78 protein-coding genes and 4 pseudogenes (2 of these 82 cut by a window edge) are annotated in these 115,343 nt (G+C 47.9%); 50 read left to right on the top strand and 32 right to left on the bottom strand.

Going from position 1 to position 115,343, the window contains the following annotated elements; translation table 11 throughout:
• From C7R94_RS10940 to C7R94_RS10895, 11 genes and pseudogenes are all read left to right on the top strand, one after another.
• Window positions 1-4,922, top strand: the 3' portion of a protein-coding gene (locus tag C7R94_RS10940; RefSeq protein WP_106780911.1) for an SDR family NAD(P)-dependent oxidoreductase. 604 nt of this gene lie to the left of the window's left edge; 4,922 of the gene's 5,526 nt are visible here — the last part of the coding sequence; its start codon lies beyond the left edge, outside the window; the stop codon is at window positions 4,920-4,922.
• Between the two features lie 18 nt (window positions 4,923-4,940).
• Window positions 4,941-18,320 (top strand): SDR family NAD(P)-dependent oxidoreductase, encoded by a 13,380-nt coding sequence (locus tag C7R94_RS10935; protein ID WP_106780908.1) that lies wholly within the window; start codon window positions 4,941-4,943, stop codon window positions 18,318-18,320.
• Entirely contained in the window at window positions 18,317-18,559 is a 243-nt protein-coding gene (locus tag C7R94_RS10930; RefSeq protein WP_106780905.1) for an acyl carrier protein, read from the top strand. The genes C7R94_RS10935 and C7R94_RS10930 overlap by 4 nt, the downstream gene beginning before the upstream one ends.
• Complete coding sequence (locus C7R94_RS10925) at window positions 18,537-19,775, top strand: beta-ketoacyl synthase N-terminal-like domain-containing protein (protein WP_106780902.1); 1,239 nt, start codon at window positions 18,537-18,539, stop codon at window positions 19,773-19,775. The genes C7R94_RS10930 and C7R94_RS10925 overlap by 23 nt, the downstream gene beginning before the upstream one ends.
• Window positions 19,776-19,799: 24 nt before the next feature.
• A complete protein-coding gene (locus C7R94_RS10920) occupies window positions 19,800-21,050 on the top strand; it encodes a hydroxymethylglutaryl-CoA synthase family protein (RefSeq protein ID WP_085974945.1) in 1,251 nt (416 codons plus the stop codon).
• Window positions 21,050-21,814: an enoyl-CoA hydratase/isomerase gene (locus C7R94_RS10915; RefSeq protein ID WP_106780900.1), complete on the top strand. Its 765-nt coding sequence runs from the start codon at window positions 21,050-21,052 to the stop codon at window positions 21,812-21,814. Before C7R94_RS10920 ends, C7R94_RS10915 begins: the two co-directional genes overlap by 1 nt.
• Before the next feature lie 6 nt (window positions 21,815-21,820).
• On the top strand, window positions 21,821-22,567 hold the full coding sequence (locus C7R94_RS10910; protein WP_016742408.1) for a polyketide synthase: 747 nt from the start codon (window positions 21,821-21,823) through the stop codon (window positions 22,565-22,567).
• A 22-nt stretch (window positions 22,568-22,589) separates the two neighbouring features.
• On the top strand, window positions 22,590-28,412 hold the full coding sequence (locus C7R94_RS10905; RefSeq protein WP_106780897.1) for an SDR family NAD(P)-dependent oxidoreductase: 5,823 nt from the start codon (window positions 22,590-22,592) through the stop codon (window positions 28,410-28,412).
• Window positions 28,394-31,840 (top strand): annotated as a pseudogene (locus C7R94_RS31095) (beta-ketoacyl synthase N-terminal-like domain-containing protein); the annotation flags it as partial. The gene C7R94_RS10905 and the pseudogene C7R94_RS31095, both read left to right, overlap by 19 nt.
• A 27-nt stretch (window positions 31,841-31,867) precedes the next feature.
• Complete coding sequence (locus C7R94_RS10900) at window positions 31,868-38,803, top strand: type I polyketide synthase (RefSeq protein WP_429781170.1); 6,936 nt, start codon at window positions 31,868-31,870, stop codon at window positions 38,801-38,803.
• A 43-nt stretch (window positions 38,804-38,846) separates the two neighbouring features.
• Window positions 38,847-52,016 carry an SDR family NAD(P)-dependent oxidoreductase gene (locus C7R94_RS10895; RefSeq protein ID WP_106780892.1) on the top strand — a complete coding sequence of 4,390 codons (13,170 nt, stop codon included), beginning with the start codon at window positions 38,847-38,849 and terminating at the stop codon, window positions 52,014-52,016.
• Between the two features lie 587 nt (window positions 52,017-52,603).
• Here C7R94_RS10895 and C7R94_RS10885 read toward each other — a convergent pair.
• The 3 genes from C7R94_RS10885 to C7R94_RS10875 form a co-directional block, all read right to left on the bottom strand.
• Entirely contained in the window at window positions 52,604-53,743 is a 1,140-nt protein-coding gene (locus C7R94_RS10885; protein WP_106780887.1) for an acyltransferase, read from the bottom strand.
• A 58-nt stretch (window positions 53,744-53,801) separates the two neighbouring features.
• Window positions 53,802-54,644: a lipoate--protein ligase family protein gene (locus C7R94_RS10880; protein WP_088908040.1), complete on the bottom strand. Its 843-nt coding sequence runs from the start codon at window positions 54,642-54,644 to the stop codon at window positions 53,802-53,804.
• Window positions 54,645-54,809: 165 nt separating this feature from the next.
• Window positions 54,810-56,057, bottom strand: coding sequence for an S-layer homology domain-containing protein (locus C7R94_RS10875; RefSeq protein ID WP_106780884.1), 1,248 nt, complete (start codon window positions 56,055-56,057; stop codon window positions 54,810-54,812).
• 287 nt (window positions 56,058-56,344) lie between these two features.
• On the opposite strand from C7R94_RS10875, the gene miaB reads away from it, so the two are divergent.
• The 6 genes from miaB to mutL all read left to right on the top strand — a co-directional run bounded on the left by miaB (window position 56,345) and on the right by mutL (window position 65,184).
• On the top strand, window positions 56,345-57,856 hold the full coding sequence (miaB, locus tag C7R94_RS10870) for a tRNA (N6-isopentenyl adenosine(37)-C2)-methylthiotransferase MiaB (protein WP_106780882.1): 1,512 nt from the start codon (window positions 56,345-56,347) through the stop codon (window positions 57,854-57,856).
• Between the two features lie 6 nt (window positions 57,857-57,862).
• Entirely contained in the window at window positions 57,863-58,306 is a 444-nt protein-coding gene (locus tag C7R94_RS10865; RefSeq protein ID WP_047067744.1) for a YlbF/YmcA family competence regulator, read from the top strand.
• Window positions 58,307-58,442: 136 nt separating this feature from the next.
• On the top strand, window positions 58,443-59,003 hold the full coding sequence (locus tag C7R94_RS10860) for an outer spore coat protein CotE (RefSeq protein WP_047067743.1): 561 nt from the start codon (window positions 58,443-58,445) through the stop codon (window positions 59,001-59,003).
• Window positions 59,004-59,118: 115 nt separating this feature from the next.
• Window positions 59,119-60,408: a putative amidoligase domain-containing protein gene (locus tag C7R94_RS10855; protein WP_106780879.1), complete on the top strand. Its 1,290-nt coding sequence runs from the start codon at window positions 59,119-59,121 to the stop codon at window positions 60,406-60,408.
• 88 nt (window positions 60,409-60,496) lie between these two features.
• On the top strand, window positions 60,497-63,085 hold the full coding sequence (mutS, locus tag C7R94_RS10850) for a DNA mismatch repair protein MutS (RefSeq protein ID WP_106780877.1): 2,589 nt from the start codon (window positions 60,497-60,499) through the stop codon (window positions 63,083-63,085).
• 23 nt (window positions 63,086-63,108) lie between these two features.
• The gene (gene mutL, locus C7R94_RS10845) at window positions 63,109-65,184 is read left to right on the top strand and encodes a DNA mismatch repair endonuclease MutL (protein ID WP_106781283.1); all 2,076 of its coding nucleotides are present in this window, start codon (window positions 63,109-63,111) and stop codon (window positions 65,182-65,184) included.
• A gap of 118 nt (window positions 65,185-65,302) precedes the next feature.
• Here mutL and C7R94_RS30905 read toward each other — a convergent pair whose 3' ends face one another.
• Window positions 65,303-66,274, bottom strand: coding sequence for a globin-coupled sensor protein (locus C7R94_RS30905; protein WP_106780874.1), 972 nt, complete (start codon window positions 66,272-66,274; stop codon window positions 65,303-65,305).
• A gap of 291 nt (window positions 66,275-66,565) precedes the next feature.
• Between C7R94_RS30905 and C7R94_RS10835 the strand changes: the two genes are divergently transcribed.
• From C7R94_RS10835 to hfq, 4 genes are all read left to right on the top strand, one after another.
• On the top strand, window positions 66,566-67,762 hold the full coding sequence (locus tag C7R94_RS10835; protein ID WP_106780872.1) for an alpha-amylase family protein: 1,197 nt from the start codon (window positions 66,566-66,568) through the stop codon (window positions 67,760-67,762).
• Between the two features lie 274 nt (window positions 67,763-68,036).
• The gene (locus tag C7R94_RS10830; protein ID WP_106780869.1) at window positions 68,037-68,822 is read left to right on the top strand and encodes a class I SAM-dependent methyltransferase; all 786 of its coding nucleotides are present in this window, start codon (window positions 68,037-68,039) and stop codon (window positions 68,820-68,822) included.
• Window positions 68,819-69,778 carry a tRNA (adenosine(37)-N6)-dimethylallyltransferase MiaA gene (gene miaA / locus C7R94_RS10825; protein ID WP_047067726.1) on the top strand — a complete coding sequence of 320 codons (960 nt, stop codon included), beginning with the start codon at window positions 68,819-68,821 and terminating at the stop codon, window positions 69,776-69,778. Before C7R94_RS10830 ends, miaA begins: the two co-directional genes overlap by 4 nt.
• A gap of 29 nt (window positions 69,779-69,807) precedes the next feature.
• Window positions 69,808-70,047 (top strand): RNA chaperone Hfq, encoded by a 240-nt coding sequence (gene hfq, locus C7R94_RS10820; RefSeq protein WP_007719110.1) that lies wholly within the window; start codon window positions 69,808-69,810, stop codon window positions 70,045-70,047.
• 139 nt (window positions 70,048-70,186) lie between these two features.
• Here the strand turns inward: hfq and C7R94_RS10815 are convergent, their stop codons facing one another.
• From C7R94_RS10815 to C7R94_RS10805, 3 genes are all read right to left on the bottom strand, one after another.
• Complete coding sequence (locus C7R94_RS10815) at window positions 70,187-70,618, bottom strand: VOC family protein (protein WP_106780867.1); 432 nt, start codon at window positions 70,616-70,618, stop codon at window positions 70,187-70,189.
• 112 nt (window positions 70,619-70,730) lie between these two features.
• Entirely contained in the window at window positions 70,731-71,963 is a 1,233-nt protein-coding gene (locus C7R94_RS10810) for a multidrug effflux MFS transporter (protein ID WP_106780865.1), read from the bottom strand.
• A gap of 47 nt (window positions 71,964-72,010) precedes the next feature.
• Entirely contained in the window at window positions 72,011-72,478 is a 468-nt protein-coding gene (locus tag C7R94_RS10805; RefSeq protein ID WP_174769370.1) for a MarR family winged helix-turn-helix transcriptional regulator, read from the bottom strand.
• A 201-nt stretch (window positions 72,479-72,679) separates the two neighbouring features.
• On the opposite strand from C7R94_RS10805, the gene infC reads away from it, so the two are divergent.
• Window positions 72,680-73,165, top strand: a complete 486-nt coding sequence (infC, locus tag C7R94_RS10800) for a translation initiation factor IF-3 (RefSeq protein ID WP_106780863.1) — start codon at window positions 72,680-72,682, stop codon at window positions 73,163-73,165.
• A 21-nt stretch (window positions 73,166-73,186) separates the two neighbouring features.
• The gene (locus C7R94_RS10795) at window positions 73,187-73,939 is read left to right on the top strand and encodes a DUF4184 family protein (RefSeq protein WP_106780861.1); all 753 of its coding nucleotides are present in this window, start codon (window positions 73,187-73,189) and stop codon (window positions 73,937-73,939) included.
• A 59-nt stretch (window positions 73,940-73,998) separates the two neighbouring features.
• Here C7R94_RS10795 and C7R94_RS10790 read toward each other — a convergent pair whose 3' ends face one another.
• Window positions 73,999-74,949 carry an AAA family ATPase gene (locus C7R94_RS10790; protein WP_106780858.1) on the bottom strand — a complete coding sequence of 317 codons (951 nt, stop codon included), beginning with the start codon at window positions 74,947-74,949 and terminating at the stop codon, window positions 73,999-74,001.
• Window positions 74,950-75,275: 326 nt separating this feature from the next.
• Entirely contained in the window at window positions 75,276-75,647 is a 372-nt protein-coding gene (locus tag C7R94_RS10785) for a hypothetical protein (RefSeq protein ID WP_106780856.1), read from the bottom strand.
• Window positions 75,648-75,830: 183 nt separating this feature from the next.
• Between C7R94_RS10785 and C7R94_RS10780 the strand changes: the two genes are divergently transcribed.
• The 6 genes from C7R94_RS10780 to glnA all read left to right on the top strand — a co-directional run bounded on the left by C7R94_RS10780 (window position 75,831) and on the right by glnA (window position 82,130).
• Window positions 75,831-76,274, top strand: a complete 444-nt coding sequence (locus C7R94_RS10780; protein WP_106780854.1) for a hypothetical protein — start codon at window positions 75,831-75,833, stop codon at window positions 76,272-76,274.
• Between the two features lie 326 nt (window positions 76,275-76,600).
• Complete coding sequence (locus C7R94_RS10775) at window positions 76,601-77,518, top strand: RNA ligase family protein (RefSeq protein WP_106780852.1); 918 nt, start codon at window positions 76,601-76,603, stop codon at window positions 77,516-77,518.
• An 85-nt stretch (window positions 77,519-77,603) separates the two neighbouring features.
• On the top strand, window positions 77,604-78,896 hold the full coding sequence (gene hflX / locus C7R94_RS10770; RefSeq protein WP_106781280.1) for a GTPase HflX: 1,293 nt from the start codon (window positions 77,604-77,606) through the stop codon (window positions 78,894-78,896).
• Window positions 78,897-78,903: 7 nt separating this feature from the next.
• Window positions 78,904-80,181 carry a methionine gamma-lyase family protein gene (locus tag C7R94_RS10765; protein ID WP_106780850.1) on the top strand — a complete coding sequence of 426 codons (1,278 nt, stop codon included), beginning with the start codon at window positions 78,904-78,906 and terminating at the stop codon, window positions 80,179-80,181.
• A 168-nt stretch (window positions 80,182-80,349) separates the two neighbouring features.
• On the top strand, window positions 80,350-80,760 hold the full coding sequence (locus tag C7R94_RS10760) for a MerR family transcriptional regulator (protein ID WP_015891641.1): 411 nt from the start codon (window positions 80,350-80,352) through the stop codon (window positions 80,758-80,760).
• Between the two features lie 35 nt (window positions 80,761-80,795).
• Window positions 80,796-82,130, top strand: a complete 1,335-nt coding sequence (gene glnA / locus C7R94_RS10755) for a type I glutamate--ammonia ligase (RefSeq protein ID WP_047067708.1) — start codon at window positions 80,796-80,798, stop codon at window positions 82,128-82,130.
• 118 nt (window positions 82,131-82,248) lie between these two features.
• On the opposite strand, the pseudogene C7R94_RS30900 reads toward glnA, so the two are convergent.
• Window positions 82,249-82,545: pseudogene (locus C7R94_RS30900) on the bottom strand (tyrosine-type recombinase/integrase); the annotation flags it as partial.
• Between the two features lie 186 nt (window positions 82,546-82,731).
• Here C7R94_RS30900 and C7R94_RS10745 point away from each other — a divergent pair.
• Both C7R94_RS10745 and C7R94_RS10740 read left to right on the top strand, forming a co-directional pair.
• Window positions 82,732-82,926: a hypothetical protein gene (locus tag C7R94_RS10745; RefSeq protein WP_106780846.1), complete on the top strand. Its 195-nt coding sequence runs from the start codon at window positions 82,732-82,734 to the stop codon at window positions 82,924-82,926.
• A gap of 574 nt (window positions 82,927-83,500) precedes the next feature.
• The gene (locus C7R94_RS10740; RefSeq protein ID WP_106780844.1) at window positions 83,501-84,037 is read left to right on the top strand and encodes an adenine nucleotide alpha hydrolase family protein; all 537 of its coding nucleotides are present in this window, start codon (window positions 83,501-83,503) and stop codon (window positions 84,035-84,037) included.
• A gap of 164 nt (window positions 84,038-84,201) precedes the next feature.
• On the opposite strand, the gene C7R94_RS10735 is transcribed toward C7R94_RS10740, so the two are convergent.
• The 3 genes from C7R94_RS10735 to C7R94_RS10725 all read right to left on the bottom strand — a co-directional run bounded on the left by C7R94_RS10735 (window position 84,202) and on the right by C7R94_RS10725 (window position 85,481).
• Complete coding sequence (locus C7R94_RS10735; RefSeq protein ID WP_106780842.1) at window positions 84,202-84,462, bottom strand: CPCC family cysteine-rich protein; 261 nt, start codon at window positions 84,460-84,462, stop codon at window positions 84,202-84,204.
• Window positions 84,463-84,600: 138 nt separating this feature from the next.
• Complete coding sequence (locus tag C7R94_RS30980; protein WP_369834994.1) at window positions 84,601-84,870, bottom strand: DUF1871 family protein; 270 nt, start codon at window positions 84,868-84,870, stop codon at window positions 84,601-84,603.
• A 287-nt stretch (window positions 84,871-85,157) separates the two neighbouring features.
• Complete coding sequence (locus tag C7R94_RS10725) at window positions 85,158-85,481, bottom strand: hypothetical protein (RefSeq protein WP_106780837.1); 324 nt, start codon at window positions 85,479-85,481, stop codon at window positions 85,158-85,160.
• Window positions 85,482-85,573: 92 nt separating this feature from the next.
• On the opposite strand from C7R94_RS10725, the pseudogene C7R94_RS10720 reads away from it, so the two are divergent.
• Window positions 85,574-86,399 (top strand): annotated as a pseudogene (locus C7R94_RS10720) (DNA adenine methylase).
• A gap of 78 nt (window positions 86,400-86,477) precedes the next feature.
• Here the strand turns inward: C7R94_RS10720 and C7R94_RS29880 are convergent.
• Together C7R94_RS29880 and C7R94_RS10710 are read right to left on the bottom strand one after the other, a co-directional pair.
• Window positions 86,478-86,681, bottom strand: coding sequence for a hypothetical protein (locus C7R94_RS29880; protein WP_146142793.1), 204 nt, complete (start codon window positions 86,679-86,681; stop codon window positions 86,478-86,480).
• Between the two features lie 516 nt (window positions 86,682-87,197).
• A complete protein-coding gene (locus C7R94_RS10710) occupies window positions 87,198-87,671 on the bottom strand; it encodes a hypothetical protein (RefSeq protein ID WP_106780832.1) in 474 nt (157 codons plus the stop codon).
• A gap of 120 nt (window positions 87,672-87,791) precedes the next feature.
• On the opposite strand from C7R94_RS10710, the pseudogene C7R94_RS10705 reads away from it, so the two are divergent.
• Window positions 87,792-88,621 (top strand): annotated as a pseudogene (locus tag C7R94_RS10705) (DNA adenine methylase).
• A gap of 26 nt (window positions 88,622-88,647) precedes the next feature.
• Here the strand turns inward: C7R94_RS10705 and C7R94_RS10700 are convergent.
• Window positions 88,648-88,872, bottom strand: a complete 225-nt coding sequence (locus tag C7R94_RS10700; RefSeq protein WP_106780830.1) for a DUF7660 family protein — start codon at window positions 88,870-88,872, stop codon at window positions 88,648-88,650.
• 190 nt (window positions 88,873-89,062) lie between these two features.
• Between C7R94_RS10700 and C7R94_RS10695 the strand changes: the two genes are divergently transcribed.
• Together C7R94_RS10695 and C7R94_RS10690 are read left to right on the top strand one after the other, a co-directional pair.
• Window positions 89,063-89,263: a hypothetical protein gene (locus C7R94_RS10695; RefSeq protein ID WP_106780828.1), complete on the top strand. Its 201-nt coding sequence runs from the start codon at window positions 89,063-89,065 to the stop codon at window positions 89,261-89,263.
• Window positions 89,260-89,493: a hypothetical protein gene (locus tag C7R94_RS10690; RefSeq protein ID WP_106780825.1), complete on the top strand. Its 234-nt coding sequence runs from the start codon at window positions 89,260-89,262 to the stop codon at window positions 89,491-89,493. The genes C7R94_RS10695 and C7R94_RS10690 overlap by 4 nt, the downstream gene beginning before the upstream one ends.
• An 86-nt stretch (window positions 89,494-89,579) precedes the next feature.
• Here C7R94_RS10690 and C7R94_RS30825 read toward each other — a convergent pair whose 3' ends face one another.
• Window positions 89,580-89,711, bottom strand: coding sequence for a hypothetical protein (locus C7R94_RS30825; protein ID WP_255576682.1), 132 nt, complete (start codon window positions 89,709-89,711; stop codon window positions 89,580-89,582).
• A gap of 672 nt (window positions 89,712-90,383) precedes the next feature.
• On the opposite strand from C7R94_RS30825, the gene C7R94_RS10685 reads away from it, so the two are divergent.
• Complete coding sequence (locus C7R94_RS10685; protein WP_106780822.1) at window positions 90,384-91,067, top strand: SOS response-associated peptidase; 684 nt, start codon at window positions 90,384-90,386, stop codon at window positions 91,065-91,067.
• Between the two features lie 99 nt (window positions 91,068-91,166).
• Here the strand turns inward: C7R94_RS10685 and C7R94_RS10680 are convergent, their stop codons facing one another.
• The 4 genes from C7R94_RS10680 to C7R94_RS10665 all read right to left on the bottom strand — a co-directional run bounded on the left by C7R94_RS10680 (window position 91,167) and on the right by C7R94_RS10665 (window position 95,012).
• Window positions 91,167-91,541, bottom strand: coding sequence for a hypothetical protein (locus tag C7R94_RS10680; RefSeq protein ID WP_233220520.1), 375 nt, complete (start codon window positions 91,539-91,541; stop codon window positions 91,167-91,169).
• A 143-nt stretch (window positions 91,542-91,684) separates the two neighbouring features.
• Window positions 91,685-92,314 (bottom strand): hypothetical protein, encoded by a 630-nt coding sequence (locus tag C7R94_RS10675; protein ID WP_106780817.1) that lies wholly within the window; start codon window positions 92,312-92,314, stop codon window positions 91,685-91,687.
• A 584-nt stretch (window positions 92,315-92,898) separates the two neighbouring features.
• Window positions 92,899-93,723 carry a DUF6492 family protein gene (locus C7R94_RS10670; RefSeq protein ID WP_106780815.1) on the bottom strand — a complete coding sequence of 275 codons (825 nt, stop codon included), beginning with the start codon at window positions 93,721-93,723 and terminating at the stop codon, window positions 92,899-92,901.
• A gap of 743 nt (window positions 93,724-94,466) precedes the next feature.
• Complete coding sequence (locus C7R94_RS10665; protein WP_106780812.1) at window positions 94,467-95,012, bottom strand: GNAT family N-acetyltransferase; 546 nt, start codon at window positions 95,010-95,012, stop codon at window positions 94,467-94,469.
• A gap of 453 nt (window positions 95,013-95,465) precedes the next feature.
• Between C7R94_RS10665 and C7R94_RS10660 the strand changes: the two genes are divergently transcribed.
• Entirely contained in the window at window positions 95,466-95,777 is a 312-nt protein-coding gene (locus C7R94_RS10660; protein ID WP_106781277.1) for a WGxxGxxG family protein, read from the top strand.
• Between the two features lie 371 nt (window positions 95,778-96,148).
• Here C7R94_RS10660 and C7R94_RS10655 read toward each other — a convergent pair whose 3' ends face one another.
• Together C7R94_RS10655 and C7R94_RS10650 are read right to left on the bottom strand one after the other, a co-directional pair.
• Window positions 96,149-96,355, bottom strand: coding sequence for a hypothetical protein (locus C7R94_RS10655; protein ID WP_106780810.1), 207 nt, complete (start codon window positions 96,353-96,355; stop codon window positions 96,149-96,151).
• Between the two features lie 388 nt (window positions 96,356-96,743).
• On the bottom strand, window positions 96,744-97,559 hold the full coding sequence (locus C7R94_RS10650) for a hypothetical protein (protein ID WP_158264667.1): 816 nt from the start codon (window positions 97,557-97,559) through the stop codon (window positions 96,744-96,746).
• 405 nt (window positions 97,560-97,964) lie between these two features.
• On the opposite strand from C7R94_RS10650, the gene C7R94_RS10645 reads away from it, so the two are divergent.
• The 3 genes from C7R94_RS10645 (at window position 97,965) to C7R94_RS30975 (ending at window position 99,681) form a co-directional block, all read left to right on the top strand.
• On the top strand, window positions 97,965-98,267 hold the full coding sequence (locus C7R94_RS10645; protein ID WP_106780805.1) for a barstar family protein: 303 nt from the start codon (window positions 97,965-97,967) through the stop codon (window positions 98,265-98,267).
• A 128-nt stretch (window positions 98,268-98,395) separates the two neighbouring features.
• Window positions 98,396-98,773 carry a PH domain-containing protein gene (locus tag C7R94_RS10640; protein WP_088907963.1) on the top strand — a complete coding sequence of 126 codons (378 nt, stop codon included), beginning with the start codon at window positions 98,396-98,398 and terminating at the stop codon, window positions 98,771-98,773.
• A 758-nt stretch (window positions 98,774-99,531) separates the two neighbouring features.
• Window positions 99,532-99,681 carry a MerR family DNA-binding transcriptional regulator gene (locus C7R94_RS30975; RefSeq protein ID WP_327935582.1) on the top strand — a complete coding sequence of 50 codons (150 nt, stop codon included), beginning with the start codon at window positions 99,532-99,534 and terminating at the stop codon, window positions 99,679-99,681.
• 206 nt (window positions 99,682-99,887) lie between these two features.
• Here C7R94_RS30975 and C7R94_RS10625 read toward each other — a convergent pair whose 3' ends face one another.
• Window positions 99,888-100,685, bottom strand: coding sequence for a putative protein N(5)-glutamine methyltransferase (locus tag C7R94_RS10625; protein ID WP_106780800.1), 798 nt, complete (start codon window positions 100,683-100,685; stop codon window positions 99,888-99,890).
• Between the two features lie 163 nt (window positions 100,686-100,848).
• Window positions 100,849-101,487, bottom strand: coding sequence for a flavin reductase family protein (locus C7R94_RS10620; RefSeq protein WP_106780797.1), 639 nt, complete (start codon window positions 101,485-101,487; stop codon window positions 100,849-100,851).
• Window positions 101,488-101,834: 347 nt separating this feature from the next.
• On the opposite strand from C7R94_RS10620, the gene C7R94_RS10615 reads away from it, so the two are divergent.
• Entirely contained in the window at window positions 101,835-102,782 is a 948-nt protein-coding gene (locus C7R94_RS10615; RefSeq protein ID WP_106780794.1) for an ABC transporter substrate-binding protein, read from the top strand.
• Window positions 102,783-103,771: 989 nt separating this feature from the next.
• On the opposite strand, the gene C7R94_RS10605 is transcribed toward C7R94_RS10615, so the two are convergent.
• The 4 genes from C7R94_RS10605 to C7R94_RS30005 form a co-directional block, all read right to left on the bottom strand.
• The gene (locus tag C7R94_RS10605; RefSeq protein WP_106780790.1) at window positions 103,772-104,764 is read right to left on the bottom strand and encodes a GNAT family N-acetyltransferase; all 993 of its coding nucleotides are present in this window, start codon (window positions 104,762-104,764) and stop codon (window positions 103,772-103,774) included.
• Window positions 104,765-105,311: 547 nt separating this feature from the next.
• Complete coding sequence (yjcZ, locus tag C7R94_RS10600) at window positions 105,312-105,398, bottom strand: sporulation protein YjcZ (RefSeq protein ID WP_083995000.1); 87 nt, start codon at window positions 105,396-105,398, stop codon at window positions 105,312-105,314.
• 278 nt (window positions 105,399-105,676) lie between these two features.
• A complete protein-coding gene (locus C7R94_RS10595; protein WP_106780788.1) occupies window positions 105,677-105,994 on the bottom strand; it encodes an immunity protein TriTu family protein in 318 nt (105 codons plus the stop codon).
• Window positions 105,995-106,364: 370 nt separating this feature from the next.
• Window positions 106,365-106,502, bottom strand: coding sequence for a hypothetical protein (locus tag C7R94_RS30005; RefSeq protein ID WP_158264665.1), 138 nt, complete (start codon window positions 106,500-106,502; stop codon window positions 106,365-106,367).
• Window positions 106,503-107,076: 574 nt separating this feature from the next.
• Here C7R94_RS30005 and C7R94_RS10590 point away from each other — a divergent pair.
• The 4 genes from C7R94_RS10590 (at window position 107,077) to C7R94_RS10575 (ending at window position 109,716) form a co-directional block, all read left to right on the top strand.
• A complete protein-coding gene (locus C7R94_RS10590; RefSeq protein ID WP_106780785.1) occupies window positions 107,077-107,583 on the top strand; it encodes a TetR/AcrR family transcriptional regulator in 507 nt (168 codons plus the stop codon).
• A 112-nt stretch (window positions 107,584-107,695) separates the two neighbouring features.
• Window positions 107,696-108,661: an SDR family NAD(P)-dependent oxidoreductase gene (locus tag C7R94_RS10585; protein WP_106780783.1), complete on the top strand. Its 966-nt coding sequence runs from the start codon at window positions 107,696-107,698 to the stop codon at window positions 108,659-108,661.
• Between the two features lie 163 nt (window positions 108,662-108,824).
• Window positions 108,825-109,169 (top strand): ArsR/SmtB family transcription factor, encoded by a 345-nt coding sequence (locus C7R94_RS10580; RefSeq protein ID WP_106780780.1) that lies wholly within the window; start codon window positions 108,825-108,827, stop codon window positions 109,167-109,169.
• 31 nt (window positions 109,170-109,200) lie between these two features.
• On the top strand, window positions 109,201-109,716 hold the full coding sequence (locus C7R94_RS10575) for an SRPBCC domain-containing protein (RefSeq protein ID WP_106780778.1): 516 nt from the start codon (window positions 109,201-109,203) through the stop codon (window positions 109,714-109,716).
• A 61-nt stretch (window positions 109,717-109,777) separates the two neighbouring features.
• On the opposite strand, the gene C7R94_RS10570 is transcribed toward C7R94_RS10575, so the two are convergent.
• Together C7R94_RS10570 and C7R94_RS10565 are read right to left on the bottom strand one after the other, a co-directional pair.
• Window positions 109,778-110,416 (bottom strand): FusB/FusC family EF-G-binding protein, encoded by a 639-nt coding sequence (locus C7R94_RS10570; RefSeq protein WP_106780775.1) that lies wholly within the window; start codon window positions 110,414-110,416, stop codon window positions 109,778-109,780.
• A gap of 157 nt (window positions 110,417-110,573) precedes the next feature.
• Window positions 110,574-110,837 carry a CD3324 family protein gene (locus tag C7R94_RS10565; protein WP_007718970.1) on the bottom strand — a complete coding sequence of 88 codons (264 nt, stop codon included), beginning with the start codon at window positions 110,835-110,837 and terminating at the stop codon, window positions 110,574-110,576.
• A 698-nt stretch (window positions 110,838-111,535) separates the two neighbouring features.
• Between C7R94_RS10565 and C7R94_RS10560 the strand changes: the two genes are divergently transcribed.
• The 5 genes from C7R94_RS10560 to arsC all read left to right on the top strand — a co-directional run bounded on the left by C7R94_RS10560 (window position 111,536) and on the right by arsC (window position 114,829).
• On the top strand, window positions 111,536-112,426 hold the full coding sequence (locus C7R94_RS10560) for a GNAT family N-acetyltransferase (RefSeq protein WP_106780773.1): 891 nt from the start codon (window positions 111,536-111,538) through the stop codon (window positions 112,424-112,426).
• 134 nt (window positions 112,427-112,560) lie between these two features.
• A complete protein-coding gene (gene arsR / locus C7R94_RS10555) occupies window positions 112,561-112,875 on the top strand; it encodes an arsenical resistance operon transcriptional regulator ArsR (RefSeq protein ID WP_047067673.1) in 315 nt (104 codons plus the stop codon).
• A 65-nt stretch (window positions 112,876-112,940) separates the two neighbouring features.
• Window positions 112,941-113,342 carry an ArsI/CadI family heavy metal resistance metalloenzyme gene (locus C7R94_RS10550; RefSeq protein WP_106780770.1) on the top strand — a complete coding sequence of 134 codons (402 nt, stop codon included), beginning with the start codon at window positions 112,941-112,943 and terminating at the stop codon, window positions 113,340-113,342.
• 18 nt (window positions 113,343-113,360) lie between these two features.
• Window positions 113,361-114,404 carry an ACR3 family arsenite efflux transporter gene (gene arsB / locus C7R94_RS10545; RefSeq protein WP_106780768.1) on the top strand — a complete coding sequence of 348 codons (1,044 nt, stop codon included), beginning with the start codon at window positions 113,361-113,363 and terminating at the stop codon, window positions 114,402-114,404.
• 20 nt (window positions 114,405-114,424) lie between these two features.
• Window positions 114,425-114,829, top strand: a complete 405-nt coding sequence (gene arsC / locus C7R94_RS10540; protein WP_106780766.1) for an arsenate reductase (thioredoxin) — start codon at window positions 114,425-114,427, stop codon at window positions 114,827-114,829.
• 258 nt (window positions 114,830-115,087) lie between these two features.
• On the opposite strand, the gene C7R94_RS10535 is transcribed toward arsC, so the two are convergent.
• Window positions 115,088-115,343 carry the final stretch of a DUF4269 domain-containing protein gene (locus C7R94_RS10535; RefSeq protein ID WP_106780763.1) on the bottom strand. Its footprint extends 314 nt past the window's final position, so only the last 256 of its 570 coding nucleotides appear in the window; its start codon lies beyond the right edge, outside the window; its stop codon occupies window positions 115,088-115,090.

Raw genomic sequence — 115,343 nt, 5'->3', positions numbered from 1 at the left:
CCGCGTGGAAGAAGGAGACGATCCTGCAGGAGCAGGTGCGAATGCCATGGAAAGACCGCGGCATCTATTTAATAACAGGCGGAGCGGGTGCACTCGGCCTGTTATTTGCTGAGGAAATCGCAAGGCAGGTGAGCCTGCCTGTTCTTATACTAATCGGAAGATCGGCAACGCTGAATGACGAAGCATCCGGCCGAATCGAACGGATGGCGGCTCTTGGCGCTAAGGTTGAATATAGGCAGGTTGATCTAAGCGAAGAAGGTCAAGTTGCTGCATTGATCGATGCAATTCGACATCAATATGGCGGCTTGAATGGGATTTTACATGCAGCAGGTATCATCCGCGATGAATATTTGTACCGCAAAACGCGTGATCAGGTTATCGAGGTGCTCAGTCCGAAGGTGAAGGGACTCGTCCATTTGGACAGGTCTAGCAAGGATATCAAGCTTGACGTGTTTGCCGTCTTCTCATCCGTAGCGGGTGTATATGGCAATGTCGGCCAAACAGACTATGCGGCGGCGAATGGCTTTATGGATGCTTATACCGTATGGAGACAACAGACGGATCGCAACAGGTCAGGAATGATCGCAATCAACTGGCCGCTCTGGAGATCGAACGGGATGCAGCTCGAATCCGGAGCCGAGGAAGCTTTGGAACGTGAGACCGGGATGGCGGCGATGCCGGGAACGATCGGCATCCGTGCATTCTACGCTTCGCTTGCAAGCGGAGGGAGCCGGGTCATGATACTCTACGGTGCTGGTGCTAAACTAACCCGTTTTGTAGAAAATGACCGAAGCCGCTCTTTGGCCGAGACTGTCGAAGGCGTCAGGCTGGATCTAAATTTGGACAAGCGGGCCCTGAAACGACTGATTCATTTGTTCTCGGGCTATACGAGGCTCAATCCCGACAGCATTGATCCGGATGAACCGTTGGAAACGTATGGCATCGATTCGATTATGATTACCGAGTTGAACCGCAATCTCGCGAATGACTTCGGTGAGCTTTCCAAAACGCTCTTTTACGAATTCAGGACACTAAGAGGCGTAGCCGATTATTTGAGCGCAACGTATCCGCATCAATGTCTCAATTGGATTGGACTGGCCGAGAAAGATACACAGGAGAAAAATAACGCGGCGGCAGCCTCGTCCTTCGGTGTGAAGCCCCGTTTGTCACCCATCGGTGAAAGTGATCAAACGGTCAGCAGATCGGCCGGCATTGCCAGCAAGAGCGGTCAGCCGACAGAGAAGGAGCCGATCGCGATTATCGGGATGAGCGGCAGATATCCGCAGGCCGAAGATTTGGACGCGTTCTGGCGAAATCTTGCCGCAGGCATGGACTGCATAACCGAAATTCCCAGGGGGCGTTGGCCGGTCGAAGGTTTCTATGAGCCCAATTCGGAGATTGCGGTCGCTGAGGGGAAAAGCTATAGCAAGTGGGGCGGATTTCTGGAGCATGCAACAAGCTTTGATCCGCTCTTCTTTAAAATATCGCCGCTGGAGGCGTCCTGCATGGACCCTCAGGAACGGCTCTTTCTCGAAAGCTGCTGGCATGCGCTTGAGGATGCGGGCTGCACGAGAGAGCATCTGGCTTCGCAGTACGGCGGCCGAGTCGGCGTTTTCGCCGGAATAACGAAAACAGGGTTTAATCTATACGGGCCTGAGTTCAAAAAACAGGGAGAGCGCATGCTTCCCTTTACGTCTTTTAGCTCCGTGGCCAATCGAGTCTCGTACTTGTTTGACTTCAATGGTCCGAGCATGCCAATCGATACGATGTGTTCCTCTTCGTTAACCGCTATTCATGAAGCTTGCGAGCATATTTTGCGCGGAGAATGCGAATTGGCAATGGCCGGAGGCGTCAACTTATATCTTCATCCATCTAATTATATCGAGCTTAGCGCTCATGGGATGTTGTCTACCGACGGCAAATGCAGAAGCTTCGGCAGCGGCGGCAGCGGCTTCGTTCCGGGAGAAGGGGTAGGTGTTTTGCTGCTGAAACGGCTGTCGCAAGCCATTGCCGACGGTGACCGGATTCATGCCGTGATCAGAGCCACCAGCGTGAATCATGGCGGCAAAACAAATGGCTACACCGTTCCAAATCCGAATGCCCAGGGACAGCTGATCCGGCAAGCGCTCGACAAAGCCGGCATTCACAGCAGAACTGTCAGCTATATCGAAGCGCACGGTACGGGCACCAAGCTGGGCGATCCGATCGAAATTACCGGGCTGACACAAGCGTTCCGCCAAGATACGCAGGATAACCAATATTGCGCGATCGGTTCGGTCAAATCGAATATCGGTCATCTTGAGGCGGCGGCCGGTGTGGCCGGCGTAACGAAAATCGTGCTGCAAATGAAGCATCGGAAGCTCGTACCGAGCTTGCATGCGCGTACGCTAAACCCGAATATTCCGATGAAAAACACGCCTTTTATGGTCCAGCAGGAGCTGGCGGATTGGGATAGACCCGTCGTTCGCCTGAACGGCAGAGAGGAAGAGTATCCAAGAATTGCGGGCATTTCTTCCTTTGGCGCAGGCGGAGCCAATGCGCATATTGTGCTCGAGGAGTATATTCCGCCTGCGAGTGAAGCCCGAAAAGAAACATCCGCTAGTGAAGAGGTACTTATTCTGCTGTCGGCAGCCAACGAGCAGCGGCTGCGTATTCAGGCGGAGAGACTGCTTTCGGCTTTGGACAGCGGATCATTGGCGGATGCGGAATTGGCCGAAATCGCTTATACGCTTCAGATCGGCCGCGAGGCGATGGATGAAAGGCTTGCTTTTACAGCGGCATCGATGGATGAGTTATCCCTTCGCTTACGAAGTTTTTTGAATAAGACGTCGGATGACGGATCGATATACCGCGGCCATGCGAAATCCGATAAGGATCAGTTGGCTTCAATTGGAGCGGATGATGATCTTGCAAGCCGTGTAAACCGGTGGATCGAGCTCCGGAATGTAGACAGGCTTGGGGCATTATGGGTGAAGGGGCTGAAGGTAGACTGGAGCCGGATGTATGAGAACAAGCCAACTAGGCGAGTGAGTTTGCCAGGTTATCCTTTTGAACGCAAAACGTACTGGCTACCGGGCAGCGGCAAGCGCAAGGAGGCTGAAGCTAGCCCAGACTTGGCAGCTGAGAAGCAGGGCTTTATCGGCGATCCAAAGAACCGTCCGGAAGCATTTGAACATGTTTTGCTTACGCCTGTTTGGGAGCCTGTGCCTGTTAAATCCGGGCCTGCGTATCCCGGAGCGAACAGCCGAAGCGTTGTGATCATCGGAGGAACGGCTGAAAGCCGGGATGCTCTCTTGGTTCATTATCCGAACGCCTTTACAGTCAACGTAGGCGAAGACGATGATATCGAGCAGATCGCTATGGTGCTGGCACGATTCGGCGTCATCGATCATTTATTTTGGCTTGCGCCGCCTTCCGAATTTTTGCTTCAAGACGATTCACTCCTTGCTAAGCAAGAGGTTGGTGTCCTTTTGCTATTCCGCTTGATCAAGGCGCTGCTGCATGCCGGATATGGCGGGAAAAGGCTGAGTGTCGATGTCCTCACCTTCCAAACCCAGCGGGCATACACGGGAGACAGGATTAATCCCGTTCATGCGAGTGTGCATGGACTGATAGGTGCGCTTGCAAAAGAATATCCCAATTGGCAGATTCGTTTACTGGATTTGGAGCCCGGCTGGGAGACTTCAATTGAAACGCTGTTGACGCTTCCTCACGATGCGGAAGGAAACACGTGGTGCTTAAGGGGACGGGAATGGCTATGTCAAAGGCTGGCTCCTGTGAATATCGCCTCTGGCATACAGCACAACGGTTACCGGAAAGGCGGCGTCTATGTCGTTATTGGCGGGGCCGGAGGTATTGGTGAAGTCTGGACGGCGTACATGATCCGCCGCTATCAGGCCCAGATAGTCTGGCTTGGACGCCGCAGGCAGGATGAGTCGATAAGCGCATCAATCGAACGGGTGTCCACTACGGGGCCAAAGCCATTCTATATAGAGGCGGACGCAGCGGATGCCCAAGCACTGGATCATGCTTATCAGGTCATCAAAGCACGTTTCGGCGTCATTCATGGTGTCGTTCATGCTGCAATCGTCCTGCGTGACCAAAGCCTCGCTAATATGCAGGAGGACGACTTCCGGGCAGGGCTTGGAGCCAAGATTGACGTCAGTGTACGGCTCGCGCAAATATTCCGAAGAGAGCCGCTTGATTTTGTTTTGTTTTTCTCAGGCATGATGTCCTTCGCTAGAAGGGCCGGTCAAAGCAATTATGCAGCAGGCTGCACGTTTAAGGATGCCTTCGCGATCCGTTTGGCCTGTGACTGGCCGTGTGCGGTGAAGATAATGAATTGGGGCTACTGGGGAAGTGCGGGCATTGTCGCTTCGAACGAATACCAGGCAAGGATGGCGCATGACGGCATCGGTTCGATAACGCCTTCCGATGCGATGGAGGCATTGGAGACGCTGCTTGCAAGTCCGATCGAGCAGATGGCATTTATTAAAGCTTCGAAGAGTGTCCTGGAAGCAGGCTTTGCTTCGGAGAGGCTAGTAGACGTCATGTTCGACACTCCGGGCTTCAGTGGAGATTACAGGTCAATGGTGGAGCTGCCTGCACTTCCTGATCTCATTGCTGGTATGAACATAGAACGAGGCCAACCGGTTGGGCCGTCCGGTCAAGCCGAACTGATTTTGCATGAATTGATCGGGGAAGCGTCCCGATTGCTGGAAGTCCATCCCGACGAAATCGACCCGAACGCTGAGTTTGCGGAATACGGATTGGATACGTTCCAGCTGGCCGAGCTTTTAAGCAAGCTTAACAGACGCTTCATGGTGGAAGCGGAAATGCAGGCTTTTACAGATTGGACGACGTTGAACCAGATGGCACAAGCTGTGTCCCGTTTTGTCGGACGATCGGAAATCACGTCATAAGAAAGGGGCCTGTTCGTCTTGGATCAATTAAACGCGTTAACCTATAAATTGCTGTGGGGGCAGCTGTGGGAACTCGGACAGTTTACACAGCATTCGTTTGACCTGGACGCTCTGAAGGTCAAGGTGCATTCGCGCTACGGAAGCTGGCTTGAAGAGAGTTTGACACAGCTAACTGAACAGGGGTATATCAGGCTGCCACAAGGACAGGGCCTTGCGAAAGCATCTCCTCCTGTTCATTTGAACGAGGTGTGGGAAGAGTGGGCGGCCGCGAAGAAGGAATGGCTGGGCAATCCCAATCTACATGCCCAAGTCAACCTGTTGGAAACGGCACTTCGAGCGCTTCCGGCGATATTGACCGGTCGGACCGCCGCCACTGACGTTCTGTTTCCAAACGGCTCGATGAAGCTTGTCGAAGGCATCTATAAACATAATCCGGTATCGGATTATTTTAACGAGGTGTTGGCCAATACAGCGGCTGCATATGTAAAAAGTCTGGATCAAGGGCAACGGATGCGCATTCTTGAGCTGGGAGCGGGAACGGGCGGTACGAGCGAGATGGTCTTCCGCAAGCTGGAGCCTTACCAGGAACAGATCGCGGAGTACGTTTACAGCGACTTATCAAAAGCATTTCTTATCCATGCACAAGAACAATACGGACCGGCAGTTCCCTATTTAAGCTGCCGGATCGTGAACGTTGAAGAGCCCCTGGCGGAACAGGGGATTTCGCCCGGTACATTCGATATGGTCATCGCGTCTAACGTGCTGCATGCGACAAAAAATATTCGGCTTACGCTACGCAACGTTAAATCTGCACTGAAAAAAAATGGTTTATTGCTGCTAAATGAGATGAGCCACAACACACTCTTCGCTCACCTGACATTCGGTCTTCTGGATGGCTGGTGGCTCTATGAGGACGACTGGCTGCGCATTCCGGGTTCGCCCGCCTTAACTTCGGAGACTTGGATGAAAGTTTTGGAGCAGGAGGGGTTCCAGTCGGTTTATTTCCCGGCGCAGGCAGCTCGGAGCTTGGGACAGCAGATTATCGCTTGTCAGAGCGATGGCGTTGTCCGAAAATCCGGTACATCATCAGCAAAACGAACCGGGTCGAATATGGATACCGCTGCGGCGATGATTGTCTCCACAACGGCAGATGATACCGGAAAAGTGGAACCGAAAGCGGATTGGACTCCTCAGGACAATGACAGATACATGCAAGCTGTCAAGCTCATGCTTAGAAAGCACATCTCGACAGCGCTTAAGGTTGACCGCGATCAGATCGCTCCGAACCATGCTTTTGCCGATTACGGGCTAGATTCCATTACTGGCGTTCACTTAATCCAATTGGTTAATGGGGAGCTTGGACTGGAGCTGCCGACGACCGTTCTGTTTACATACAGCTCGATTAATCAGTTTGCAGGCTATTTGCAGGCTGAGCACGGCGAAGCCGTTTCCAGGGTCTTTGGAGCTGCTGACCGCATACCGCTGCAGGCGGATGCTAGGTCGAACTCGGCAGGCGAAAGCTTACGGGAAACGCCCCCTGCGTTCCAGAAAGCGGATGCACCAGCCCGAGGCCCGGCTCATAAGGAGCCGATTGCCATCATCGGCATGAGCGGTAGGTTTGCCAAATCCCGTAATTTTGAAGAATTATGGGAGCATTTGGCCAGTGGAAAGGATTTGGTCGGGGAAATCACGCGATGGAAACAGTCGGACTTCAATATCGTTCGCTATGGTAGCTTACTTGACGATTATGACCAGTTCGACCCGTACTTTTTTCATATTTCGGGAACGGAAGCGGTTTACATGGACCCTCAGCAGCGGTTGTTTCTGGAGGAGTCCTGGAAAGCACTGGAGGACGCCGGCTATGCCGGTTCGGCAATGGAAGGCCGCCGGTGCGGCGTTTATGTGGGGTATAATATCGGCGATTATATGCATCTGATCGGCGATAATCCCCCGGCGCAGGCGATGTGGGGAAATGCCGGTTCAATCGTAGCTGCTCGAATTTCATATTATTTGAACCTGAAAGGCCCGGCGATAGCAGTTGATACCGCCTGCTCCAGCTCACTCGTATCTGTTCATCTAGCATGTCAGGGACTGTGGGCGCGGGAGACAGATATGAGCTTGGCCGGGGGTGTGTTCATTCAGTCTACCCCAGCTTTTCACGACAGTGCACAGCGGGCAGGCATGCTGTCTGCTTCCGGGCGCTGTTATACGTTTGATGAACGGGCGGACGGCTTTGTACCAGGCGAGGGTGTCGGTGCGGTTGTTCTCAAACGGTTAAGCGATGCAGTTGCTGATGGCGACCATATCTACGGTGTCATTGCCGGATCGGGCATGAACCAGGACGGCACGACCAACGGGATTACGGCTCCGAGCGGTGCTGCACAGGAAGAGCTCGAGCGCGAAGTGTATGAACAATTCGGCATCGATCCGGGGCGCATTCAACTGGTAGAAGCACACGGCACTGGCACTAAGCTTGGCGACCCCATCGAGCATGAGGCGTTAACGCGCGCATTTAGACATTACACAGCCAAAACAGAATACTGTGCGATCGGCTCTATCAAGACAACGATCGGCCATACGATCGCTGCTGCGGGCATCGCGGGGTTGATCAAGCTGATGTTGTCATTGAAATATAAAAAGCTTCCGCCATCCCTTCATTATCAGAAGGGCAATGCGAATATCCGAATGGAAGGAAGCCCCTTCTACGTCAACACCCATCTCAAGGAATGGCCTGCTGAGCCGGGTGAAAGCCGGTTCGCGGCGATCAGTTCATTCGGCTTCAGCGGGACGAATGTGCATATGGTCCTTCAGGAAGCGCCAACGATCAATCGTCAGCCAAGGCCAACGCGCAGTCATCTGGTAGTGCTGTCGGCGCAGTCCGACGCGCAGCTGCGTCAGCAGGCGGAGCAGCTTATCGCTTACTGCGACAAGCATCCCGAAGCGGATATCGGGGATATGAGCTATACACTGCTGATCGGACGTAAGCATTTGCCGCATCGGCTGGCCTGTATCATTGAGGATGTGACTGCCCTTGTCGCTGTGCTGAACCGCTGGCTCCTTGAGGGGAGCGCGCCGGGTCTCTTTGCGTCGGTCGTGCACGAATGGGAACGGCAGGAGGATGCGATCAAGAAGAACGAGGGTCTGGCGTACATCATGGAATGGCATAATTCGGAGCTCGATAAGCCGGAGGTGTTAGAAAGGATTGCCGGCTTGTATCAGCAAGGCTATGAGCTGGCGTATGACAAGCTGTTTACAGACAGTCAATACAGACGGATTTCATTGCCGGTGTATCCCTTTGCACGGGAGAGATTTTGGGTGCCGCTTAGCGGAGTAAGTGAGTCGGTAAAGCGGGATGAACAGCAGCAATCGGAAGTTCTTCATCCGCTGGTGCACCGCAATACGTCGACGCTTACGGAGCAGCGGTACAGCTCCGTTTTCACGGGCGATGAGCCCTTCTTCACGGACCATGTGCTAAACGGCCAGAAGATTTTACCCGGCTCCGCTTACTTGGAAATGGCTCATGTAGCCGTACGGCTTGCTACTGAATCGGCTGCTGACGACGGACGAATCCTGCAGCTAAAGCATGTTGGATGGGTACAACCCCTCATTGCGCGGGATGAACCGGTTGTTCTTCACATCGCGCTCGCTTACGGTGAGAATGAGGAGATTTCGTTCGAGGTATATAGCTTGTCGGGGGATAAAGACAGGGAAGAAGTAGTTGTTCATTTTCAAGGTTCGGGAAGGTGGATGACGGCTGCGCTGGAGGAGCGGCTGAATGTGCAGGAGGCGCAAGCGGCATGCCGCCATACGGTTTCGTCAGAAGCATGCTACCAGGCGTTTGCACAGATCGGCTTTCATTACGGCATCACCCACAAGGGCATCGAGCAGCTTCATATTGGAGAACAGGCAGCGTTGGCAAAGTTGTCGATGCTTGCTGATCAAGGGAGCGTGGAGCCTTTTACAATGCATCCCGGTCTGCTGGATGCCGCGCTTCAATCAATGGCTGGTCTTGTATTCGGAGAAAATAACGTAAGTCCATTGGATGGCAGTCTTCATTTAAGCCCGCTTCTGCCCTTCGCTATTGAAACGCTCGATATCGTACATGCCATGGATGCCGAGATGTGGGCGTATTTGCGATTCAGTCACGACTCGGGGATGCGTGGCGGCATTAAGAAGATTGATATCGATTTGGTTGACGGTCAGGGCCGTTTATGCGTACGGGTCAAAGGGTATGCTGCCCGCCCGGTACAAGCAAACGCACACTCCGACGAGGGAGTGTTGTTGTTCGAGCCGATATGGGAAACGGCGGAGGACTCTATAGGTACAAACGAAGCTGTGCACCGATATGAGCGCCGAATTGTCGTCGCTGCTGAAGAGTGTGCCTTCGCTCTGGAGGAAATCGAAGGACAGGAGGATGACGTCCGGTGCATCGCGCTGCAGACCGAACATCAGGATAAGATCGACCTGCGTTACCATGCTTATGCAGAAAAGCTGCTCGGTATCGTACAGGAAGTGCTGCAGGATAAGCGCCCAACTATGATACAGCTGCTTATCGGTCATACGGATCAACAGCAACTGGCTGCGGGGTTGTCGGGAATGCTCAAAACAGCGACCATGGAAGAGCCGAGAATAGCCGGACAGCTGATCGAGATTGAAACTCAGTCGAGTGAGCTGCACCTCGCCCAATTACTAGCGGCGTACGCAAAGCACCCAGAATTGCAGCACATCCGATTGAATAGGGAGCAGCAGAGCACTCTGCGCTGGCGCGAGATGCGTACGGTTCCCGAGCCGTCTACAGTCGTTCCTTGGAAGGATGGCGGCGTTTACCTCATAACCGGGGGAATAGGCGGGCTTGGCGTGCTGTTTGCGGAAGAAATTGCGCGAAGGACCCGCGGCGCTGCCGTGATCCTTGCGGGACGATCAGCACTGGACCAAAACAAGCGTGCACGGATAGAGCAATTAACCAACCGAGGGCTGACGGTGGAATACAGGCAAACGGATGTCGGTAGTCTGGAGGCGGTGGAAACGCTGATCCAAGAGATTTGCCGCAAATACGGTACATTAAACGGGATCCTGCACGGCGCAGGTGTTATTCAAGATGCGTATTTGAAGAACAAGTCCGCTGTTGAACTACAGAACGTCCTTCGGCCAAAAGTATCCGGAACGGTCCATCTGGATGATGCGACTCGCCATATTCCGTTGGATTTCTTCCTGCTTTTCTCGGCTTTAGCAGGTGTAATAGGTAATCCCGCTCAGGCTGATTATGCGGCCGCCAACGCTTTTCTGAATCGTTTTGCTGCCTACCGTAACGAGTTAGCGGAAGCTGGACAACGGCATGGCCGCACATTGTCGATTTGTTGGCCGCTGTGGCAAGAAGGCGGCATGCAGGTTCATGCCGAGACGGCGAAGCTGTTGAAGCAAAAGAGCGGCATGAGGGCAATGGCAAGCAGCACGGGCATTCAAGCGTTTTACATGGCTTTGGCTGCTGGAAAATCGCAAATCACCGTTATCGACGGTGAGAAAGAAACGTTACGTTCCTTTATGCGGATGGCTCAGAACGAAGGGAAGGCGAAGGCTTTCGATAGCGGCATAAAAGAACCGTCCGCTTGGGATCAAAGCGATACGCTTCAGGAGAAAGCGGTCGCGTACTTGACGAATTTGATATCCTCCGTGGCCGGCACGCCCGCTAGCCGGATGGACCCTGAAGCTCCGATGGAAACGTACGGCCTCGATTCCGTCATGGTGATGCAAATCACCAGCCGGCTGGAAGCAGTCTTCGGTTCTTTGTCGAAAACATTGTTTTTCGAATACCCAAACATCGGTCGACTGGCGGCTTTTTTCATCGAACATCATCGGTTCCGTTTGGCCGAGTTAGTAGGCGCAAAAATGGCGGCGGAAGAATCCATGAGTCCTACTACCGTTTTACCGAAGCCAAAGGAAGCATACCGAAAAGCTGCACGTCCGATATCCAAGCGGCCGACAGAAGCACGGGACGGAAGTCGTCGTGTACACGATATTGCGATCATCGGCATAGCCGGTCGTTATCCGGGTGCTAAAAATGTTGAACAATTTTGGGAGAAGCTTCGTGACGGTCAGGACTGCATCAGCGAAATTCCGCCCGACCGCTGGGATCACAGCGTCTACTATGACCAGGATAAGAGTAAGCCGGGGAAAGTATATACGAAGTGGGGCGGATTTGTGGAGGGCGTCGACCGCTTCGATCCGTTGTTCTTTAATATATCGCCGCGTGAAGCCGAGATCATGGACCCGCAGGAAAGATTGTTTCTGCAATGCGTCTATGAAGCGATCGAAGACGCCGGATATACACGGGAAACGCTCGCTGCCGAGGGGCAAGGGAAGACGAAGCGGGTTGGCGTATTCGTTGGCGTCATGAACGAGGAATATCAGCTATATGGCGCGGAGTTGACTGCTCGAGGGAAGCCAATCGCACTATCCGGTAATCCCTCGTCTGTCGCAAACCGGGTCTCTTACTTCTGCGATTTCAAAGGACCAAGCATGGCGGTGGACACGATGTGTTCTTCGTCGTTGACAGCCATTCATCTGGCTTGCCAAAGCTTGCGGCAAGGGGAAAGTCGTGTTGCCGTGGCCGGCGGAGTCAACGTATCCGTCCACCCGAATAAATACATTTTCCTTTCCCAAGGTAAATTCGCTTCCAGCAAAGGCCGCTGTGAAAGCTTCGGGAAAGACGGCGACGGTTACGTACCCGGCGAGGGGGTAGGTGCAGCTGTGTTGAAACCGCTCGAAGATGCAATTGCGGACGGCGATCTCATTTATGGCATTATCAAGGGAACGGCCATCAACCACGGCGGCAAAACAAACGGCTATTCGGTACCCAGTCCAGCTGCGCAGGCCGATGTCATTGGCGAGGCAATCAAGGATGCCGGTATTGATCCGCGAACCATTACCTATATCGAAGCGCACGGCACGGGCACTTCGCTTGGCGATCCGATTGAAATCGAGGGCTTGAGCCAATCCTTCCGCGCCCATACGGCCGACGTTCGCTTTTGTGCGATCGGCTCGGCCAAATCGAACATCGGCCATTGCGAAAGCGCAGCAGGCATTGCCGGTTTGACGAAGGTATTGCTTCAGATGAAATACGGTCAACTGGCGCCTTCTCTGCATGCGGAGGAGCTCAATCCGAACATCGATTTCGAGCAATCACCTTTTGTGGTACAGCGGGCGTTGGAGGCCTGGAACCGACCTGCTCTGATTATAGACGGGACGACAAAGGAACTTCCGAGAATTGCCGGACTCTCTTCCTTTGGCGCGGGAGGCTCCAACGGGCATCTCGTTATCGAAGAATATATTTCAGAAGAACATGTGACAGGCGAAAAGCAGACTTACCATAGGCACGATCCGGCTATCATTGTACTTTCAGCGCGCGACGAAGAGCGTCTACAGCTCGTTGCGCAGCGTCTCTTGTCCTTCATACGCCATCAAGGGTGTGAACACATAAACCTGGAGAATCTTGCCTACACCCTCCAAGTGGGCCGGGAAGCGATGGAGGAACGGCTGGCGATGCTCGTTGGTTCGGTCGAGGAGCTGGAGAATAAGCTGCTTGCTTATTTAGCGAATCGCGAAGAACGGGACAACCTTTTCCGGGGTCACATCCAGACCAATGAACTGATGCAAATGTGGCGGACAGACGAGGATTTATCGGAGACGTTTAAGGCATGGATGAGAAAAGGGAAATTCGCGAAGATCCTCGGCCTGTGGGTGAAAGGGCTGAACATCGATTGGCGTCTGCTTTACGAAGATATGGTTCCACGCCGGATGAGCCTGCCAACGTATCCGTTTGCGGAGGAGAGGTACTGGATACCGGAAACCGACATCATATTTGCTCGGGAAGGAGAGGGCGGGAAACCTCTTCATCCATTGCTGCACCGGAATACATCGGAAGTGTCGCAGCTGCGTTTCAGTTCGCTGTTTACCGGTAAGGAGCATTTCCTGGCCGATCATGTTGTTGATGGGAATAAGGTTATGCCGGGCGCCGCTTATCTCGAAATGATTCGTGCAGCCGCTGAGGCTGCAGCCGGCAAACTGTTAAGTTCGGCAGGCACTCGTCTTCATCAGATCGTATGGAGAAAACCGCTTGTCATGAACAATGCATCCTCCGAGGTGCATATTCGGCTCCGTAAGGAAGACGAAGAATTGGCATGCGAGGTCTTTACCAATCAGGGCGAAGACGAGAATGAGACCTTGTATTGTACGGCAACGGTATTGCTTCAGGAGCCCGAAGAGAGCCCGATTATGGATATTGAAGTCATAAGGTCACAATGCAGCGGGCCGAAGCTGTCAGGGGAGCAGTGCTATCGGGCATTCGAATCAGCTGGACTTTTGTATGGACCCGGCAACAGAGGGATCAGAAGTATCTATACCGGCAACGCTCAAGCATTGGCGAACGTGTTTGTTCCGGCGGAAGCAGCTGACACGCCGCATGATTATGTGCTTCATCCGAGTTTGATTGATTCCGTCTTCCAGGCAACGGTCGGCTTGTTTCCCCGTCAAGTTCTGGAAGCAATGGAGGGGCAGCCGCAATCCGTGAGCCCAATCGTTCCTTTTGCGCTGGAGGAATTGGACATCCTTGGCCCATGTTCAGGAGAGATGTGGGCATGGATCCGGTTTAGCAGCGATCTTCTACCGGAGAGCCCGATCCGCAAGCTGGATATCGAGCTTATCGACACCAGCGGAATCGTTCGTGTACGGATAAGAGGATTGACGTCCAGACGGATTGACCGTGAAGAGGTGTATGAACAACCTGTTGCTTCCCCTAAAGAAACGCTGTTGTTCCAGCCGATATGGGAACTGAAGCCTTGCCATACGGAGAAGAATACAGTGACTTATACAAGGCGTATCGTCTTGTTGGGCGGATCGGACAGCTCCCTTGCGAATCAGCTCATGCAACAGGGGGGCGGGGCAGAGGTTCATCTATTGGGCGACGGCCTAGAAAATATGACGTTGGCGTCGTGTTATACGATTTATGCCAAACGGATGCTGAAACAGCTTCAATCCGCACTTCATGGTACGGAAGGCAGGACGCTGATTCAATTGGTGCTCCCGAATAACGACAATCAGCGTGTCATGGTTGGATTAAGTGGAATGCTGAAGACCGCAGCTCTTGAACATCCCGGTGTCGTCGGGCAGACGATTTTACTGGGTAAGGACTCGGTGGGCCCTGTCATTGCCGGGATTATCGACGAGAATGGGTCTGAACCGGAGGACGACGTCATTCGTTATGAAGCCGGTAATCGTTATGTTCAAAGGCTTGTGGAAATGGAACACAAAAACGGGGCTCCGGTACCTTGGAAACATAACGGCACGTATCTGATCACAGGCGGCTGCGGCAAGCTCGGGATGATCGCTGCGCGAGATGCCGCCGCGCGGACTAGGGGTGCGAACCTGATCCTAACGGGGCGCTCCGCTCATGATGAAGGAATACAGAAGCATCTTGACGAGTTGAAAGCGGTGGGAGCCCATGCAGAGTACCGCAGCTTGGACATCAGCGACGCTTCCGCCATCCAAGAAACAATCGAACAGATAGAAGCTCGCTATGGCGGTTTGTCCGGTATCATTCATTGCGCAGGCATTCGATCGGACAGCTTCATCTTGAAAAAAACGGAAATGGACATCGATCGGGTATTTGCAGCTAAAGTGGCCGGTCTTATTCATCTGGACCGTTCAACGAGGCATATGGAGCTCGACTTTATGCTGCTTTATTCCTCTCTTGCCGGAACATTGGGCAATTTCGGTCAAGCCGACTATGCAGCCGCCAATGGGTTTATGGACGCGTTCGCAGCGCATCGGAACTCTCTTACGGCTTCAGGACATCGCAAGGGCAAAGCCTGCTCAATCGCTTGGCCGCTCTGGGAGAAGGGCGGCATGCAGATCGATGAGGAAACGCTCTCCATGATGAACAGGCTGACCGGGATGTCTGTGCTCGAAACCGCCGGTGGATTGCATGCTTTATATGCCGCAGCAGCATCTGCAGCGGACCATGTCCTGACGATAGCGGGAGATCCTTCCCGCATACGGGCTGCCTTGACGGCCGGGAGTCAGTCTCCGCCGCAGGCTCAAGCTCGACCGGCAGCTGTCGTGCAGCAGCCTGTAACGGCTGAAGGCATTCCAGCCTTTCCGCGGGATGAGCTGGAGCATAGAACCATAGCGTACTTAAAATCGCTTGTATCGGCGGTAATTAAGCTGCCCATTCAGCGGATGCATGAGGATACGCCGTTCGAGAAATATGGTGTCGATTCAGTGACCATCATGCAGTTGACGGCGAGTCTGGAACAATCATTCGGAACGTTGTCCAAATCGCTATTCTTTGAATATATGACGATCAGGGAGCTGGCCGGCTATTTGATGCGTGCTCACCTCGGCCGTCTGCCTGCTGTCTTGGGCTTGGAGGACGGTTCTTCGTTCGGATCGGCAGTGTCCATCCCTGAACGCGTCAGGTTTTCGCGTGATGACAGCCATGCTGTAGAGAAAGAAGAACCGCCTGCCGGCAATAACGATGTTGAATCGGTAGGAGCTGGAGCTACAACCGAATGGCGGCCGGAGGATATCGCGATTATCGGGGTGGCCGGACGCTATCCGGGAGCAAGAGACGTGGAGGCGTTTTGGCACAATATCCGGAACGGCGTCGACAGCATCACCGAAATCCCGGCAGATCGTTGGAATCATGAGGCGATCTTTGATGCAGAGCCTGATAAACAGGGGAAAACCTATTCTAAATGGGGAGGCTTCCTGGAAGGGGTGGATCGTTTCGATCCGTTGTTCTTTCACATTTCGCGAAAAGAAGCGGCGTTTATGGATCCTCAGGAGCGATTGTTTCTACAGTGCACATATGAGCTGCTGCAGGATGCCGGATACACGAGGCATGACCTGCAGCAGCTCGATTCGTCCGGTCTTGGCGGTAATGTAGGTGTTTACGTCGGTGTCATGTACGAGGAATATCAGCTTTATGGTGCTGAAGAAACGGTTCGGGGCCGGCCGATGGCGCTGTCTGGCAGCGCTTCATCGATTGCGAACCGCGTATCGTATTTTTGCAATTTACATGGACCGAGCCTGGCTATCGATACGATGTGCTCATCTTCGCTCACTGCGATACATTTGGCCTGCCAAAGTCTGCGCGCGGGAGAATGCGATGCAGCTATAGCTGGGGGTGTAAACCTTTCTATTCATCCGAATAAGTACTTGGCGCTTGCGCAAGGAAAATTCGCGTCGAGCAAAGGACGGTGCGAGAGCTTCGGCGAGGGAGGCGACGGTTACGTGCCGGGCGAAGGCGTTGGCGCCGTTCTGTTAAAGCCGTTGTCACGGGCCATTGCCGACAAAGACCGTATCTACGGCGTCATTAAAGGCTCAGCTGTCAACCATGGCGGTAAGACGAACGGCTACTCGGTTCCGAATCCGAAAGCGCAGGCAAGTGTGGTCGAGCGGGCGATCCGAAAGTCGGGCATTGATCCGGGCGCAATCAGCTATATCGAAGCGCATGGAACCGGTACGGCGCTTGGCGATCCCATCGAAATAAAAGGTTTAAGTGATGCATGGAAAACGAGTGCCCTTCCGACATTCGCTTGTGCGATCGGTTCCGTAAAATCCAACATCGGTCATTGCGAGAGTGCAGCGGGAATTGCAGGCTTAACGAAGGTTCTGATGCAGTTGAAATACGGGGAGCTGGCGCCATCGCTTCATTCCGAGAAGCTGAACCCGAATATCGTCTTCCTGGATACACCGTTTAGGGTGCAGCAGAAGCTGGAGGAATGGAAGCGGCCCGTCGTCGAAGCAGGCGGAGAAAAGCGGGAAATGCCGCGCATAGCGGGCATTTCTTCATTCGGCGCGGGAGGATCCAATGCTCACTTAATCGTGGAAGAATATAATCCGCCCGTAGCGGTACTTTCGGCCGATCGAGCCGAGAGGACCGTTCCGATTGTTTTGTCCGCACCGAACAAAGAGGGACTGAAACGATTGGCTTCTCGCTATCTGAATGCAATAGCGATGCGGCAGATTACGGATGATAACTTGACTGATGCGGCTTACACCCTTCAGGTGGGCCGTGAGGCGATGGAAGAACGAGCGGCTATGACCGTTTCATCGGTTCTGGAGCTGAAACGCGGGTTGCAGGCGATTGCCGAGAATGGCCAAATGGAGAATCTTCACCTCGGTAGGGTGAAGTCAGGCGCGGCACTGTCCGAGCTACAAGCCGGAGCGCCGGATGAATCGACCTGGCTGGGATGGTTTGCTTCAGAGAAGTTTGAGCCGCTTTTGTCTTTATGGGTAAGCGGCATTGATTTCAATTGGCGGCTTGTCTACGGCAAAATGGCACCAAGACGCATTAGCCTGCCCTCCTATCCGTTCGCTGAAGAAAAATGCTGGTATAACATTAGCGGCAATGGACAGAAATCCGCAGGAACATATGGAAGCGATCCTGCTCCAGCTCCAAAAGTTCATATTCGTGAGGCTGGAACGATGGACCGGGAAGCAGTGGAGACAATTTCGTTAAGGCCGCTATCGAACATTCCCGATCAAATCGATCACGGAAGCGGACACTCGCTGCGGCTCCCGCTGATTAAATTGAAGAAGATCGACGGGGTATCGAAACAGCGCATATCGCTCGACGTGTTGACTGAGCAGCTGGCCGAGAGTTTGGCCGATACGATGTTTATGGAGCGGGCCGAATTGGACCCGGAGAGAAAGTTTGTCGAAATCGGCGTGGACTCGATTATCGGCGTGGAATGGATCAAAGCAGTGAATAAGAAGTATGACGTATCCATTACGGCGACCAAAATATATGATTACTCGACTTTAAGCGAATTTGCCTCCTATTTGCACGACGTAATCGCTGAGAAGGCCGCTTCGGTTGGGAACGAAGCGGAAGCAGAAACAGAACACGATTACGATCACTTAAGCCAGTTGCCGAAGCAAACGGCGGTACTTATGGCAGCCGAATATGAGGACCCTGCCGAAGAAAGGACGCCCCCTCCAAGCAACGGTGTTTCCTTGGAGGTACTGGAAGAACAATTGGTCCAGAGCATGGCGGAGGCCATGTTTATGCAACCTGATGAGATTGATCCTGAAATCAAATTCGTGGACATCGGGGTTGATTCGATTGTCGGCGTCGAATGGATCAAGGCGGTTAATAAGCAATACGGCACGAGCATCACGGCGACGAAAATTTATGACTATTCGACGATCAGACAGTTCGCGGCGTACCTGAGTTCCGAGCTGGGCCGGGGGCAAGGCGCTTCCCCGGAACAGGAAATCGGACGTTCTTCGCTTCTGCTGGATGACATTTTACAGCAAGTAGAAAGCGGAAGGCTCGACATTCATGAGGCTAACAATTACGTCAGTCGTCTTATCCTTGAGGAGGAACGAAATTGAACAGACAAGAAATAACAGCCCTTATCATAAAAAATTTGTATGAGATCGTCCCCGAATTAGAGGGACGGGAACTAAGGCCGGAGGACCGGCTTTCGGATCTCGGATTGAACTCCATCGACCGCGCGGATCTAATTTCGATGGTGATGGAGGATTTGTCGCTTTTGCAGAATCAAAGATCGCAGTTTATTGGATTGTCAAGCATAGGGGAACTGGCCGATGGGTTCTTGGGCAAGCTGTAGACCCGACGATATCGTCATCTCAGGCATCGGCATCACATCGGCCATTGGTCAAGGACAGGCGGTCTTCGCGGCAGCCCTCCTTGACGGCCGGCACGCCTTTGCTGTGCTGAACCGTCCAGGTCGCCAAAAAGGCAGCTCTTCTTTCCTGGGAGCGGAGATCGAATCGCTGGTTATGCCGGAAAGTCTTTCTAAACGGCTGCTGCGAACAGCTTCCTTCTCCGGGCAGGCTGCGATGGCAACGATGCATGAGGCTTGGGAGGATGCAGTTCTGGATCAGGTTGAGCCAGAGCGTATCGGCCTCATTATCGGCGGTTCCAACTTACAACAGCGGGAGGCTCTCCAAGTCTATGCCTCGTATTCGGAACGTCCTTCGTTTCTGAGGCCCACTTATGCGATGACGTACATGGACAGTGATTTATGCGGACTTTGCACGGAGCAGTTTGGGATTCGTGGATTTGCGTTTACTTTGGGAGGCGCATCCGCAAGCGGTCAGGCTGTTATCGCTCAAGCCGTTCAAGCTGTTAGCTCCGGGGAAGTCGATGCTTGCATCGCAGTCGGGGCATTGGCCGACCTTTCCTATATGGAGCTTGCGGCCTTTCGCAGCCTGGGCGCAATGGGCTCCGATCAATATGCCGACAGACCGGATCTGGCCTGTCGGCCATTCGATCGCGGCCGGGACGGCTTTATCTACGGGGAAAACTGCGCTGCCGTCGTCATTGAGCGCGCGTCTTTTGCTGGTAAGAGAGGGGTTCGTCCTTATGCGGCCATTACCGCCACGGCGATCGCGATGGACGGCAACCGAAATCCGAATCCGTCCTACGAGGGAGAAATGCGCGTAATCCGTGAAGCTCTTCGCCGGGCCGGTATTTCAGCCGCCGACATCGACTACGTCAATCCGCATGGAACGGGCTCTCCGATCGGTGATGAAACGGAGCTGCGCGCGCTTAAAGACAGCGGATTGTCGCATGCCTACATCAATGCGACTAAATCGATAACAGGCCATGGCCTCAGTGCGGCAGGAGCCGTGGAAATTGTTGCGGTCTTGCTTCAGATGCGTAACTCTCGCCTTCATCCGACGCGTAATCTGGAGCTTCCGGTTGACGAGTCGTTCAATTGGGTGAAGGAACAATTCGTCACGCACTCCATTTCTCGTGCTCTATGCCTCAGCATGGGCTTTGGCGGCATGAATACAGCGGTCACACTACAAAAGCTTTAAAACGAACGGAGAAGGAGAATGGCCTTGACTCAAGTTGGAATAGAAGCGATGAATGTTTTTGGCGGCACTGCTTTTCTGGATGTCCCGGAACTTGCAGCGAGGCGCCAATTGGATAATGCACGGTTCGAGAATCTGATGATGCTCGAGAAAACCGTTGCCTTGCCTTACGAGGACCCAATCACGTTCGGTGTCAATGCTGCGAAGCCGATCGTGGATTCGCTGTCTGAAGAAGAGCGGAACCGGATCGAACTGGTGATTACCTGCACGGAATCCGGTATCGATTTCGGCAAATCGATGAGCACGTATATCCATCATTATCTCGGCTTAAACCGCCGCTGCCGGATGTACGAAATCAAGCAGGCCTGCTATTCGGGAACAGCAGGCCTGCATGCTGCAGTTAATTTTATTCTCTCCGGCACATCCCCGGGAGCCAAGGCGCTGGTGATTGCTACGGACATATCCCGTTTTTTCGTGGCTGAGGGTGGGAGCTCGCTGACCGAAGACTGGTCCTATGCAGAGCTAAGTGCGGGAGCTGGAGCTGTTGCCCTTTTGGTCAGCGATACACCGTATGTCTTCCAAATCGATACGGGCGCGAGCGGTTATTACGGTTATGAAGTGATGGATACGTGCCGCCCGATGCCGGACAGCGAAGCAGGTAATTCTGATTTGTCGCTGTCCACGTATTTGGATTGCTGCGAACAAACCTTTATGGCCTACAAATCGCGGGTGCCTGAAGCCGACTATAAGGATACGTTTCAATATTTGGCGTTTCATACTCCCTTCGGTGGTATGGTGAAGGGCGCGCATCGCACGATGATGCGAAGAATCGCGAAGGCCAAAGCGCCGGAGATCGAAGCGGACTTTAATCAACGTGTACTTCCCGGCATTCGATTTTGCCAGCGTGTCGGAAATATCATGGGCGGCACCGTTTTTCTGTCACTGGCAGGCCTAATCGAGCATGGGACGTTTGATACGCCCAAGCGGATCGGCTGTTATTCGTACGGCTCCGGCTGCTGCTCGGAATTTTACAGCGGTGTCGCCACAAGTCAAAGCCAGGTGGCACTGCGTAAATTCAAGCTGAGCGAACGTCTGCAGGAGCGACGTCTGCTCGGCTTTGACGAATATGAAGCGATGCTGAGAAGCGGTCATGGCATCCGGTTTGGAACTCGTAACGCGAAGCTGGACTTGCAAGGGATTCCCGTATCTGTACGGGGTGAGCAGCGTCTCTACCTGGAAGAGATCCGGGACTTCCATCGGATTTACAGGTGGCTGTAATGGAGTTTAAGACGCTACATGTTCGATATCAGGGAACCGTATGCTTTATCAGACTGAACCGACCCGAAGCGGACAACGCAATCAATGACCAGCTTGTAGAGGAACTGGGCTACGTGCTGGACCAATGCGAGGAAGAAGTGACGGTTGTCGTGCTGGAAGGTCTGCCTCATGTATTCTGCACGGGCGCAGATTTCCAGGAGATTCACGCCCATATGGCTGAAGGCCGATCCATACGAAGCAATCCTGAACCTCTGTATGCGTTATGGGTGAAAATGCGCACCGGACCTTACATCGTTCTTTCTCACGTCAAAGGTAAGGCAAATGCCGGGGGGATTGGCTTTATCGCAGCAAGCGATATCGTTCTGGCGGACGGGACGGCTCAATTCAGCCTGTCCGAGCTGCTGTTCGGCCTGTATCCCGCTTGTGTAATGCCGTTTCTTATTCAAAAAACGGGCATGCAGCGCGCGCATTATATGACGCTGATGACACAGACCTTCGATGCGGAAACCGCACTCCGCTGGGGGTTGATCGATGCTTGGGAGCCGGAAAGCGAGTCGCTACTGCGCCGTCATCTGCTTCGATTGAAGCGTCTGCCGAAAGCGGCGGTCGCGAAGTACAAACGCTATATGATTGAGCTGCAGCCCTTAATCCGGGAAGGCAGGGAACTGGCAATAACTGCGAATCAAACCATGTTTGCCGACCCGGATACGCTCGCAGTTATCTATAATTTTGTCAATAAAGGCCAATTTCCATGGGAAGGTTGATGTGTAATGCAACCGGTTGTAGAGCTGCGTGAAATCGAGCCGGGTATCGCACTGATTACAATGCAGGACCGCGTATACAAAAACACGTTCTCCGACGACCTGGTAAAGGGTTTGGCGCATGCTTTCCTAACTGTAAAGGAAACAGAGCGGTATAAAGCCGTTATTTTGACCGGGTATGATACTTATTTTGCCTCAGGCGGGACGCAAGAAGCTTTGCTTGCCATTTTCGAAGGGCAATTGAAATTTACGGACAGCAACATTTACAGTCTTGCATTGGAATGTCCGGTTCCCGTCATATCCGCTATGCAGGGCCATGCGATCGGAGGCGGGTTTGTGATCGGATTGTTTGCCGATTTTGTCGTCATGAGCCGTGAGAGTGTCTATACGGCCAATTTCATGAAATACGGCTTCACACCGGGAATGGGTGCAACGTATATCTTGCCGCGAAAGCTGGGATTGAGCCTGGGCAATGAAATGCTGCTAAGCGGCAGCAATTACCGCGGGGCGGATTTGGAGAAGAGAGGCGTGCCTTTCGCGGTCCTTCCTCGGGACCAAGTGATGAGCCATGCTCTGGAGCTTGCGCGGCAGCTCGCAGAAAAGCCGCGCCTTTCGTTGGTTGCTTTAAAGGACCATCTGGTTGAGACGGTGCGAGCCGAGCTCCCGAATTATATTGCGAAAGAAGTCGCGATGCATGAGCTAACCTTCCATCAGACAGAAGTTCGGGACAAGATTCTGTCCTTATTTGGTAAATAGCGAACAGGCAGGAGGTGTGAGGGTGAATATTCAAGAGATACTTCGCGCTTTGCAAGCGGGAGAGGTTAGTTCTGAAGATGCCAAGCGTCGAATTATGGAGCTGAAGGCTGCCGACGGGAGGAAAATCCCGTCTCCAGCAGACCATGCTGATTCCCGCAGTCCGGAACCGGAGAAGGCGGGATTGAAAGTCGACAGCCGGCAGTCAGCGAAATCGGATTCTGCTGGCCTGGTCGTGTCGAACGTTCATCACATTAGCGAGGTTTCTTTGCGGCCATGGTCTGTATCGGAGCCTGGCTTTGGTGAAATGACGATACAAGTCATGGCATCGGCAGTTAATTTTCCAGATCTCATGTGCGTAAACGGGCTATATCCGACGATGCCCGACTATCCATTCGTGCCGGGGTTTGAAGTAGCCGGAATCGTCACATGCATCGGCAAAGGCGTAGAGGAGTTCCAGATTGGCGATGAGGTCATCGCTCTTACAGGCAGGCAGCTGGGCGGCCATGCCAGCGAAGTGAATGTTGCCGCCGCTAATGCCGTCCGGAAGCCTGCCAACATAACGTTTGAAGAAGGGTGCAGCTTGCCTGTTGTTTTCTCCACAGTTTATCACGCTTTCGAGACAGGGAAGCTTGCGCAAGGTGAGCAGGTGCTCATTCAGACGGCGACAGGAGGCTGCGGCCTTATCGCCCTGCAGCTGGCGAATTTGAAAGGCTGCAAGATTTATGGTACGAGCAGCAAAGCCGATAAGCTCGCCCTGCTTGATAGGCTTGGCGTTGCTGCGGCGATCCATTACAGCGCCTCGCCTTTTGATCGGGAAATCGCCTCCTTAACCAATGGCCGCGGGGTTGATGTTGTACTTAATATGCTGTCCGGGGACGCGATTCAGAAGGGCTTGAATTGTTTGGCCCCTTCAGGCCGCTACCTGGAGCTGGCCGTGCATGCGCTGAAGACAAGCGGAAATCTGGATCTTTCCGGACTTGTACATAACCAAACAATTCATAGCATTGATTTACGGCGGTTAAGTGCCCAAAAGGGATTTAACAAGGAATTGCTCCATGTGATGGTTGACCTGCTTCAAACGGAGAAAATCGTACCCATTGTGTCCAGGATATACCCCTTTCAGCGAATTAAAGAGGCGCTTGAATATGTCAGCCGCGGACAGCATATTGGCAAAGTCGTCATAAGTCGTACGGCGGAGGATATGACGGACCAGACCGACGAGCTGATCGAGCGGATGCAAAGGCAGAAAAGTCAGAGGCAGGAATCCTTTGGATTGCACAGTGCACAAGTGGTCGTCCGTAGCCAGGAAGATATGACCAAGGAGAAAAGCCGGAAATCGCCCGCTCTGGATGGCATTGCCATCATCGGGATGTCAGGCCAATTCCCGAAAGCTGCTAATATTGACGAATTATGGGACAATATTTGCAAAGGTGAAGATTGCGTATCCGAGATTCCTGCAGAACGCTGGCCTCTCGAGCGATACTACGATCCCGATCCAAAGAAGCCAGGCAGAACATATTCGAAATGGATGGGCGTCTTGGAGGATGCGGACAAATTTGATCCGTTATTTTTCCAAATATCGCCTGTGGAAGCGGAATACATGGATCCGCAGCAGCGGCTATTCCTGGCGAACAGCTGGGCATGCATCGAGAATGCCGGACTGCGTCCATCCGACTTGTCCGGTAGCCGCTGCGGGGTCTTTGCCGGATGTGGCACTGGCGATTACGGACGTTTGGAGAGTGGAGAAGAGCTCCATGCGCAAAATCTGATGGGGACCTCGGTTTCCATTTTAAGCGCACGCATCTCCTACCTGCTGAATTTGAAGGGTCCCTGCATGGCGATCGACACCGCTTGCTCCTCATCGCTTGTCGCGATTTCAGAAGCCTGCAACAGTTTGCTCCTGGACAATTGCGACATGGCGTTGGCTGGCGGCGTTAATGTCATGAGCGGACCGGCTATGCATATTATGACGAGCAAATCCGGGATGCTGTCCAAGGATGGGCGCTGCTATACGTTCGATAACAGGGCGAATGGATTCGTTCCGGGGGAAGGTACGGGCGTGCTGCTGCTTAAGAGGCTGTCCGACGCGGTCCGCGACAAAGACCCGATTCATGCCGTCATAAGCGGCTGGGGTATTAATCAGGACGGGAAGACAAACGGAATTACAGCCCCCAGCGCTGCTTCACAGGAAGAGCTGGAGAAATCTGTCTTTGATAAATTCGGTATTAACCCGGAGACCATTTCGCTTGTCGAAGCACATGGTACAGGAACAAAGCTCGGCGATCCGATCGAGGTAGAAGCCCTTACTGCATCGTTCGCCGCATATACGGGCAAGAAGGGCTACTGCGCACTCGGTTCCATTAAGAGCAATATCGGTCATTTGCTCGCGGCATCCGGCGTATCGGGCGTAATCAAGGTCGTACAGTCGTTGAAGCACCGTATGCTGCCGCCAACCATTCATTTCGATTCCTTGAATGAGCATATCCGACTTGATGGAAGCCCCTTCTTTATAAACACGTCCTTGAAGAAGTGGGAGATCGAATCCGGCATTCGACGGGCCTCCGTCAGTTCCTTCGGGTTTAGCGGAACGAACGCCTATATGGTCATTGAGGAATATAATCCGGAATCGCTCGGACATTCGGCTCCTCCTATGGATCAACCGCTATTATTCCCGGTATCGGCCAAGACCGAAAATCAGCTGGACGACGCTGTCGCATCCCTGAAAGCCTTCCTACTGCGGGAAACAGACATCTGTTTGTCAGATGTGGCGTTGACGCTGCAAGCGGGGAGGGAAGAAATGGATGTCCGTGCGGCGTTCACGGCAAAAACGAGGAAGGAACTGCTGCAGGCAATGGAGGACCATTTGCTGCGGAGACCTTCTTCTTTTGTATTCACTGGGAAAGTAAACAGAAGGCAAATAAGGAATGCGATCGCATCAAGCGAAGAACTGACATCGGAGAATGAGACCGGTTCCTCTCAAGAGGAAAAGCTTGCCGATACTGCAAAGAAATGGGTGCAGGGCTTACAAGCGCTGCCTTTGGTGAACGGAGGGAAGCGCATCCACATGCCGACCTATCCGTTTGCGAAGGAGCGGTACTGGCTTGAAGCAAAGGCTTCGGACCGGGACCCGCTCCATACGAAAATTTTAACCGAGCGTCTTCATCCACTTGTGCACAGAAATACGTCGGTGTTAGGGAAGACCCGGTTCAGCGCTTCCTTTACAAATGAGGAGACGCTGCTGCGAGACCATGTTGTCTCCGGACAGTCTATCATGCCAGGAATGGCCTTCCTTGAGATGGCCCGCGCTGCAGTCGAGATTGCGACCGATTACGTGGATAAGGGAAAGGCCATTACGTTGGAAAATGTGGTATGGCTGCGGCCTTTTATTGCGAAAGCGACGGCCGAACACATTCATGTTTCCTTAACGCAGGAGGGTGACAACCAAGTTTCATTTTGTATTCTGGCAGGACCTTCAGAGGCTGATGCGGATGAAGGCCCGATTTATAGCAAAGGGACAGCTGTTATTCATGCGGCTTCTGCCCCTCCTCAGCTGGACGTGCAGGCCATTCGCGCGCAATGCTCGGTCGCAAAGCTGGATCAGGAAACGTGCTACGGTGCTTTCGAAAATATGGGCATTGCATATGGTCCAGGTTATAGAGCAGTAAAGACGATTGAAATCGGCGAAGATTGTGCGATCGCTAAGATTCATTTGCCGGCCGCCATGAGTGACGAGATGCAGCGGATTGGATGCAACCCGGTATTGCTCGACGCTGCCGCTCAGTCCACGATCGGCTTCGCCTTGCACAGTCATGGACGCCAAATCGACGCTGAGGCAAATGGGCCCTATGTGCCATTTGCCATTCAGGAGCTTACGGTCTACCGTCCTTGTACTTCAGTGATGTGGGCGGTCACTCGCATAAGGAAAGCAGAAGCTTCAGGAGATTCGCTGCGCGTCTTCGATATCGATTTGTGTGACGAGGAAGGCCATGTTTGTGCGGCCATGAGGGGAATGGCAACCAAGCGTGCAGGGAAATCAGGGACCTGGAGCTTTACCCCCCATCAAACCGAGACTGATGGTTCTCACCGATTACCTGATGGATTGCTGCTGGTTCCTACCTGGGAACTTGCCGCGTTCAACGAAGCGCCAGCCCTGCAGCATGTTCCGGATGCCGACATCGTGATCGGCGGAACGCCAGAGCAAATCATTCAAATCAACCACAGGTATCCAGCGGCTCAGTCGCTGTCGTTTGAAGCCGAAGCTTCGATTGAGGATATGGCTCAGAAGCTGAGCAACTATAACGATCTGAAGCATATTATATGGATTTCGCCAGTTCATCCGATTCAAACCGTTCGGGACGAAGGTATGATCAGTGAACAACAGGATGGGATATTCCAGCTTTTTAGGCTCATAAAGTCACTACTGGAAATCGGCTTCGGGTCGAGGCCCTTGCACTGGTCCATCATCACCGTGGAGGCTCAGCCGATTCTTGCAGGTGAAACATCTGGCTTTGCACATGCTGGTGTCCATGGGTTGGTCGGGTCGATGGCGAAGGAATATCCGAACTGGAGCGTGCGACTGTTAGACATAGGCCTGAAGGATGAACTGCCGTTGGACGTTCTGCCATCGCTACCAAGGGATGCCAAGGGAAACGCATGGGGCTACCGAAAAGGCGGTTGGTACAAGCAGATGCTGATTCCTGTCAAAAGCTTGCCGATTAAGCGTACCGCTTACCGGCACGGCGGCGTTTATGTCGTCATCGGGGGAGCCGGAGGTATTGGCGAGGTATGGACCGAGTATATGGTCCGTACCTATCAAGCACAAATCGTGTGGATTGGCCGCAGAGAGATGGACGAAGCCATTCGGGCTAAGATCGCACGGTTAGGGGATCTTGGACCTTCGCCAGCCTATATCCAGGCCGATGCGGCAAATTTGGTATCGCTCCAGAAGGCCTATGAGACGATAAAATCGCGGTATACGCGTATTCATGGCATTGTTCACTCCGCGATCGTCCTGCTCGATCAAAGTTTGGCAAAAATGGATGGGCAGCGGTTTGAAGCGGGGTATTCAGCCAAAAACGGTACAGCTGTAAGAACAGCTCAAGTATTTGATCGTGAGCAGTTGGACTTTGTTTTATTCTTTTCATCTTTTAATTCGTTTCTGAAATCGCCTGGTCAGAGCAATTACACAGCTGGGTGTACATTTAGCGACGCTTTCGCAGCGAAGCTCGCCTCCGAATGGTCTTGTTCCGTCAAGACGATCAATTGGGGGTATTGGGGAAGTGTAGGGACGGTTTCATCCGATGCTCTCCGTGAGAAAATGGCACGGATCGGAATGGGGTCCATCGAGCCGGACGAAGCCATGGACGTCGTGGAAAGACTGCTTGCCGGGAAGGTGAATCAACTGTGCTTCGTTAAAACGACCAAGCCGCTGCATATAGAGGAAACAGCCGCAGACCAGCATATAGCGGTTCTACCAGAACGCTTCGGATCAGTCCTCGGCAGGATCAGAAGCGTTTTCGCTCCGGCTCCCTTTCAAGCTCTCTCGTCTGCAGCGCGACCTTTAGAGGAAGAGACGGGAAGCATCCTGGATGCAAAGCAGCGGGCAGAGGTGCTGTCTCTCGTGAGGGAAGCGGCTGCAATGTTTTTGAAGGTCGACGAACAGGACATAGAACCCGACGCGGAATTAGCGGAATACGGCCTTGATCCGGTTAAGATGAGTTTACTCACGGAATTGCTCAATCAACGGCTCGGAATAGATGTAATGCCGGAGCTGGTCATCCGGCACCGGAGTTTCAGGGAGCTGGCAGATAGGATCGCAGATATAAGATGGAAGCCGGGTGTATAGCAATGGACGAAAGGAGCGGTCAGGTGAACGGTATAGAGGAGAGCATACGAGATGTAAAACGCCTGGAAGAAGAGGTTCTGGTCAAGCTTCTTTGGGTGCAGCTGCAAGCTGCCGGCTTCTTTAACCGAGAGCGACAATCCAAGGAGGGGCTGGCCGGATTGCTGGGCCAATCTAGGCTTTACGACAGATGGTTGGAAACTAGCATCGATTATTTGCTTCGTTATGGTTTTATATCGGAGGTTGTCGGCGAATACGTCGTCGATCCGAATCGGAAAGAAGACCATGCAGCCGTTTGGGCCCAATGGGATCGGCATTTAGAGCAGTGGAGGGATCACCCGGATTCCGGCGCGCAAATGATCCTTGTCGACGCTGCACTCCGAGCACTTCCACAGGTGCTGTGCGGAAATACGGCCGCTACGGATATTATATTCCCGAACGGATCGATGACGCTTGTCGAGGATGTCTACAAAAACAATCACATCGCGGATTACTTCAACAAGATCGTATCGGATCTTACGCTTGCGTTTATTAAGGAACGGGTTCAAGAAGATCCTGCTGTTCGCTTGCGCATTTTGGAAATCGGCGCAGGAACGGGCGGAACAAGCGCACGGGTGCTGGCGGGACTTAAACCGTTGCAGGAGCATATTGCAGAATACTGCTATACGGATATTTCTCAAGCGTTTTTGCTTCATGCCCAGCACGAGTACGGACCGCATTACCCTTTTTTGACCTATCGTCTATATGATGCCCAGAAGCCGGCGGCGGTGCAGGGCTTCGAGGAAGGCGCATTCGATCTTGCGATTGCAACCAATGTGCTGCATGCAACCCGAAATATGAAGACAACGATCCGAAGCGTCAAGACGGTCCTGAAGCACAGTGGATTGCTGCTCCTCAATGAAATGAGCAGCAGCAATCTGTTCATCCACCTGACGTTCGGTCTACTTGAAGGCTGGTGGCTGTATGAGGATCAAGAGCTTCGGATGCCGGGATCACCGGGTTTGACACCCAATTCGTGGCGTTCGCTGTTGGAGGAGGAGGGCTTCCTCGATGTGTTTTTCCCTGCTGAGCATTCACACGGTCTTGGACAGCAGATTATAGCAGCCGAAAGCGACGGTGTGATCCGGATACGAAGTCAAGAGGATGCATCGAATAACACTGCAGAAGAACAACCCCAGCGGAAGCCGATTGCTCGTACAACGCTGTCTGCCAAAAAGGATGAACAAAGCCAGGAGGTGCTCCGCGAGAAGGGCAGAGAACGACTGAAGGCGCTCATCTGCGAAACGCTGAAAATTCCATACCAGCGCATGGAAACATACGTGTCGCTAGAGACATACGGAATCGATTCGATTCTGGTCGTACAGCTTACGGAAGCACTCCGGCCTCATTTCGCCAAAATAAACAGTACACTATTTTTCGAGCACTCAACGATTAATGCGTTAGCCGACTATTTGCTGCAAACTCATCCGGAGGAGATGCTTCGCTTCACGGGAATGGAGAGACAAGCAGTAGGCAGCTCCATTTTCGATACGCAAGAAGTATCCGATAGCAATCTAGCGCCAGATCGTCATATGAAACCGGCAGCCCTTGAGCCGATAAACGAACAGCAACCCGTCATAGAAATGACGGGGAGCGAAGCGGCAGGCAAACAGGATGTGGCGATTATCGGCTTGTCCGGACGTTATCCGGGGGCACGGAATGTAGAACAGTTCTGGGAAAACCTTAAACAGGGAACAAATTGCATTACCGAAATCCCATCCGACCGGTGGGATTGGAGACTCTACTACGACGAAGAGCGGGGCAAGGAGGGCGCTGTCTATAGCAAATGGGGCGGATTCCTGGACGATATTGACAAATTCGACCCGCTATTCTTTCAGATTGCGCCGAAGGAAGCCGAACGAATGGATCCGCAAGAGCGGATTTTTTTGGAAACCGCTTATGCAAGTATAGAGGATGCCGGTTATACCCCGGAACGTCTAAGCCGTTCCGGGAAGGTTGGTGTTTTTGTCGGGGTGATGAACGGCAATTATTCGACTGGGGCGAATTTCTGGTCCATAGCAAACCGGCTATCTTATCTTATGAATTTCCAGGGGCCGAGCCTGGCTGTCGATACGGCATGCTCCTCCTCGCTCACTGCGATCCACCTTGCGCTCGAGAGTATCTATTCCGGTACTAGCGAATGCGCGATTGCGGGCGGCGTTAATTTGATCGTAGATCCCGTCCACTACAAGAGGCTAACTTCGATGAACATGCTCTCCTCTGGCGATCAATGCAAATCCTTTGGTGCACAAGCCGATGGATTCGTCGATGGAGAGGGTGTAGGCGCGGTTGTCCTTAAGCCGTTGCATGCTGCGATTGCAGACGGCGATCATATTTACGGCATCATAAAAGGAAGTATGCTGAATGCCGGCGGCCGGACGAACGGCTATACGGTACCCAGCGCTTCCGCTCAAGCGCAGCTGATCCAAGACGCATTAAAGCGGTCTGGCATACATCCGGGTGCCGTCAGCTATATCGAAGCTCATGGTACTGGAACGGAGCTGGGTGACCCGATTGAAGTCGAGGGGCTGACACGAGCATTCTCGCCGCTGGCTAAAGAACATGGCTATTGTGCGATTGGATCCGTTAAATCGAATATCGGCCACTGTGAAAGCGCGGCCGGCATAGCGGGACTGACCAAGGTGCTGATGCAAATGAAGCATGGACAGCTTGCGCCCACTTTGCACGCGGACGAAGTGAACCCGAATATCGCCTTCGATCGGACGCCTTTTGCGGTGCAGCAGCGGCTGACGGAATGGAAACGGCCCGTCGTCGTCTTGAACGGGGAAACAATCACGTATCCCCGTATCGCCGGCATATCCTCCTTCGGTGCCGGAGGAGCGAATGCCCATCTTGTCGTCCAAGAGTTCACAGAGAAGGCCGAAGACCGTCCGGATTTGGCACAGCACGTTTCCATCATAGTTTTATCCGCGATGAACGAGGAGCGTCTGGAAGCGAAAGTCCGCCAGTTCGCTGAAGCCATCGGGGCAAGGACATGGCGGAATGAGGATCTTGCAAATATTGCGTTTACGCTTCAGATTGGCCGGCAGGCGATGGAGGAACGTTTAGCCTTCACCGCAGCGTCAATTGCCGAGCTAAAGGAACAGCTAGAACAGTACAGGATGTATGGCGCCGGCCCCGGCATTTATCGCGGACAGGTTAAGCGGGGAAGAAATTCGTTTCAAGCACTGGCTGCTGACGATGATATGCAAACGGCAATTGATGCCTGGTTTGCCAAGGGAAAGTACGGCAAGCTGCTTGACCTTTGGACGAAAGGGCTCGAAATCGATTGGCAGAAGCTCTATGGCGGCAACCCTCCGCGAAGGGTGAGCCTGCCGACTTATCCGTTTGCCAAGGAACGCTATTGGCTCGCTGCTTCTGAGCCGGATGCGGATGCGGTTCAGGTCCCTTTTGAAGGGATGACGTTTCAGGAAACGTGGCAGCCGACTAAATGGAAGGAAGTGTTGCGCGAACAGCCGCGGACAGTCGTTTGCTTCCTTTCGGATTCACACCGTCAACTAGAGCTGACGGAAGCCGTTAACCGCTTAAGTCCGAAGACGAAGCTGGTTTTTGTGTCACGTTTCGAGGGCGGCGCGTTGAATACATGGCCGCATTCCATAGATAAGTGGGATTCATCCGGCTTCGAACGGGTGCTGGCGGACGTCAACCGGACAGAGGTGGTAGAAGCCATTCTGTTTTTATGGCCTTTGGAGACAGCGCCTTCAGCGCAAATGACGGACGAACTAACCGCGCTCATCCAAGGGATGCATGTCTCCGGCCTTACGTCAACCAGGCTGCTGGCCGCGGCGATGTGTTCTACGGATATCGAACGCTGCCATGCGGAGTCTTGGATCGGCTTTGAGCGTTCGATCGGCCCGCTTATGAAGGATGTGCGGATGTCTGTTCATCTCTTTACGGATGGTTTTCAGGCGGAACGCAGTTCGGGTCGCAATCTTTGGGAGTCGTTGTGGATGGAGCTTGGACAGGACAAGGTGCGAAGCTCTTTATTTACAGGGGGAGAGCGGCATGTTTGTTCCGTGCGCGAAACCCGGCTTCAGCCGAAAGCGACCAAATTCCGCCGGGGCGGCATTTATCTCATAACAGGCGGCTTCGGCGGAATCGGCATGGTCGTTGCGGAGCATTTGGCCAAAACGTATCAGGCCAAGCTTATCCTGACAGGTCGGTCATCCATTGATGCTGGCAAAAGATCGATGATGAAAAAGCTTGAAGCGGCAGGCGCCGCCGTATTCGCGATCCAAGCGGACGTGTGTGACTATGCCGCCATGAAGCAAGGACTTGCTGAAGCTCGGGCTGCTTTATCGGGAAGCATAAACGGCGTTATCCATGCAGCCGGTACGGAAAGCGGTCGTAGCATTCTGGAGAAGAATACAGCGCAATTCCAAGAAGTCATACAACCGAAGATTACCGGCACGCTCTTGCTCGATGAGCTGCTTCAAGAAGAACGCGAGCTTGATTTTGTTGCTTACTTCTCTTCGATATCCGCTGTACTGGGCGATTTTGGATCTTGCGATTACGCTGTCGGTAACCGGTTCATGACCGCCTACGCGGAGCAGGCTTCCCGCGTTCGCATGGGAGATCGACGACATGGCGGGTCGATTGTTTCCATTCAGTGGCCGCTGTGGAAGGATGGCGGCATGAGTGTCGGGGATCCGGCTATGACGGAAATGTATCTTCAAGCAAGCGGCCTGCGTGCCTTGGAAGCCGAGCAGGGGATCGCGCTGCTTGAGCTTCTGTTAGCACAGGATGAGCCCAATCATCTTGTGATGGTTGGGAATCGGGAGAGCGTCTGCCGCTCTCTAGGTCTAGAGCCGGCAGCTGAACAGGAAGCGGTAAAGCCGGTGAAGGCGGCGCCGTTGACATCAATCGCGCAGCGGGAAGAACGTGTCGAGCCACATGTAGAGCAGCTGCTAGAGGAAGACCTGAAGGCGCACATCAGTCGAATAGTAGCGATCCCGATTGACCGGATCGACAAGGAACAGTATTTTTCTGACTTCGGCTTCAATTCCATTAGCTTTGCCGAGCTGGCTTCAACGCTGACAAAGCATTACCGTATTGATCTTACGCCAGCCGTCTTCTTCTCCTACCCAACGGTGGAGAAGCTTATCCATTTTTACTTGCGGGAGCATCGTGATGACCTGACCGGGTTTTACAAGGACAGATATGAGCTTCGTCCTGATGGTGTACTGGATTTTCATCAGGAAGCAGTTGCTCCGGAATCCGTTCATACGGAGCCATCTAAACCGATTGACGTACCTGCCGCTGCGGTTGAAACACAAAGCCATCCATTTCCGGAGCCGATCGCGATTATCGGCATGAGTGGACGGTTTCCTGAGGCCCGTTCGGTTGAGGATATGTGGCGTATTCTCCGGGAAGGCCGCGATGTGGTTCAGCCGATGCCAGAGGAACGAAGCATTCTCATGAACGGTGAGAACTGGACGTGCGGATGGGTGCCAGGCGTCAGCGAGTTCGATCCTGCCTTCTTCGAAATATCTCCGCGCGAGGCGGAGCTGATGGACCCAAGACAGCGGCTGTTATTGCAGGAGTCGATGCGAGCGCTGGAGGATGCAGGATACGGGAGTAAGCAGTTGCGGGAAGGAAATATCGGCGTATTTGTTGGAGCCGAGGATGGTGACTACCAGTTTATCGCTAAAGGGGCAGGCAGTGTGACATCCACGAACAATGCGATACTGGCATCCCGCCTTTCGTACTTCCTTAATCTGAGCGGACCTGTTATGTCAATCAATACCGCTTGTTCCTCTGGGCTGGTCGCCGCTCATCAAGCATGTGTCAGCCTTCGCAACCGTGAATGCGATACGGCTATCGCCGCCGGTGTTAACCTTATGCTGACGCCGTTGTATTTGAACGGGATGAAGGAAGCGGGCATGCTCTCGCCAGACGGCAAATGCTATGCCTTTGACAACCGGGCGAACGGTATGGTACCGGGAGAGGCGGTCGTTGCCGTCGTGATGAAAAGATTGTCTTTGGCAAAAAAAGATGGCGATCCGATTTATGCTGTCATCCGCGGCAGCGGCATTAATTATGATGGCAAAACGAACGGAATTACGGCGCCGAATGCGGCAGCACAGGCCCGCCTCATCCGTTCGGTGTACGAGCAGGCCGGTGTGAATCCGAAGCAGGTAGGGTATATCGTTACGCATGGAACGGGTACAAAGCTGGGGGATCCTGTCGAAATCCACGCGCTTCAGGAAGCGTTTAAAGGGGCAGCGTTGAACGAAAATACATGCGCGTTAACCTCTCCCAAAACTAATTTTGGTCATAGCTTCGCTGCTTCAGGCCTGGTCAGCCTCGTTAATCTCGTTCAGGCGTTCCGTCATGAGACGATACCGGCAAGTCTTCATATAGAGAAGGAAAACGACTATATTCGCTTTGAAGGGAGTCCGTTCTATGTGAACCGCGAGCCGAGGCCATGGCGTTCCAGCTCAGACGAGCCGTTAACCGGTGCCATAAGTGCGTTCGGCATGAGCGGTACGAATGCCCATTTCGTCCTTCAGAGCTACAACGAGAAGCAGCACAGCAGCTATTCCGGTCAAACAGCGTATTATATGCTACCCCTTTCAGCAAAGAGCGAGGATGCGCTTTTGCGGAGAATAGAAGATATGCGCAATTACATGGCGAGCCAGCCTGCATCGGTGGAATTATCACAAATTTGCCGTACGCTTCTCGAAGGCAGACAGCCGTTTGCTTATCGCTGCGTAATCGTTGTCTCCAGCAAGGAGGAAGCGGTAGAAGCCTGGTTGGCTGCGACTGAGAAGCGGTCTAGCCCGCACATTTTGTTCGGACAAGTAGAACGGATGTTTAAAGCCGACAAGGCGAAGGAGCAGGAAAGGGCCGAATGGCTTCATAAAACCCAGTCTATGGACAAGGCTTCGAGAGAATACCGGGGAGCATTGATCGCGCTGGCCGAGTTATACTGCCAAGGCTATAGCCTGGACGGGGATTTATTATTCGGGGATGAGAGGCAAAGTCGTATCCATTTACCGGTATATCCGTTCTCTCGGGACCACTATTGGGTGCCGTCAGCACCACTTGAGACCTCAAGTAGTGCTAAAGCAGACTCCCTTAAGCCCGATACGACTCGTTTGCTCTGCAAAGAATGGATAGAATCGCAGGCATCGCCCGACGGTGAACCGCCAGGTAAAGTCGCTATCGTTACAGAGGATGGAACCCGCGAGCTTGCGATGGAACTTAAATCCCGGCTTCCCGGCGCTGTCGTCCTTTATTCTCGCCAACTCGATGAGATGACAGCGGGAGAGGGCGAGGAGATGGATTTCGATGCTTGCATTGACCTTTTAGGCTGCAGTAGCGAAGTGGATCGGAGCCTGGAAGGATTGCCTTGGCTCCAGCGACTAATAGACGTAAGACGAAGAAAAGGGATCAAATTGATCGGCGTAACGAAAGGTCTTGAGCGATTCCACAGCGATGCCGTGGGATTATCCGGAGCTTGCATAGCCGGACTATATCGTATGCTGCAAAGCGAATACGCGAATATTCATTCTAGGCATGTCGATCTGGATGCTTCGGATAATTGTAAAGACTGGGCGGAACAATTGATCGCAGAACTGCATTGTAACAGCGAGTGGCCAGAAATTTGTTACCGCAAATCCGTGCGTTACCGCGCATGCCTACGGGAGCAAGAGACGGCACAGAATGCCAAGGCGTTTTCATGGCCGGAGGGGCATGTGCTGTGGATTACCGGCGGAACGCGAGGACTAGGCGCATTGTGTGCACGCCATTACGTTGAAACCATGGGCGTGAAAAGGCTGGTCCTGCTCGGGAAAGAAGCACTGCCACCCCGGGAAGAATGGGAATACGAGGCAGTCCGAACTTCACCAATGGCGAAAAAGATCCGTTTGATCAAGGAATTGGAGGAGATAGGAGCTGACGTGCGGACGCTCGCCATCCCACTAACGGATACTGGTGCACTAAAGCAGGCGCTTCTTGAAATTCGAAAGGAATGGGGACCGGCAGGAGGCGTGATCCACTGCGCGGGCGTCGGCGATCGGGAGTATCCGGCTTTTGTTCACAAGCCAACCTCTGTTATACGGCAGGTATTGGAGCCGAAAGTGGAAGGCTTAATGTCCGTATGGGAAAGTTTTAAGGATGAGCCGTTTGCCTTTTTTGCTCTATTCTCGTCCGTATCGGCTGCTGTTCCATCACTGGCTGCGGGACAAAGCGATTATGCGATGGCCAATTCGTTTATGGATTATTTCGCACAGGCTCATGCGAATCAAAAGCCCATGATCAGCATTCAGTGGCCGAGCTGGAAAGAATCGGGCATGGGCGAGGTGCAAAGCGGCGCCTTCCTTGCCACCGGTATGCACAGCCTGACCGACCGGGAAGGGCTGAGATTGCTCGATCATATGATTGCAAATCTGCCGGGAGCGGTCGTTCTGCCTGCTGTCGTTCAACCCGACAAGTGGCAGCCGGAGCGTCTGCTTATGCGGCGACTTGATAGCAGTCTCACCACGCAGGCTCCCGCTTCCGGCTCATCGGAAGTGCGCTTGGAGTCACAAGCATCGCTGCCGGGAGCCGTACGTTCATGGCTGCTGGATTTATTTGCAGCGGAATTAAAGCTTGAACGATCCAAGCTGGAGCTTAACATACCGATTCAGGATTATGGTGCTGACTCGATCATATTGGCGCAATTAATTCGGACAATAAGCCGCACTGTAGGCAAGGATATAGACCCATCGGTGCTTTACGAGCATACTACCATTCAGTCGCTCGCAGATTGGCTGACGGCCTCCTACGGCGAGCCGCTGACCTGGGCATTGCTGTCTGAAAGCCAGGAGTGCCAGGAGCATGAACAATCAATGCCAATCCATGATTTTAGCGATGCGCCTTCAATGCCTGTAGCGGAGATATCCCGTCAGTCCATTCATCAGGAACGAATCGGCGAGGAGGATATTGCAGTCGTCGGGATGTCCTGCCGATTTCCGGGCGCAAAGGACTTGACCCATTATTGGTCGCTGCTCACGGATGGCCGAAGCGCGATACGGCCGGTCCCGAAGGATCGATGGGGGAGCGCCGATCCTTATTATGCAGGGCTGCTGGATGAGCTTACCCATGCCGATCCGTCGTTCTTTCATATTCCGGACGAGGATGCCAGAGCGATGGACCCGCAGGCGTTGCTCATCTTGGAGGAAAGTGTAAAAGCGCTTCATCACGCAGGCTATAACCGTGCGGACGTAAAAGGAAAGGCCGTTGGCGTTTATATCGGTGCCAGAACCCAGTATTGGCCGGGCGAGGAACTGCTCCTTCAAACGAGAAATCCGATCGTCGCAGTCGGCCAAAATTACTTGGCTGCCAATATATCCCGTTATTTTGACCTAAGGGGTCCCAGCATGGTGATCGATACGGCCTGTTCCTCTGCCTTAACTGGGATGAGCATAGCCATTCAAAGCCTGCGGTGCGGGGATACGGTGTCCGCATTAGTGGGAGGCGTCAGTCTGCTGAACAGCGACTTCTCGCACAAACTATTCGGTCAGCGCGGCATTCTGAGCAAAAGCTCGACATTTCATGTCTTTGACCGCCGAGCTGATGGCGTTGTACTCAGTGAAGGCGCCGGCGTTGTCTTGTTAAAAACAGTGAAACAGGCGCTGGCAGACGGAGACCGCATCTATGCGGTAATCAAGGGAATGGCCGTAAATAACGATGGGAGAACCGCGGGGCCAGCAGCTCCAAATATGCAGGCGCAGAAGGACGTCATGCTCGCTGCCTTAAAGAAGAGCGGTAGAAAGCCGTCCGACGTCTCTTATATCGAAACGAACGGCTCAGGCTCGGAAGTAACCGATCTGTTGGAGCTCAAGACGATCCAGCAGGTTTATGGCAACGGTGGAAATGCCGCTATTGCATTGGGCTCTATCAAACCCAATATCGGTCACCCGCTAAGCGCCGAAGGGATTGCGAGCTTCATTAAGGTTGTGCTGATGCTCGAACATGACCAGTTTGTACCGTTTTTATCGGGCGAGCAGCCGATGCAGCATTTTGATTTGGAAGCATCCCCGTTTTTCTTTCACCGAGAAACGAAGAACTGGAGTGAACCGGTTCGAACAGCCGCGATCAACTGTTTTGGCGACGGAGGCACCAATGTTCATGCAGTTATAGAATCTTGGCAGGAAGAGCGCTCAGGCGACGCCATACGGAAGCCGCTGCCTTGGCCGGAAGAATGGCAGGAAAGCAGAAAACAGATCAGCGTATCATCGTCTGATTCGCAGAAGGTCAAGAACCGAACGAATATATGGAAAATGAAAGCGGAAGAGCGGAAGGTCAACAGTCCGAAATCATTCTGGGGCGGAACTAAACCCAAATAACCCCATCGGGCTTAGGGGTAGCGCATTCAAGGGGGACTATTTCATGAAAGAACAATTTTTATTAAGCGGCGATCATCCGATCCTGAGCAATCATAAAGTTTTTGGTCAGGAACTGCTGCCCGGTCCGGCTTATGTCGACCTGATCTACCAAGCATTTCGGGATAACGGGTACGATTGGAAAGAGCTGGAGCTTTGCCATGTATCGATCTATCATCCCTTGACGGTGGGTCACGATTACGAGGTGCTGATCGATATTGTTGTGGAAGAGAAGGAAGCGGGATGCTGGAGCATTGTCGTAGAAGGCCGCGAATCGCGGGATGGAGCAGTCAGCCCGGAGGCGAAACGATATGCCGATGCCCAAATGCGGAAGATTCAACCCGTTTCATTTGATAAGAAGATTAATCTCGGGCAAGCCATAAATCAGGCGGAGGCTTCCGTCGATCTGGAGGAGGCCTATGCGCAGTTTCGTGCGCTGGGCCTCATCCATACCGGCATGATGAAAGCGGAAGGGCATACCTTCCAAACTTCAACAGGCGTGCTCATCGAGCTTGCATTGGATCGCAATTCGCGCGACAGCGCCGATGACGTGCTGTTTCATCCCACCTTGTTAGATGCTAGCTGTGTAGGTGCCTCGCTATTGCTGCGAACGCATGTCGGGGAAGAGCAGCAATTGTTTCTGCCCTTATATTTTGAGTCCTTTCGTGCGGAGCAGCTCATTCAAGAGCGCTGCTATACACAGGTTCTCGCTCCCAGTGTTCAACGAAAGAACGAATTGCTCAGCATGACGCTGGAGCTATTCGACAGCAAGGGCTGCAAAGTAGCAGAAATGAAAAACTACACGATGAAGCTGGTGAGGGCGGCATCCGGGATGGGTTCATCTGCCGTCTCCGGAGGTGGGGATGCCCCGTCCGTCACAGAACCGGCGCCGGCTCCAGTCAAACAGGGGCATGCTCTCCGAGGGGAGCACACTCCTGCTGTTCAGGCGGCCGCTTTTCTGGCCGGAATCTTGGCTGAGCGCTTGGATATGGCTGAAGCGGATCTCGATCAGAACGCGGGCTATTATGAGATGGGAATGGATTCCCCAGGCTTGCTGGAGATGGTTAAGAGAATTGAAGCGAAGGTAGGCGCAGTGCTTCCGCCTACGTTGCTTTTTGAATATACGACGATTGCAGATTTATCCGTTTACTTGGCCGAACACTACGCTTCGGTATTTGCGGATGAAAGCTTCGCACCGGCACCGGGCGATGGAATTAATGCCCCCAGATTGCAGCTTGATGAACATTCGGACAACAGGAAGAAACCTGCGGATTCCAGCAACCGCCCAGAAGCATCAACATCGCAAGAAGAGGATATTGCAATCATCGGAATGTCAGGCCGTTTTCCAGGGGCAAGCGATCTCCGCGAGTTTTGGCAAAATCTGAAGGACGGTAAAGACTGCATCAGCGAAATTCCCCCTTCACGATGGGATTGGAAACAGTTTGAAAACTTAAAGTCTCCTTCGGGCAAAGGGGTTTCCAGATGGGGCGGCTTCATTGACGACCCGGATTGCTTTGATGCGCCGTTCTTTCGCATATCGCCTCGCGAAGCGGAAATCATAGACCCGCAGGAGCGGATTTTTCTTGAAACCTGCTGGGAGGCCATTGAAGATGCTGGATACCGTCCGTCCAGCCTCGTAACGCCAAGAGGACCGAACAAACGGAACCTTGTCGGCGTGTTCGCCGGTGTTATGCATAAGGATTATGCACTACTCGGGTCGGAGCTTATGGCGCAAGGCTTGCTATTCCCGCTTTCTTTGAGTCACTCGTACGTGGCGAACCGGGTTTCCTACTCGCTTAATTTCCATGGACCCAGTCTGGCAGTCGATACGCTGTGCTCCGCATCTCTGACAGCTGTCCACATGGCGGTAGAGAGCATCCGGCGCGGAGAATGTGAAGCTGCAATTGCGGGCGGTGTCAACTTGTCACTTCATCCTGGCAAATATAAGACGTTCGGCATGGTCAACATGCATTCGAGCGACGGTTATTGCCGTACGTTCGGTAAAGACGGCGACGGGTTTACATCCGGAGAAGGGATTGGTGCGGTCGTACTAAAACCGCTAAGTGCGGCCGTCAAGGATGGCGATCAGATATATGCCGTCATCAAAGGCAGTTCAATCAACCATGTGGGTGCGGTTAGCGGCATTACGGTGCCCAGTCCGGTTGCACAAGCTGAATTGATTGAAGACTGCCTGAATAAGGCTAATATTCATCCGAGAACAATCAGCTATCTGGAAGCGCACGGCACAGGCACGTCGCTCGGCGATCCCATCGAAATCCAAGGACTGGTTAAAGCATATTCCCGCTACACGGATGACCGTCAATATTGTGCCATCGGTTCAGTCAAATCCAACGTCGGTCACGGCGAGTCCGCCGCCGGGGTTTGCGGGTTGATTAAGGTTGCGCTGCAGATGCATCATAAAACGTTAGTGCCGTCGTTGCATTCCGCCGAAACGAACCCATATATCGATTTTGAGCAATCGCCATTCTACATCCAGCGGCAGTTAGAGCAATGGGAGCAGCCTCGGGTGACCGAAGCAGGAAAGGAAACGGTATACCCGAGAAGGGCAGGGATCAGCTCCTTTGGCGCCTACGGCTCAAATGCGCATGTCATTTTGGAGGAATGGGTGCCGCAGCCTTCTTCCGCGAGCGGCGAGCCGTCTGCCGTCATTGTCCCGTTATCGGCCAAAAATGAAGATCGCTTGAAAGTGTATGCGGATCGGTTAGCGCGGTTCCTTGCGGATGAGGCTGGATGCGTGGCTAGCGTTCAGGAAATGGAATCACAGAGCGGGTTGGCAGCCAATATTCTGCGAATGGTTTCAACTGTTCTGAAGGTGGATGAACAAGACATCGATTTCGATCAAGACTGGTCGGAATACGGCATGGAAACGGCACACCTGTCTGCTGTCCGGGAACAGCTGCTGCGGGAATATGAAATCGAGACCGACAGCATCGATTGGTACGAGATTCGATCGATCTCTGATGCCGCTGAATCGCTGTATCTGATTCTGAATCGTAATCGTCATGCGAAAGGCGGAGCATGTCAGGAGATGAGCTTGTCGTCCATTGCTTATACGCTTCAGACCGGACGCGAAGCAATGGAAGAACGGGTTGTCTTTCTAGTCAGCAGCATCCAGGAACTGGTCGAGAAATTAAAAGCATATGCGGAAGGTAAACCTACCATTCCGAACTGCTGGAGAGGTCAGTTGAAGAAGAAGCCCGGCGTGTCGGCGGAGGTGGCGAAGGCTGACGACCGTTGGTTTACGGAAGGAAACATGGCTGAAATCGCACAGTATTGGGCTCAGGGCAGCGATATCGAATGGGGACGGCTTTACCGTACCGATAAACCGAGAAAAATGCATCTTCCGGCCTATCCTTTTGCGAAAAACCGATACTGGCTGCCCGTTGCGGGGAAACCACAGGACAGCCTGCCAACAGTGGTACAGCAAGTAGGAAGCATAGCCGAAGCGGCAAGTCCGACCTCGCCTCAGGGAGAAAGCTCAGCCGTAATTCCGGCTTCGAACCGGAACGTGGAGAATGACGCTAACCAACGTATTGTGGAAGCTGAAACAGGTGCCGATTCGCAGGATCTGCTGCGGCAGTTTACTCCGGTGTGGGATACGTTCGCCGTTGAGCCGGAAGGCGACTATTTCCCTGCCGTTACGGAACGGATCGCTGTATTTGGTTTAAGCAACGAACGTTTCGCGCAAATCCAAGCCCTATATCCGGGTTCCGTACATTTTGGTAATGACGAAGACGCAACCGTGGCTGATATCAAGCGGAAGATTTCCAGCTTTGAGGATATCGGACACTTTATATGGGTAGTTCGTGATCCGGCTGCTAAAGACGGCGGTGTGGACGATGCGCTGATTACTGCTCACAATCAGACTACGCTCAGCTGCTTCCGGTTTATTCAAGCGTTGCTGCAATCCGGCTACGGTTCAAGGCCGGTCGGCCTCACGGTCATCACGACCCAGGCCCAAGCGGTATACAAGAAAGACAGCATAAAACCGGCACAGGCAGGCGTTCACGGACTGATCGGCTCGCTTGCTAAAGAATATCCAAACTGGATGATTCGTCTGATCGACTTGGAGTCGGATTCGAAATGGCTGGTGTCCGAGATGTTCCGGATCCCTGCAGACCGGAGGGGCGGGGCTGCTGTATATAGAGGGCGTGAGTGGCACCGTATGCAGCTGATTCCAACTATTCTTCCCGCTCCGAAGGCGCCCGTGTACCGGAATGGAGGCGTATATGTCGTCATCGGCGGCGCCGGCGGGATCGGAATGGTATGGTCGGAGTATATGATTCGTACCTATCAAGCGCAAATTGTATGGATTGGCCGTAGCCCGATGAATGACGCTATTCGAACCAAAATTCACAGTCTTTCAGATCGTGGTCCCGAGATTCGGTATTGGAGTGCAGACGCATCGGACATCCATTCGCTCTCGCAGGCTTATGCCGAGATTAAGCAGCGCTTTGGCTCTGTAAACGGCATCGTCCATTCGGCAATGGTATTAAATGAGTACAGCTTGGCTGAAATGGATGAGGTTGCTTTTCAAGCCGCGCTCTCCGCTAAAGTTGACGTGAGCGTCAGGATGGCGCAGGTATTTCGCGAAGAACGGCTGGATTTCGTACTGTTCTTCTCATCGCTCATCAGCCTCATTAAGAATCCGCAGCAGGCTCATTATGCGGCCGGTTGTGTCTTTAAGGATGCTCTCGCGCACTTGCTGGCACAGCAGTGGTCTTGCAGCGTGAAAGTGCTAAACTGGGGATTCTGGTCAAGCGATAAGGTCGAGGATACGGAAAAATACCGGATGCTGCAGGAGCTTGGAATTGGGCTGATCGAGCCGGAGGAAGGGATGCAGGCGATCGAGAGACTGCTTGCCCAGCCGCAATTGCAGCTGGCCGTCATGAAAACGACGAAGCCAATCCCCGTCGAAAGCATGAATCCAAAAGAAGAAATGAAGGCTCTTGCTGCAGGCCAGCGGTCAGTTGAAGCAGGCCGAAGCCTGCCTGCCGCCTCTGAGCGACCCGATATCGGACAGCTGAAGCGTGAGAACGCGGAGAAGACGGATGAGATGAACGGACTTCTTGGCAGGCTGTTGTTCGTGCAGCTTCGGCAAACGGGGTTATTCGCTTCCGGAACGTTCGATCTGAAACAGGCAATGGCTGTTGCAGGAATCGCCGAAGAAATGTATGCCGAATGGCTGAGTCAGAGCGTTGCTATTCTCGTAGAGCTTGGGCTGCTGTCCAGCAGCAGCCATCTTCTGTCGGTTACGGACACGGCAAACACCGATCATGGGGCGGTATGGGAGCAGTGGGGGCGGCAGACCGCTAAATGGCGGGAGGATGAGAAAACAAGAGCGCAAATCGTATTGGTGGAAACAACGCTGAAGTCCTTGCCTGCCGTCCTTACAGGGAAATCTGCAGCGACCGACGTGCTCTTTCCGAACTCGTCAATGGAACTTGTCGAGGGTATTTACAAGAGCAATCCGGTAGCCGATTATTTCAACGATGTAGTGGCCGAGGCAGCCCTGCATGTTGTCAGACAACGTGTCAAGGAAAATCCGCAGACGCAAATTCGTATCCTGGAAATCGGAGCGGGCACAGGCGGTACGTCTGCGGGGGTGCTCGCCAAGCTAGCTCTCTATAAGACTCATATTGTGGAATACTGCTATACCGATCTATCCAAAATGTTCTTGCTCCATGCGAAGAAGGAATACGGCCCTAGCTATCCGTTCCTGACGTACCGCACATTCAACGTAGAGCAAGCTCTTGCGCAGCAAGGAGTTGATGCCGGTCAGTATGATCTGGTCATAGCCGCGAACGTCCTTCATGCTACGCGTAATATGCGGACGACGGTTCGCAACGCCAAAGCGGCGTTGAAGCCCGGAGGATGGCTGCTTTTAAATGAAATTAGCAGCGGCGCCCTATTTACCCATCTTACGTTCGGACTGCTGGAAGGCTGGTGGCTGTATGACGATCCTGGCATTCGGATTCCGGGCAGTCCGGCGCTATCCCCCGAAAGCTGGCAGCAGCTGCTTGAGAGGGAGGGCTTCGGTGCGATCGGCTTCCTGGCCCAGGATCATCACGACCTAGGACAGCAAATCGTTGCGGCACAAAGCGATGGAATCATCAGACAGTCTAGATGGGAACAACGGAAAGGAACAAGCGCTCAGCAGTCTGCAACCCAATCCGTTTCAGCATTGACGAAAGAGCGGAGTGAAGCAGCTCATACGGATTCCAGAAGTGAAAGCGAGGACAGCTTATTTGCCTTAAATGAGCAGATGCTCCAGGATGAAATCAAATCGTTGATCGCCTCCCAGCTGGCGGAAACGCTGAAGCTGGAAGCGTCATCGCTCGATATGGATGACTCTTTCGCAGACTACGGGCTTGATTCCATTTCCGGCGTGCATATCGTCAATACGCTTAACGAACGTTTGCAGATTGAGATGAAGACAACCATTCTTTTTGACTACAGCTCGATCAATCAATTGGCTGGTTATTTGCTGTCTGCGCATCAAGAGGCTGTAGTGTCCGCATTTAGCGACCGACTCGCCGCCGTTTACGAGCAAAGTACAATTCCTCTCGAAAGAAAGGAGCAGGCTGTCCATTTCGAATCCTTGCAAACGAAGGCGTCCGCGCAGCCGGCCGAAGCTGCTGTATCCGTTCGGACTACGGAAGCAGCAGTTAAAGAGCCCATCGCCATAATCGGAATGAGCGGCCGCTTTGCCAAATCGAACACGCTGGATGAATTGTGGGACCATTTGGCTCAAGGTCATGATCTTGTTGAAGAAGTTACCCGGTGGGATCTATCGAAGTATGCACCCAAAGGCAAGCCTTACTGCAATCACGGCAGCTTCTTGGATGAGATCGATAAGTTCGATCCGTCCTTCTTTAATATTTCCGGACTCGAGGCTACCTATATGGATCCGCAGCAGCGCATGTTCCTAGAGGAATCATGGAAGGCGCTGGAGGATTCGGGTTATGCGGGCCAAAGCGTAGAGGGTCGTGCCTGCGGCGTGTATGTCGGCTACAATATTGGCGACTATGTGCACCATATCGGGGACAACTCGCCTCCGCAAGCGATGTGGGGGAATGCTCCATCTATTATTCCCGCAAGAATCGCCTATTATTTAAATCTTCAGGGGCCTGCCGTTACGGTGGATACCGCCTGCTCCAGTTCGCTTGTATCCATCCATCTTGCCTGCCAAGGCTTATGGACCGGAGAGACCGAAATGGCGCTGGCAGGGGGCGTGTTTGTCCAAACGACGCCAACGTTTTATATCAATTCCAACCGGGCCGGTATGCTGTCTCCTTCGGGCAAATGTCACACGTTCGATAATCGGGCGGACGGCTTCGTACCTGGCGAAGGGGTCGGTGTCGTCGTTCTGAAGCGTCTGAAGGATGCCATTGCCGACGGCGATCATATCCACGGGGTTATTAAGGGGTCGGGCATTAACCAGGACGGGACGACAAACGGCATTACCGCTCCAAGCGCTAACTCGCAGGAACGATTGGAAAAGTCCGTCTATGAGCGTTTCGCCATTCATCCGGAGCAGATTCAAATGGTGGAGGCGCATGGCACCGGAACCCGTCTCGGCGATCCGATTGAGTTCGAAGCATTGAACAGTGCTTTCAGCCATTACACGGATAAAAAGCAGTTCTGCGCGATCGGAACAATAAAAACAAATATTGGTCATACAACCGCAGCTGCAGGTGTCGCTAGCGTTTTCAAAATTTTACTGTCGCTGCGAAACCGGCAAATCCCGCCTTCCTTGCATTATGAGACGGGCAATGCGCATATCAAGTTTTCCAGCAGCCCGTTCTATGTCAATACGGAGATTAAAGATTGGGAGGTTCCATCGGGCTCAAGGCGGATTGCAGCCACCAGCTCCTTCGGCTTCAGCGGCACCAATGCGCATATGGTCATTGAGGAGGCTCCAGCTCCTTTGCGCATGCATGCATCGAGGCCGTTTTACCTCATTACACTGTCAGCCCGCAGTCGGGAACAGCTGAGGCAGCAAGCCGAGAGGTTGTTGGAGCATTGCGAGCGGGTACCTAGCATTGATGCGGGAAACATCAGCTATACACTGCTAGTTGGACGCCGTCACATGAATCACCGGTTGGCGTGTATCGTCAAAGACGCAGAAGAGCTAAAACAGCTGCTCTCCAACTGGCTATCGCGCGGTGAAATGGCGCAGGTGTTCGTATCCGAGTTAGCGGAAAACGACGTTCGCGAGAAGCATTCGTTAAAGCGGTTTGGCAATGCTGCGATCGAGAGCTGCCAAACGTGCACAAATCCAGGCTTGTATCTTGAACATCTGTCCACGGCAGCCGAATTGTATGTTCAAGGCTATGCGCTGAATTACAGTCAGCTGTTTGCCGGCGACTCCTATTCGCGTGTGCCGCTTCCAACGTATCCGTTTGCCAAAGAACGATACTGGGTTTCGAATACTGACTATCCGCCGCAGGATCCACAAAGACGCGAACCTATGAAAGCGTCTAGCGAATCTTTGCCTCTGAACTTTCAGCGCGCTTCGTTGAAGGACACCTCAGGGCTATTGTTTCAAACGGTTCTGACGGGGACGGAGTTTTTCTTGACGGATCATTCAGTTCGAGGTCAAAAGGTGCTGCCTGCAGTCGTCTATCTGGAAATGGTGCGGGCGGCTATGACGGCAGCATGCGAAAAAGGATCAGGTCCGCCAACTTCACCAGTCTTGCTACAGCATATCGAATGGGCACAGCCAATTGTCGTGGAAGATCGTTCCGTCACGGTGAACATTCATCTGCAACGTAATTCCGAAGCGGACTTCTTATTCGAAATTTATACGGAAGCATCGGGTCATCCGGCGGGAAGAACGGTTCACTGTCAAGGAACAGCGGCATTAGGCGAATCCGTTCAAGTGCCTCATACCGAATCGCTTGAAGAACTTCAGGCTAGATGTGACGTCGGATTGATCACCGGAGCCCAATGTTATGACATGCTTGACCGGCAAGAAATAGATTATGGAGCTGGCCACCGTGCTATTGACCGAATCCAGGTCGGTAAAGACGAGCTGCTGTCTCGTTTGGAAATTGCGGCTTCCGCCTTGTCCACACTGGAGCATTATGTGCTTCATCCGGGCATGATCGATTCGGCGCTGCAAGCATCAATCGGAATGGCCGCATTATCTTTAGATTCCGAAGGAGGAACCGACTCGGAAGCAGCATTAAGGCCGGTACTTCATTATGCACTGGACCGTTTGGTGATTTTGGGTCCAAGTACAGCGGTCATGTGGGCATGGATTCGGAGAAGCTCCGGAAGCACTGCAACAGGGGCGATTCAAAAGCTTGATATCGATATCTATGATGAGCATGGAAAACACTGCGTGATGCTTCAAGGCCTCTCTTCCGGCGGAATGACTGTCGATCCCGCAACGGAAGCGATGATGGAGCAGCGCACTGGAATGAAAGCGATGCAAAGCCAGCAGGGCATTCAATCGCTTTACGATGCGCTGGCAAGCGGGAAGCACCAAGTGTCGATGACGAACATGGCTTTGAGCACAACGCCGCTCATGGAAGAGTTGGCGACAGCGAAGCAAGCTCCCGCGGCCGAGTGGCAATCAGATAGAGAGAACCGGCTCGGATCAGACGAGCTGTATAAGAGAACGATACTCTACTTAAGAGAGACCCTGTCATCCTATATACGCATGCCGCTGCACCGCATGGATGCCAAGACCTCTTTCAGCAAGTTTGGCATTGACTCGATTATGGCGCTGCAGCTTACGGCACAGCTTGAGAACGAATTAGGCTCGCTGCCGAAAACCTTGTTCTTCGAGTATGAAAATATACAAGCGCTGGGTGAATATCTTCTCGGTCATTATGAGCGTAAGCTACGTCGGCTGCTTGCGCCCGAGCTTACACAAGTGATAACAAAGGCAGCTTCACCGGTTTTATCGGCTGCTCATTTATCCGTTACGCCAGCTCCAGCGGCGACAAACCCAGCGTTAAAGCAAGTAACACTGACCCGCGAGGAGATATCCGAGCGTCAACTTGCGTCCGATATCGCGATCATCGGATTGTCGGGCCGCTATCCAGGAGCGGACGATTTAGACCAGTTCTGGGACAATCTGAAGAGCGGGAAGGATTGTATTGACGAAATACCCGCTGATCGTTGGCAAAGCGACAAGTATTATGATCCTGAGAAAGGCAAGCCGGGCAAGAGCTACTGTCAATGGGGCGGGTTTCTGAAAGATATCGATCAATTCGATCCGATCTTCTTCCAGCTCTCACCCTTGGAAGCTTCTTATATAAACCCGCAAGAGCGGCTGTTTCTCGAGTCCGTATGGAACACGTTAGAGCAAGCGGGTTATACAAGCCAGACGCTTGAGCATGAGTATGGCAGCAAGGTTGGCGTGTATGCCGGTTGTATGAACAATCATTATCATTTGCTTAATAAGGACCCGTCGAAGGAGCCGCTTCTTGCTCTGTCCTCGTATAGCTCCATCGCCAATCGGGTGTCCCATTTCTTTAATCTCAAAGGTCCGAGCATCGCTGTCGATACGATGTGTTCTTCCTCGGCGGTCGCGATCCATATGGCATGCGAAAGCTTGCGGAAGGGTGAATGCGAGCTGGCGATCGCCGGCGGCGTCAATCTTTCGCTTCATTCGCAAAAGTATGTCGGCTTAAGCATGTTGCGTTTGGCTGGCAGTCATCCCGGAAGCAGAAGCTTCGCGGACGGGGACGGTTATTTGCCATCGGAAGGAGTCGGTTCGGTCCTATTAAAACCGCTGGTAAAAGCCATCGAGGATGGTGATTCCATATTAGCGGTGATTAAATCAACTGCCGTCAATCATGGCGGACAGACAAACGGCTACGGAGCGCCGAATCCGAATGCGCAAGCCCAACTGATGGAAGAAAGCATGCGCCAGGCCGGCATAAAACCAGAGTCGATCAGCTATATCGAGTGTGCGGCTAACGGGTCATCCATCGGCGATGCAGTTGAAATGGCGGCGATGAACAAAGTGTACCGTAGCCATTCTGGTAGGAAGCGTGCTCTGCCGATTGGGTCCGTCAAATCCAACATCGGGCATGGGGAAGCTGCCTCGGGCATCGCCCAATTAACAAAAGTCGTTCTTCAGTTAAAGCATCGGCAGCTTGTTCCGACAATCGGCTCGGACACAGCCTTGAATCCGAATTTACGCCTTGAAGAAACGAATTTCCGTATTCAGCGGCGTTTAGAGGACTGGCAACAGACGGAAAATGAAGCGCCACATGGTGGGAAATTCCCGCTTCGTGCGGCGATCAGCTCCTTTGGTGCCGGCGGTACGAATGCTCATCTGATTGTCGAGGAATATGTGCCGCATGCGGAAGAGCCGTCTGTACAGGAAACTGAAAATCAATTATTCATCCTCTCGGCCAAAAGCCGGGAACGTCTGAAGGAAGTCGTGTACCATGTACGTCAGTATGTGAAGCGGAACGAGGAGCTTTCGTTGGACGATCTGGCCTATACGCTGCAGGTCGGTCGTGAATCCGCGGACTTCCGCCTTGCTGTAACAGCGAGCAGCAGGGAAGAATTGATGGCCGCGCTCTCGTCCTACCTTGATGACACTGGCAGTTCGGATCTGCCGCTATCCGGGAGCTTCGGGTTATACGAAGGAAATGCGGACGGACCTCCGGATGATATGCTCAAGCTCCTTTCTGGTAAGAACGGCCGGCTGTATTTGAAGCACTTGATGGATGAATATGATGTCGAGAAGCTTGCCATCTTCTGGTCAAAGGGCGGCGATATGGACTGGAGGGAATTGTATCGCAGCCGAAGAAAGGGGAAAATCGTTCCATTGCTCACTTACCCGTTCGTCAAACAGCGCTGCTGGCTTGAATACCAACCGGAAGCGGGCTTAGAGCGGACGGAAGCTGAGATGAGCAAGGACGATGAGATGAGCGCACAAAAGGCTCAGCTTGGCATGAACGGGAATGATGCAAAGACAATCGTCTTAAACAGCGTCGCTCTGCTTCTAGGCATGATGCCGACAGAGATTCAACCCCACAAGCGATTGACATATTACGGATTGAGCTCGCTTCATCTCGTACAATTGCTTGCTGGCCTGCAGAAAGTGGCTGCTCCGTCGATGGAGCTCCCTGACCTGTTGACTTGTGAAACGATCCAAGACTTGATCGACAAGGTGCAAGCGAACTTCCCACTGGAAATCGATGTTCCTCATGTTGACGGCTCTTATTTGGAGGAGAACTTCAACCAGCAGATCATTTGGCTAAATTCTATTACGGATGGAAGGCCGGTATTTTGGATTCATGGCGCAACCGGAGGCGTTGAAGTATATCGTTCTTTGGCGGCGTATGCGAAAAGACCGTTCTACGGTATCCATTCATTCGGTGGTAGCGGCGACAAAGCACCTGAGGGCATAGTGGCTATTGCATCACATTATGTCCGACTCATCCAAGCGATTCAGCCGGAGGGCCCTTATGAGCTTGGCGGATATTCGCTCGGGGGTATGTTGGCCTACGAAATGACGCGTCAGCTGCAGGAAGTGGGTGAGACCGTATCGTCTTTGGTCATGCTGGATACGATGTTTAGCCCGGAGGTCCAGAGGACGACCCTCGATCAGAATTCTATCGCCCTGCAAACCGTAAACATGGCGTTGGCTGCTATCCATGGCTTTGCCTCGATCGATGAGAAAATTCTTCTCATCCACAGGGATGAGATTGACTGCGACAATGGATTCGATGTATTCTTCGAACGTCTAACCGAGCTAGCCGAGCATAGAGGACTAGATATTCCTAAGCAACTGCTGGAGAAGCAATTGGAGCATCAGCTTTCCATGCAGCAGCGCTACTGGTTGAAAGACTATAAACCTCTGCCTCTGCCTCGGCCTGATGAGGTGACCTGCTATTACTTCCGAAATCAGAGTGGGGTGTTCATGGGACCTTGGGAACCTTATTTAACGGCTAAAGAAGGGGCCGTTCCGTTTGACCATCTGCCTTACTGGGAGGAATGGGTACGACAGATCCCACAGATCTACGTGATGGACGTAGAAGCCTCGACACATATGACAATGCTCGAAGACGAAGCCTCAAGGCAAGTGATTTATGCGTTCTGCGAGAAACTTTATGACAAGCGGCCGCTTTCAGCACGTTTTTTTCAATCTTTCTATAAGCAGCACGCCATGTTCGTATAATACACTGACAAAAGCGAGGTACGCAGATGCGTATCTCGCTTTTTTGTTGTACGCCAGCACGGGCCTCATCTCGAGGGTGAAAGTCCCGAACGGGGGCTTGGTGTACAGAGATAATATAGTTTTAAACTGATTAATAAAGTATTAGGCTGGATAATAAAGTTGTAGACTGGCAGTTGCTTTTAAACTAACGGGCAGTAATGCCGGATAACCAACAATTCCATTATGCTGTTCATGTTGAAGGTGATACTAGTCAAAGACGAGGAGCATAAAGAGAATGATGATTACTATGATTTACTTTTAGAATTGGCACATCACCAATTAATAGAGTAGACATTTTGCAAAGATATCAAGGTGATAATAGAGTGATCTATAGAAGGGTAACTAATGATATTGTTTTTGTTCATGCGGATGAGACAATTGGAACTCTTTACGAGCACGAATTTAGTAATGAAGAGGGGTTTAAAACGAAAAAAGCCTGGCAGTTACGCCAGGCAAGTAATCGAGGTGTGGAACAATCGTCCCTAGTTCTAGTATCCGAGATCCTGAAGTTTTTTACATTAGGAGCTTAGAGGAAACCAGCTCCTCGCTTATGCTTTATACGTTTGATTTTTGAAAATGGGTTTGGCTTCCACCCGTTTTTTTCGATTGAACCAAAAGGACATTGTCGTCAACTCGTAAAGGAAAATACAGAGTGGCGGTGTAATGACGAACATGCCGAGAACCAATGAAGGCGTCGACCAGCCTAGTCGATGAATAACGTAGCTTTGTAGTAAGAACAAGATCAACGGATGAACCAAATAGATTGCCATGTTTTGTTTGGCCAACCGGGCAAGCCACGGACCGAGTTTAGGCAGTTTGCCGAGGTAAATGGAAACAGGGTAAAAGCTGATGATTACACAGAGTGTGTAGACCAAATAAAGCGGCTCGAAAATATTCATGCTCTCGTAATAGCTCTTGTACCCGGAAAGATAGCTGTAAGCCATCCAAACAGCTGCACTTGCCAACACAACAATAGAAGGTATTTGAAGGCGTTTCACCCATGTTCTCCATTTATCCACATTCATCCCGGCATACGCGCCGAGTGCAAAAGTAAATACGTACATGAAAACATAATGCTGTCCGTAAACATAAGTGTGTTTCATGAGAGACAGGAATGGGTTTGCATCCCAATCAATAGCCCATAACGGCGTAATGAACAAATAGTGGTAGAGAACGTACAGACCAGCTTGTCCTATGAATAGGACGATGATCCAGCGGAAATTCAAGTACCGCTCCAACCACGGTTTAATCAGGCAAAAGAATAAGCACAATTGCAAGTAAAGCGGAATGTAGTACAGGTGGTAGAAAGAGCTACCAGTTAATAGACTATCGAAAAAGGGTCCTACCAGCACAGCCGGGTCAAAGGTTTGATGTTTAAAATAGGTGAAGATGGCCGTCCAAATCATGTAAGGCAAAATAACAGCCCGCCAGCGCTTTTTCCAGAAAGCCCGCCAATCCAATTGACGGTTTTGATACCAGTAAAACAACAGCATTCCAGTTGCAAAGATAAACAAGGAGCGGCCGAATTTTAATAAGATAATTAGAACGGCTTGCAAATCACTATTCCACGGATACGTCTTCTCATTGGCGAGAAAAAAACTGAGGATGTGAATCATCAAGACAGTAAGAGCCCCAAAAACAAAAAGGGCATTCAGATCCTGAAACGTCCCCTTTCGATTGCTATTCATAATTCCTCCAGAATTTTACCGGCAGCACCTGGAGAATCAAAAGCAAATAAAATGCCCGTTATTCGGGTAAGTGCCAGTCAGGTGCGGCCAGTTCTTTTGCTGTATAAGAAAATAAGTGTAATCGCTGCGACAAATGTTGCCTCGACTCTGTCACTAACTCATTTTGCACATAAAAGGGGGTAGGTGATACAGCCCACTCAGAACGGATTGTCTCCAATAGACGTGCTTTTACATCATCTATGGTGGCCAATTTTCCAGTCAAACTCGCAATGCTGCCAACGGTAGAAGCATCGATGGAAGGAATTGGCTTATGACTTTGCATTTCATCCAAACCGGCGAGACGGTAAAAGCGCTCCATCCATTCTCCGCGTGGCCGATCGTCGACGTTAATGCATAATTGCAAAATAGAGCCGTGTCGCGTGCGTCTTTGTGCCATACCTCCGATTTTTTTACCGTGAATGGAAAAATCGTATTCCCCTGCACAGTAGGAACCTGTAACCTCTCCAAATTCCAGCTTTCCGTAATCACGCAGGCCCACATCAAGAAGCTGGGCAACAAACGAGAAGAAAGAGTCAATGGAAATCGAAGTGTCGGGCAATAAACAAGCCATATTGAGTACGCCAGCATCAAGCGGAACACAAGCGCCACCAGACGAGCGAAGAACACAACCAAAGCCATCTTGACCGAACTTGCGCAAGGCTTGCTGGAGATGAGGAAGCTTGGCGTCTCTGCGGCCGAGATACAACGCCTGATCGTACACCCAGAGATGAATGACGGGTGTTGCTGATTCAGATTGCATACTGGCAGCCAACGCTTCATCACGGATTAAAGGTTCAAGTGGACTATCCTGGTAGGTACCGGAGTCCATCCAGCGAAACGGTTGATTTACAGAAAATGACATAGGAAGGCTCCTTCACAGGACAAGAATAGCTACCATTATAACATCTGAAATGCGTTTATTTCTACGTTTTCACTATCTTTTTTCCATTTGGTAGAACATGCATGTAGAGTAGAGTGAAAAAATACCCGACAGGCCAAGGTAGCTTGTCGGGTGGAAAATGGGTCTTTATTTCGTCTCTTTAAAGGAGAAATTATCCAGGTAAGTCGTTTTGCGAGGAGCACCTTTCGTCGCATCTTCTTGCAAGTACAGACCGAGTTTTTTACCTTCTTGTTTCACATACTGTTGACCGAACAAGTATTGATCGTTCAGGTAAATGGAAACAGTGTTCTCGTTAACTTCTACTTTTAAGCGATTGCTGGATTTCAGCTTGTAGGAGCTAGAAGTAATGATGTCAATATCGTCTTCTTCGACATCATTCACTTTTCCTAAAACAACGCGATCTTTTTGGACGAATACAACATTGGCTTTTCCGTCTTTACCGTTGAAGTAAAGGCCTCCTAAACCTTCACTGCCAACGACATTCACATCTACACTCAATTCGTATTTTTTAACTTTGTCAGATTCATTCCAATTCAGTGGCAAGAAGTAGTGATCCAGATCATCGTCATCGGATTCAGCTGTCACTTGTTTGCTCGCGACCTCCCAGTTTCCTGTCGCTTTGTCTGTATCCCAGTTTTTCAATTTGGAATCAGAGAAGGAGTCGCTGATATTGATACGCTCTGGTTCTGGCTGAGGCTTCGGTTGACCAGGGGTAGGGAAAACAATTTTGATCTCATCATCATCGTCGCGATCCAAAATAGCGCGATAGAGCAGAGAAGCAGCTTCCGCACGAGTAATTGGATCTTGTGGACGGAAATTGCCATTGTATCCTTTCATCAGATCGGTTTGGATCGCAATCGCAATATACGGACGCAGTGCTGACGAAATTTCGTCGTAATCACGGAACTTTTTCAATTGATTCAAGTCGGCTTTGTACTTTTGATCGTAGCCCAACAGGCGTACCAATGCGACAGCAATGTCTTCACGTACTGCCGCTTGATCTGGCTTATACGTGTAGGTGGAGCCGGATTTGTAACCAGTCAGGTAAGGCTTGGCGTATTCCACATACAGAAATGCCCAGTGATGACGCGGTACATCTTTAAAGGTTTGGTCGACGTAGCTTTTGTTTATATCTACATCTGCTGCTGCGATCATAATTTTTGCAAATTCGGCGCGGGTAACTTCATTGTTCGGTCTAAATGTCCGATTGTCGTACCCTTTGATGATCCCTTTTGCCGCCATCTCTGTAATTTCCTTGTATGCCCAATGGCTACGTGGAACGTCTGAGAAAGAAGGGGTGGAAGCGGCACCTACGACCGGGATAACCGTTAAGAACATTAACACCGACAAAAATACGGCTAGTGCTCTTTTCATGTTAACCTCCTCAAAATGGCAATGTAGTTTTTGTTGACTGCTATTCAGACGGCTAGTGGGCTTGTATTGTTGCAGGAGAAAAAAATATTATGGTGAAAATAGGAAAAAAGACGGAGTTCCAAAAAAATTTAGGAGCATGTAGCAATGGTAAGGGCATGCTTGCTTCTCACCGTTTCGTACATATTTTGCCTCATAATGGTTATTATGCATTGGCTTTTGTATCACCCAAAATGATATAATTCTTTATTGGTTACTTATATAGATGATTTTAGCTGAGGTGATAGATGATGAAGGAAACGAAAGAGGCGACTGTGGACTTAAAATCCGTTAAGTCTCCAAAGAAAACGGAAGACTATGCGAAATACTTCCAGGCCCCCTCTCTGAAAGATGCGAAAAAGCGCGGTAAAGAAGAGATTTTAGTCCATTACGATTTTAATATCCCAGAAGATATGCAGAACATCGGAAAAGGAAAGCGTTATCACGTTCGTACGTATGGCTGCCAAATGAACGAGCACGATTCGGAGACGATTTCTGGTATTTTGCAGGCAATGGGTTATACCTCCTCTGATTCTGTAGAAGATGCGGATGTCATCCTATTTAACACCTGTGCGATCCGCGAAAATGCAGAGGATAAAGTATTTGGAGAGCTCGGCCACATGAAGCGGCTCAAGAATAATAACCCAAATCTGATCCTCGGTGTTTGCGGCTGTATGTCCCAAGAAGAAAAAGTCGTCAAGAAAATCCTGAAAAGCTACCAGCAGGTCGACCTGATTTTTGGAACGCACAATATTCACCGACTGCCAGAACTGTTGCGCGATGCGATGTTCAGCAAAGAAATGGTGATTGAGGTTTGGTCCAAAGAAGGCGATATCGTCGAAAATATGCCGAAGCTCCGCGAAGGAAACACCAAGGGCTGGGTTAACATCATGTACGGCTGCGACAAGTTCTGCACGTACTGTATCGTGCCGTATACCCGCGGAAAAGAGCGCAGTCGACGCCCGGAAGATGTCATCGCGGAAGTGCGTGATCTCGCTCGCCAAGGCTTTAAAGAAATCATGCTTCTTGGACAAAACGTCAATGCGTATGGGAAAGATTTTGATGACATCGAGTACGGTTTTGGAGACTTGATGGACGAGATCCGCAAGATTGATATCCCGCGTGTACGCTTTACGACAAGTCATCCGCGCGATTTTGACGACCACTTGATTGAAGTGCTTGCAAAAGGGGGCAACCTCGTGGAGCAAATCCATTTGCCTGTCCAATCCGGCTCGACAGAAGTACTCAAGCGGATGGCGCGCAAATATACGCGTGAGCATTATCTGGAGCTCGTTCGCAAAATCAAGGACGCGATCCCGAATGTCTCGCTTTCTACCGATATTATTGTTGGCTTCCCAGGCGAAACCGACGAGCAGTTCGAAGATACGATTTCGATGGTGGAAGAGGTTAAGTACGATTTTGCGTATACCTTCATCTACTCCCCGCGTGAAGGTACACCGGCAGCAGTCATGGAAGACAACGTTCCGATGGAAGTGAAAAAAGCGCGCTTGTATCGACTCAATGAAGTTTTGGCTCGCATCGGACTGGAGCAGAATAAAAAACTGCAGGATCAGGTTGTCGAGGTACTGGTGGAAGGCGAATCGAGGACGAATTCGGAAGTTCTTGCGGGTCGTACGCGTACGAACAAGCTGGTCCATTTCACAGGCGACAAATCCTTGATCGGACAGTATGTCCATATAAAAATTACAGATGCGAAAACGTGGACACTCCACGGCGAACTCGTATCCAAAGTTGAGGTGTAGGTCATTATGGAACAAACAAACGTATATACACAGAAAGAAATTCTTGATAAAGCTCGCGAGCTTGCAGCCATGATCGCGCGTACGAATGAAGTTGATTTCTTCAAGCGTGCCGAACTGCAAATCAAGAACAATGAACGTGTGCAAGATTTGATTGATACATTGAAGCAGAAACAAAAGCAAATGGTGATGTTTGAATCCATAAACAAGCCAGAACTGGTGAAAAAAGTGGAAGGCGAGTACAACCAATTGCATGAGGAACTGGATTCGATTCCAATCGTTACGGAATTCAAGCAATCGCAGGTTGATGTGAACGATCTTTTGCAAATGGTTACGAACGTAATCACGAACACCGTTTCGGAGCGTATTATTTTGGATACAGGCGGAAACCCATTGACCGGCGAGACGGGGGGCGGGCCTGAAAAGAAAAAATCTGACGGCTGCTGCTCCTAATTCTTGATAGAAAGCCTTCCCGGCGCTGTTTTGATGAATACCCAACAACTTTCCCAAATATAAGGTGGTTGTTTGCACGCTAGTCGAATGCCCTGCATACAAATGTACAGAAACGTTGTATGGAGGAGGTAACGAAATGTCGGGTATAGACAAAGATCTACAGTGCCGGGAACTTATCGCGAAAGCAGTCTGCGGCAAAGGCCATAAATTTTCTACTACCACCCACACCATCATACCGTCGCAAACTCCTTCGACGATCCTCGGATGCTGGATTATAAACACGAACTTCCAAGCAGAGAAAGTCGGAGATGCCGTTGAAGTATCTGGTACGTATGACGTCAACCTGTGGTTTTCGTTTGCTAATAACACGCAAACCGAAGTCAAGCGGGAAACTGTTCAGTTCTCCGTACTCGTACCGCTTACGTTCTTCGACAAAAACTGCAGAGGCGATCTGGAAATCGTTGCACGCGCCGTGGAGCAACCGAAGTGCATAAAAGCGGAGTTAAGTGGTGGTGGCACAATCACGGTCAGAGTTGAAAGCGAATATGCAGTAGAAGTCATTGGAGAAACAAAGGTGTGCGTTGTTGTCTGCAATAGTTGTGATGACAAAGAATTCCATCTGGTTGACGACTTTGAAGATAACAGTGACGAGTTTGATGACTTTGATTCCGCTACGCTACTCGACGAGCTCGACTAAAGAGGAGAAATTATCTCCTCTTTTTTCTTTTTTTTCGGATATGTACGTACCATTCTCACTTTTTTCTGGGCGTATTCATAAGATAACGAGAGAATAGCGGGGGAGTGTGGAAGGCATGATTCTACGCATAAAGGCGAGTCAGCGAGCTAACAAGCAGGAAGCGCCAGCAACACAACTGATGACGGCCAACGCTAAAGAAGTGGTAGCGTATTTGCATCGTCCTGAAATCGGTCGCTGGTTGCTCCGGCAGGGGAGAATACCTGTAACAACAGGAAAAGCAGCGCGACCGGGCTGGCGAACCTATAGGATCTGCCTTTACCAAGACTATGTACTGGATATCGTCAGAAGCGAGGAGCAATCACAATGGCTGTTGCACCGCCTACAGGAACCCGAGTGGCATTCCGTCTCCTTGCCTTCTGTCGAAACGGAAGTTCAGGTGGTGCAAGGGCTGGCAGCTCGCAGTTTGTATGCCGTCGGAGCCGATGCGGGTCAAGTGACAATCATGGCTGCTTCTCCCCATCGACTTAAGGTCGTCGAGGTGGAACCAAATTGGCCAGCCAATCATGCTGATGAATATTTGCAGCGGGCTCGAGATTGGTGGGAAGATCGGATGCGCAAACAGCCGCAAAAGCTGCAAAGCATGGGAGCTGATCCCGAATTTTCTTTGCGCAAGCCCACGGGAGAAATGGCACTTGCTTCTGACTTTTTGAGCATCAATGGGACGGTTGGATGTGATACGACACGCTACCGGGAAGAATTAGGTCTCCATCAGCATCCGGTTGCAGAGTTGAGACCTGCGCCATCGGAGGACCCTGATCAACTATTTATGCATATTTACGATAATCTGGCACTCGCATACAAAAAAATAGGGAATACGTCTATCGAATGGCTCGCTGGCGGAATGCCGTTTCAAGGTTATCCAATCGGCGGGCATATTCATTTTGGTGGGCTTACCCCTACTTTTTCTCTTCGGCGAAAGCTGGATGCGTACTTAGCTCTTCCCCTTGTACTGATTGAGGATGCAGGCTGTATGAGCCGCAGAGAGCGCTATGGATTTTTGGGGGATGTAAGGGAGAAGGAATATGGATTCGAATATCGTACACTCCCTAGTTGGCTCGTTGATCCCCTTCTCGCTCGAGGTATTCTTCATTTGGCCCATTTGGTTGCAACTAATCACGAGAAGCTGCAAGCAACGCCTCATTTAAAGCTCCCGCTCATCAAAGCGTACTACCAGGGCGAAAAAGAAAAGCTCCTGCCGTACGTAGTCCAAGTCTGGCACGAATTAAAGGAGCTGCCAGGCTATGTGCTGTCACGACTTCATCTGGATCGATACTTTTCTTTTTTAATCGAAAGCCAATCGTGGAGAACGGACGAAGACTTTCGCAAGACATGGAAGCTACTATAAGCAGATCTACCATCGGATGCAGGGTCAACATTACCGTACAATCATGATATAATAGCGACGAGAATGAGTAGGCTAGGAGAAGAAAATCATGGCTCAATATACCCCGATGATTCAACAGTATCTGGCTATCAAAAAAGATTATCCGGATACTTTCTTATTTTTTCGCTTAGGCGATTTTTACGAACTGTTTTTTGATGACGCCATTCTTGCGTCCCGTGAGCTGGAAATTACACTGACGGGACGTGATGGTGGTGGTTCTGAGCGTATACCAATGTGTGGGGTTCCACATCATGCGGCAGATGGCTATATCGCAGAGCTACTGAAAAAAGGTCATAAAGTAGCCGTTTGCGAGCAAGTCGAAGATCCAAAAGAAGCCAAAGGGGTCGTTCGCCGGGAAGTGACACGCGTCATTACTCCGGGAACGATGATGGAAGGCAAATGGCTGACGGATAAGGAGAACAATTACATGGCGGCGTTGGCCCAAGTAGAAGGGCGAACAGGTGTTGCTGCGTGTGATATGAGTACAGGCGAAATGTACGTTACCTCTTTGGTGGGACAGGCAGAGGCTGTTCTGGATGAAGCCTTGCAATATCGTCCCAAGGAGCTCGTCTTTTTTGGCCTCGCTGTTTTGCCGAAGACAGCACTGCCATCTACTGTCGTGGATGCGCACCAACTGGATGCATTTGCAGTGGATAGTCAGTATGCAGAGCAGGCAAAAGGTCTCGATATGTCTATGCGAGCGGCGGTCAATGCTCTCTTGTTCTACATAGGGACGACGCAAAAACGCAGTCTTGCCCATATGCGGCTATTAAAGCAGTACGATGCAAAGCAGTATCTGCAAATGGACGGCTTTTCCAGACGCAATTTGGAATTGACAGAGACCATTCGCGATAAGACGAAAAAAGGCTCTCTGTTGTGGCTGTTGGATCGGACGCAGACCGCAATGGGTGGTCGTCTTTTGCGCAGATGGATTGAGCGTCCATTGCTGAGTCGCGATCAATTGGAGGCACGTCTGAGCGCTGTGGAAGCCTTGAAGGGTGACATGCTGCTTCGCTCCGATTTGCGGACTTGCTTAGATCGTGTCTATGATTTGGAGCGTCTGGCGGGCCGTATTTCCTACGGGAATGCAAACGCACGAGATCTCATTCAGCTGCGGATGTCTTTGGAAGCTGTTCCAGAGCTGAAGCAGTATATGATCCAAACGAATACCCCAGTATTGATGGAGCTGGCGCATGGGATGGATGAGTGTACGGATATCGTCAACTATTTGGCTCATGCGCTCGTGGATGATCCCCCGATATCGGTTCGTGAAGGCGGAATGATTCGGACGGGATATGATGAGTACCTGGATAAGCTCCACACGGCAAGTCGTGAAGGGAAGACGTGGATTGCCCAACTGGAGCAGGGAGAACGGGAAGCGACTGGGATTCGCTCCCTTAAAGTTGGCTTCAATAAGGTGTTCGGCTATTACATCGAAATATCGAAATCCAACATTGCCAACGTTCCGGCTGGCCGGTATGAGCGCAAGCAAACTTTGGCCAATGCAGAGCGGTACATCACGCCAGAGCTGAAGGAACGTGAAGCTCTCATTCTGGAAGCGGAAGAAAAGATGATTGAGCTGGAATACCAACTGTTCGTGGCTGTAAGAAGTGAAGTCGCGAAGCATATACCAAGACTGCAGAACCTCGCGGAGCGCATTGCATCTGTGGACGTTCTCCAGGCATTTGCTACGGTAAGTGACGAGCGGGGATTTGTACGCCCTGAGCTTGCGGAGAGCGGCGAATACGTCATTACAGAAGGGCGTCATCCAGTAGTAGAAGCTGTTCTGGAGCGCGAAAAATACGTGGCAAATGACGTGGAGATGGATCAGACCAATCGTCAAGTTTTGCTCATTACGGGTCCGAATATGGCAGGTAAGAGTACGTACATGAGACAGATTGCTTTGATCACGGTGATGGCACAGATCGGTTGCTTCGTTCCGGCTAAACAGGCCAAGCTGTCGATTGTCGATCAGATTTTTACCCGAATCGGGGCAGCCGACGACTTGGTAGGCGGGCACAGTACGTTTATGGTGGAAATGCTGGAGACCAGACACGCCTTGCAAAAAGCGACAGCGAAGAGCTTGATTTTGCTCGATGAGATTGGCCGCGGGACTTCGACGTACGATGGAATGGCGCTTGCACAAGCAGTCATTGAGTACATTTGCCATAAAATCGGTGCCAAAACACTGTTCTCCACGCACTACCACGAGTTGACCGGGTTAGCAGAGGCGTTGAGTGGTGTCGTGAATGTCAATGCTCGATGCGAAGAACGGGAAGGTAAGCTCTTGTTCCTTCACAAAATTGAAGAGGGACGAGCAGATAAAAGTTATGGAATTCATGTGGCGGAGCTTGCGGAAATGCCGACGTGGGTCATTGAGCGGGCGCGGAGTATCTTAACCGGGCTTGAGGCAAATGGAAGTGCTGGGAATGGAAATGCAGCGAGTGATGTGCAAATGTCGCTCGAATCGCTTTGGACGGCACCAGTTGCTGCGGTGCGCGAAGAACCAATGCAGTTTGCGTCGGCGGAGGAAGAAGCGATTATGGCTGAACTGCGCGAGCTGGATTTGAATTCAACGACGCCAATGGACGCCATGATGAAACTATATGCATGGAAACAGCAATTGAAAAAACGGTAGAGTTCGTCCGGGGGGAGGCACTCATGGGAACCATTCAAGTTTTAGATGAGCATCTCGCCAATATGATTGCTGCAGGGGAAGTAGTGGAAAGACCGGCTTCGGTTGTGAAAGAGCTGGTTGAAAATGCAATTGATGCCAGTGCAACGACAATCGAGATCCACGTTGAGGAAGGCGGTCTGGAGATGATTCGGATCGTTGACAATGGGAAAGGGATGGATCGGGAAGATTGTCAGCTGGCTTTTGAGCGCCATGCCACGAGTAAAATCAGCAACGCTCGTGATTTGTTCCGCATTCGTACGCTGGGCTTTCGTGGAGAGGCACTGCCGAGTATTGCGGCAGTCTCGCGTATGGAGCTGACGAGCAGTACGTCCAGCAGCGAGGTAGGTACTCATCTTTTCATTGAAGGTGGGCAGCTCGGAACGATTTCCGATAAAGCCGCTGTAAAAGGGACGGAAGTATGTGTGCGCAGCTTGTTTTTTAACACACCTGCTCGCTTGAAATACATGAAGTCGATCGCCACGGAAGTTGGACATATTTCTGATTATGTGAATCGGCTTGCACTCACGCATCCATCGATCTCCTTCCTGCTGACTCATAACGGCAAGACACTCTTGCAAACATCTGGAGACGGAAAGCTGCTGCACGTCATGGCGGCTATCTACGGTGTGCAGGTCGCGAAGCTGTTGCTTCCAATTGCAGGGGAGACCCTCGACTATAAGTGGTCTGGTTTTCTTTCGAAGACGGAAGTGACAAGGGCGAATCGCTCTTACCTTTCGACACTGGTAAACGGTCGCTACGTGCGCAGCTATTCGATCAACAATGCGATTATGCGCGGCTATCATACATTGTTACCTATCGGCCGTTATCCGATTGTGGCTTTGCAGATCGAGATGGATCCGTCACTGGTCGACGTGAACGTACATCCTGCCAAATTAGAGGCGAGATTCAGTAAAGAAGATGAATTGTGCAGTGCAATAGAACAATCGGTAAAAGAGACATTGAGACAAGGCTTGGGAATTGTCAGGCCCATGGCTACGCAACCAAAAGCTAAGGTCGTCACGCAGGTCGTTCAACCGCAGTTTGACCTGCAAATCACCAAGCCTGGCACTCCGCAATCGCCGTTATTAGCTGCGAGTCCCCGACTTCAGGAATGGATGGCCAAGCAGGAGGTGCCAAGTAAGCAAGTGGATATAGTGACGCCTGTCGCACCATCCATTGAGAACAGCACGGTGAAGGAGTCAGCAGCCAACTATGATGAAAAGCTGGAGGCTGCAAAAGTAGAGGCTATCCCGCAAGAAATCGTGCAGGCGACTTTGTTGGATCAACCGGGCACGAGCGAAGCTTTCCAATCTTACGAGACTAAGATTCCGGTACAATGGGACATTGCCCAGGCACCATCTCCTGAGCATCCATTAAATGAAATGAGCAGGGAGAACAATTCAGCCGCAGCAGGTACCGAACAATCACCGCCACTTCCAGAAGCAACCAATGAAAATGAAACGGATTCGCCTGTTCCCGTTATGTACCCAGTTGGTCAAGTTCATGGTACCTACATCGTCGCGCAAAATGACGAAGGCATGTATTTAATTGATCAACATGCCGCGCAGGAGCGAATTTTTTACGAGTATTTCATGGACAAGCTTGCAGAAGAGGACATTTCCAGCCAAATCATGCTGTTTCCACATACAGTGGAATATACAGCTGCAGAGGCAAGCAAACTGGAGAAGCGACTGTCGCTTCTGCAATCGTTTGGTTTGGAGATCGAGTCGTTCGGTGGGCGGACCTTTATCGTTCGCGCTCATCCACATTGGTTCCCAGAAGGGGCTGAACTGGAGGTCATTGAGGAGCTCATTCAGTTCGTACTGGAAACGGGAGAAAACACCCAAGCCAATGTCGTGCTGATGCGCGAAAAGGCTGCCATCATGATGTCCTGCAAAGCATCGATTAAAGCGAATCGCTTTCTGACGCATGCAGAGATGGAGAGCTTGCTGAACCAGCTACGAAAGACAAGCAGTCCGTATACGTGCCCGCACGGCAGGCCGATTGTCATTCATTTTACTGGTTATGACTTAGAAAAAATGTTTAAGCGTGTGATGTAAACGATGCCCTCCTGCGGAAAAATCCGGGGAGGGTATTTTTGTGTGGAGTGTTTGCTTGAAGAAGCTACATAATAGAACACGGCCAAAGAAATAAGCTCCTTTGGCCGTTCAGAAGTAGTTAGTGTTTATTCTGAAGACGACGAGAAATTCCATCTAGTTTATGGATGATAGAAAATAATTGCTCGGAAGTAGTATCTAATTGCTCAGCGGAAACAGTTGATAATGAAACCTGTTGATCAATTTTAATTAATTGATTGTTAATGTTCTGTAGAGATTGATAAATGTCTTTAGATGAGGCATTTGATTTATCGGCTAATTTACGAACTTCATTAGCAACAACGGTAAAGCCACGTCCGTGCTCTCCAGCTCTAGCAGCTTCAATCGCAGCATTAAGGCCTAGAAGATTTGTTTGTGTAGAAACATCTGCTACGAAGCCGCTGAGTTTCTCAATCTCCTCATTCTGCTCCTTTAACACATTCATGGAATGAGCGATTTCACCATTGTATTCGTATAGTTTGGTTGCGGAGTCGGTGAAGACGGAAGAGATTCTTAGCGCTTCCTGGGTTGTAGCTGTCAATTCGGCTGCCATTTGCTCCATATTGTGGCGGTAGCTTACATTTTCACGCATCGTGTCACCGATATACTGTTCAAGAATAATTGCGGAATCAAAAAAAACTCTTTTGATAAGAGCCTGATAAAATGCAGTTGCGTTTTCTAGCGATTGAATTCTTTCTGAAAAAAGACGTAAATATAGTGAGTATCCACCCAAAAACCAAGATGCTGACAATCCAATTCTCGCATGGGTTGTTCCGATTCGTTTTCGGCTGTTTACATATTCTTCATCAATAACATGAGAAGAAAGTGTTTCGATATACCTAATCTGCATGTTCTTTAATTGGTCCATTGTTACATTTGTACGAATCAATTGATCCAAATTAGGATGTTTTTCCAATTCTTCATAAAAACAATCTACGATTTCTTTTGAGTGAGTGCTGAAGAATTCTTTGTGTGAATACAAGAGGTCTAAGTCTTCTTTTGTTAGGCCGTAGAACACCCTAAGTGAATTCCATTCATTATCCAATGCAATCATGATACCAACCCCTATTTTCTTTATATGTTATGTAAAACTCTTTCAGATTCTAACAAAAATAAAATGCTAAATAAAAATAAAATGTTAAATAAAAGTGAAATGTTTATGAAATATATACTGATACGCTAAATATAACACGTTGAAGAAACACGTATCCCTGACAGGCACCCCTGCCTGGGACAATTCCTTGGGGGTGTTTCATTGGTTAAGTTATTCTGAAAATTTCAAAATCTAGATTGATTTTAGGCAAACACTGACTTATGATTACTTGCAAAAACGAGGTGAAACGAAATGAGTTCATCACGACAAACTGGGATGTTTATTTATCCGTGGGATATAGCCGAGAGTGGTATCGAAGCAGTAATGCAAACCTTGCAAGAAGCCAGATGCAATACAGCGGTGGTCAACAGCAGCTACCATCAGGGGAGATTTTTTCACCCGCAAAGCAAAACGTTTCGCAGGCTGCCGTTTTCAGGAGTATCGTTTACGCCTGAATGGTCGAAGTACAACCGTTTGCGCCCGACCGTGCACGAGCAAATCGCACAAGCAGGCATTCTTGCCAAAATGAAAGAAGCGTGTGAGCAGGCAGGAATGGGATTTCATACTTGGTGGGTTGGCCTTCACAATTCTACGCTTGGTTTGGTTCATCCAGATCTTTGTGTGCAAAACATTTGGGGGGATACATACACATACGCATTATGTCCATCGCAGCCTGAGGTTCAGCATTACGCAAAGGCGCTTTTTACCGATACGCTGGAGCAGGTCAAGCCGGAGCGGATTTTGATAGAAGGGACTGCCTTTTTGCCGATGAAGCATGGCGAGCATCATGAAGTAAGTCTTCTGCCGTTGGGAGAATCACTGCAATGGTTACTCTCGCTCTGTTTTTGCGGGGCATGTACGGAGCGTGCCGAATCGAGTCGAATCGATGTAGGAGCAGTCCGACAGCTTGTATCGAGGCTAGTCAGTCAGATGGTGGATGCCGATTCTCTCACGCAAGTATCAGCAGAAGCGAGAGAAGTAGCCTTTTTGCTGTTGGAATATCCGGAATTGTATCACTATCAGCAATCCCGTCTGGAAGTAGTAGATGGGCTATGGAGGAGCCTGAAGGAAATTGCGCAGAGTATGGGGACTGCGCTGGATGGCTTTCCGTCCTCGACACCGTTTTTCGTGAACCAGTCATATTGGGAAGGGGTTTCGTTGCGAAAAGCAGCGGCTACTCTCGATCGTGTCGTCCCGCTCGCTTATGGGGACAGTGTCAATGAGGTGGCGTATACGTTCCATGCGATCAAGCTTGTAACGCCAGAAGCTGCACTGGGGGCAGCTTTTTCCCTGCATCATAGCCAAATCCAGTCTGCAGCCGAGTTGGCAGCGAGGGTGAAAACAGCAGTGAACGCAGGCGCTCAATCGATTATTTATTACAATCTCGGTCTGTTAAATAACCGCAGGCTGGACTGGATCAAACAGGCGAACCTTAGCATAGAGGAGTGATATTCGCAACAAACAAGACCCACGGAGCTTCGCGGGTCTTGTTCATATGGATGGACTGGAAAATCATACTACAGTCCGACGCGCTTTCATAAAAAATGGTATGATTGTCATAGCGAAGAGGAAAACAGTTTGGTTCAGATTCTATTTGACCGGAAAATTAATCCTGCTTACAATAATATGATCGTTACCGTTTATGTAAAAACCGTCGAGTCGTTTTTCTAGAACAGCAGTTCTTATCAAAAAAGGGCGAAGACGTAAGGAAGGGAACAAAGGCGTGATTGTTACAACAGGACTTGAGCCTGGTGAAGAAACCTTGCGTCACGCAGCTGAATTGGCTAGTACATTGGGGCTACAAGTTGTGAATCGACGCGATTTTTCATTGGGTCAAATGCGCAAGCGATATGGGGTACAAGAAGTATTGGTGGTTTCCGCTCTCGGAGCACGTCTGGAAGTGCCGGGGAAAAAACCATTCTTTTTTCATCCGAACACATCTGCTTTTCGTATAAAGCGGCTCATGCGCGGCGATACTGATACTATGCTTGCTGCTTGCCAAATTCAACCAGGAGATGAAGTGCTGGACGCCACCTTGGGTCTGGGTGCTGATGCGATTGTATTTTCTCATGCGACTGGCGCAAAGGGGAAAGTCGTTGGCATCGAATCTGAGCGATTGCTAGCCATCTTAGTAGAGGATGGGTTGCGGCACTGGTCTTCCGATGCGATAGAATTGGAGCAAGCCATGCGTCGTATTGAGGTGCGATGTGGCAACCATCTAGAAGTACTGAGAGGACTGCCTGCCCGTTCCTTCGACGTCGTTTATTTCGATCCCATGTTCGAAGTAACGGTACAAAGCTCGTCGGGGATCGCCGGAGTTCGTGAGCTCGCCAATCCAGATGCTCTTTCCGAGGAGGCTGTTTTGGAAGCGCAGCGAGTTGCGAGAAAACGTGTGGTAATGAAAGAAGGAAAAGAAGGTAGGATGTACGAGCGCTTTGGTTTTACGCCGTTTCGCTCCCGCGGCCAGCAGGTCGTGTACAGCTACAAAGAGATAGGTGGAGGGGAGTGACCTTGCAACAGAGAGAAAGGCTAGTCGTGATTATTGGCCCAACAGCGGTCGGCAAAACCCAGCTTAGCCTGGAGCTGGCCGAACAGTTCGATGGTGAGATTATTTCCGGTGATTCCATGCAAGTATACCGTGGAATGAATATCGGCACCGCAAAAGCAGAACCTGAGGAGCTTGCGAGCATACCGCATCACCTCATTGATATTAAAAATCCAGACGAGGAATACTCTGTCGCGATGTTTCAGGAAAGTGCCGCAGGGTTGATTACAGACATCAACCGACGTGGCAAACTTCCGTTTATCGTCGGCGGAACAGGTCTGTACATAGAATCAGTTACTCATCGATTTCAGTTTTCCACCACATCTCAAGACCCTGAGCTGCGTGATCGACTGCAAAGATTGGCTGACAGCGAAGGCGTGGAAGCACTGCACGCCCGATTGGCCGATGTCGATCCGATTACAGCCGAACGCCTACATCCCAATGATGTAAAGCGGGTGATTCGCGCACTGGAGATTTATGAAAGCAGCGGGTACAAAATGTCCGACTTTCAGCTGCGGGCGCAGCATTCACCCTATGATTTGGTGATGATTGGTCTCACGATGGACCGCGCAAAGCTGTATGAACGAATCAACCACCGGGTCGAACTCATGATCGAAGCGGGGCTGGTTGAGGAAGTGAGGGGGCTCTTGGATGCTGGCTACGACGCGTCACTGGTCTCTATGCAGGGCTTGGGGTACAAAGAGCTCATCCCTTACCTGTATGGAGAGATCACGCTAGAAAAAGCGGTGAACGACATACAGCAACGAACACGGCATTTTGCCAAACGCCAGCTTTCCTGGTTCCGTCGTATGGAAGAAATTCAATGGTTTGACATGACTGATCCAGCCGAACAGAGGAATAACGTGGAAACTATCAAGCGAATATTGGCAGGAAAGTTTCAACAATTGCCGAATATATAACATACAAGTCCTTTTAGGGGGTAGTGTACATGAAACAGACGATCAACATTCAAGATACGTTCTTGAATCATTTGCGGAAAGAAAACATCGCGGTTACCATTTACCTTGTGAACGGATTTCAATTGCGCGGGTATATTAAAGCATTCGATAATTTCACGATTGTGATTGATAGCGAAGGCAAGCAACAATTAGTATACAAGCATGCGATCTCCACTTTCACTCCGCAACGCCCTGTATCGCTCATGTCTCAGGAGAACAACCAACAGTAAGCGAAGCAACACCAACAGCCAGGATCACATGTGATCCTGGTTCTTTTTTTTATGATCTCGCCCGGGGTTGGAAATACCATCAACGTACAAAGTATCAATAAAAAGCCCTGTCGCCGTTGAAGCGAACAGGGCTTTGATATTACTCCATGCAATGGTTATCTGTGTAAATTTGGAACGTGATGCCAAACTTGTCCTTCACATTGCCGTATGCTGGGCTGAAGAACGTTTCTTGCAGAGGCATAAGCACTTGACCGCCTTCTTGCAGGGCATCAAAAATCTTATGAGCTTGTTCTTTATCATCGGTCGAGATGCAGATGGTCACTTGATCACCAAGCTGATGCGGTTGTCCTGGAAAGGTATCGGAAAACATCAGTTCCGTTTCGCCTACGCGAATAGTAGCATGTCCGATGCGATTCTTGGCTTCTTCAGGTAATGGGAACTCCGGATTTTCAGGCATTTCACCGAAGGTTTGCTTATACAGTACTTCAGCACCTAAAGCTTGCTCGTAAAAGCTAATTGCTTCACTTGCAGTACCATTCAAAACGATGTAAGGAATCAAACGCAATGCCATCAGTCAACATCTCCCTTGGTTTTCATATGACCAACTAGTCAAGCCCACTTACTATTATTACCCATAGAGTGATTGTAATACATAGAACGTATGTTTGCAAGTGGAGAATTGATCAGGACGCTGAAGAACTCTGACGAACCATGACTACGTAGCAGACAATGGCGCCGATTGTAGATAGCGCAATGATGATTCCCATTGGTACTGCGGTATGTTCGCCGCTGATTCCCACAAGTGGGGCGACTATTCCACCGCTAATAAAGGAAAGTAGCCCCTGTAGAGCAGATGCGCTTCCTGCCGCCTTGCTCTGATTTTGCATGGCGAGGGAAAAGCCTGTTGCGCCGACAATCCCTACACTAGATACAACAAAGAAAAGGGGTACGAGCACAGCAATAAGGCCAGCTTGAAGGAGAATCATTGCCAGAAGAAGGATTCCACCGACTCCCGCAATAGTAATCCCAGCAATGAACAAGGAAGTTTCTTTCACTTTCCCGGCAAGCTTCCCTGTGATTTGACTCGCAATAATAATGCCCACACCATTAATCGCGAAAATCAGACTAAAGGTTTGTGGAGACACTTCAAATATTTTTTGAAACACAAAGGGTGAACCGGCGATGTAGGCAAACATAGCAGCAGTCACCAGTCCCTGCGCCATGGCGTAACCCATGAAAACGCGATCCTTCAGCAAAGTACCAAAGGTCGCCAGAGTATTGCCGATTCCCGCCTTAGAGCGGCGCTCTTGTGGCAAGGTTTCTGGAAGAGCAAGCACCACGACGAGGAACATGATAGCGCCAATCAGCCCCAGTACGACAAACACGCCGTGCCAGGTAGTGAATTCCAGAATTTGTCCCCCTACGATAGGTGCCGCAATCGGAGCGATCCCGTTAATGAGCATCAAGAGGGCGAAAAACTTCGTCAACTCTGTCCCCGCGTACAAATCGCGAACCGTAGCGCGGGCAATAACGATACCAGCCGAACCAGCAAGACCTTGTACGAAGCGAAGCAAGACGAACGTATAAATAGAGGGTGCTACCGCACACAAAAAGGAAGAGACCGCATACAAAATGAGTCCGATAATCAACGGAATTCTTCGACCGCGTACGTCGCTGATCGGCCCCGCGAACAATTGACCAAGGGACAGGCCGAGCATGCATGCTGTCAAACTGAGTTGAGTCATGGAGGTGCTCGTTTGCAAATCATCGGCAAGCATTGGAAGGGCAGGTAAATACATATCTAAGGATAGCGGGCCAAAGGCAGAAAGTGACCCTAGAATCGCAGCCATCCACAATCGGCGTGATTTATTACCGGTAAGGGATGTGGAATCAAGTTCTTTTGCTAGTTTATTCACGGCAAGTTGTCAAACCTTTCTCATTATTTTTCCAGAAAAGAAGCTTTTTACAATGCAGAAGTGGACTGCGTATTTTGCGAGTAAAAAGCTTGGAGGTTGCTGTGCATGCGATCGAGTAAGCCCCGCAAAACATCTTTTTCTTCTTCTGAGAATCCGATGAAGCAGTTTTCTTCAATGACGCGTAATACTTCTTTGACGTGCTTGGTAGCCATCCGACCTTTGTCGGTAAGATAAACGCGAGAGATACGTTGGTCCCGTTCATCTGCTCTGCGCTCAACAAGTCCCGATTTTGCCATCCGATTAATCATGACGGTAAGCGTAGCGGGCTTTACCCCGATTTTTCGGGCCAATTCTCTTTGAATCATTCCATCTTTTTCTGTCAAGCGCATCAAGAGAATGGGCTGACCAGGATAGACGTCGTATTTTTGAATCAGAAATTCTACATTTTGCCGATGCATTTTCATCACATGAGATGCAGAATGTGTTAATGCGGTTGCATAACTGAACTCCACCAAAGTACCCCCAATTAATTAGTCTGCTAATGAATATTTTGTTAAAGACGCCCGTAAGCTTAACACCTTGTCCTATTATACAAAAACGATTAGTGTTCGTCATGAAAATGATTTGCAGTTACGAGCTTTGGGAGGATACGCTGCATCCTTTGGAGAAGTAATTATGTCCTTGAAAATCGAAAGAACAGGTTAGGTGAGATCAAGATGATCCTGAATGAAAAAATAAAAGCGGCTGTCGTGGAATTAACAGGAGTAAATGGGGAAGATCTCGGAATCATCCCCACAAAAGAAGCGTTACAAATGGCAAAAGAACAGGGAGTGGATTTAGTGTGTCTGTCTTTGGAATCGAGTCCGCCACCTTGTCAGTTAGTGAATCGGACGAATTATAAGGAACAGGTTATCAAGGAAAACGCCAAAAACCGAAAAGCAGAAAAAGGCGTTAAAGTAAAAGAAATTCGTCTAAGTGCATTCATTGAAGACCATGATTACGATACGAAAAAAAGACAGGCAGAACGAATTCTTTCATCTGGGGATGCCGTGCAGTTGACCGTAAAACTGGAGAAAAAGGAAAGTCAGGAAGCTAAGCGATTAATTCAGCAGCTCATCAAAGATCTGACTCATTGCGGAAAACAGGATAAAGGAATTCAAGTAAGCGGTAAGCAGGTAGTTGCCAATCTATTGCCGCTCTAATCAAGAAAAGGGAGTAAGCAAATGCCTTTCACTTTTTCTCACCCGGCTATTGTACTGCCGTTACGCAAATGCAAGTGGTTTTCGTTCTCTGCCCTCGTTTTTGGCAGTATGGCACCAGATTTTGAGTATTTCTTCCGGATGCAGCCATACAGTTTGTATAGTCACACGATGCTCGGATTGTTGCTGGTTGATTTGCCCATCGCGATCCTATTAGCGTTTTTGTACCAGTACGTGGTCAAGAAGCCGATGCTTGCGCGTTTGCCAGAGTGGGTAGGACGAGGTCTGAACTACAAAAACAATGGTAGTAAAATATCTGCGTTGCGTGCGGCCATTGTTTTTGTGTATTCTGCGTTAATAGGTAGTTTGAGTCATATCGCATGGGACGCCTTCACTCATGACGGTGGTCGTATGGTTGACCGCTTCTTGTTCCTGCAACAATCCATTTCGATCGGTCATTATCAAGTACCCGTTTACAAGCTGTTGCAGCACGGCAGTACCCTTTTCGGCGGCTTAGCCATATTGTATGTCATTGCACGAAGTGCGCAAAAAAACAGACAGATCGTCATGAGACAAGTACCTGTCTTGGAAAAATGGTTGTTTTGGTTCGGAGTGGGGTTGTTTGGTATCGTGACGGTCTTTTTACACGCATTCCTCGTTAAAGGAATATCACCCCTCGTCCATCCTTTGCAGCAAGTCGTCCCGTTTCTGTCGGGATCACTGCTTGGAATCGTGGTGCTCTGCTTCACTTTGGACAGGCTAAGATTGAAAAAATAGGGCAGGTTTACCTCGGTAATAATATACAGAATCCCTCGATATGAGGGATTTTATTGTGTCTAAATGGAAAAATCCTCAGACTTCAAATTCATTAAATCATCACGGGTTGGGTCAGGAATTTTGAGCAATCTAACGGCTTGCACACGTATTGCCTTTTCAATATTATTTCGTACATATCTTGCATTACTGAAATTTACATGAAACGGATCATTCGTTACTGTTAGCAGTCTTCTTCTCAGCTTTTCACTAGCTTCTGGAGATATTTTATACTCCTTGTTCTTTGCCATTACATTTGCAATTTCCATCAACTCATCTACCTCATAATCAGCAAAGTTGATGTGGACAGGAAAACGAGAAGGCAGTCCCGGATTTAACTCAAGGAATGTATCCATTTCATCATTGTACCCGGCAATTATACAGACGAAATCATTGCCAAAATCCTCAAGGCATTTTGTAAGGCAATCTACAGCCTCTTTTCCAAAATCTTTTTCACCTCCACGAGCTAATGAGTAGGCCTCATCGATAAACAGTATTCCTCCCATGGCTTTCTTAACAAGATCACGGGTTTTTTGTGCCGTGTGCCCAATAAATTCACCAACGAGGTCTGCACGTTCAACTTCAGTTAGATGGCCCTTCGTTAAAACACCCATTTCCTTAAAAATCTTTCCGAAAAGGCGTGCGATTGTTGTTTTCCCGGTACCGGGATTTCCTTTAAAAACCATATGGAAAACCTGCTTCTCAATTTTAAGCCCGTGCCGTTCCCTTGCTTTATTCATTTTGATGAGCGCATAAATTTCATAAATCGTTTTCTTGGCTTCATGTAAACCAATCAGGCTTTCTAATTCTTCAAAAACAGTTGTTAAATTGGAACTCGACGTGGTACGAACTATTTCAGGTAAAGTATTTAGCTGCTTAACACTTACTGGCCGATTGAATACAACTTGAATTCGATTATTACTACTTGAAGATTCGAGCACCTCAGTTTGAGGAATGGGTCCTGCTTGCTTCACATGCTTCACCTGCCTTGACCATCATACAGAAAGTATACTCAGGAACATCGGAAAACCTGCCAATTTTTACGCAAGAGATGGAAGTGGACAAGTCATTACTTGATTGTTGGTGAATGTCAAGGTTATCACGAGGGGAGATCTACTTAGCTGACCTTTCTACAGCTGTAGGCAGTGAACAGGGATGGAAGGAGACCTGTGCTAGTTATTCAGTATATTGAAATAGGGGACAATAGTTATTGATGCGGCAATTACTTCGCAAATTTCAAAAGCAAAATAAAAGCCGCTCTATTTGAGCGGCTATCCTGTTTAATTTCCCAAGAGTAATATCAGTATTTAATATATGCGGTACCAGTAGATGTAGTCCAAGCACTTCCACTTACTTGTAAAAGATAATGACCTTTAGGCAAATCAACAATTGTACCTCCACCATAAGCATTGGCGGTCATATACGCTACTTCTTTGCCATCTCCTATAGTTATAATAGCAACTCTAACGTCACCTCCATCTTTGTTAGTCCATCCGTATTCAACAGATCGATCAGTATCCAGATAAATTTGTTCAGTCGATGTAAGGTTCGAGCCAAAGAAGTAGAAATTCCAATTCACCGTTTTCTCTGCAGCTGATGCTACTGGTGCTATTACAAGAACGAACATGAGCATAAGGCTGAAAATTGAACCTTTGTTAAACAATTTGTTCATAATTAAATCCCCCTCTTAAATTTTTGGAAATATTGTAGAACTGTAAATATTATACAATAAACCTAATAAAATGCAATTTGATCGACCGGTTAAATATATTTTATCCATATTTTGACAATTAAAATTTAATAGCGTAAACTAGCTTATGTAATATTTGAAAAAAATTCAAAATGAGGTGTAACTATGCCAAAAATCTGCAAGGTTGTATTAGCAAGTACACTCGCACTTACTGGAATTGTTGGACTGTTCTCGGTTAACATTTCCAAGGCAAATGCTGCTGATTCTCAAGTGGAGGTTGCTAATATAACTTCTCAACAAACTTATGCAGATGCGAAAAAAGGGCAGTCAGCCAAAAGTAGTAATATTAACGGTGCTGGGCAATATGGACGTATCAATCTTACTATAGAAAACAATGTAACTTCCGCTTCTGCCCGTGTCATGAAAGTGGTTAGCTGGGGATTTGATCAAGAAGTCGCTTCGGTTAGTATAAATTACGAGGATTCTTATAATGGTATTAGAAGCGCAACAAAAGATGTTTGGTTAGAATCAGGTACGCTCTATTACATCGAGCTAAGTGTCTCTAAAGACCAAAATGCAAGTGCTGGACTGAGTAATTACACTTGGTAGTTTCGATTGACTACTCTTAGCGTGTGTAGGAATGATAATATACCGATTAGTTTGGTAAATAATGAAGCAAATATTATTCTCCAAATTAATGGACAAATGGGAGAAAGAAAAGAAGTTAACTCCTACAATTTCCAGTAAATAAATCTTCAGAAATTGGTCCGGGTGCAAGCAATGAGGCTAATGAAAGTGAGTTAGATTAACGACCATTACTCCGAGAGCGAAGAGTGATGGTCGTTCTGTGTTCTGTAAGGTTTCCCATTCGGAATTCCATAATATGATATAATCTTCCAAAATAAAGGACTTCACCGAACATGCGGAGGATTAAGATGGAACAAAAGAAATATACGGACGTCGTACGTCTCGGACATCAAACGACAGAAGGCGTATTCAAGGAAGGAGATCACATTATCATTCAAGAAAAGCTTGACGGGGCGAATGCAAGCTTTCGATACGATGAAGAAACAAACAGCATCCGGGCATTCTCTCGAAATATGGAATTGCATGAGGAAGAGAATCTGCATGGCTTTTTTCAATGGACACAACAGCTCCCGAAAGAGGAAATCGTGGCGGGCATGGTTTATTTCGGAGAGTGGTTGAATCCGCATAAAATTAAATATCCTCATTATGAAAAGCAATTCTTTTTATTTGATATGTACGACACTGCTGCCTGCGAATATGTAGATTTTGCTATCGTGGAAAGGGAAGCGCAGCGACTTGGCTTGCATCTCGTACCGGTCTTTTATCAGGGGGAATACCAAGGGGAAGAGCATCTCGGATCGTTTGTCGGTAAAACAGCGCTAGGTGGCAAGCTACGGGATGAAGAAATCGGTGAGGGCATCGTCGTGAAAAATGCCGATTACCGGGATCGTTTTGGAAGGCAGATATATGTCAAAATCGTCACGGAGGTATTTAGTGAAGTCAAACGTCAAAAGCCACCGAAAGATCCGAATCAGCCGAAGCCGGGAGAAGTGTTGTTTGTAGAGCAGTATGTGACACTCGCGCGCGTGGAGAAGTTTCTCTACAAATTGATTGATGAAGGTGTACTGGAAGAGACCTTTGCTGTAAAAGACATGGGGGTTATCCTGAAAAATTTGAATCTCCGCATTCATGAAGATCTCCTCAAGGAAGAGTTGGATGCCTTGCCTGATGGATATGATGAGAAGGAGCTGCGCAAAGCGATTAGCAAAGTGATTCCGCTTTTTGTAAAGGAGATATTCTCAGAGAAAGCGGCAGGTAACCAATGACTTAAGTTGATTTCAGGTGGCGTGCCCCGCTGCCGTAACGTTTTGGGCAAAATGTGGTATGATAGTCATGAAGGGGCGTGAATCGGTGAACGATCTGATCAAAACGCAAGAAACGGCCATACTGGTTGGTTGCTATTTAGATAACCGGGATGAAGAAAGAACCCGTCTTTCCATGGAAGAATTGCATGAGCTGGCCGATACTGCTGGTGTAGAAGTACTCGACGTCATCACGCAAAATCGGGACCGGGTTGATTCTGCCTGGTATTTGGGGACAGGAAAAATTGATGAAATCGCGCAGAGAGCTGAAGAGCTGGATGTGGACGTCATCATTTTCAACGATGAGTTGTCTCCGAGTCAGACTCGTAATTTGGATAAAGTTTTTGATTGCAAAGTGATTGACCGTACGCAGCTCATTTTGGATATTTTCGCAGGGCGTGCACAGTCGCGTGAAGGGAAAATCCAGGTAGAGCTGGCGCAGTACAATTACTTGCTGCCGCGGCTTGCGGGGCAAGGGAAACAGCTGTCTCGTCTCGGAGGCGGTATCGGTACACGTGGTCCAGGTGAAACCAAGCTGGAAAGCGACCGTCGTCATATCCGCAAGCGGATCAGTGAACTCAAGCAGCAATTAGAGGATACTGTTCGGACGAGACAATTGCATCGGGAGCGTCGGAAGAAAAACAATGTATTCCAGATTGCGTTGGTTGGCTATACGAACGCTGGGAAGTCGACGATCCTCAACAAGCTTACGAATGCAAACACGCTGCAGGAAGACAAACTGTTTGCCACTTTGGATCCGACGACCAGGCAATTGGAGCTGCCGAACGGACTGGATGTGCTATTGACAGATACAGTTGGTTTTATTCAAGATTTGCCAACGAGTCTGGTCGCTGCATTCCGTTCGACGCTAGAGGGTGTAAAGGAAGCAGACCTCATCCTGCATGTAGTGGATAGTCATCATCCTGATTTCCAAGTACACATGGAAGTCGTAGACAAGATTTTGCGCGAGCTAAAAGCAGAAGAAATTCCGCAGTTAGTCGTTTTCAACAAGGCAGATATGCTAACAGAAGGTTCTTATTTGCCACGTGCAGACGAATCGATTTTGATTTCTGCCATGCGGGAAGATGACCTGAAGCAACTGCTCACCCGGATTGAGTCATTTGCCCTGCAATCATTTAATGAAATGAAGCTGCGCGTTCCTGTCGAGCGGGGAGACATTCTTTCCCTATTGCATCGGGATGGGGTGGAGATGGAACAAGAATTTAATGAAGAGGAAGCGGCCTACTTGATCACCGTCCGTGTGAACAAGGAAAATCCGATATACGGCAGGATTGCTCCTTTCCTCCTGGATAAACCAGAGACTGTTGAAGAGAGTTGGTAAGTAACAGATGTTTTCATATTTTTCCCATGGAGAAAAGCTTTGTCCTCTTGTGATGGAGGTGGAAGCGACGATCTCAGAGAGACATCGTCAAATTTCCGCTTTGGTGGATACGAATCAATTGAAAGTACTGCGTTCCTTCCAAAAGCACGAGGTTAATGAATTTCATTTTTCAACATCCACAGGCTATGGATACGATGATTCTGGACGTGCAACGTTAGAATCGATTTATGCCGAAGTGTTTGGCGGAGAAGCGGCTTTGGTGCGCAATCATATCATCTCCGGTACACATGCGATTGCGATTTCTTTATTTGGAATCCTTCGTCCAGGAGATGATCTGCTTTATATTACGGGTAAACCGTATGATACACTTGAAGAGGTAGTAGGTGTGCGTGGTGAAGGGCAAGGCTCGCTCAAGGATTACGGCATCGGTTATAGCTACGTGCCTTTGACGGCAGAAGGTGAAATTGATTTTGTGGCAGTCGCACAAGCGATTACCCCCAAGACGAAGGTCATTGGGATTCAACGTTCGCGAGGCTATGCAGATCGACCTTCTTTCACCATTGCGAAAATCAAAGAAATGATTCGGGTTGTAAAAGAAATCAAGCCTGATCTGATCGTATTTGTAGACAACTGTTACGGAGAATTTACCGAGGAGCAAGAGCCATTGCATGTAGGTGCGGATATCATGGCAGGTTCTCTCATCAAAAACCCGGGCGGCGGCTTGGTCAAAACAGGCGGTTATATAGTGGGACGCGAGGATTTGGTTCAGCTTGCTTCGTATCGGATGGCAGCACCGGGAATTGGCGCAGAGGGTGGTGCATCGCTCTACTCGCTTCTGGAGATGTACCAAGGCTTCTTCTTGGCTCCTCACGTCGTAGGAGAAGCTTTAAAGGGAGCGGTATTCTCTTCGGCAATGCTGGAGCGTTTGGGTTTCAAAACCAATCCACTGTGGAATGAGCCGCGAACCGACTTGATTCAATCCGTGGAATTCGGCAGTGCGGAACGACTGATCACGTTTTGCCAAGGGATACAGAAAGCAGCACCAGTCGATTCACACGTCACTCCGTATCCAAGCGAAATGCCTGGATACGCTGACCCTGTGATTATGGCAGCCGGTACGTTTATTCAAGGGGCGAGCATTGAATTCTCGGCAGATGGTCCGATTCGTCCACCGTACTTGGGCTTCGTTCAAGGTGGGTTGACGTACTCGCACGTAAAAGTAGGGATTTTGACGGCGTTGAACGGGATGCTGGAAAAAGGCTTACTCGAAATACCGGGTGAATAGGATAAAAGCGCAAGGAATGGACGACATTCTCTGGATGATGGAGGGTGTCGTTTTTTATGTGAAAAAACTGCACATAACTTTCTGTGTAATATTATCTAACATCTATTGACAGGAATTTTGTTATAAAATAGAATAAGACTAAGAAATACGAAACAGGAGGGACAAGTCATGAGTGATGACCTTCGCCGGAATATGGCCCTCTTTCCCATTGGGATCGTCATGAAGCTGACGGATCTCACTGCGAGGCAAATCCGTTATTACGAACAAAACGATCTAATTCAGCCTGCCCGCACAGAAGGGAAGCAGAGGCTCTTTTCTTTCAACGACGTAGATCGCTTGTTGGAGATTAAGGCTCTGATTGAAAAAGGACTGAATATTGCAGGGATCAAGCAAGTCCTGCAAATGCAAGAGCCTGCTATGGAACAAACAGAGATTACCACGACGTCCGAAGAGAAACGCAAGGACATGTCCGACAAAGAGCTGCATCAGCTCCTAAGGCAACAGATTATGTATCGCGATGCCACTCGCCATGGCGAGGGTGCATTGATACGTGGAGAGCTTTCCCGCTTCTTCCACTAGATAGAAAGCCGATTTAGAGACAGGAGGAGAGAAATGTGAGCAAGTTTACAAGAGAAGACATCATGCGCATGGCCAAAGAAGAGGACGTAAGGTATATTCGACTGCAGTTTACCGACCTGATGGGGATCATTAAAAACGTAGAAATCCCGCTGTCCCAGCTGCCAAAAGCACTCGATGGCAAAATGATGTTTGATGGTTCTTCCATCGAAGGCTTCGTTCGCATCGAGGAATCCGACATGTACCTGGTACCTGATCTGGATACATGGGTAGTATTCCCGTGGGGCAATGAATTTGGTAAAATTGCACGTCTGATCTGTGATATCCACATGCCAGATGGCTCTCCATTCGAAGGAGACCCGCGCTACATCCTGAAGCGTGCCTTGAAAGAAGCCGAAGAAATGGGCTTCACAGCTTTCAACGTAGGTCCAGAGCCTGAGTTTTTCCTGTTCAAGCTGGACGCAAAGGGTGAGCCTACGCTGGATCTGAACGACCAAGGCGGATACTTCGACTTTGCTCCACTCGACTCCGGTGAGAACTGCCGCCGTGATATCGTATTGACGCTGGAAAAAATGGGTTTTGAAGTGGAAGCATCTCACCACGAGGTAGCTCCTGGTCAACACGAAATCGACTTCAAGTATGCAAATGCACTCCAAGCAGCTGACCAAATTTTGACGTTCAAATTGGTTGTTAAAACCATCGCGCAAAAGCATGGTCTGCATGCGACCTTCATGCCAAAACCGCTGTACGGTGTAGCTGGTTCTGGTATGCACGCGAACCAATCGCTGTTCCGTGGTAAAGAAAATGCTTTCTATGACGAGTCCGATGTAATGGGACTGAGCCAAACAGCGAAGCATTACCTGGCAGGTATTTTGCAGCATGCGCGCAGCTTTACTGCGATCACGAACCCGCTCGTAAACTCCTACAAGCGTTTGGTTCCTGGTTACGAGGCTCCTTGCTACGTAGCTTGGTCTGCGAAAAACCGCTCTCCATTGATCCGTATCCCTGCTTCCAGAGGCTTGAGCACGCGTATTGAAGTACGTAGCCCAGACCCTGCAACGAACCCATACTTGGCGTTGGCAGTTATGCTGAAAGCGGGCTTGGACGGAATCAAAAACAAGCTTACACCACCACCTGCTATCGATCGCAATATCTACGTGATGACCGAGCAAGACCGCGAAGCAAACGGAATCGAGAACTTGCCTGCTACTTTGAAGGAAGCAATCGAGTGCCTGAAAGCAGATCCAGTGATTTGCGAAGCATTGGGCGAGCATGCATTGGTACACTTTATTGAAGCGAAAGAAATTGAGTGGGATATGTTTAGAACACGCGTTCACGATTGGGAGCGCGAGCAATACATGACTGCTTATTAATAAGCGAAACCCCTTGTGCCTGTAGGTGCGAGGGGTTTTTTCTATTTGGTGGGCAAATTTGATTTTTTAAGAGGTTTAACATTTTTGCCCACGATTTGCCCACTGTTTTTTCTGAGTACACACTTTCCATGTAGCTTTCAAACTTGTCCATGTTGTCTAATTCAATTTTCTTTGAGATGTGTGCATATACATCCGAGGTGATCTGGATGCTACCGTGGCCTAAACGTTCTTGGATGTATTTCATATCAGTTCCAGTTTCTAATAACAGCACTGCGTGAGTGTGTCTGAGAGAGTGAATAGGGATAGAGGGGATGTTCAATCGTTTAAGTGTACGTGAGAAAGCGTTAAAGAGAGATGATTTAGGGACGAAATTACCATCGTCTCTAGGTAGAACAAGATTCAGATCGTAGTCGTAACAAAGTGATGCTAAAGGCGTGGCTGTTGAGACTGGGGAGTATGTAACAAGAGAAGTCGATAGTATTTTGCAGGAGCTTGAGAAAAGTCATTTGAAAGATGAATTGTTGCTTACTAAGAATTTTGTCCTAGAAAGAGCATTATTGTTATTTAGAATGTAGGTATCACGTTAAAGGAGGTTTAGTTCATGAAGAAAAAGCTTATCTTCATCCCGAGTCTTGCATTATTAATCGGTTTATTCTCAGCAAACGATCTATCTCTTGCCGGGCCACCAGATGGCTGGGGGATAGCTCCAATCGGTGAAACAAAAGTGATTCAGCCAGGAGTTTTCGAACCCCAAAAGTGGGTAGTTTCTCCACTTGGCGGTCCCCCTGACGGTTAGTAAATCTAAACCAGCAATGCAAAGTGACTTACAAATTATAGAGAAAAGGTTGTTGCACTTTACAGAAAAAAGAATTTGACTGGTATAAAATAACGGTAGGCACATAAGCCTATCGTTATTTTTTATAAGACTGGAAACAGCTGCAAAATATACAAGATGTTCAAACAAGAAATAAGAACTTACGTTTGATTCAAGGAAGAGAAGTGCGTGATCACTGTTAAGTCAACAAAATGGACTCCATAACTGGTAGGGATGTTACATAATCTATTGAAAGAGGACCATAGTGAAGCTCTCCAAAATATCGAGGACATTGTTTCGCAAGAAAATCTAGATAAAAGAAAGAACGACCGATCTCCCCGTTGAGATTGGCCGTTTTTATTTCTAGGCATTTAATATTCCGATTACACGATCTAGGCTTTCGTCGTTGTCATCCATTTCCATCAGCATATGAACAGCCTTTTTATTCTTTTCGTTTACATCTGGTCATTGAGAATTTTTTCGAAAGCATTTGCAACTTCTACCTGTCCGGCCAACTTCAAAAATAGTAAACATCGTAGAGGACGTCTGGGGCTACTTGGCAGAGAAAAAGACACCTTGGGGCGACGTGGAGGAAATCAGCCAGATATACAAGGACGCTACAGGAGAGTGTGGGCTGTCAAATCGGAAGGCAGGTAAGGGAGAGACTGCAGAGGCATGTGGGGCGCGTTTTGGCTGTGTGATTTGCCCAGTGGTGACGATTGACAAGAGCACGATGGAAACAGCCAAGAAAAAGCCGTGGTTTGAGCCATACGTTGAGCTGCGCGAGCTAATTATTTCAATGTACAAAGACCCGCGCAACCGGGCAGGTCGAATGAGAAATGGTAAGGTCCTCTGCTATGGGGAAGTAACGTTCACAGTTAAAGCACGCATGCAGCTTTTCGAAGCAGTCATGGAATCTCAGCGGATGAATGAACGAATTTCACGGATGTATGGAGATGATCGGAACTGGCAGAAGCGATGCAGCAGCAGTGGATGTATGACCTACAGGAAAAGACCTTGGCTGGAAGATGCAACAGGGCTCGGATTGTTCTATGAGGAACGCATCAAAGGCAAGAACGACAAATGGTTTTAGTTGACCTGGAATCACTATACGAAGGCGCTTAACGTGAGAAGAGGTGAAACGATGGGGAGAAAATGGTTAGCCACTTTCGGAGCATATAAATTCGAGATTATTGAGAATGAGACGGATGGTACTTATGAAGTGGAAATAACCCATTGGTCAGTTAAACATAATGCTCAATATATAAAATTACTCAGTCCAAAGGTCTTTTCATCAGCAGATGTGGGGGTTCTAACATATTGACGGCCATCATCATCACAGGCTCCAAGAAGGATGAAATTTTTCTGGGCCTCTCTTAGAGACATTCTATTAGCGCCACGGTCGGAGGCCGGGTTCATAAATTGATAATAGTCATCTTCCCAAAAACAGATAGGGCAGATGTCGAATTCTCCTTCGAAATCGAGTGTTTTATAGCCACAGCAGGGGCAAAAGTGTATTTGTTCACAGTCATGAGCTCACCATCCAAAAGTGAAGAGTGATTCAATGATACCTTGATATTTAAAATTTAACAAATTGTGTATTCAGAGAATGGAGGGAAAAGGTAGATACAGCACTCAAAAGACAGTCGTTAATTGTTAATCGCTATTGATTGTAACTAGAATGCGAGTGACATTCAGACATTCAGCGAACGGACGATTATAAATTTCGTCATCGAAGTATTCGATGAAAATGCTTTCTACAGTTTTGGCCAACTCTTCAGGGGTGCTGTAGTTAGATTGAAGAAGTTTAATTATCTCATTTATTTCAAATCGGTAATGATCGTGTTCGGGATCTATACCAACTAACCCAATCGGGTCCCATCGATCAATAATGTTTTTTACTTTAGCATAAATCAATAGTTTCACCTCAAAATTTGTCAGTCAAAATACATTAGCATAAATAAGGACCGACTTTAACTTATTCGTTATTGAATTAAATGAATCAGTTGCCTCCAATGGCAACGCCCCATTCATTGTGATCCAATAGCTCGAAAATGATGTCCTTATCCTTTTTTGGCATTCCACTAGTTTCTTTTACAATCCGAATTATATTTTGACTTTGATTGGGATACATCATTTTTCACCACCTTACTGTGATTATAGCAGGAATGGGGAAACAGCTTAACACAACGGTAATTTTGAATAGAAAAAAGCTAATTTAAGACTTCCCAACTTAGAACGTCATCAATGCACTCTCCATTGAATGAAATCAGATAGTGATATACAGCTACCTCAGTGCCATTGTGATGGATACTGGCATAAGACTGAACGTATTCATCTTCAAAAAGATAGTTGATGGTAAGTGATATCTTTTTCACACTGACTTCTAAAGAGGCAGGATCAATTCCATCAAAGGCGTTTAAAAATGAATCACGGTTATCAGTTTTCCAATTGTTAATGTAATTCCAAAATCCATCGATTGTTTGTTCAATGACTCGGTGAGTTTTAATAAACTGCTTCAATTCTTCAGTGTTCATAAGCCCTCCAGGACGGGATTTTATGATTGGTATTTTAGCAAAAGATCCAAATTTTGCAAAACACACGATTTGTTAAATGGGGGGAGAGAACGGTGAAAGTACCAAGGATTTTGCACTACCCTGGTAGCAAATGGAGCTTGGCTGGCTGGATCATAGAACATATGCCAGAGCACGAAACATACCTGGAACCATTCTTCGGATCCGGTGCTGGACTCTTCAACAAGGCTCAATCAAAACTTGAAACGATTAACGATCTCGACGGAGATGTGACCAACCTGTTTGAGGTGATACGGGAACGTCCCGAAGAATTGGCACATTTAGTGCGATGGACTCCATACTCCAGAGAAGAATATTACCTGTCCTATGAACCTACAGAAAATAAACTAGCACGGGCGCGGCGCTTCTTGATTAGGACATGGCAGGCTATAGGAGCTAAGACAAGTGACCGGACCGGATGGAGAAGTAATGTTCAGATCTATAAGGCCCCGCACAAAATATGGCCGAAGCAGTGGTCGGAGCTGCCTGACGAAATTCTTGAAGTATCTAGCAGACTAAAGGACGTCCAAATTGAAAATCAGCCAGCATTGAAGGTAATGGAGCGATACCGCTATCCGGAAGTATTCATCTACGCGGATCCTCCCTATATTTTATCGACCAGAAGTAAAACTGATGTATCGGCACGAAATGACCAACGAGGACCACATTGAATTACTTGACTCATTGGACTTGCATCCAGGACCGGTAATGCTATCAGGTTACGCTCACGCGCTTTACGATGACCGTCTCAAGCATTGGAGACGTGAAGAAGTTCGGGGATATGCGGACCGGGGCAAGTCGAGAACCGAGGTTGTTTGGATTAACCCGGTTGCAGCTGAACAGGTCGGACAGCAAACATTCTTCACGCTGCTGGGCATTTAACAAAATGTGTATTAAGTACTTCGAAAAACTACCGAAGAAAAAATCCCCTTCTATAAGGAGGGGGTGATTTTACAGCCTTTAATTTTCCTCTGGTTCAAGGGGTGGAATGGTAGGAGGATCAACCGGGGGTTGTGGCACAGGTGTAGGCGGATTGGGATCGAGAATAGGCGGTTCCCAAGGCGGGGGAGTAGGTTGAGGAACTTCACCGGGTGGCGGGATAACTGGATCTGGTAAGTCACAATTAGGCGGACATGGTTTCGGATCATTATTCGGTGGCGTCAAAAAGAAAAACCTCCTTTATTTTTTATCATCTAGAGATTGAAAGGAAATTATACAAAGTAGTTACTTTTTTAGAACTTTCTTCTTATAAAAGACATAGGCAGCCATTAAAAGAGGGAATGTTACGCATCCGTACCAGAACAAGGTTTCATACGAGTTTGTAGACTCATAGGCTATTGAAAACCCTGAACCTGAATTCTCAGTTAATTCCTTTTGCATAATTTGAAAAATTTCTTGGTACATTTGATTCTGTTCATACAAGTCCCATGTAAAGTAGGCCCAAAAGAAAAGAAAGTGTATGACAAATGAAAACCTAAAGGCTTTGAGTAAAGTAATCAAAAAATCACCCGCGATTTCAGTTTTTTAAAATTGTATCACTAAAGCAAAAAAATGGAAGTGTTTAACAAAACGGTAATTGTGGAAAGGAGGCAAGACGGTGTACTAAACATTTCATGCTTCGGTAATGTTCTCTATAAGTAAAAAAGAGCCGCAGCTTACACGGCTCCAATAATTATTTTCTTATGGACCACCTACACCTGTATCTGAAGCCCAGACAGGATACCAACCTTTATTCAAGTCCGTTGTGTTATACAAAACTAAATTTCCATCGTCTTGCATAATCAGAAGGTCGCCACGGAGGTTTGTACCCGCTGGATGTCTACTACTACTCCATGCAGCGTTATCTGAATACCAAAGCGGATCACCATTCGCACGGAGTAAAACGAGTTTTCCGCTATAAAAGTCAAGCTTGAGAGAATGTCCAACACCGTTGGTATTCACGCTCCATAAGATGGTATCTGATCTGGTCTTCTCTATCCTAAGCACTCTATAAACAGAAAAACTCAATTGATATTTACTGTTCATTGACGTTAGCCAAGCACCATGTTCAAGTGCTTGACCAGCCCTAATACGGTCCCCAGAAGCAAATGTTGCAGAAGTGAAATGGAGTTGGATCATGAAAACTGCAAATAACAGCAAAGCAATTTTTTTCATAATAACCTCCTATTGGATTCGTCTTCCGAATTATACTAAATTTTACCATACATCCAATAAAAAATGGGCAATTTTCAAAAAGTAATCAAATCACACGATTTGATAATGGGGGAGAGAGCGGTGAAAGTACCAAGGATTTTGCACTACCCTGGCAGCAAATGGAGCTTGGCCGACTGGATAATCGAGCATATGCCAGAACATACCACATATTTGGAACCATACTTCGGATCCGGAGCAGTATTTTTCAACAAAGAATCATCCGCACTTGAAACGATTAATGACCTTGACGGAGATGTGGTAAATCTGTTCAAAGTTATCCGTGATCACCCAGAGGATTTAGCAAATAAGGTTAAATGGACCCCCTATAGTCGGGAAGAATACTACAACTCCTACAACGTAAAGGGAGAGGGGGACGAGCTTGAAAGGGCAAGGATGTTTTTGGTTCGGTGCTGGATGGCGAGGGGTGGAAAAACATCTGACAGAACCGGATGGAAGCATAACATCGACGTATCAAAAGCACCCAACAACAGGATGCCTGATCAATGGAGTAAAGTACCTGATCGGATATTGACGGTAACGGATAGATTGAAAAGGGTGCAAATAGAACAACAGCCAGCTCTACAATTGATTGAACGATATAAAAATCAAGCGTTTTGATTTATGCGGATCCACCGTATTTGTTATCAACAAGGAGCAAACGTCTGTACAAAAATGAGATGACGGATGCTGACCATATTGAATTGCTCGACGCATTAGACGAACATCCGGGACCCGTGATACTAAGTGGTTACGATAATGATTTATACAACCTTCGACTAAAGCATTGGCGTAGGGAAGAAAAGAAAGCTTTGGCGGAAATGGGCCGCATCAGAACAGAAGTTATCTGGATCAATCCAGTAGCAGCTGATCAAGTGGGGCAGCAAACAATCTTCTCGCTGCCTGGCATATAGCGGCCGGGTACAAATTAGCTCTTACATTATTCGTAGTATTTGGATGCCTCTAAGATTTTAGCGAAAGCTTCCCAAGAAGGGGCGTCTGGTGCTAAGTGGGTTCCCAGCCAAGCTGCCATCGATTCGAGATAATGACTTAGTGAGACATATTCCCAATCTGGATTGTTTTCTAACTCAGCGAGCGATCTTTGAATAAAATCGATTAGGTCCTGCTTTGTATATGTTTGTCCATCTTTTTGACCAACCTCCATACTAGGTCCTCCTCAAATTGTAACGATGGTTCATTGTTATATAAAAACAGGGTTTGATGGGAAGTAGATGCAATTTCAATTAACAAAATGTGTAGCGAATGAAATCAGCCAATCTTATCGATAATCAGCACGCTCTCAACATTGAAATATAGTAAGGTTAAAATTCCATTCGCGAGAAGCAGTCATTACCTTGCCAGCAGAAACGCCCGAGCAAGCGTTGGAAGGTGCGAAGAAATACTTCCCGGAGCGAAAGCATGGTCAACTGTCCGTTAGCTTAGAAGATAACGAGTGTCGCGAACTGCTTCGAAAAAACGGATACCCAGAGCACGTTCTGGATCAGTTCAGCGAAGAGGACTGCGAGGGCGAATGCGAGGCGGTGGGGATTGTATGACAAGGCCGACCATGAACATCCTGGGCATAACCTGCAATGAAGTGTTCAGAGTAAAGTGGTTCGAAGTTCGGATTGAAGGGATCGGCAATGTAGAGATCATGCTCGACACTATAAAGGGCTTCGGTGTAACCAAAACTTTGAACGGGACCAAGAAGCTGAGAGCCTGGCTGCAAACGGAAGAAGGAAAGGCTTTTGTGCTCGGGAAAAGTGGTAGCTTAATAAAACAGTAATTGAGGAAAATGGCTCAATTCCTACTTAAGATAAAACAATAACCCACTGTCGCCATTGAGTTTATATTTTAAGTACTTATAATTTTTTAGCAATAGCCGTTGTCGTAAAAAGTTGGGCATCCACCAGTACAACCATACTCAGAAAATGGAAAGCCATCTTGTACTTGATTTACGAATTTAACCTGTACATCTAAATCAAATAAATCTTGTTTTTGCATTGTTAGCTCCTCCTAATAATATTTGTGTGCTGGCTAGTCACGGGTATACGGCGGACAACCTGCTAATTGGATCGGTTGTTGCTATATCCACTCTTGCACAATACCAGCAAGTTACAGCAATCAAACCATATAGGGCTGCATTAGCTGGAGCGGATTACGTGGAACATCGACATCAATCTGAAGGACGGCGCGTGGCGTGAAATACCCCACTTCTCTACCGAATGGGAAGGCATGGGCGTGTTGGTGGAGGAAGCGAATAAACAAGAAATGTATCTTGCGAGCGAAAAGAAAACAAGGAAAATTCGTAAGGCCGGACCTACTTCGAGTATTACGATCGTTCTTTTGCGAAAAATGCCTAGAGCGTGTGGAGAAGAAAAGTAAAATCAGCCGGTTACTTAACTAATGATTACTTGTGATAAATCAAGTGAAGGTATGTGGAAGGAAGAGGGATTTGGAAAGTAAGTGATTTAGAGGAGCTGCATGTACAACGTTTTTTAGCAGCCCTCTAAATCCTACAGCTAATCTAACATTTCTTTAATAAGCCAAAGGATGCGTACTTAAGGAAATGCGGTATTTCACATTGGGGTCCACTCTCATTGCATCTTGGGAAGAAACATGTATTTTAATTTTTTCGCCAGCGGGCAAATATACATACCAGGATGAGGTGATAGTATGTGCGGACGCTTTACGCTAGTGACCAACCTTGAGTTGTGGAATGCAAGGTTTCAAATCGAGGTTATACCTTTCGATATGCAGCCACGATATAATATCGCACCTGGTCAATTAATCCCTGCTATTATCTCTGATCAAGGAAAGCGCCGACTCGGACAGTTAAAATGGGGATTAGTTCCCTCGTGGGCACAGGATGAAAAGAGCGGGTATAAGATGATTAATGCGCGAGCTGAGACGCTCACTGAAAAGCCAGCCTTTCGCCGGTTGTTTGAAAGGAAACGATGCATTGTACCAGCAGATGGATTTTATGAATGGGAGCAGCGTGAATCAGGGAAACAACCGATGCGGATCATGATGAAGACAGGAGAACCGTTTGCTTTTGCTGGCCTATTTGATACCTGGATGAGTCCAGAAGGTAATAAACTCCACACCTGTACAATCATCACTACGAAACCAAACGTAGTGGTCAAGGACATCCATAATCGCATGCCTGTGATATTGCGGCAACAGGACGAATCGACGTGGCTTGATCGCGAAAAGTTCGATGCTGATCTGTTACAATCGCTACTTGTACCATATGATCACGAACAGATGAAAGCCTACCCCGTTCCAGCAATGGTTGGCAGTCCAAAAAACGATCTGCCAGAATGCATTCAGGAAATAGATGACCCGTCTCTGTTTTGAGGAGACGGGTTTTTTACTGTGATACGTGTGCGGAATTTGCGGGTACACGAAACAAATACTTTATTTGACCACGAGGTACAATTCGTAACCAGCGATTTGCTACTTCTGATTATCTTCAGGTAGTAGCGAATATTCTAAACCCATAAAACTAGCTACAGAGAGCTCTTCTTCGTTTATGACCTGAAATCGGTAATTAGCAGGAGACAATAGCGCCTGGTTATCAGCTTCTGTCAAATTTTCTTTTAGCTTTAGCTGTTGCGAAATCGTATACCGATTCTCTTTACTGTTTAACTCAATTTGAACGAGTGAAGGAGACTCTGCAAGCAAATTTTTAATTGTCTCGTTACCTGGCATATCTGCAAACGAAAAGTAAATGGGTTTTTCAGTATGCATCATTTTTTCTCTCAAATCGTCCGAAATTAAGATTCGTAACGTGAGTTCTGCCGAATTACCGTTTTTTGTTATTTGAAGCACAGATGTTTTTAAATTCTCCCCTGTAATTTCTTCGAAATAATCGTAGACGCTTACATATGACTTCTCTTTAGGGACTGTTACTGCCTCGCTACAGCCACTAAGAAGAACTACGAACAGAAGGAGAATGATATGGAGAGGTCGGATCATAGATCTTTTGATTTTTTACTGGAATACTCTTTATACGAGTATTTGACGTTAACGTAGTTAGAATCTACTACTCTGCCTTGAAAATATTCGACTATGTTTCCAGTTGTTTTTACGGCTTTTGAGCCGTATTCAACGGTTGTAATCGTACGCTTTGGTATGACCCAACTATGGGTTGTTTCTATAACGTCTTCTTTTCCAAATGCAATTTCAGCATTAATCCCTACTTTTCCCTCTATTATCCTCCAGTTGACTTTCGACTCGGCTTCCGCACCTACTTTTCCTGTCAAAAATGTTTTTCTTGTAACCTTCCTTGAAAAGGTATCGTTTTCGTTACTATCGTTCTCAATGTCAGCTTCATAAGATTTTGATTTGTATAGGTCCTTCTTAGACATTTCATATACTTTGCCAGTCATATCATTGCCCATGGGACCGATCTTAGATGAATCATTCTTTGTAAGGGCATCTGTAAAATCATACTCTTCTGGGTTCTCATATACACGTTCAACGATTTTTAGGTTACCTATTTTAATAGTATCACCTTGAGATGATGCGAAGGCAGAACCAGCTCCAGATACTACTAAACTGCTAAGTAAGACAGTTGCGATAGAAAGCTTCTTAATATTCATTCTTTCCCCTCCAGTATATTTAACGCAATTTTCAATGTGGAATTATTATAACATATATTCCCAATAAATGTATATAATTGGGATTGCGTATGCCGGAGATCTGGACACAACCATGTCAGGAAGCAGCGAGCGTGATTCCTTTCAACTCATTAGATTAACTGCTTGGATGAAAGCGGGAGGGGTTCTCGATCCTGTTAACAAATAAGCATAATAGAGAAAACAAATACTAAATGAAGATAAGAGCCCTCCAACGTTGAAGGGCTCTATGCAGCATTATATCGGGCTTTTCTACATGTATAGCCCACCCACAAACGCACCCACAATTCACCCACAAAATCGTGAAATGATTTGATGTCATTTGAAACAACAGTAGGTGAAACAGTTGATTTTATGCGGTTTTCATGGGGTTTTAAAACCGATCGAAAGCCAAGAATATGTTCCGCACACGCGTTCACAATTGGGAGCGCGAGCAATACATGACTGCTTACTAATAAGCGAAACCCCTTGTACCTGTAGGTGCGAGGGGTTTTTTCTATATTATCTATCTCAATTTTCTTTGAGATGATGGTATGCATATCAGCTCTTCATTTTCTTACGCTCTTCTTCTTCCGGATATACCAGCCGCGTTTATGAAAGGAGATGGATCTGTATTTCTGAGCCAGTCTGACAATCCGTTTGCGAGTAAGTGATGCCGGTTTTGACGATAAGCTTTTGTTAAGCGAACTTCTTACAAGCTGATGACCGGGATAGTGAGCTTTCACGAAGTTACCGTAAGTTTCGAACTCGGAGAAGCCGGCATAGCTCTGCTTGTTGGTTTTCTTGATAATCGCCCAGTACCATCTAGTCTTATGCCTAGCCTCAATTTTAGATTTCAATCGGGAGAGCTTCAATTTGTCGAACAGCATATAGTGGGCAACGAAAGAGCGTGAAGCGGTTGGCTTGGTTCCCATTAATTTCTTATAGGTGCGAAAATACTCGGGGCGACTCCAGTTACGGCAGTAAAAAACGGTTTTCCCGTTGACGAGAAAGACATGAGGCCGGATGAGAATGGTGTCGGCATCAATCACAAGATAATATCTTTGCTTGGTCAAGTTCCCCCCGGCCAGCTTCAACAATTGTTGGAGCAGCCAGCCTGAGCGATTGGTGCGTTTGGTTTGGTAGTGAATGTCTTTTTTTGTAATCGGCAAGACGCGTTTTTCATTGATGAAGGTGCAGTTTTTACGCCGGCAAAGGGCTTGGATTCGTTTGCTGGGTGGCGATACAACCATGATCCTACCGACCGGATGCTTCACTTGCTTACGGATACTGTCAATGACATAGGGAAGAGTGCCAAGGTCTTTCTCAATAGCTGGGATCAGGACATCAATTTTGATAGAGCTGTTGAAGGTGCTTGTCGCTGAACGTGTCAACTTCTCAACTCCTTTTTGGTAAGCAGTTTCAAGCATATGTGTCTGAACAGGTTGGCCGGAGGGTCCGACTTTCCAGATAGGATATGATTTTCTTTCTTAGCGTGAATCTGACAGATATGGAAATCCTGCGAAATGTGTGTTTGTCTGCCTTCTTGAGCCATTGAGTGACTTTCCTTACTCACTTTGTCTCGTTGAAATCGTTGACCTACAACAATGGCAGCTCGATCTGACTCGGATGGTTCTGACTGGATAAAGACGTTTCTTTAAAATATACCGGAACAGATGGAGTTGGCAGAAAAACAGGAGCGCTGTGATGGCCGCTACGAAATCCGGCGAAACCAGCAAAAGGCGTTTGGAGGAGGGCAGATTGAAACGTGATAGGAATAGTCTTTGACCATGGAAGCCCTATCCAAATGCATATCGGGGATGAATTCATTCACATATTCTGTGTACAAAGAAAAATAGCCGTTCGATTAGAACGGCACTTCGGGTTCGCAGTTACGGTTTAAGTTTAAATGGAATGATATATAGTCGCTGTACCACTGTTATTAGGAGAAGAACATACAGAATATTACCACTACTGTTGCTGGCTTCTGCTCCGAATTATTCTTTTTATTAACATTTTCGTTAGTGAAGAAAAGAGATTTGAACGAAGCACACAACGCCTTTTTTACTTTATAAATAGTGTAAAACCTTAGCTTTATAGCGATGTAGCGGTGCCTCATATAGCGAATGAAATGAGCTTACACATCCAAGCTGTTGATGATGGCTAATATTTGATGATCTGTCCATTTGCCATTAATCTTGATATTTTCTTTAGCGATACCTTCTTTTTTAAACCCTACTTTTTCTAATACGCGAATAGATGCTATATTGTCAGGCATAGCTCCTGCTTCAATTCTATGTAGTTTTAATTCTCTAAAAGCAAAGTCGACAACAAGTTGAAGAGCTTCTGTTGTATAACCCTTTGCATTATATTCCTTATCTAAAGAAAATCCCGTAGTACAGCTTTGGACGTTTCCCCTAGCAATTTGAGTTAATGAGATGTCTCCGATAAGTTTATCCGTTGCTTTTAAAAAGATTCCAAAAGCATATACTTGCCCTTCATCTGTCTTTTTTAATACCTGTTCAATGCGTATTTTTTGGTGTTCTTCAGTATAAAAGGCTTCTGGGAGTAATGGGCAAACTCTTTGAAAAAATTCACGATTTCTAATGTGTAATTTAGCTAACTCGCTGGCGTCAGAAATCTTGTAAAATCGAAGATATACTTGTTGTCCTACTAGTTTCATAAAATCCCTCCAATATCGTTTTCATACATTGCTATTATTGTTCATGAAAGAAAAAATTAATGAATATTATATTCATTCCGAATTAACAAAACGTCATCTCTTTTCCACATTGTACCACCGGTTTGAGTTTTACAGAATAAGTATTTATACGGTTGTATGTTACTCGCATCACGATTTCGTTTGCATGGATCAGCAAATGCACGCGTCAAAATGCGGAACTAGACAAAGAGTGGCATGCTGCGATCACCAGTGTTTGTAAATTTCATTCTGTATGTATAGTGTCTCCTTGGATAGAACATTGATCCCACTTCAAATCCTCCTTCTTTAAAAGAGGGAGGTTTTCATTGTCTAAAAATAAAGTATGCAAACAAAAACGCGATGGTCTGAATAATTTTTCGCAGATTGATAATATTACAGGGAGTAATGGAGAATACAGTAAAGGGGTTATTCAAGTTGAAAAAGTTGAACGTAATGATGTTGGCTTTCATGTTAACGGTTACAATGAGTTTAACTGCATTCGCTGAGACTGGTGGTACCATAGGTGCCGGGAACACAGGAGGAACAAACACCCCAAATAATATGACAGGCAATACAGGTGTAGGCGTAACAGGAAATGGGGCGCCTGCTAACACAGGTATCAATAACAACATGTACAGAACCACAGCTGTAGACGCTGATTCAGACTGGGAATGGATAGGCTTGCTTGGTTTAGCTGGTCTTCTAGGTTTGAGGGGGAGAAATAGGGAACGAAATCCCCAGAAGTAACAAAATCAACAACCCGTCCCTATTTTAAGGAGACGGGTTTTCTTCATGAAATATTTAAGATTGAACGGATGAAATCATTTGATGTCATTGTAGTTTTCAAACTTGTCTGTTATCTAACGCCATTTTTTAATGTGGGGGCAGGAAGGACGATTCAACGATCATTACGCGCGGAGATTGGCCTTCACCCGAAATAACGTGGTTACACTCTGACTAAACTTGGTTAGGTAAAAGGTAAGCAACATTTGATTGTATATTACGGCCAAGGATACCTTTGAGGTATGCTGCCATGGAAAAGCTAGGTTTGTACAGAGTGATCATACTATTACCACGTATACACACGGAGTAGGCGGTTACGCCCAAAAATAGGGCGATTATCGAGCAGTTTTTTTAGCCTGCTGTTGCTTCTTGGCAGTTCGTTTAGCATCCCATTTGAATAGCAAGAAGGCAATAAGCAGATAAAATGCATTTGCAGTCCAGTAGAATCGACTTGTTATTTCAGTGAGATACATCCATCCAGTAAATGCCACATTACATACTCCAATAATGAGCATTAACCATTTGAAAAATTTAAGAATCATTGCAAATCCCCCTGCTAATTTTTGTAAGAAGTCTAGAAAAGTTTACCATAACCAAGGGGATAAGATACATTTTTGAACAGATTTATTAATGAAATTGCAATTAAGTGAAGATGTGGCACAACACACGATTTGTTAAATAGGAGGGGGGCGTCCAGCCAGTTTTATTGTGACCTTTAACGCACTGTGAGGCCGTGGGAGCCCGCGAAATTTAAACAAAAATCCCCCATGCCTCCCGTAGGTGGTTTGGGGAATTTGAGAAAATCACTATTAAATGGCACAGCCAATGTAAGCCGTAACTCTGATGAACTTCGATTCAAGCGTGGTCCCATCACCAATGCTCGCTTGGCGCCCTGTCCACCTCCAAAGCGATCCCCGTTAGAGTTACGACCTACCTGCCCACGATGTGTGTCCAGTCTGTTGCGAATCCAGGGATGGTTTTGGCAAACTGGTAGTTTCCGTTCGCATCAAGTCGGGCAGTCGCACCAAGGCCGTTCACGTGGTTGTAGAAGAGTATTCCACCGCTGGGGCTTCCGGCGATGCGGCTCCAGCCTGTTGCGAATCCTGGGGTGGAACCGACGTACTGGTAGTTTCCGTTGGCGTCGAGCAGGCCGGTCGCCCCAGCGCCGGTGATGCCGTTGTAAAAGAGTAGGCTACTTCTATTGGCGGCTACGATATTAGTCCAGCCTGTTGCGAATCCAGAGATGGAACTGACGTACTGATAGTTTCCGTTGGCATCAAGTCGGCCGGTTGCAACCAAACCAGTAGCGTAGTTGTAGAAGAGTAGGCCACCGCTGGCGGTTCCTGTGACGAGGAACCAGTTTTTTGAGAATCCGGAGAGATCACTAACGAGCCCATAGTTTCCAGCTGCGTCAATCCGTGCAGTTCTTCCAAGACCGGTCCCGGCGTTGTAAAAAAGAAGACTATCCTCGTTGGCAGACACAATGTGGGTCCAGCCTACTCCAAGTTGGATATTCCACAAGTAATACTCGAATCTTCCGTTAGCGTCAAGTCGGCCCATTGCTCCAAGGCCAGTCGGGGCGTGGTAGAATAATACGCCGCCTGTGGGGGTTACAATGACCCGCGTCCAGCCCCTTGCTAACCCAGAGATGGAATCGACGTATTGATAGTTTCCGTCGGCGTCGAGTAGGGCGGTCGCACCAAGGCCAGTGTAGCTGTTGTAAAAGAGGAGAGCGCCAGACTGCATACTAACTTCACGTACAAACAAAGTATCCGATGGGATAGGGGCAGATACACACTCATGTCCCAAAGGATTGGAATATAACCAGGGATTGTATGGTAATTCAGATGGTGTCCCATGTTGAAATAGTGATCCAATCAATAATCTCCCCTCCTGCAATTTAATGTTTCAGATACCAATTTATGGGCAAGTGCGTAATCGGCAACAATTTTTTAAAAAAATCCATGATTGCCTATGTAAGGGGATCAATGTAAGGTCAAATTTTCCATCCTTGGGAAGGGTCACTCATTTATTCCACATGGTTAAGTCAAGGGGAAATATTTACAAGTACCTGCTACCAGGCATTTATCGAATGAGAAATTGTGAATAGACCCAATTAGAGATATAAGATGGGAGGGTAAAAAGTGAAAGATGAAAGGGGATTCCGCACTGGAAAAGATGTTTCAAAATGTGAAAAGTAAAGAGGAAATACATTCATTTCTAAACAACTCTTTAAATTTTCTGAACTTTTATAGTGTGAATATGTCTGCATTTTCGGATGTCTTTGCTGTGTTAGTAGAAATGCCAAAGGTCATGCCATTTCAGACTACGAAGTCAATTTTAGAGCCTACCACGGCTGCTAAATCGATTGCTGACTATTCCAAGTTGATCCGAAGTGGTTCACGTAGGACAACTGCAAATCCGCATGCTGCGCCGTTTGGAAAATGCGACTGACCGTAGTTCAATATTCTGAATGTCAAGGTAATCACTGCCGCCCTGGAGGCAAAGTAACCATTTCAGTAGGAATTTTGAGCTATTTGGAGAATATGATTTATCAATTATTTGAATAGGGGGACGTTAATGTGGGCTTATTAGATGGTCTAATGGGTAACGCTTCGGAAGTTAACATTGCAGATGTTCAAAAGGAGTATGCTCAAATCTTAGCGAACAATGAGAGAATAGAAAAGGCGTACAAATTAATTCGAGATATGTTCATCTTCACCAACAAGCGATTAATACTGGTTGATAAGCAAGGCATTACCGGTAGGAAGATAGAGTACCATTCCATTCCTTATAAAAGTATTCATCATTTTAGCATTGAAACAGCCGGAAATTTTGACTTGGATGCGGAATTGAAAATTTGGGTTTCTGGAAGTGCAGTACCGATCCAAAAGCAATTTAACAAGAACTTGAATATATACCAGATACAGAGCGTATTGGCCGAGTACATTTTGGATTAGTGTTGCTTGATGAAAAGCCCTCATTGGGAAATTACTACCTGTTAGTAAGCTTGAGACGTGTACATACATACTGCCCTGATCACTATGCAACATCATTCCTGGACATTAGGAAGGTAACCTACGAGTGAGGGAGCATTACAAACTATTTACCAATATTTATCCATGAAATAGCCGCCAAATCAAACCGATAAAAGTAATGTAATATGAAATCTAGTGTAGATTTTCTTGGGGATAAGGCGTACGACTTAATCTGTGCAGATGAGTCTGCGCTATTTTTTTGTGGTAAGAGAAGGTATGCATACCTATATATACTTGTAGTAAATATTGAGGTGATATCCTACTATATTGATGACTACTTTTTTATTCACGTATTACTTCTTGTGTACCCCAATTTGCTTAAAGCAGTTGGGGACTTTTTTTGTATCGAAGTGACCACATAGATAACCCGTTATCCGACGGCCGTTACATTTCGAACCTAAAGTATTTCAATAAAACAATAAGTACATTATAAAAAAACAATCCCAATCCTTTTGTACCATACATGTCATTTGTACATAAATATCAAACCGTACAAAAATAGCCGGAGTGAGCAGCTATTTTTGTACAGCTTTTTAAAATATGGCGATGTAAAACTTTGCGGCAGCATTTTGATTCATTCCAGGTAGCATGCCCAGCCTTTCAATATCCTGAGGGGATGGTTGTCTTAACGCATCGATCGTCCTTCTTTCATGATTGCCTTCTAACCTGCTCAACTTTCCCTGGCTGTAACCTTACCCCTTTGCGTAAACTCCAAATCAAGGTCGACGTATTCCATTTCCAAAGTTGTAGAGCGGACAGGACTTTCTACGGATACCCTTCGTTATTACGAGAAAATTAGGACTGCTTTATTTCTGTTTATAGTAAACTGAGTATCCTTAATTCCACGAAAATGCTGTGCTTCTTGCAGCCAGGTCAATCGCTGCTGTCGATGGCACTGATTTAACAAATCGGTAATGGTGGAAGATAGAGTTGAAGGAAATCTCTATCGGGATAATGCCCTGCTTAAGGAGAAAGATGGATGAGTTCTTGAAACGCTAGTCTATGTGTGTGGGCGGATGTAGACTTCTAAACCGTTTTAGGGAGCCGGCTTGGTTCCGATTACGACGGTAGCATCGAGCTCGTCAGACCTAGTCACACGTGTAATCAGCCCGCAACGGTTGAAGATAGCGACTGTCTGAGGTGTCTGACGCTCGCTTGTCTCAACGAGTAAGTGCCCACCAGGAGCCAGCCAGAGTGGAGCTGCAGCCACTACTCGTCTCTGAACGTCAAGCCCATCCGTTCCCCCGTCGAGTGCTATTCTCGCCTCATGTATGCGAGCTTCGGGTGGAAGAAATTCGATGGCTTTGGTGGGAACGTATGGAGCATTGGCAACGATGATGTTAATGCACCCCTTAAGGATTTTAGGAAGAGGCTCAAATAAATCGCCTTCGTAAACCCGACCGCCTACGGTAGTAATATTGCGACGGGTGCAATCCACCGAGGCTGGATCAATGTCAGTAGCATACAATTCGATCTGTTCCAAGTGTGCAAGAACCGCACCCACCGCCCCTGAACCGCAACAAAGGTCAAGCACGACCGACTTTTGACGGACGAGGGCGGCAGCTTGTCTAACGAGGAATGCTGTACGTTGTCTGGGAATGAATACTCCCTTATCTACAATAATCCGCAGTCCACATAATTCAGCCCAACCAATAATGTGCTCGAGAGGCATGCCAGATGTTCGTAGTTCTACCATGTCCGAAAGTTCAGTCGTTGTCCCTGCCGAGGCGATGAGGAGCTTGGCCTCGTCTTCAGCGAAAACACACCCAGCTTCCTGAAGTTTAGTGACGATGACAGAAAAAAATGGATCGTCATGAATCTCATGATCATTCAAAGACTAATTTCCCTCACTTCAGAATTGATGTAATTTTATGTATTTGATTTTATTCCATGTTAGGAGGCGACACAACACACGTTTTGAGTTCAACTGTATTTTTCCAATGTTAGATTCCGGTAATCGAAAAGAAAGGGCGCTCAAAAGCACCCAATGATGATGTTTAATTCGATTTACTAACGGAACCTGGAGAAGGACCAAAAACTGGGGCTAATTTTGAGGGATGCAGCTTGGAGCTAAGCCCAAAAAATTCACAGAAGTTCATAATAAGTGGGCTCCACTTCTCAGGGTCGATGTAGTTTTTCTCGCCAGTCATTAGGATATGTTCATCAATATGAACGCGTATTATCTTCACTTCAATAGCTTTTAAAGAACTGGGCAGTTCAAAATTATGGACCTGCTCTACGATTGCCTCTAATTGAACTGGGCACTCTGCAACGCGTGGAGGCCTAATCAGGTCTGAATCTTGGGGAGTGAGCTTAGCCGTTTCGAATTTATTGGGTTCAAATTGGTAACCCACATTAGCCTTGCGCTCTGGGACAGGATTTCGCCCAGTAAGTAGAGCTAGACGGTCTACTGCATGAGCAAGATCTGACGAAGGAAGATTTAAAACACATTCGCGCTCGCGCAACAAATTGATAACGGTTTGAGATGTACTACTCATTCCGAGCATGCATGATTGATTCAGCCACCATGCAGAAGACATAGGGGCCAGGTTGACAGAATTGTCCTCATTTAATGTGCTGATGAGTACAACTGGTGTCCCAAAATAAAGAATTTTTGGCTCAACTACCTTATGCATAATCGCGTTCCCTCCACTTAGTAAAGAAAAGTTTTCATATCGTCTCAGATCAGAGACCTAGTTCAAATTATAATCAGTATTCTTTTCGTTATTTTGCTGTTTCATTTCGATTGAACTTTACACCAAATTACTTATGAGAAAGGGAGGGGGACGGAATAACAAAAAGGGGCAATCCTAAAAGTCGAGAGACAATGGGACAAGCTCTTTTCTCTATATATACACAAAAAATATAAAAATCATTGACATAAGAGCTCAAATATGTGATTATCTACTCTGTCACTTATAATGATAATCATTATCAAACGATACTTCACACCAAACATCACGTGACAAGGAGAAATGAGCACATGAAAAAAAGAACACGAATCATACTGGCCTGCTTGGTAGCAGTAGTCACAGCCGTATCGGCGGGTTGTGGAAGCAGCCAAACGGCTTCGGAAGCACCGAAGAAGCCTGAGACACGCGTAGTCAAGCATCTGATGGGGGAAGTGACGATCCCTGCGGAACCAAAACGAATTGCAGATGTATCGGGAGCGGCGGAGGAGCTTTTAATTTTGGGACACAAGCCGGTTGCTACGGCCAATACATACAAGACAAAAATCATGTCCCACGTAGCGGATAAGCTGACAGATGTAAAATCGGTTGGCTGGATGTGGGATGACTCCATCAATCTAGAAGCTGTGGTAGAAACAAAGCCAGATCTGATTATTATGAATAACCGCCAGCAAAAGATGTACGAGCAACTGTCCAAAATTGCACCCACTGTCGTTCTGGAGACAGACATGGATAAATGGCGTGATAAGTTTAAAGAAATCGGCCGGTTGTTTGGACAAGAAGAGGACGTAAACAAATGGCTGGCAGGGTATGATGAGAAGACGAAAGGCATGCGGGAGGAGCTCAAGCAGGCATACGGCGACGAGACCTTTATGTTCCTGGCCGTAACGCCAAAATTGTTCCGCGTGTATGGGAACTATGGATATGCAGATGTCCTGTTCTCTGATCTCGGCCTGAAGCCGGCAGCAGGAACACCTGTTGATAAAACAATGGAAATGATCGAGCTGGAAGGACTGACGAATTTTCAGCCAGACCATATGTTCCTCGTCAATTTCGGCGGAAAAGCGGATGATGTTTACGCGGAACTGAAAAAGAGCCCAGTATGGAAAAGCAACAAGGCAGTTCAACAAGGGCATCTCTATGAAGTAACCAATGAAACATTCAACATCAAAGCCTTTGGCCCACTTGGAAAGGAAATGCTCCTAGAAGAGATTGGTAGCATGTTGCTGAAAAAGCAATAACGTTGCGATAGACACAAAATGGGGCTATTCGAAAGTTGTTTCCGATCGTGGATTTGATAACGTATATATTATTTTCGACTGCTTCTCATATGCGATCCCCCTTGTGCCTGCTGGCGCGAGGGGGTTTTCTTTCGTGGGTGCAATCTAAAAAATAGAGGTCATCTTGGCGGCACCCACGAAACACGGTGTTAACACGAACGTTTGGAGTGGGAAGAACAATGAACTTAATCCTCAATAGGGCACCTGACAAATGTGATCACAAATCCCGTGAGATCTCCAGCGACGGCAACGTTCGTAACACTCTACATCCAATCGTACTCTTCTTGGGTCTAGATACGGGAGACATAGCGTTTCACAATCTTCATGAGGCGGACTTACACGTCTACATTCATTCACACATTCTTGAAAGCTAGGAAGAAATTCAACCAATTGACCATTTACTTTCTTGAATCGCTGAGACTTAGATTTTTTCTTTTTCAAGTGATATCCCCTCCTGATGACGATCTAAGACAGTTTACGAACTCAACCATCCTTTTGATTGGCCAAATGTACTCATGTCTCGAAAATGTATGTAGATCACTATTCAGGAACGTGAGCGAGTGGTTGATGTGCTCAGCTCAATGGATAATCGCTTAAGCGATGCAAATATGTATAAAACCCGTCTTCATAATCAAGACGGGCTAAATCTATTCATGATTTTTTGAATCATATAAGTAGCTACGATTATATTTTGATCCTGATAAGAAAAGGGCGCTTGAAATTGTGCGTAACGATACCCGTCCGCATCAGCCTTAATAATGGCCTGTCGTACCAAACGGAGCTGCTGGAAAGGTAGCACGAGTTTGCATAGAGCTGTTTTAGCAGAAACAACCGTTTGCGATTGGGAAGAGTGGAACACGCCTGAAGGCCATGAGATCGAAGTTGTCGCGTGACTTATCACAATGGCAATAAAGTTACCATCAAAATTCGGAGGGGACGGGGATTTGGAACTACTCTTTCACCGAGATTATTCTACTATCAATAAGGCGAGAAACTCTGTAAGAAACAGGAAGGAAACCTTGACGAGGCCAATAACGCGAAGATTGTAAATTCGTCTCTCTCCAATCTGTCATGCAGTAGACATATCCTTTTTTCTTCGCATGGGCAAGTCCATGTAGCGTAAGTGCATAATTAATACCTTGCCCGCGATATTGATCTAGAGTACCAGCAACTCCTAATTCAACACAATGATCCGGTACATTCAAATTTACATTACTTTTATCTAAGGGGAAATATCCTTGAAAAGAAACAATTTTTCCATCTTTTAAGGCGATCCAGAAATCTACATCATGATCATCAAGGAGGCCTGCATAACCTTTACGTAATTCCTGAGGATCATCACGTAAAGAATAACCAAAAACGGGTGCCTTATTTTGATGGCTTCTAATTATATTTGCAATATCTTCTACCAAACTGCGATCTGCTGGGGATGCCAAGCGAATTTCAACATCTGGAATGCTCAAGGGAAGGGGAGATTCCCGATCAAGTAATGAGAGTAATGCATGTGTTTGTTCAAAGCCAAATCCTAAACGGAACCAAGAATGAAGTAATTCCGGTTGACTTGCTGGAATGAGTGTAAAATGACTGAAATATCCCTCATCTACCCATAATTGTGAAGCCTCAGAATAAAGATCTCTATATAATTCAACGGAGGTATTGCGAGAAATTGCATGACCCTCCAAATTAATCCAAACATGTCGATCCCGAAGAGGATTTTCAATCTTTTGTCCAATTAGGTAACCGATTAATTTACCATTTTCAATTGCTGCGACTCCGCTACTGGTTGGTTTTGACCATAACGTTTTGACAGCAGTCGTTGCATAGTTTTCATCTTCACATTCAATTGGTAGTACGGAAAGGATTTCTCGATCTAGTATATGACGTTTGGACAATAGTTGCCCTGCCTCTGGGATTAACTCATCAGAAAATGGTATGAAATACATTAAATGGACACCCCTGTTTTTTTATCATCATAAAGCTACCCTTAATCTATTGCAATTAGTTTCCTTAATCCAACTCGTACTTTAAGACGTGAGGGGGAATAACATGGAGAAAATTCGTATTGAAGGTGAAGCAAAATGAAAGATTCTCCTAAGCAAGCTATCATATTGTGGATATATGTATTTTAACAAAACAAATCAAGAGATTCAGCATAGACTGGTTGCTACCGATTGTGATGCAGCAGGTTTGCCGATCGGGAAAGGGGTGAGTCTCTCTACATTTGGTGACGAGTTGCTAGGTTCCTAACATGATGATGTGAATGGCGTTAAGCCGCTCGGGGGAAAGAACCGGGCGGCTCTTTTGTTGAAATCGTAGGTGAAGGACATACCACTTAAAAAAGTTTTGTCGTATAACAGGGTGTCCAAATCTAACTTCTCCGCAATTACTAAAGGGTAACGGGGGAGATTGGACAAAAAGATGGGCCCAAAGCTCGATTATGCTAAGAGGGAGAAAAAGGGCAGCTTAGCCGCCCAAAACATTGGACAGGTATTAGCAATCATCACAGCTGACAGCAACAATTGTTAATAAAACGAAAAGAACCAAAACTAAAGCAAAATTGTCGTCAAAGAATCCCATCGATATCACCCCTTCGAGAGTATGAGGAAGAACCTCAAACTCAAGCTATGCAAATTAAGGAGCTATGTAAGGGCGATATCACAGCAAGTGGAAAATTTGGGCATGTAACAATCTGTTACTTGTCATGTCCAATCGCTCAAAAATGTGAAGTCAACAGGGGATATACGACAAAAAAAAGGCTATTCCCGACCCACATTCATGGCATTTGGGACAGCTTTCTTGGTACGACTTTTTCGATGGTAAGTGATCATAAGAACATTTAAAAACGGTGTACGGTATCAAAGTTTCAAACCGGTTCGAAGGACTTGAAAATAATCTGAAGTGATTTCGTCCAAATTAGAGTCTATTTTCTCGTGATACTTCCAATAAATTAATTCTTCTGACTCAATATGCAGGATTTCCATTTCAAATTGTTGTGACTTCCACACAGTGATTTGACCAATGCAAAGCTGAGATTCATGAATAACTCTTGCAGAAGGGTCATGCACGATCTTACTGTCGATAAATTCACGACTGATAATTTCTGAAGAGATATTAGATTTTTGTAATTCTACGGACCTGCATTCAGCCCAATCCCGGAAAAAAGATAAAATCATTTTCCCCCCTGCGAATCATGGATTTAGTGATAGCATGTGTTCTAGGTAAAATTCGAAGATTTACGCTGCATCAAAATCGATAAGAACAGGATCGCTACAGAGTTTAAAAGCCATAACACTCATCAGCGTATCACATGAAAAAACGTCAGTTTGAAGCCGGTTACGCGTGATTTAACAAATGAGAAAAAAGAAAAACATCATACCGATAGTTAAACTCGGTGGATGATGCTTGATTAATCATACAATGTAAAAATTACGTTGCGTTAGCACCTTTGTCGCCAACATCGCTTGTAATTGTGTCCACAGTCCTCGTTTATGCAGTAATTATCGTAGTAGAACTTGGACAGTTGTTTCTTTCTATGTCCATGTGTTAAACGCTATAGGTCGGCCATCCGCAATACCCGTCAGCTTCACATGGTACACGTTGTTCTTTTGCGCTGCTAGCACCAGGAAATGAAAGCGATAGAACTAATGCAGCAGCAATACCAAACAGAGCGAATTTTTTCATAAATCTTCCTCCTCATAAGTTTACGTTCCAAAAAAAGTATACTAGGATGAAAGCTAGACGGAAATAGACCATCCCTCTGCAACGCACATAGCTGTTGGGACGACCTTTTTAGTACTATCTAACATTAAGCGGGACACATACAATGTTTTCCTGCTGGTATGCACTCCCGAGGGCATGGGCGGATTGAGTTAGCACCAATTTTTTGAAGTAATTTCTTTAACATTGTTATTCACCTCCTTAATTGGAATAATATAACTTATAATTTGATAATAACACACATGCGACCTGTTTAATACATAAAATACCAAAAATTCGGAAAATAAAAATTGTTAATGAAATGTCGGTTTCGCAGTTGTTAAACTAACAACCAATGATAGGAGATACACCGTATCCCAAGACCTCGGGAATATTTATACCGTTGCATCTAACAGTTTCCTTTTTAGCCTTGACCATCATCCATCGCAAAGCTTGGCAAGTCTCTATGGCAGTGATACATGTCATTTGAACCGGATCAGAAACTGTCGTATAATGCAGGTATTATTGATGAATCACTAAAAGGGAGGCGATCTTGCAAATGACGTCGGTCAATCGTAAAACGGAAATCATTTCTGCTGCCATTGAAGTCTTTGCTGAAATCGGATATTTCCGGGCAACGACAGCGCAGGTTGCAGAACGTGCAAAGATTTCCCAGCCGTATATTTTTAAGTTTTTTGCATCAAAGGAAGCTTTGTTACTGGCAGCACTAGAGGCGTCGTGGGAGCGGATCATTGACTCTTTCCGTCTCGTTGTGGAGTCCGCATCCAAAGAGCAATTGGAAACAGATTTGATCAAGACGTATGAAAAGATTTTGGCTTCCCATCAAAATGAAATACTGCTTCAAATGCAGGCCCAGACGATTCAAGAGCCTTTGATTCGTGAGGTAATGCGCGAAGCATTTCGGGATGTTCGTCAGATTGTCCTTACAGCTTTTCGCAAAGCGGGCATCGCGAATCCGGAAGAGAGAACGCTTATTTTCCTGGCAAGAGGAATGCTGTGTAATATTTCAGCGGCTTTGGACATGCCAGAATTGATGGAGGTGTAGGGGAGAAAAAATTGCGATAATTAGTTATTGACTAATCACTAACTAAAACGTTATAGTTCAAATTAGTTAGTGATTGATCAATCACAAATAAAACGAGTGGAGATGATCCGAAATGAAAAAAGCGATTGTAGTCGGGGCAACAGGTGGAACGGGAGCCGCAATTTTGGAAGAGCTCATCAATCGAGGCATTGAAACGATTGCTTTTGGGCGTTCTCAACAAAAGCTGGAGCAAATGGCGTCAGAGCTGGGGAATCCAGTAAATCTGTCATTGGCCGTCGGGGATGCATTCCGGTCTCAAGACATCGTAGCAGCATCGGAAGGAGCGGATGTACTCTTCCATTGTGCAAACGTCCCTTATCACGAGATGGTGAAAAAGCTGATCCCACTTGGCGAAGCGATCATGGAAGCGGCGAACAAGAGGGGCTTGAAGGTTGTTGCGGTAGACGGCATTTATCCATACGGGAGAAAGCAGATGGAACCAGTGACAGAGGAGCATCCAAAACAACCGCATACAAAGAAAGGAAAAATCAGATTGGCATTTGAACAGATGCTATTAAGTAGTCGCTGGGATCATGCGCGAACGATGATTGTCAGATTGCCGGATTATTATGGACCCACTGCTAATCAAGCATCGTATTTGGGTTCCACACTTGAGGCAATTGCGGCTGGAAAACCGGGGCTTTTCATTGGGAATATGCATGTTCCTCGCGAGTTTGTTTATTTGCCCGATGCAGCGAAGATGATTGTAGAGTTGGCCAGCCGCGAGTTTGCTTATGGACAAAACTGGCACATCCCAGGTGGAGGTATCATTTCCGGTCGAGACATCGTCCGAATCGCTCAAAAAGCAAGTGGCATCGTGAAACCGGTCATTCCACTTGGAAAATTTGGTTTGTCTTTGCTGGGTATGTTCGTCCCGGTGATGAAGGAGGTTGTCGAGATGCTGTATTTAACTGAAAAACCGTTGATCCTTAGCGGAGAAAAATATAAACGGCTTATTGGGCCAATCCCAGTGACGAATTTCGAGGAGGGTATAACGGCAACGATCCAGCATTTGCAGAATCGTACTTCCATCAAATAAATGATATCCCTAGTTATTGATTAATCACTAACGAAACATTTTCACCAAATATTCCTTTGCAGGAATATTCCCTTTGGTGTATATTTTGGTTAACAAGACGATCACAATAACACTGAAGGGGATGAGATAAACGTAGAATCCATCATGTAACGAGGTGAGTGACATGTCAGGGATGAATCCGGGCATGGACATGGCGACGCTGAGTGCTTTGGCTGAACCAAATCGTATGAAAATCGTCGAACTTTTGCGTGACGGTCCTCTAACCGTAGGGGAAATCGCTGACCAACTGGGGCTTCGCCAGCCCCAAGCCTCGAAGCATTTGAAGGTGCTTAGTGACAATGGGATCGTGGATGTAAAGGCCGAAGCCAACCGCCGATTTTACAAACTCAGGCCTGAGCCCTTCCGAGCGCTGGATTCTTGGGTGAATTCATTCCAGCGTGTTATGGAAGAGAGATTCGATAATCTGGAAGACTATTTGCGGGAACTGCAGAACAAGGAAAATGATTGAGATTCATTCAAATGGATGAGGAGGAATTACTATGTCAAGAAACGCAATGGTTTCAAGGGTAGAGAACGAGCGGGTGCTGGTACTGGAGCGTGTATTCGAGGCGCCCAGAGATCTCGTGTTCAAGATGTTTAAGGAGCCTGAGCATCTCAAGCGTTGGTGGGGACCGAGAGGCTGGGAACTCCCTGTTTGTCAGGTTGATTTCCGACCAGGTGGTGTTTGGCACTACTGCATGAAGTGCGTCGATAAGAATCAAGGTGATTTTTACGGCATGGAATCTTGGGGCAAAGGCGTTTATAAGGAGATTGTTGAGCCCGAAAAAATCATCTATACCGACTACTTTTCAGATGCAGAAGGCAACACAAATGATACCCTGCCTTCGACAGAGGTTATGATGGAATTCATTGATTTGGGTGGCAAGACGAAGCTGGTCAGCCGTTCTGAATATGTATCTGCTGAAGCCCTCAAAACGGTCATGGACATGGGCATGCTAGAAGGCATCACCCAAACGTGGGATCGTTTGGAAGAGAGTCTGAACGAGATCAAGTAAGGATGTATAGGAAAAGCCGCCTGGCATGGAGACCCGGCGGCTTTTTCATTTCGTTGCAAATTTATTTGACCATCAGCGTGAGAAAATCGTTCAGCTTATCCAGCGAAATAATATTTTGATTGCACGTCACACTGTCTTGGCAAATGTAGTTTCCTTTTTTCAAATACGTTCCATCTCCAGAACCTTTGGCTTCAAGGACGAACATGCCGATTTCCTCAAAGCGATTACAGAGCGCACAAACGCCTTTTTTGTTTACGCTTGTAAATTGCCCGTGTATGCCAATCAGTTTTCCTTCGTGGTAAGCGACAATAAATTTCTTTTCTGTCGCAGTGTCTAACCAGCTCACATAAGAGGTTTCTGATAAATTGATCTCAGCTAAATTCGAGACTTTAAGCTTCTTGACTTTTGGAAAGAGCTTCTTAATGGCAGACTCTGTGAGAGCAGGGAATGGAATCACAAACGGTGAAAGCTGATGCAAAAATTGCTTTCCTTCTGCCTTTTCTTTAATCGAGTCAATCGGTTGCAAAATCTCTTTTTGTTCTTCCGTCATGTTTGGGAACAACTGAAAGATTTCTTCATGGGCGATTTCTTTGCGAGCACGAATCACGTTGACATCTGTACTGGTTGCATAGGCGTTCATGATTGCTTGAACACGTGATTTAATGAAGTGATATTGATGCGTATGGATAAAAGGTTCCATCTTGCGGTTCCTCCTGTTTCTGTCTTGTAAGGTGGGTTCTTCTTTACTTTAACGTGTTTTCAAGAGAGGGGAAAGGGAGAGGACATTTCCCAAAAAAACTCGCCATAAAAAAGCACTGACAACCGAAATGGAAAGGTCGTCAGTGCTTTATAAACGTTTATTTGGTATACACGATTTTTTTAATCGTCTCTGTAGACAAAAAGTATTCCTCCGCTAGCTGAGAAATAGCTGTCCCGGCCCGGAAGCTGCTTTTAATAGCCGTATTCCGCTCATCCAGGAGTTTTCTCCCGCCAGTGCGCGTCCCCCATTTTTGATGGGTTACTTTTGTCTTCGGAATATAAATGGTTTCTCCTTGCACGTACTTTTGAATTTCTGCGAGTAACGATTCAGGAAGGATTAAATTTGCTTTCACACATTTCATTTCTGCTCGCTCCTTATTTCTAGATAGGCAAATAAGGGGCAAAGCCAAGAAATAGAAAATGAGATACGCAAATGAAGGCGATAATTCGATTAAACGTAAGACCACCTCATGCAAAGTATCGCCTCACTATTTCTAGGCTTTGCATGAGCCGCTGCGGTATGTGGCAAATTGAGAGCATTCGCCATTGGTACACCCCCCTCGAGGTCCAATTTAAAAACGGTTTCCCCTTTCCTTTTCGAAAAGGGGGCACTTGTAATTATATAAGAAAATGGCTTTTTTGTATAACGATACTTACGCAACGAAAAAGAACTGGAATGCTTATTTACAATCTTTTGAAAGTCAAATATAGTATGGGTATCTAATGTGAAAAGAGGTTTTGATTGAGTATGATGAAACTGATAGTCGCTGAGTAAAATTCGAATGAATTTTATAGGGGAAAGGTCAAATGAAGGGCGTACCCTTTGTTTATTTTTTATACCTTTTTTCAAAAGCGATTAGAAGGCATTATATCTCATCAGAACAAATTTCACGTTTGTGCATGATATCTAGTCTGTTCGGAATAGGTATGTTCATCACAACGATAAATTTGACCATGAGAAGAGAATTCTTCTTGTGGTCTTTTTTATTGGAAAGAAGGGATTGCTGAAAAGGAATGAATGATGACAAACAGCACAAACAATGGAATGGGAGGGTTTTACATGGGTGAATATCGATTGATTAGCGACTACAAGCATATAGAAACTTACAAGGAAAGCTTTAATGACCTGGCCAAGCAGATCTTTCAGCTCGATTTTAAAGAATGGGATAACAAAGGCTTTTGGAACGATAACTATGTCTGCTATTCCTTTTTGGATGGGGAACAGGTTATTGCTAACGCTTCTGCCAGTAAGATGATCGTGACATTCAATGGCAAAGACTATAAGGCACTTCAGATCGGAACAGTCATGACGCATCCTGCCTATCGCAACCAAGGACTGGCAGCGAAATTGATAAACCATATTCTTGAAACATGGGAGAAGGAATACGATTTTATTTATTTGTATGCCAATGATACCGTACTCAATTTTTATCCAAAGTTCGGATTTGAAAGAGTACACGAAAGTAGTTTTTGCTTATTGGTGTCCGATTTGAAAAAGCCAGTGGAACAAAAATCGGTCTTACGCAAGTTGGATGTTGATAATGAGGCTGATTTTATCGTCATGAAGGAATTTGCTGCTAAAAGAATCCCCGTTTCATCAAGACTGGCCGTCAAGGATAGCGAACATCTGTTGATGTTTTACTTTCTGCTCGTTTTTCGGGATGCGATCTATTATGTCGAAGAAGAGGATGTGATTGTATTATGTGAACGAGAAGACAACCAACTGCATGTATTTGATCTTGTAAGTAAAAAAACAGTGGATATAGAAGTGGTCATTTCTCATTTGGTTACGGCTGAGACAACAATTATTCACTTTTACTTTATGCCAGATAGTGAGAATGAAAAGATCCAATCTGCCTGGATGACAACGACCGATGATGTCTTATTTGTTCGTCCCTCGTTAAAAATCGAGACAGAACATTTTCGTTTTCCGCTTACTTCACACGCATGATTTGCTTCTTAGCGTAGCATCACCTATCGAAAAGGATGTTACATCAAAAAAAGTTGATTTATTTATTGCATCTTCTTGGTAATCGTGCATATAATAAATACATCAAAAAAAATTGATGAATGAGGTTGTAATCGATGAACCATATTAAGCACAAATTGGAGCTATATGAGAAGAAATTCAAGGCTCTTTCCGATCAGAAGCGACTTGAAATTATGTATGAGCTTTGTCAAAGAGGTAAAACATGCGTCTGTGATCTTACCGAGGTTTTTGACATGCCTCAATCTAAATTATCGTATCATCTCAAGATATTATTGGATGCCAACCTAATTATCAAAGAGACAAAAGGTACCTGGAGTTACTACGATCTGAATGATGATGAAGTGAATCACCTCTTATCGGAAGAGCTTTGTTGTATCTTCAGGAAAACAGGCAAAGGGAGCTGCTGCTAATTTTTTTTAGACCTTATATCAATTTTTTTTGATTAATAGTATTTAAAATAAAGGAGGATGTTGAAATGAAGTATGTACATGTTGGCGTTAACGTTACCAATTTGGAGAAATCTATTGAGTTTTATCAAAAGGTTTTTGGGGTTAATCCTGTAAAGGTAAAACCTGATTATGCTAAGTTCTTGCTAGAAAACCCTGGACTAAACTTTACATTGAATGTTCGGGACGCTGTAAGCGGAAATCAAGTTAACCACTTCGGCTTTCAAGTTGAAAGTGCAAATGAAATCCTGACTCATAAGGAAAGACTAGAAAAGGAAGGCTTTTTCGCTCGTGACGAGATGGATACGACATGTTGCTATGCTGTGCAGGATAAATTTTGGGTTACTGATCCAGACGGTAATGAGTGGGAGTTTTTCTACACAAAGTCTGACAGTGACGTTCATAAAATCGAATCCACATCCTGCTGCTAAGACAAAGTGGGAGGCCCAATGAAACAATTATCATTTTTAGATCGCTTCTTAACCCTTTGGATCTTTCTTGCTATGGCAGTAGGGATTATGATCGGAACCTTCTTTCCTACTTTCACAAGTGGATTAAATAGCTTACAAATTGGTACAACATCCATACCGCTTGCTATAGGCTTAATACTGATGATGTACCCTCCTTTAGCTAAAGTTCGATATGAAGAAATGGGACGTGTATTTAAAGACCTTAAGGTTCTTGTGCTATCCCTTATTCAAAACTGGGTTATAGGTCCGGTTTTGATGTTTTTATTAGCGATCATTTTCTTGCCAGATAAACCAGAATATATGGTGGGGCTGATCATGATTGGATTGGCACGTTGTATCGCCATGGTGATTGTGTGGAATGACCTCGCAAAAGGTGATGCAGAATATGCTGCCGGGCTTGTGGCTTTCAATTCTGTGTTTCAGATGCTTTTCTTTTCAGTATATACTTATGTCTTTGTCACCGTAATTCCCGAATGGCTTGGTATTCAGGGCGCAGTCATTCGTATTACGATGGCGGAAGTGGCAAAATCGGTGTTTATATATCTAGGTATTCCTTTTCTTGCCGGGATGCTGACGCGCTTTACTTTTGTAAAAGGGAAAGGCAAACATTGGTATGAGAAAGTGTTCATTCCGAAAATAAGTCCTATGACACTGATTGCCTTGCTCTTTACTATCATTGTCATGTTCTCAACACAAGGAGAAAACATCGTAAGCGTTCCGCTTGATGTAGTCCGAATCGCGATTCCACTTCTCATCTACTTCATCGTTATGTTCTTTATTTCTTTCTATATGGGGAAGAAGATTGGGGCAAATTATCCTGTTACTACGACCCTTGCTTTCACAGCGGGCAGTAATAACTTTGAGTTAGCTATTGCAGTGGCAGTTGGAGTGTTTGGTATTCATTCCGGTGCGGCCTTCGCAGCCGTGATAGGCCCTCTTGTTGAGGTACCTGTTATGATTGCATTGGTTAATGTAGCTTTATGGTTCAAGCGCAAATATTTTGCCAGCACATATCCAAATTGAAGCTAAAAGGTGTGTACATCATGGAAAACAAAAAAACGATTTACTTTTTATGTACAGGAAATTCTTGCCGAAGCCAAATGGCGGAAGCATGGGGAAAGAAATACTTGGGTAACGACTGGAATGTTTTTTCGGCTGGGATTGAAGCCCATGGTGTGAATCCAAACGCGGTTCGAGCGATGAAAGAAGTTGGCATAGACATTTCCGATCAAACATCAGATGTCATTGACACTGATATTTTAAACAAGGCTGATCTGATCGTGACATTATGCAGCCATGCCGATTCCGTTTGTCCAACCACTCCTACTCATGTAAACCGTGTCCATTGGGGATTTGACGATCCTGCGGGAAAAGAATGGCCTGAGTTTCAACGAGTTCGTGACGAGATCGGAGCCCGCATTAGGAGGTTTATGGAAACGGGAAAGTAAAATTCTCCATAGGAGCTGTAAACTTCAGATGACCACCGCCTAAAAAAGCATGAAAAGTCCCCTTTCTTGCGGAAGGGGACTTTCTCTACACGATGTATGCCATCATTGTCAGCAGGAGTCGGGATTTTAGTATTTTCCAAGATAATCACTTCCGTACCACAAGATATTCTTCGTGTAAGCCTATTTTGTACATACCGAATGTATACTTGCGAAACAATATTTTAAACACTTGGCTAAGTGGATGAAAAGGTGAAGAGCCTATCGAAGCAGCTGAACTCTTTGACGTAATTCCTCTTTGGTTAATGACTCCAATTGCAACAATGCCTCATATGGATCATCACCCGCAATATGAAAGTATTGAGCAAAGGCAGGTTCGGTTTTCATGCCGCTTTGCTTCAGAGCCCTGATATGTTTGTATGCATCCAAGCCCCCTATATCTAACAATCGTGCTTCGATGTCCATATGACGATAAGCGTTTTGGTTTTCGACCGCTACCGGTTGAGCAAACAATTCA

The organism is Brevibacillus sp. NRRL NRS-603 (genome assembly GCF_003013445.1).
Taxonomy (GTDB): domain Bacteria; phylum Bacillota; class Bacilli; order Brevibacillales; family Brevibacillaceae; genus Brevibacillus; species Brevibacillus formosus.
This window is presented reverse-complemented; position numbering and strand designations above follow the sequence as displayed.

Bases quoted from the DNA above. Each gene is read 5' to 3' on its own strand.
- C7R94_RS10925 (WP_106780902.1), top strand. From the start codon at position 18,537: ATGGGTTCTTGGGCAAGCTGTAGACCCGACGATATCGTCATCTCAGGC.
- C7R94_RS10915 (WP_106780900.1), top strand. From the start codon at position 21,050: ATGGAGTTTAAGACGCTACATGTTCGATATCAGGGAACCGTATGCTTT.
- C7R94_RS10910 (WP_016742408.1), top strand. From the start codon at position 21,821: ATGCAACCGGTTGTAGAGCTGCGTGAAATCGAGCCGGGTATCGCACTG.
- C7R94_RS10900 (WP_429781170.1), top strand. From the start codon at position 31,868: ATGACGTTTCAGGAAACGTGGCAGCCGACTAAATGGAAGGAAGTGTTG.
- C7R94_RS10895 (WP_106780892.1), top strand. From the start codon at position 38,847: ATGAAAGAACAATTTTTATTAAGCGGCGATCATCCGATCCTGAGCAAT.
- C7R94_RS10885 (WP_106780887.1), bottom strand. From the start codon at position 53,743: ATGAATAGCAATCGAAAGGGGACGTTTCAGGATCTGAATGCCCTTTTT.
- C7R94_RS10880 (WP_088908040.1), bottom strand. From the start codon at position 54,644: ATGTCATTTTCTGTAAATCAACCGTTTCGCTGGATGGACTCCGGTACC.
- C7R94_RS10875 (WP_106780884.1), bottom strand. From the start codon at position 56,057: ATGAAAAGAGCACTAGCCGTATTTTTGTCGGTGTTAATGTTCTTAACG.
- miaB (WP_106780882.1), top strand. From the start codon at position 56,345: ATGAAGGAAACGAAAGAGGCGACTGTGGACTTAAAATCCGTTAAGTCT.
- C7R94_RS10865 (WP_047067744.1), top strand. From the start codon at position 57,863: ATGGAACAAACAAACGTATATACACAGAAAGAAATTCTTGATAAAGCT.
- C7R94_RS10860 (WP_047067743.1), top strand. From the start codon at position 58,443: ATGTCGGGTATAGACAAAGATCTACAGTGCCGGGAACTTATCGCGAAA.
- C7R94_RS10855 (WP_106780879.1), top strand. From the start codon at position 59,119: ATGATTCTACGCATAAAGGCGAGTCAGCGAGCTAACAAGCAGGAAGCG.
- mutS (WP_106780877.1), top strand. From the start codon at position 60,497: ATGGCTCAATATACCCCGATGATTCAACAGTATCTGGCTATCAAAAAA.
- mutL (WP_106781283.1), top strand. From the start codon at position 63,109: ATGGGAACCATTCAAGTTTTAGATGAGCATCTCGCCAATATGATTGCT.
- C7R94_RS30905 (WP_106780874.1), bottom strand. From the start codon at position 66,274: ATGATTGCATTGGATAATGAATGGAATTCACTTAGGGTGTTCTACGGC.
- C7R94_RS10835 (WP_106780872.1), top strand. From the start codon at position 66,566: ATGAGTTCATCACGACAAACTGGGATGTTTATTTATCCGTGGGATATA.
- hfq (WP_007719110.1), top strand. From the start codon at position 69,808: ATGAAACAGACGATCAACATTCAAGATACGTTCTTGAATCATTTGCGG.
- C7R94_RS10815 (WP_106780867.1), bottom strand. From the start codon at position 70,618: ATGGCATTGCGTTTGATTCCTTACATCGTTTTGAATGGTACTGCAAGT.
- infC (WP_106780863.1), top strand. From the start codon at position 72,680: ATGATCCTGAATGAAAAAATAAAAGCGGCTGTCGTGGAATTAACAGGA.
- C7R94_RS10795 (WP_106780861.1), top strand. From the start codon at position 73,187: ATGCCTTTCACTTTTTCTCACCCGGCTATTGTACTGCCGTTACGCAAA.
- C7R94_RS10785 (WP_106780856.1), bottom strand. From the start codon at position 75,647: ATGAACAAATTGTTTAACAAAGGTTCAATTTTCAGCCTTATGCTCATG.
- C7R94_RS10780 (WP_106780854.1), top strand. From the start codon at position 75,831: ATGCCAAAAATCTGCAAGGTTGTATTAGCAAGTACACTCGCACTTACT.
- C7R94_RS10775 (WP_106780852.1), top strand. From the start codon at position 76,601: ATGGAACAAAAGAAATATACGGACGTCGTACGTCTCGGACATCAAACG.
- C7R94_RS10765 (WP_106780850.1), top strand. From the start codon at position 78,904: ATGTTTTCATATTTTTCCCATGGAGAAAAGCTTTGTCCTCTTGTGATG.
- C7R94_RS10760 (WP_015891641.1), top strand. From the start codon at position 80,350: ATGAGTGATGACCTTCGCCGGAATATGGCCCTCTTTCCCATTGGGATC.
- C7R94_RS10745 (WP_106780846.1), top strand. From the start codon at position 82,732: ATGAAGAAAAAGCTTATCTTCATCCCGAGTCTTGCATTATTAATCGGT.
- C7R94_RS10725 (WP_106780837.1), bottom strand. From the start codon at position 85,481: ATGAACACTGAAGAATTGAAGCAGTTTATTAAAACTCACCGAGTCATT.
- C7R94_RS10710 (WP_106780832.1), bottom strand. From the start codon at position 87,671: ATGAAAAAAATTGCTTTGCTGTTATTTGCAGTTTTCATGATCCAACTC.
- C7R94_RS10700 (WP_106780830.1), bottom strand. From the start codon at position 88,872: ATGGAGGTTGGTCAAAAAGATGGACAAACATATACAAAGCAGGACCTA.
- C7R94_RS10690 (WP_106780825.1), top strand. From the start codon at position 89,260: ATGACAAGGCCGACCATGAACATCCTGGGCATAACCTGCAATGAAGTG.
- C7R94_RS30825 (WP_255576682.1), bottom strand. From the start codon at position 89,711: ATGCAAAAACAAGATTTATTTGATTTAGATGTACAGGTTAAATTCGTA.
- C7R94_RS10685 (WP_106780822.1), top strand. From the start codon at position 90,384: ATGTGCGGACGCTTTACGCTAGTGACCAACCTTGAGTTGTGGAATGCA.
- C7R94_RS10675 (WP_106780817.1), bottom strand. From the start codon at position 92,314: ATGAATATTAAGAAGCTTTCTATCGCAACTGTCTTACTTAGCAGTTTA.
- C7R94_RS10665 (WP_106780812.1), bottom strand. From the start codon at position 95,012: ATGAAACTAGTAGGACAACAAGTATATCTTCGATTTTACAAGATTTCT.
- C7R94_RS10655 (WP_106780810.1), bottom strand. From the start codon at position 96,355: ATGATTCTTAAATTTTTCAAATGGTTAATGCTCATTATTGGAGTATGT.
- C7R94_RS10650 (WP_158264667.1), bottom strand. From the start codon at position 97,559: ATGCAGTCTGGCGCTCTCCTCTTTTACAACAGCTACACTGGCCTTGGT.
- C7R94_RS10645 (WP_106780805.1), top strand. From the start codon at position 97,965: ATGAAAGGGGATTCCGCACTGGAAAAGATGTTTCAAAATGTGAAAAGT.
- C7R94_RS10620 (WP_106780797.1), bottom strand. From the start codon at position 101,487: ATGCATAAGGTAGTTGAGCCAAAAATTCTTTATTTTGGGACACCAGTT.
- C7R94_RS10615 (WP_106780794.1), top strand. From the start codon at position 101,835: ATGAAAAAAAGAACACGAATCATACTGGCCTGCTTGGTAGCAGTAGTC.
- C7R94_RS10605 (WP_106780790.1), bottom strand. From the start codon at position 104,764: ATGTATTTCATACCATTTTCTGATGAGTTAATCCCAGAGGCAGGGCAA.
- yjcZ (WP_083995000.1), bottom strand. From the start codon at position 105,398: ATGGGATTCTTTGACGACAATTTTGCTTTAGTTTTGGTTCTTTTCGTT.
- C7R94_RS10595 (WP_106780788.1), bottom strand. From the start codon at position 105,994: ATGATTTTATCTTTTTTCCGGGATTGGGCTGAATGCAGGTCCGTAGAA.
- C7R94_RS30005 (WP_158264665.1), bottom strand. From the start codon at position 106,502: ATGAAAAAATTCGCTCTGTTTGGTATTGCTGCTGCATTAGTTCTATCG.
- C7R94_RS10590 (WP_106780785.1), top strand. From the start codon at position 107,077: ATGACGTCGGTCAATCGTAAAACGGAAATCATTTCTGCTGCCATTGAA.
- C7R94_RS10585 (WP_106780783.1), top strand. From the start codon at position 107,696: ATGAAAAAAGCGATTGTAGTCGGGGCAACAGGTGGAACGGGAGCCGCA.
- C7R94_RS10580 (WP_106780780.1), top strand. From the start codon at position 108,825: ATGTCAGGGATGAATCCGGGCATGGACATGGCGACGCTGAGTGCTTTG.
- C7R94_RS10575 (WP_106780778.1), top strand. From the start codon at position 109,201: ATGTCAAGAAACGCAATGGTTTCAAGGGTAGAGAACGAGCGGGTGCTG.
- C7R94_RS10570 (WP_106780775.1), bottom strand. From the start codon at position 110,416: ATGGAACCTTTTATCCATACGCATCAATATCACTTCATTAAATCACGT.
- C7R94_RS10565 (WP_007718970.1), bottom strand. From the start codon at position 110,837: ATGAAATGTGTGAAAGCAAATTTAATCCTTCCTGAATCGTTACTCGCA.
- C7R94_RS10560 (WP_106780773.1), top strand. From the start codon at position 111,536: ATGGGTGAATATCGATTGATTAGCGACTACAAGCATATAGAAACTTAC.
- arsR (WP_047067673.1), top strand. From the start codon at position 112,561: ATGAACCATATTAAGCACAAATTGGAGCTATATGAGAAGAAATTCAAG.
- C7R94_RS10550 (WP_106780770.1), top strand. From the start codon at position 112,941: ATGAAGTATGTACATGTTGGCGTTAACGTTACCAATTTGGAGAAATCT.
- arsB (WP_106780768.1), top strand. From the start codon at position 113,361: ATGAAACAATTATCATTTTTAGATCGCTTCTTAACCCTTTGGATCTTT.
- arsC (WP_106780766.1), top strand. From the start codon at position 114,425: ATGGAAAACAAAAAAACGATTTACTTTTTATGTACAGGAAATTCTTGC.